This is a genomic window from Segatella paludivivens DSM 17968 = JCM 13650 (genome assembly GCF_000373185.1).
In the GTDB taxonomy this organism is placed as follows: Bacteria; Bacteroidota; Bacteroidia; order Bacteroidales; family Bacteroidaceae; genus Prevotella; species Prevotella paludivivens.
Genome location: NZ_KB890685.1, coordinates 1 through 115,343 on the forward strand (window position 1 = coordinate 1; position 115,343 = coordinate 115,343).

Consider the following 115,343-nt stretch of genomic DNA (forward strand, 5'->3'; position numbering starts at 1 on the left):
ATAGTATTAATAATTAAAAAGAAATAAGATTATGAGAATTAAAACCATCATGACCGCCTGCCTTGCAGTGCCTGCATTGTCAGTGCTGTGCCTAATGTCCTCATGTTCAAGTGAGGAGCTTCCTACAACAGAGAAGCCTTCAACGGGTCCTCAGACCTTAACCCTGAACTTAAAGGCTGCCGGTACCCGTGCCGCCGTCTACACCGATCCGGGTACGACAGCAGAGAACACCATCAATATCGTGACCATCGGTATCTTTGGCAGTGATAATAATGTAAAGACAATCCAGGAGGTAACCACCAATGCCGCCAATCCTTCCATTACGACCAGTCAGCTTGTGGCAGGTGATCAGGTCCTTGTGGCTGTAAATGCCAAGGCTGGAACTTTTACAGGTGCCAAGACTGTTACTGACTTTGAGAACAAGACGCTCGCCATCGACGACGCCCTTGCAAGCAGTAATGGCTCTGCCACAACAGTTGCCAGCAGCAATCTTCCAATGTTCGGTACAGGTGTTGTTGCGGGATCATCACCGACCTTTACATCTATTGTAGACGTCTACCACATGGTATCAAAGATTACTCTTAGAACCCTGAACGTGAACTTCCTTGCTACGGGTGCCTATTCGGCTGCAAAGTTCACGCCTACTGCTGTTTTCCTGTCAAACGTTCCTGATAAACTTGATTTCTATCCAGCAAACACAATGACAAGCTACTCAACCTTTGCCACCGCCGGAACCCTTCAGCAGGGAGAAGCTGGAGTTTCTTCAAACCTCAAGTCTTATCTTGGCACAGCTTCACCCATAGGCTTCACTCCTGTGAATGCTACACTGAGCGGCGTGACTACAGGTAGCACTTATAACTGGGGAACAGTGTCACCGTCAGTGGCCAACATTCTCTACCTTTATACGATGCCTAGCAGTGCTGCTAACTCAACCCGCCTTGTCATCAGAGGTGATTTCGATCCTGACGGCACAGGTGCTAATAAAGTTCAGGTCTACTATCCTGTTAACATCAACTACAATTCAACAGGTAGCACCATTCCTGACGGCGGTACAGTTGCAAAGCAGATCTATCCAAACAAGAACTATATCATAGATGTGACAATTCAGGGCAAGGGTTCATCAAGCCCTACAGTAGCTATCGATCCTCAGACTGCAACGGCTAATATCACAGTGAAGGATTTCACATCTGCCAATCAGAGCAACGTGTTCAATTAAAACGGTAAATAAGAATTACAGTAGTAAGAACAACTGTAATAAGAACAATAGTAATAACAATAAAACTAAGGTCCAATGAAAATTAGGCAAATACTTATCACCTGCATCCTTCTGGCTATGCTTCCGCCCCTTATTAGTAGCTGCATCAACGACGACGAGAGCCTTCGCGTGCAGTACAATGTCGGCGTTCGCCTTACCACGAGGACAGGCGANGTACTGCCTGATTCTGTGGCAGGTAGCGTACATGCCTATATGTTCATCGGTGGTCGCTACTCCCATGAGGTATCCAGGGAGCCGGACGGTCGTTACTATCTCTGCTTCGACAACCGCAAGACGATGCGTCTTGTTGCAGTGGGTTTAGGCAGTGGCGACAGCGTTCAGCTCGTTCCTCCCGTTTTGGGCGATTCTCTTGGCAGCGTCTGCGCAAGGCTTCGCCGTCTCGGTGACTCCCGCTCTGCTACAAGAGCAGCTGATGCCATCACCGAGATCACTCCGATGAGCTATATCTGCTATGGCGACTTCAGCTATACGCCCGGTGATGCACTGCGTGACTCCAGCTTTGCCACCCTCACGATGACGAATAAGAATGTGCGCATCCATATCGTGATTCGTAACCTTCTCAGTCAGATGGGTGCAGGCAACTACACCGTAAAGCTTCAAGGCTTCCGCAGTGCCCTTGCCTTCGACGGCAGTATCAAGGGCGACAGCGTGGTCTATGAGCCACATGGGGGCTTCAACAGTAATGGTGTGTTCTCTACGGATATCATCAATGCCCTTCCCACGGCTAATGGAGAGAACGTGACTTTCACCCTTTACAAAAACGACAATCCGATATTCAAAAGCACCACGGACTCATCAGGAACCCCGATAACCCTTTCTCCTGAAGATGACAAGGCAATCGTTGTAGATGTTGGTAAGATGGGTGTTAATATTCATGTGATGCCTTGGAGCGATGTAAGCAATGGCACCATCTTCTACTAGATCATAAAGTGGTTTTGTAATCCAATACATACCTCACAGTTAAGCTAAGAAACATAATGAACAAATATCACACTCTATATTCCCTTTCAGTTCCAGTACTGCTACTGTCTCTGTGTCTTTTCCTTTCATCCTGTGCAGGCGAGGATATTACGTCGACTTCACAGAATAGCGGAGACAAAACGATGGTTAAGCTTAGTTTCTGCATCAGTGACGGCAACCAGACGCGTGCCATCACTTCAGTCAATGAGAATATCGTGAGCGATATCACAGTGTTGATCTTTGATTCCAATAATTCATTGATTGGTAGCCAATATCTGTCTTCTGTATCAGCGGGCACAGTTTCTGTGCCTGTAACCACACGCTCAGCTACAGGATGCACGATCTACGCCATTGCCAATACAGGTTCATCAAGCTATTTTGCGGGTGTGAATACAATCGCAAAGCTGAATACCATGTACACTACCATAGCCAGTGCCGATGCGCTGGAAAGCAATGGCAGCACAGCTGGCAGTACAGGTGCTCTGATGATAGGTAAGGCATTTGCCGATATCACAACAGGTGGAGCGAACCAGTTCTCAATTTCTTTATATCACCAATGCGGCAAGTTTACCTTCAACATCAATCCAGGCAGTGGAGTAACCGTTACGGGGTATCAGCTATGTAATGTTCCTTTGAGCAGCTATATCACTGACAGTCATGTTCCCACATTAGCCTCTACCGTAGTAGGTCCTCCTGCAGGTTCTGGTAGCTATGGAAGCTTTGCCGCTGTGAGCGGTTTAACCAATACTGCTTCTTTTTCAAAGACTTACTATATCTACGAGAATTTATGCGGAAGTAACATCAATGCTACTAGCGAAGCACTTCGTAACAGCAGCAATGCTCCTGTGTCAAGTTCAGCCAGTGCAAGTTATCTTCTGATCAATGCCAAGGGTAACGGCTGGAGTTCAACGTATAGAGTTTATCTGGGAGGAATGACTAATGCTACTACTCCAGCAACAGACCTTACCAACTTCAATGTTTATCGCAATTTGAATTACAATTGCATAATCACCCTTGGTCCAAGTGGAGGCGATGGAGATACAAGGGTAGTCTATCAAGTAATAAGCAACAGAAGTAATATGTATATGGGTGATGCAACTGTGGGTAACTATCTTTATAACGACGGGACAAATGGAACTACGTTCAAGTCTGGTCAGACGGTAGGTATCATCTATTCAAGTGAACTGACTCAGACACAGTACAATGCAGGTTGCCGTCATGGAAGGGTTATGGCGCTTAAAAATGCAAATGGTGGAAATTCTAATTACTGGAGTAGTAACTACAATTCTCCTTATATAAATCATAGCAGTACAGGTCATCCTTATACGACAGATTTCAAGACAAGTTATGGGGATGTAAGTAGTGGATATGATGCCATGAGTGCTAGCAGAAGCTATGTTGGTACCAGTAGTAATTATGCTTGGTATTACTGTAAGAACTATAATGACGGCATTCCTTCAAAGAGCTTTGTCAATGCTCCCAATAATGTCGGCGTCTGGTATCTTCCCAGTGCTGGGGACTGGTGGGATATTATGGAGAATTTAGGCACTTGGACAGCTGCACAAAAAACAACAATCATAAGTCTGCGTAGTAGTAGTCTTGCATCTGTTGGAAATCATATACTAGAAAGTCTTAATGGTACATACTTTAGTACCTTAAATTCAAAATTAAGCGCAGCAGGTGGAGATGTGATAGTTCCAAGTAGTGGTGCCTATTATTTTTGGACTTCCTCAGAGAATAGTAGTAGCAGCGCAGAGAGGCCTCACTTCACCGCAGAGATCATCTATTGGGAAGGCTATGATAAGATGATAACCAATGGCTACCTTCGTTCTGTCCTCGCTTTTTAACGATTTATCTATTTTAAATATATATTATGTGTATACCGCATCTTAAAAACCGCCTGTGGTGGTAGACCCCCTAAAAATATAAACCCTCTATGGTATTATCTCATGACTTACCGATCTAACGTGATACAATGACGTTGCTGAGCTTGACAATAGAAAAAGCTAAATGTTACCTTCGTTTCTACCGCTATACGGTAGGAGAAAATGGTGAATATCAATCTGGAACTATTGTCTCTAATCTATAGAGCAAACAGTCGTTATGAAACAAGCATGATGTTTGAACTTCTAATTAAATATAATAAGGATGCTTAATAGCATGGTATAAAAAGTATATAACTCAATTCGGATGCCTGTCAATGATGCAGCAATCGCTGCATCATGAAGAAAAAAGATTCGTGAGAACCGAAGGCGTCTAATAATTATCACTATAATTAGATAGAATACTTTATTCTATCTTTCCCCGGATTAATGACAAATTGATCTGAGGAATTCACACAAGCGTGTGTGTCTTTCGAAAGCCTTTCCCCGTGAGGGGAGGGGCCTTTTCTTTAATTAATAGGAGTCTAACTACCTATAGATGTTTTATAAAGCTTATTGTAGCTAATGGTTATAGTGACTTAATACAGAAAAGGTGTTGTTGATATCTTTTATTGATGACAACATAGTTATTTATTTAACGAAGTGTTGTAAAGAGGACTGTCTATTAAAAGATTAATTTATAGCCCACACCTCTTACATTAATAATTCTGATATTATTATCTTTAGATAACTTGTGACGAAGTTTGGTTATAAAAACCTGAAGACTACGGGTATTAAAAAAACTGTCATCCCCCCACAGCTGAAGAAGAATATCTTTAGTCTCAACAACAGTGTCTTTATTTTCCGCCAACATACGTAGGATTTCTGTTTCTCGATGAGACAATTCCTCGGAACAGTTATCATATATTAGCTTTTCTGTCTTTGTATTCAACTGATATTGTCCAATGGTTATCTCTTTATTCAGATCTGTAGAATGATTAATAGTTTGATAAAGACTTGTAAGTTTAGCAAGAGCCTTAATTCGTACTATCAGTTCCTGCATGCCAAAAGGCTTTTTTAGATAATCATTTGCCCCCAATTCAAAACCTTTAACAACATCATTTATCGCAGAGCGAGCCGTAAGGAACAAAACGGGTGTTATTTTTTCTGTTTTACGTATTCTACGTACCATTTCGAAACCATCAATCTTTGGCATCATAACATCAGCAACAACTACATCGGGTTTTGATTCCTTAAATAGTTTTAGTCCTTCTTCTCCATCTGCTGCTAATGTGATTTCAAAGCCTTGTGCATCTAGCGTATCCTTGATAATCATTGCCAAGGTCGTCTCATCTTCAACCAATAATACTCTTAAGTTATTCATAGAATCTTAGTTTAAATGTCGTAAATTTAGAAGGCTCGCTTTCAACTTCAATTGAACCATGAAATTTGTCCATGATGCCCTTTACGTAGTAGAGTCCAAGTCCATAACCCTTAACGTTTTGGATATTTCCATGAGGTACCCTATAGAATTTATCAAATATATATTTCAGATTGTTTTGTTCTATACCAATACCATGATCAGTAATGTCTATCTCTATAAAATCGTCATATTGATTAGCTGTTATCTTAATAATAGCTTCCTCTTTTGAATATTTTATTGCATTATCTAATAGATTACTAATTATATTTGAAAAATGAGACCGATCAACTTTTATGGTTAAGTCATCTTTAATATTAGTAGTTATATCTACAGGCTTATCCGCCTTCAGTTTTTGCTGTGCAACAATATAACGAACAACAGACATGATATTTACTTCCTCAATCTTTAAACTCATGGTTTTTCGTCTTTCCATACTCATTGATAGAATCTGCTCTACTAGATTGGAAAGTCGTTTTAATTGCTCTTGGGTGATAGAAAGATACTTTTTGGTTTTCTCTGTATCATTGGTGCCATTAAAGTTGAGCAGAACATCATTTGCTGCATAAGCTACAGCTATGGGAGTCTTGAGTTCATGAGTCATATTATTTGTAAAGTCGCTTTTCATCTCATCAAGAGTCTTTTGTTTCATGATCGTATGTATCAGATAATAAAAAACGAATATCAAAATAATAAGGATGATGAGTGACGTTACCAATATTCCACTCATCTGGCGTAGAGCCACAGTTGTGGTTGGTGGTAGTAATAATACATATGAATAAGTATGCTCTGGGTTTATAGATAATTTTAAAGTGTCTGTGTATTTATAGTTTGATTCGCCAAAAGAGGCAATCGTCTTTTCCTGAAACTTTTTTTCTCCATCTTTCTTATAATAGTGAATATATAATAACCGGTGTGGGCTATTAATACCAAGAGAGTCAAGTCGTCTGTTCAATAATTTATTAAAGTATCCTACATTTATATTTTTCATGAGGTCAAGCCCTGAATGGATGCCCTGTTGCATATAAACTTCAAACTGTAATATGCCCTTAGGATTACGTAACATACTGGAAAAATCAATATCAGGAATTTCTGTGCTAGTTGCATATTTGCTCTCTTCAGTATGATCTTTCAGGTGTGATTGATTTTTTACTGTTGCAGAATGATCATTAGCGTTTATTTCCACATTAATGTCCATGCGTCCATGTTTTCGTTTCTTCTCTTTGCGCAATATTGCTATACGATGGAACACTTCGTCATAATCAGATAGTCTGACGACCTCTTTGATGTCACTTTTTATCTTACTTTGCATCGTGGTATAAAGTCCCGTAAGCCAATAAGCCTGATAAGCAAATATTATTGTTAAGGCAACAATAACCAAAATTACGATATGTTTCAATGATAGTTTCATGATTGCAAAGATAAACATTTTTAGTATAGTAAGGTTAAAGTGATAAGACTAAATAACTTTTCTTTTAAGACTAGATAAGCCTAAATTCTTTGATTGCATATTTAATCACTGTAACTTTGCAGCATTAAATACAAATTTAAAAGATTATGAGAAATGCTTTATTATTAACAGTCTTATCAATGGCATTAACAGCCAATGCACAGTCTGTTGATTCGTTACGTATGGATAGTATTATGCACCAATTGCCTGACGTAGTTATTAAGGGGGAACGACCTATTGCTAAGGTTAAGGGCAGTTCTATTATATACGATTTGCCAAGGTTGATAGAAAAGAAGTCTGTTGATAATATATATGATGCTGTTAAAGAGCTTCCAGGTGTTATTGAGCAAAACGACAAAATAACACTAGGAGGGTTGCCTACAACAGTCATATTAGATGGAAAGGTTACTATGATGAATTCAACAGAATTGTATTCTCTTTTGAGGAGTCTTCCTGCGAATAGTATCGCTAAAGCCGAAGTAATGTATAATGCACCGGCAAAAATGCAGTTACGTGGCGCTGTAATCAATATTGAACTTAAGCATCATACTGATGGAAATGCTCCGCTGCAAGGAGAAGTTAATATGGCATTGAATCAAAAGCATGATGCCAGATTCGGCGAACGAGCCTCTTTGTTGTATAGCAAAGGAAAACTGTCTATTGATGGAATGTATCTGCATAGTCACGGCAGGGATTATTCATGGACAGACGAGGCCAGTCATCATAGTCTTGACAACGGTTCGGTACATGATATTATTTCAAATGAGATCTCACGAGACACAGAATATGGCGATAAGTTCCGTTTTGGGCTGGATTATCGTTTTGCAGATAATAATGTACTTAGCTTCATCTATAATGGTGCATATAATCACAAACATGGCTCTCAGGATATGTCAGGTAACATATTCGGTCAGACAGACATAATTAGTCATAACTGGCTTCACAATCTACGAATGGACTATAAAGCTCCCTTTGGTATGAAGGTTGGAGCAGAAATGACATATTATCATAATCCTGAGACTCAATTTCTAAACAGCAGTCTGCCTACAGGAAAACTTTCTTATAATGTTGATAATAATCAGAAAGTAAATAGATGGAAGTTCTTTCTTTCACAAGAACATCATTTAGGCAATGAATGGAATCTTAATTATGGCGTAGTTTATACCACTAGTATTAATAATAGTTCGCAACATTATATCGATGCCAATTCAACAACAGGTGAAGAGCCAACAAATAGCTATACTCACCAGTCAGAAAACGACGTAAATCTCTATGCAGGTTTTGATAAAAGTTTCGGAAGTAAGTTGACTACAGAGGCATCTGTTGCTGCAGAGTACTATCATTCTCCCAATTGGCATCATTGGGATTTCTTTCCTACCTTTAATATTACTTATATGCCAAAGCAGGGGCATGTGTTACAGGTTGGGCTGAGCTACGACCGTACCTATCCAGAATATTGGGCTATGACAAACTTTACAACTTTCAGCAATGGCGGATATAATGAAATTACAGGTAATCCTAATTTGAAACCTGCTGATGAGTATCAGTTTCAGACAGTATATGTCATGAAAAGTAAATATCAATTAATAGGATGGTTTAACTACACCAACAATTATTTTGTGCAGTCACCTTATCAGCGTCATGATCGATTAGCAATCAGTTATCAGTCGCAAAACTTTAATTTCCAGGAACAAGGTGGTTTACAGGCTATTGTTCCTTTTAAAGTATCACAATTGCTAGATAGTAGATTTACATTGATGGGTGTATGGCAGCGTGAGAAAGATGATCATTTTTATGATATTAGTTTTGACCGTCATATCTTTTATGTTATGGCAAATCTCAACAACAATATCACACTTTCTACAAGCCCAGATATAACTTTGTCTGTTGATGGTATGATTCGTTCTAAAGCTATTCAGGCTACTTATGATTTGCCTGCTTCTGGTGATGTAAATCTTAGTGCTAGATGGTTATTCATGAAAAAACATGCCATCGTTCGCGTGTTCTGCAATGACATTTTCCAGACTTCGGTCATCAATCCACGTATCAATTACGATCGACAAAATCTTAGCATGGATTTCTCTTGTTATCGTGAATTTGGCGTTTCTTTTACGTATAAATTTGGAGGGTATAAAGAGAAAACAAATCATACCGTTGATACATCAAGATTTAAACAGTAATAATCTAAATGAGTCACTTATTATCAAAGTAAGTGGCTCATTTTGTTAAGGATAGATATATTAAAACTAGATTAAGACTAAATTAACTTAAGTAATTTTGTTCAAAGAAACTTTTTCTTACATGAATATAATTAATGGTTATAGTCAGGCAAATTACAATATAATCTCTGAGTAAATATTTAGGTTGTTCCACATTTTATTTATATCTTTGCATATGATACAGCTGCAATAGGCATCACATTCAGATAAACTTGATTGTTCTGCTATCGTTTGCAGCATCTTTACAATAAGGAAAAAGATAACATTATGAATGTAGAAAAACAAAAAGAAATATTGCTAAAAGATGATGGGTTGTCTAACACCCTCGGTATGGAATTTATTTCTACTCCAGAGCCAGATACTTGTATGGCTAAAATGAAGGTTGATGAACGTAATCGTCAACCATTTGGCTTTCTTAGTGGAGGTGCTTCTCTAGCATTGGCAGAGAACTTGGCAGGCGTTGGTAGTTTGGCTTTATGTCCTGGAAAAATATGTGTAGGAATTAATGTAAGTGGAAATCATGTTCGTGCTGTACTTGAAGGCGATACAGTAACTGCTTATGGTAAACTGCAATTCAAGGGTAATACTTTGCATGAATGGCAAATAGACATAAAAAACAGTGATGGAAACTTGATTTCTACAGTTCATGTCACTAATTATATAATGAGATCTACTGCGCCGAAAAATAAGAATGATTAGTTTTGCAATTTATCGTTTGCCTGACACAGATACCTGTGTGAAGATTTCTTCGGATTCTATGCCGAAGCGTCTTTCTTCGTATGCTGAACTGGAAAATAAAAGTGGTTTTGTATTTGCCCCTTTCTGCCTGGATAATGATAGCTTATTGCTGATTTCTCCAGATAAAATAGAAGTAATGAAGTGCGAAGACACGCAAGGCGTTGATGAGGAAACTGAATTAGATGTGTCTTTTGATCGGGATGCGTATAGAGAAGATTTTGAGTGTTTCCATTCTAATCTGCTTGATCGTAGTTTTGATAAACTAGTCCTTTCTCGTACAATCATTGTAGATAGCAGTATTGAGAAACGGGCAATATCGCTATTTGTGAAAGCGTGCAAGATGTATCCTCACCAGTTTGTCTCTCTTGTGTCAACTCCCGAAAGTGGAACGTGGCTTATGTCTACCCCTGAAGTGTTGTTAGAGAAAGGCTCTGATACATCAAAATGGCATACTATGGCTTTGGCTGGAACAATGAAAACTCCAGGACCTTGGAGTGAGAAGAATGTAAAAGAACAGAAATATGTTTCTGACTATATAAGAACATGCCTAGATATGTTTTCATCAGATATAGAGATGTCTGACCCACATATAACAACAGCCGCAAATTTATATCACTTGCGTACAGATTTCAATTTCTCTATGCGTGATGACAAACAGGTAGGTAAACTGATAGATGAACTGCATCCAACTCCTGCTGTATGCGGTATTCCGAAGGAGGCAGCACGTTCATTCATCCTTTCAAACGAACACGGACAACGTCATTATTATAGTGGATTCTGTGGTCCGATGAATTATTTAGGAACAACACATCTTTATGTTTCATTACGCTGTATGCAGATAGAAGGAAAGCATTACAGGCTTTATGCTGGTGGAGGTTTACTTCCTGACAGTGATGAAGCACATGAATGGTTAGAGACGGAATATAAACTAAATACAATGCTTGATGTACTCAGATAAGGAAAACGTAAATATTCTCACTTCACTCCTTGTTAATCATGGTGTGAATAAAGCTATTGTCTGTCCAGGTAGCAGAAATGCTCCGATAGTACACAACCTCAATGAATGTCCGGATATACAATGTTATCCAGTCACTGATGAGCGTAGTGCTGGCTTTTATGCGTTGGGTATGGCACAGGCTACAGATAGTCCTGTCGTTGTGTGTGTGACATCAGGAACAGCATTACTTAATCTATTACCCGCAGTTGCAGAGGCGTTTTATCAACATATTCCACTAATCGTTGTTTCGGCAGATCGTCCTGCTCAATGGATTAATCAACTCGACGGACAGACAATACCGCAAAATGGGGCTTTGAGCAGCTTTGTAAAAAAGTCTATAAATATCCCTGAATTTCATGATGAAGAAGAAAGATGGTATTGTAATCGCATGATTAATGAGGCTTTGATTTCATGTTCATGTGGTGCTTGTGGTCCGGTACATATTAATGTGCCAATTACCGAACCGCTTTATGAGTTTACTAAAACAAAATTACCGGTTGAAAGAAAAATAGAATTTGTATCGGCTAGTGTTGATACAACAAAAGCAAGAGCGTTGATGCTTGATAGATTTAAGCATGCAAGCAGACCGATGATCGTTATAGGACAAACTAAAGAGAAGATTATAAATGAAAGATTATCAGCTTATTTGCAATCTAACGCTGTAGTATTAATAGAACCGCTAAGTGCTGGTGGGCAGCAGCTATATATGGATGAGATTGTGAGATGTGTTGAGAATGACGAACGCTATCTTCCTGATTTTATTTTATATATTGGTGAGTGCATCGTAAGTAAGTCTATTAAAAAGTTTTTGCGTAAGGCAGCACATACAGCCGAGGTATGGATGGCAAGTGAAGACGGCAAGATTGCTGATACATTGATGAATGCAGTTGGCGTGATAGAAGGTAATGTTTCTGAATTGCTTGATAATATAGTATTTGATAAGTCAGAGGCATATTATCATCTTTGGCATGATTCATCTTTGGCAAAGAATATTGTGGAAAGATGTCGTTCGTTCGTTCCTGAATACTCTCAAATGTATGCAGTTAAATCTTTCGAAGAAGCTATTTCACATTATGATATTATAAGGCATTATGCCAATAGTATGTCAGTACGTCTTGGGTGTATCTATTCAAAAGGTTATATGCATGTGAATCGTGGTATAAACGGTATCGAAGGTTCTCTTTCTACAGCTGCTGGATATTCTTTGGCTAGTGACAGAGATGTATATTGCGTGATTGGTGATTTAAGTTTCTTCTATGATCAGAATGCTCTATGGAATAGAAATATAGGTGGAAACTTTAAAATATTACTGCTTAATAATCGTGGTGGTGCGATATTCGGAAAGTTTGAAGGACTAAAAGATAGCAATGCACGTGACAATCTTGTAATGGCAAAGCATAATACAAGTGCAGCGGGAATATGTAGTGCAAACCATATAAATTATATTGTGGCATCAAATGCAGAGGAACTAAAGGCTGGACTTGACAAATTCATTAATATGAAGTCAGATAGTCCAACCGTATTAGAAGTTTTCACTGATGCTGAAAATGATATGAATGTGATAAAAGAATATTATACAAAGATATGACAAGAGAATGGAAAAAAATAGAAGGGTTTGATTTCAAGGAAATCCTCTTCGAGGAATATAATCATATTGCAAAGATTACGATAAACAGAGAGCGTTATCGCAATGCTTTCACACCATTGACAACATGGGAAATGAGCCTGGCATTTAATTATTGTCGTGAATGCACTGACGTTCGTGTAGTGATATTAACAGGAGCTGGTGATAAGGCATTCTGTTCAGGTGGCGATATGCACGTGAAGGGACGAGGCGGATATGTTGGTAATGATGGTGTGCCACGTCTTAACGTACTTGATGTTCAGATGCAAATACGTCGTTTGCCAAAGCCGGTTATTGCTATGGTAAACGGTTATGCGATTGGCGGAGGACATGTGCTTCATGTGATGTGCGACCTTACAATAGCCTCAGAGAATGCAATCTTCGGACAGACTGGTCCTAAAGTTGGAAGTTTCGATGCTGGTTTCGGCGCAAGTTATCTTGCACGTATGGTAGGACAGAAGAAGGCTCGTGAAATTTGGTTCTTATGTAAGCAGTATTCTGCAAAGGAGGCTGAAGAAATGGGAATGGTAAACAAAGTCGTTCCTTTTGATCAGCTAGAAGATACATGCGTGGAATGGGGCGAGATTATGATGGAGCGCAGTCCGCTTGCTTTGAGAATGATTAAAGCAGGATTGAATGCTGAACTTGACGGTCAGGCTGGTATACAAGAATTAGCAGGCGATGCAACGATGTTGTATTATACGATGGATGAGGCTCAAGAGGGAGGAAAGGCTTTCCTTGAAAAGCGCAAGCCAGACTTTGATAAATATCCTCAATTCCCTTGATTTAAAGAGTATATCGCAATAGTATTATATTGATTAGAGTCTTTTAGAATATGAAACATATTGAAATTTCAGAACGAACATTGCATTTTAAGCAACCTGCTGGTACTTCGCGTGGTGTTTATACCACGCGCAAAAGTTATTATCTTACGATAACTGATGATGACCGTCCAGGCATAAAGGGTGTAGGAGAATGTGCAACTTTGCCGGACCTTTCATGCGATGCCGTTCCTGAATATTTCAAGATTCTAAGTGATGTATGTCGGATGGTAGAACAGACCGGCAATATACCTTATGATATACTTCGTCCTTATCCTTCGATATTGTTTGGACTAGAAACAGCTTTTGCACAGTTGGAAGCAAACGGTTCTACACGACTTTATAACACCCCTTTCGGACGTGGAGAGGAAGGAATAACTATTAACGGACTTGTCTGGATGGGAACATTTGAGGAAATGTATTCACGTTTGGAAACAAAGTTAAAGGCTGGATTTCATTGCGTTAAATTAAAAATTGGTGCAATCAATTTTGATAAGGAACTTGATTTGATAAAGCATATTCGCGAGGCCTTTGACAAGAATACGATAGAGTTGAGAGTTGATGCAAATGGTGGATTCTCTCCTGATAACGCTATGGAACGTCTTGAGGCGTTAGCAAAATATGATATTCATTCTATAGAACAACCGATTAAGCAACATCAGTGGAGTGAAATGGCACGTTTGTGTAAAGAAACTCCATTACCAATAGCTTTGGATGAAGAACTTATTGGTGTGAATGTGAAGAGTATGAAAGAATATCTTTTAGATTCTATACGTCCACAGTATATAATTCTCAAGCCAAGTCTACATGGTGGTATGTATGGTTGTGACGAATGGATTCAACTGGCTAAAGAACGAGGTATCGGCAGTTGGATAACAAGTGCTTTGGAAAGTAATGTAGGACTGAATGCGATAGCTCATTATTGTGCGAAGACTTACGGTCCTTCTGTTTCTATGCCACAGGGACTTGGTACAGGACAACTGTTTACGGATAACATAGATATGCCATTGGTGATAGATGGAGATAAAATTTGGTACAGAGAATGACGCTGGATGAATTTTTGACCGAATGGAACAATGATTCTGATACAATTCTTGTTCATACTAGTGGCTCTACAGGAAAGCCCAAACCAATGTATGTGGATAAGAAACGTATGTTGAACTCGGCAAGAATCACATGTGACTTTCTTGGTTTACGCTCTGGTGACATGGCTTTTTTGTGTATGTCTTTAGATTATATCGCCGGAAAGATGTTGGTTGTGCGTAGCATTGAGCGCAAACTTAATCTAGTGAGTGTAACTCCAAGCGGTCATCCGTTGAAGGATATATCTTTGTCTTTTGATAAACCTTCTTTAGCTGCAATGGTTCCTTTGCAAGTCTATAATTCATTGAATGTTGCTGCTGAAGCAGAGAAATTACGTAGTTTCACTCATCTTATCATTGGTGGGGGAGCTATAGATGATGAACTGGCAGAGGCATTACGCAGTTTCCCAAATAATGTTTGGAGTACTTATGGTATGACGGAAACGCTTTCGCATATAGCTCTTCGTAGGTTGAATGGTGATCATGCTTCAGAATGGTATACTCCTTTTGATCGTGTGAAAGTTTCGCAAAACGAAGTTGGATGTTTGGTTATCGATGCCCCTTTGGTGCATGATGGCAAACTTGTAACCAATGACATTGTGGAAATTAAAAATGGACAATTCAGAATATTGGGCAGGAAAGATAATGTGATATGTAGTGGTGGAATAAAAATTCAGATGGAAGAAGTTGAGCGGGCTCTTAGACCTTATATAGAGTCGCCTTTTATGATAACAAAACGTAGTGATAAGAAATTCGGCGAGATTGTGGTCCTCATTACAGAAAACAACAATATCGCCGAAGTAAAAGCTATATGTAAGCGAGTATTACCTAAATATTGGTGTCCTCACGATTATCTTCATGTCGAGAGTATTCCTCTCACTGAAACTGGTAAACCAGCACGTGCTGAAGCATTATCCCTCGCGGAAGAAGTCTAAAGTGTCTTTTATTTCCTCGATAGTAGCAGTTTGGTTTATCTTTATCTTACCTACATTTTCAAGTAGTGTGAAATTGATTATTCCAGCTTTGTTTTTCTTATCGTGAGTCATCAGCTCTATAAGTTCGTCATAATCATCACACGTTATTCCTAATGTGCCATAGTTCTCACGTATAAAATTAACTGTCTGTCGCATCTTGTCGGTAGGGAATCCTGCCTTTACGCTACTCATAAACAATTCGCATATAAGTCCGTATGCAACCGCATAACCATGAAGTATAGGTTTACGCTTTAGTGACCAGCTTTCAAAAGCATGTCCGAAAGTGTGCCCTAAATTCAAAGCTTTTCTTATGCCATTTTCATAAGGATCTTTTTTAACTATATTCTTTTTCACCTCTACTGAGTCGGCAACCATATCCTGTAAAACTGAAAAATCAGGATTGCTGATTTCAAAATTAACCAACTGTGCCCACATCTTATCGTTTGATATAAGACCGTGTTTAAGCATTTCGGCATATCCTGAAAGAATATTCTCACAGTCAAGAGTCTTTAGAAACTCTGTGTCGAGGATAACAAACTTACTATCGTTGAATACTCCAACCTCATTTTTTAATCCATTAAAGTTAATGCCAGTCTTTCCACCTACAGAAGCATCAACCATAGCGAGAAGGGTAGTAGGGATATTAATGAAATCTATACCTCTTTTAAATGTAGAGGCTGCAAAACCGCCAAGGTCTGTAACCATGCCACCACCTAGATTAATCATACATGAATGTCTAGTTGCACCTCCTTCGCCCAGTTCATGCCATACTTGGGCGAGAGAATCAATGTCCTTATGTGAGTCAGTAGCCTTTATCGTGATGACTTTGGCATTCTTCATTCTTATAAGTTTGCCAATGGTGGGCCAGCATTTTTCATGCGTAGTTTCATCAGTAAGTACAAAAAGTTTATCATGCTCACATTCAGAAATAGCCTTAGCTAGTTCCTCTCCAATATTTTTGGATATTATTATTCTCTGTTCCATATAAACGTTATAACGTAAGTTTCCTATGCAAAAATATATCATTTTGGTTTAATATCAAAATTTTAACTCATATTTTGACATTTTTGATTAAACTTGTTACAAAAAATGGAGTCTAACCTTCATAAATAAATTATTCATTAGATGAAAAAATCTTTAATACTATTTCTTATGGCGTTTTTTGCTGTTGCCTCGTATGCGCAAAATCGTCTCATCACCGGAAGTTTATCCGATCGTGATACCAAAGATCCACTAACGCAGACAACAGTGCAATTGCTACGTGCGAAAGATAGTACTTTTGTTGCCGGTACAATTTCTAATAACGAAGGCAAATTCTCTGTTAAAGCAAATGATGACGGACGTTATATAGTCCGTATAACTAGTATTGGTTATAAGACGGTTGTAAAGCGTTTAAATATAACGAACTCAGGTAATGTTGATCTTGGTAAAATTATTCTTGGATCAGATGCTGTTATGTTGAAAGGAGCGACTGTAGTTGGACAAGCCGCAAAGGTGACGTTGAAGGAAGATACATTTGTTTATAATTCCTCTGCATATCGTACTCCTGAAGGTTCTACTATTGAAGAGTTGGTGAAACGACTTCCTGGAGCACAGATTGCAGACGACGGTACAATTACTATTAATGGTAAGCAAGTCAAGAAAATTCTTGTTGAAGGAAAAGAGTTTATGACCGGTGACACCAAAACCGCGTTGAAGAATATTCCTACATCAGTGATTAATAAGATTAAGGCTTATGACCAGAAAAGTGACTTAGCAAAGGTTACTGGTATTGATGACGGTGAAGAGCAAACGGTATTAGACTTTGGCATGAAGCCTGGAATGAATAAAGGTATGTTTAGTAACATAGATCTTTCAGCAGGTACTAAAGATCGTTATTCTGACAGGGCTATGGGAGCTTATTTTAATGATAAAAATAGGTTGATGGTTTTTGCCAATGCTAATAACACCAATGATAAAGGATTCCCTGGTGGTGGTGGCTATGGTAGCTTCGGTGTTGGACAGCAAGGACTGAATGCATCTAAAATGCTAGGCTTGAATTATAATTTTGAACAGAAAGATAAACTCCAAATTGATGCTTCTGTACGTTGGCAACATGCTGATGGTGATGTAAACACGACGAGTTCTGTTGAAAATTTCGTAAGTACTAAGGGCGCTTTTTCAAATAGTATTAATCAGAGTTTTAGTAGAAGTGACAGTTGGGATGCAAGAATGAGATTGGAATGGAATCCTGATTCTATGACAGATATCATGTTCCGTCCTGCATTCACATATTCTAATAATGATGGTGTAAGCAAGAGTACGTCTGGTTCTTATAATGCAGATCCTTATTCGTATGTTTTAGATCCTTTATCAAAGGAATCAATAAATAAACTTGCTTCGGATAATCTGATGGTTAATACTCGTGATAACAGCGGTATTAGCAATGGCAACAATAAGAATGTTAGCGCTATGTTGCAATATAATAGAAAATTTGGAACTAAAGGGCGCAACTTAACATTGAAGGGGGATGTAAGTTATGGTAAGAGTGACAGCAAGAGTTTGTCATTAAGCAATGTGCATCTATATCAAATCATGAACTCAAGTAATGCGGATTCAACCTATCAGACGAATAGATGGAATGTTACTCCTACAACAAACTCTGGGTATGATTTACAGTTCACATATAGCGAACCAATCATGAGGGCTACCTACCTTCAGTTTAGTTATAAATTCGAATATAAATACAGCAAGAGCGATCGCTCAACTTACGATTTCAGTAATCTTGGCGAAGACTATTTTGCAGGACTACCTTTGCTGTATGGCGGTTGGAACCCTTATCTTTCGAGATTAGCAAATCCTGTTGAATCATATCTTGATGCAAATCTTAGCCGTTATTCTGCCTATAAGAATTATATTCATGATATAGAATTGATGTTGAGAATAATCCGTACTAAATATACGTTTAACATGGGTGTTATGGTTGAACCTCAGAAGTCAAGTTATATGCAGGATTATCAAGGTGTGCATGTTGACACAACCCGTAATGTTACTAACGTAACTCCAACATTGGATTTCCGTTATCGTTTCAGTAAGGTTAGCAATCTTCGTGTTGACTACCGTGGAACAACATCACAACCTAGTATGACCCAATTACTTGATATAACTGATGATAGTGATCCATTGAACATTTCAAAGGGTAACCCAGGCTTGAAGCCATCGTTTACAAATAATTTACGAATATTCTATAATAATTATATTGAGAAGAAACAGCGTGCAATAATGACATTCATAAATTATACTAATACCAGCAATGATATAAGTAGTATGGTTACCTATAATGAGGCTACTGGTGGGCGCATTACTCGTCCTGAAAACATTAACGGTAACTGGAATGTAAGAGGTGCATTTATGTTTAATACAGCTATTGACTCAGCTGGCGTTTTCAATGTGAACACATTCACAAATGTGAACTATAATAATTATGTTGCGTTTAACTTCTTGAATAATGAATCAACAAAGACAACTACTCGTTCTTCATCTCTAGGTGAAAGAATCGAGACAAGTTATCGTAATAGTTGGTTGGAATTTGCTGTTGACGGATCGTTGAATTATACTCATAGCCGTAATGGACTATCAACAAGTAATAATCTCGATACATGGCAGTTTGCTTATGGTAGTTCTATCAATATAACTTTACCTTGGGGTACAAGTTTGGCTACTGACCTTCATAATAATAGTCGTAGGGGATATAATGATAAAGCTATGAATACGAATGAACTTGTATGGAATGCTCAGTTATCACAAAGCTTCCTTAAAGGTAGTCCACTTACAGTGAGCTTGCAATTTTATGATATTCTACACAATCAGAGTAATTTCAGTCGTACTATAAGTGCTATACAGCGTAGTGATACACAATATAATAGCATAAACAGTTATGCAATGTTGCATGTTATCTATCGTCTTAACATCTTTGGTGGAAAAGATGCACGTATGAATATGCATGGTCCTGACGGTGATGGTCCTGGAAGAGGTGAACGTCGTGGTGGCATGCCACGTGGCGGTATGGGAGGCGGAGGACACCGTGGAGGTTTCGGCGGTGGACGTCCTTTCTAATGAAATGATTTAATCATATATTTATAAATGAGCCCCGAAAGTTATAGCAACTTTCGGGGCTCACTTTTTTATATAGATATTAGAAGATACCCAATCTCCCAAATATGATTAATGTTCCTAAACCAAGAACCAAGGTGACGATACCTACTGATAGTCCAACTTTTACCATATCGTTTTGCTTAATCAAACCTGTGGAGAATGCAATAGCGTTTGGAGGTGTACTTATTGGTAAACACATCGCAGCGCTTGCTGCAATAGCGATACCTACAAGAACGGTTACTGTTCCGCCGATAGATCCAAGACTGTTACCCATTCCTTTACAAACGACCGCCAAGATAGGGAGCAAAAGTGCAGCAGTTGCCGTGTTGCTGATGAAGTTGCTCAGACCATAGCATATCAGACAAGCTGTGATGAGGATAACAAACGGATTCCATTGACCGAAAGGAATACTGTTTATTGCATTCTCTGCAAGTCCTGTTCCATTCATAGCCATACCTAAGGCGAAACCTCCTGCAACCATCCATATTACCGACCAGTCTATATCTTGTAAGTCTTTTGCTGTGATAACACCTGTCAGAGCAAATACAGCTATAGGTAACATTGAGGCGGTATTTGCGTTTATTCCGAAAAGTTCTTTGCCAAAAATCCACAGAAATAATGTTGACATGATTGTAATCGCCACAACTACAGTGCGCCAGTTGTGTGATACTTCACCGTTTATTTTAAGTTCAATAGTCCTCTGTGTGAAAGGGAAAAAATAAAGAATCAATCTCCATGCAATTATGATAAGTATAATTACTAATGGAATCATTACAATCATCCATTGAGTGAATGTAATACCAAGGTTTATACCAGTAGGGTCATTTAGATATTTTAGTGCGAATAAATTAGGAGGGGTTCCGATCGGGGTTCCCATACCACCAAGGTTAGCACCTATAGGAATAGCCATGGTCAACGCCATACGCCCTTTACCGTTTTCGGGTAAAGCCTTAAATACAGGAGTAAGGAATGTAAGCATCATCGCTGCTGTAGCCGTGTTTGAAATAAACATAGAGAAGATGCCCGTTATGAGCAGAAAACCTAATAAAACGTTTTCGCTTTTTTTACCGAACGGCTTCATAAGAGTTCTTGCCATCAGTACGTCAAGTCCACTTTTAGTAGCGGCAATAGCTATGATAAATCCACCAAGAAACAGGATTATTGTTGGGTCAGCAAAACATGCCATGACACCAACATGATCAAGAAGTTTGCCATATTGCCCTTCTGTTCCCTGAAGAAAAGAGAACGAGGAGTCGCTGACACAGAACAGTAGTACGAAGATTATTGTAACGGATGTTGCCCAAGCCGGTATGGCTTCGGTAATCCATAAAAGCACAGCCATTAAAAATATGGCGATGACACGCTGTTGCACGATAGTCAAACCATCAATGCCGAACATGTAAATAGGGAGATTCCAAACTATTAATGTAATAAGCATAGTAATAGCAAACATCAGGAATTTCTTTTTGTTAAAATCTCCCGATAAAACTTTTTTTAATGAATCTTGCATAATATATGTTTTTATGGTTAAAGCGATGTTAGACATTGGCAAATATACAATTTAAATATATTGGCATCAAGTGAAATAACTGTTTTTTTAATTAAAAAGTTTCTTTTGCTTGCATATCTCATCGTTTTATAGTAAATTCGCCAACGCAAATGGTTCAAAAGAATGATTAAAAGGGAATAAGGTGAAAATCCTTAACAGTCCCGCTGCTGTAAGCGACGTTGATGAATAAGCTTATGCCACTGGTTTCATACCGGGAAGGTGCTTGTTTTAAGTCGTGTAGTCAGAAGACCTGCCTTTGTAATTTAATATTTTCCAATTCTCGAGGAAGAATGAGAAAGATCTTATTGTGTATTATATTATGTTTGACTTATGACAGTTCTGTCATGGCTCAAAGTGACTCTATATTACTTGATGATGTAGAGGTTATAGCTAGTGCCCATAAAAGTAGTGTGCTTTCAACGGCTCCTGTGCAATACCTTGGAAGCAATGACTTATTGAAGTTCGGTGTTACAGATATTTCAGATGCTCTTCATCGTCTTGCTGGTATTAATATTCTTGATTATGGAGGTACGGGAGGGATGAAAACTGTTTCTGTGAGGGGATTGGGAAGTCAGCATACCGGTGTTTCTTATGACGGTATTACATTGAGTGAATGTCAGAATGGTGAAATAGATTTATCCCGTTACACATTGAATAATGTAGGGGGCGTGAGTCTTGCAATCGGTGACAATGATGATATCTTTATTCCTGCTCGTCAAGCTGCTTATCCGGCAGTTCTTTCTATAGAAACTCTTAAAACGTTACCGTTGGATTATCGTGCTCACTTGCTTACTGAAATAAAAACAGGTTCGTTTGGATTGTTTAATCCTTTTGTGAAATATACTCAAAGATATAGTAATTCTTTCGTCGCGAGTGTTTCTTCTGAATATACTCATGCAGATAATAACTTCCCCTTTACGCTTAAAAATATAAGTCTGATTACTCACGAGAAACGTACCCATAACAAGATGGATAGTTATCATGGAGAGGTAGACTTGAGGTGGAGTATCAATAGATTGTCTAACCTATGGACAAAAGTATATTATTACGATAACAACAGACTATTGCCGGGACAGGTAGTTTATTATACGAATATCAGTGGTCAGAGCTTGCATGATAAAAATGCTTTTTTGCAGACACTGTTCACAACACGAAGTAATAATGGAAACCTTAGTTTAAAGGTAAATGCTAAAGTTAACTGGGCTGCTTCTATCTATAAAGATGCTGTTTACCCCGGTGGAATTAAGGATGCAAGCTATTGGCAACGTGAATATTATACCAGTGCTAGTCTATTGTATACACCAGTGGAGCATATAGCTTTTGACTATTCTTTGGATTACGCATATAATAATCTTAATAGCAGTCTTGCTACAGATACACGACCATATCGTAATACAATCTTGCAGAGTCTCACTGCAAAATATTCAGTGAACAGATTTACTGCTGTTGCACGTATTCTTCATTCAGTCTACCTCAATGGTGAAAAGGATGGTGAGGGTAGTAAGGATATGAGAAGATTGTCACCGAGTTTCTCACTTGCATATAAATTACTTGAAAATCAAGATTTGTTTGTAAGAGCTTCTTACAAGAGCATTTTCAGAGCTCCAACGTTTACGGAGAGTTACTATTACTTATATGGAAGTAGAGATCTCAAACCTGAAATAACAACTCAATTTAATGTGGGTATTACGTGGAAACAAAATCTATCAAATAGAATGGACTTTGCTGCAACACTTGATGCATATATTAATAATGTGAAGGATAAAATTGTAGCCGTACCTTATAATATGTTTGTATGGACTCATATTAACGTAGGGAAGGTTCTTGTACATGGAATTGATGCATCTCTTATAGCTTCCTATCATTTTGATTCGCAACAGACTCTTTCGTTGTCTGGAAATTATACGTATAACAAATGCGAAAACCGAACAATGAAGACTTCTGAATATTATCGTAATCAGTTAGCTTATATGCCTGTTCATTCAGGAAGTGCATCGTTGAGTTATGAGAATCCTTGGGTTAACATGAGCATTCATGGAACAGGAATGAGCATGCGTTGGGCAAATAATGAACATTATGAAGGATGTAATATTCCTGGATATCTGGAGGCAGGAATTTCTATATACAAAACAATTGATATAGGAGGAAAACTTACTTTGCGTGGTGATATTCTGAATATATTTAATAAACAATATAACATCATTTATATGTATCCAATGCCTGGAAGAAGTTTCACAATGTCGGCTACATATAGTTTTTAAGTATAATAATTAATAAAATAAAGATGAATAAAAGATTTTTAAATGTTTTGTTACTTGCCATAGCTGTTATTGGTTTGGCATCTTGTGGAGACGATGATAAGTATCAGGGTGAAGGGTTAAAAACTGTCAGCAATGGTGCTTGTGTTGTCGGTTACGGTACAAGTTCTATTCCTGGTAATCTTTCGTATATTGATTATACCAGTGGAGAGTCAACAACAAATGTATTTGCAAAAGCAAATGGTAGTTCTCTTGGAACAGGAGCCAATGATGGACTAGTTTATGGCAGCAAAATGTATATCGTAGTTGATGGTTCTGCAACAATAGAAGTTGTGGATAGAAATACGATGAAGAGTATTAAGCAGATTAAAACGACAGATTTACTAGGTACAAGTTTAGGTACAAATCCTCGTCATATCATAGCAGGAAACGGAAAAATTTACTTCACTACTTATCATGGTATTGTTGCAGCAGTAGATACAGCGTCATACGCACTTACAAATAAATACACTGTTGGCTCTTATCCAGAAGGTTTGGTAGGCGTAGGCAATTATATTTATGTAGCCAATTCTGATTATGGTATGGGCAAGGGTTCTATTTCTGCAATCAATCTAACGGATGGTAGTGTTGAGACTGAGACTATTTCTGGTGTAGTTAATCCAGTTAAGTTGTTTTATGCAAACAACAGTTTGTATGTATTGGATAATGGTTCTTATGATGCAAGCTATAACCAAGTTGGAGCTGGCTTGAAACAGATTATTGGTACATCATCAACAACTTTGTTTAACGCAACGATAGCCGATTTGTATCAAGGTAATTTCTATTTTGTGAATGCTGCTTATGGTGCTAAAGATGATAAAGGTAATGCTCTTGTTACTTATGGTATCTATACGCTTACAACTGGAACAAAAACTGCTTTTGCAGGATCCGTAGACAGTCCTGCACAGATAGCTGTTGACCCAATAAATGGTCGCGTGTTTATTGCCTCAAACAGCATGAATGCTGATAATTCTTATCCTGATTATAATAAAAATGGATACGTAAGAGAGTTTACTTCTATGGGAACAAAAGTTAAAGATTATGTTTGTGGCTCAAGTCCATCAGCAATATTCTTCAACTATGGTTATGAAAAAGTAAATTAATGAAGAAATATATATTAATATTTATTTCATTTCTAGTATGTGCCTTCTCCTCATGCAATAGTGGTAAAACAGACCACTTTGCAAAGGGAGGAGATACATTACATTTCAAGTATGCCAGAAATATAGAGGCTGTAAAATATGATGGATATAGTGTTGTAAAACTTAAAGATCCATGGAAACCTTCTCGTATATTGCATACTTATGTGCTTGCTGAAAATAAAGCATTGGCTTCTGCTGCTGTTAAAGGTTTGAAATCAGAAGGTGCTTCTGTTGTGAATATACCTGTTAAGCGTAGTGTTATTTTTTCAACTGTACATTGTGCTCTTCTCTACGACTTGAATTGCGAGAAGTCAATAACTGGAGTCTGTGATCTTAAATACATTAATATTCCTGATGTTCACAAACGAATAGGTAAAGATATCGCTGATTGTGGAAACGGTATGAGTGCTGATGTAGAGAAAGTTATAGACAGTAAACCGCAGGCTATTATCATATCTCCGTTTGAAAATAGTGGTGGTTACGGTAAACTTGAGGATATAAATATCCCAATTGTTGAGGCTGCTGACTATATGGAACCCACAGCATTGGGTAGGGCAGAGTGGATGATATTCTATGGTATGCTGTATGGTAAGGAAAAAGAAGCTACAAATTTATTTAGGTCAATAGACAATAATTATAAGGCTTTAAAGGCAGAGGCAATAAAATCAAGGATCAGACGTTCTGTTATTACGGAACTTAAAACAGGTAGTGTGTGGTATGTTCCTGGAGGAAAGAGTACCATAGCCCAGATGATTACTGATGCAAACGGCAAGTATGTATATGCTGCCGATAAGAGTTCTGGTTCTTTGAGTTTGCCTTTTGAAAGGGTAATTGATGAGGCTGGTAATGCTGATGTGTGGATGTACAAATATGATTATCATCCATCTACTCTTGGCGAACTAAAGGCCGATTATATCGGATATGGCGAGATGAAGGCTTTTAAAACGAATGAAGTGTACGGTGCTGACTGTACCTTGACGAGATATTATGAGGAAGCTAGTTTTCATCCAGACAGATTATTAAAGGATATGATTATCATACTTCATCCAGATTTAAAACTAGGTATGTTGAGATATTATCATAAGTTAGGATATTGATATGGCAAAAGGTGCAATATACCTTATATGGTTATCTTTGGGCATTGTGTTGATGTTTATAGCTAACATTGTAATAGGATCTGTAAAAATTCCTATTAAGGCTATTGTTACTATATTGTCAGGAGGTGATTGCTTACGGGAGTCTTGGAAATTTATTGTTTTGCAGTCAAGACTTCCGCAAGCTATAACGGCACTTCTTTCTGGAGCTTCTTTGGCTACATGCGGCTTGATGTTGCAGACAACATTCCGTAATCCATTGGCTGGTCCTGATGTCTTTGGTATTAATAGTGGTGCTGGATTGGGAGTAGCTTTTGTCATGTTGGCTTTTGGTGGCAATATGTCTGCAAGTATGTTCTCTGTTTCAGGATTCATAGCTATATTGTTAGCAGCTTTCGTAGGAGCAATGATAGTTACGGTTATCGTCTTTGGCTTTTCATCAATGGTTCGCAATAATGTGATGTTGCTTATTATAGGATTGATGATAGGTTATCTGGCTAATTCTGCAATATCACTTCTTAATTTCTTTGCCACAGAGCAAGGAGTGAAGAGTTATATGGTATGGGGAATGGGAAACTTTGGTGGAGTGACAATGGATAATATTCCGTTATTTTCTGTTATAACATTAGTAGGACTTGTTGCCTCGCTGATGATGATAAAACCTCTAAATGCGATGTTGCTAGGGGAACAATATGCTGAAAACTTAGGAATAAATGTAAGGCAGACAAGGAATATATTATTGATAATCACTGGTTTGCTGACAGCTATAGTAACTGCTTTTTGCGGACCAGTTGCTTTTATCGGTTTGGCAGTTCCTCATATAGCGAGACTTCTTTTAAAGACCGATAACCATAGAATGCTTTTGCCAGCAACAATGTTGTGCGGAGCATTGATAGCTCTTGTTTGTAATGTGTTGTGCTATTTGCCTTCTAATGGAGGAATGATACCACTTAATGCTGTTACGCCAGTAATGGGTGCTCCTGTGATAATATATGTTATATTAAAGAAACGATAAAATTAAATGCGATGAAAATATATACAAAGGCTGGTGACAAAGGATTTACATCATTGAAAGGTGAGGCTCATGTTGAAAAAGATGATGTAAGAATTGAGGCTAACGGTGCTCTTGATGAATTAAATGCGTCGTTGGGTCTTGTCAAGGTTTATATTGATGATAGTGATTCAAAGCTGAAAATAGAGTTGTTTCAGAATATTATCATGCGTATAATGGGAGTTGTAGCTGGAGGAAGCATGGATCCAAAATTTGATTTGGATAGTATTACATTACAGTTGGAGCGTGATATAGATGAAAATAAGAATGATGGTAAATTCTGTTTCGTTACGCCAGGTGAAAACCTCCTCAATGCTTATCTTCATATAACGAGAACAAAATGTCGTACCGCAGAACGCAGATTGGTAACCATGCGTCGCCATTATGAAATAGCAGATAATATCATGGCTTTCATGAATCGTCTCAGTGACTGGTTGTTTGTAGAGGCGACAAAAGAATAAAGATACGTAACGTAGTATTTTTTAGCGCTAATCTATACAAAATAAAAAAGGTTGAAAGAATAACTTTCAACCTTTATCTATATATTTATATCTGATTAATTTGCAGACTCAAATTCTTTGAGGAAGCGAGTGTCGTTTTCAGAGAACATACGTAAGTCACTAACTCTGTATTTCAAATTTGTTATTCGCTCAACGCCCATACCAAATGCATAACCAGAGTATACCTTGCTATCTATGCCACATGCTTCAAGAACGTTTGGATCTACCATTCCGCAACCTAGGATTTCAACCCAACCGGTATGCTTGCAGAAACCACAACCTTTACCACCACAAATATGACAAGAAATATCCATTTCGGCACTAGGCTCTGTAAATGGGAAATAGCTTGGACGAAGGCGGATTTTGGTATCAGGACCAAACATCTCGCGTGCGAAAGTAAGTAATACTTGCTTTAAATCGGTAAAGTTAACATTCTTGTCAACATAAAGACCTTCAACCTGATGGAAGAAACAATGTGCTCTGGCACTTATAGCTTCGTTACGATATACACGTCCTGGGCATAAAATTCGGAAAGGTGGCTCGTGTTTTTCCATAAAGTGGCTTTGGTCACCAGATGTGTGTGAACGCAAAAGAATATTCTTTGTCACGTCGTTAGGGTTGCTTTGCTCGATGAAGAATGTATCTTGCATATCTCTTGCTGGATGATCAGCTGCGAAGTTAAGCATAGTAAATACATGCTTGTCATCGTCAATTTCAGGACCGTCAGCAAGAACAAATCCCATACGTTGAAAAATATCTATTATCTCATTTTTTACGATAGACAAAGGATGGCGTGTACCTAATTTAATAGGGTAGGCAGTACGTGTCAAATCAATATCGTCGCTTTGGCTTTCAGCTTCTGTAAGCTGTTCACGTAGGCTGTTGATTTTTTCCGTTGCAGTCTGCTTAAGTTCGTTAATCTTGACACCAATAGTTTTCTTTTGTTCAGCGGCGATATCGCGGAAATCAGACATAAGTGCGTTGATTTCTCCTTTTTTGCTTAAATATTTTAGACGAAGCTGTTCCACTTCATCTGCATTCTTTGCAGAAAGGCTACTGACTTCATTAAGAAGTGATTCGATTTTCTCTAATAGCATATTTAAAAACGTTTTTATTCTTTTTGAATGCTTAATCAAATATGCCATCCAGATAATTTGGCGTAGCATACATGTTAACTAGTTTGCAAAGTTACGTAATTTTATTGGAAATAGAAAATAGAGAAATAATAAATTTATAAGGTATCTATATTTTTCTCACACTTTATTGCGCCAATCGAAATAAAGTTGTATTTTTGCATGAAAATTTGAGAGTCTTTAGTTAGGAAAAAAGAATTAATGATGAGAAAATTAATATTATCTTTCATTGTTGTAATAATAATATGTGTTGCTGTCTTTTCTACGACAGGTTGCACTGATAAAAAGTCTACATCCGCTGACAGTGCGGCTGTAAACAAAGGGGAGGCTGACAGTACGTCTGCTGATACTTTGAATAACATCATTTCTGATACTCCTATGCCAAAGGCTGCAGATGAACTTTTTGATGATTTTTTCTTTAATTTCGCTGCTAATCGTAAGTTGCAACGTAAACGAATTCACTACCCACTACCTGTATATAGAGATGGCAAGGTGACGAAATATATACAGAAGGGACAATGGAAGATTGATAACTTCTTTATGCGTCAGGATTTTTATACATTAATCTTTGATAACATAAAGCAGATGCAGGTTGTGAAAGATACTTCTATAGACCATGTTATCGTAGAGAAGGTGTATTTTAAGAAAGAGGTTGTAAAGCAATATCTGTTTAATAGAATCAAGGGTCAATGGATTATGACTTCAATAAATTATAAGCCATTGTATCAAAATATGAATGCGTCTTTCTTAAAGTTCTATCAGAATTTTGTGGCTGATTCAGCATATCAGGTTCATAGTGTAAATGATCCTCTTATGTTTACAGGACCAGATCCTGATGATGATTTTGGTACGATGACTGGTACTTTAGCACCAGAGCAATGGCCGTCTTTTGCTCCCCAACTGCCAAGAGGACTGATATATAATATAATTTACGGTCAGAAATATACAGAAAGTAGTCAGAAGATTTTTGTAGTAAGAGGTATTGCTAATGGTCTTGAGACGGAACTGACATTTAAGAAACGTGGTGGAAAGTGGAAACTTACAAAACTTTCTATGTAAATTGCTTATGAAAGATTATAAAGACTACAGCTTGCTGAATCATAATACTTTTGGTATTGATGCCAAATGCAATAGATTTATAGAATATTCATCTATTGATGAAGCCCAAAAAGTATCTGGAATAATATCAAATGATAATTTACCATTCCTTATTATAGGAAGTGGAAGCAATCTTTTGCTTAAAGCTGATTATAAAGGTAACGTGGTTCATTCAGACATTCATGGTATAGAAGCTAGTTGCGTAAATGGTGAACATCTTTTGCGTTGCGGTTCGGGCGAAGTTTTTGATGATGTTGTGGCTTATTGTGTGGAATATGGATATTATGGAGCTGAAAATCTATCACTTATACCTGGTGAGGTAGGAGCGAGTGCAATTCAGAATATTGGTGCATACGGAGCAGAAGCAAAGGATATTATTGCCAAAATAGAAGCTGTTGAAATAGCTACTGGTGATGTTGTTGAATTTGATAATTCTGACTGTGAATATAAATATAGACAGAGCAAATTCAAGAATGAGTGGAAAGATAAGTATCTTATGACTTATGTCACTTATAAATTGGACAGTACTTTTAAGCCAAAACTTGATTATGGCAATATAAGAGTTAAACTAGCAGAAAGAAACATATCTGAGCCTTCAGCTAAAGAACTTAGGGAGATTATTATAGAAATACGTAACGCAAAGTTGCCTGATCCAAAGGTTACTGGAAATGCGGGAAGTTTCTTTATGAATCCTATAGTTGGGGCTGATAAGTTTAAAAAATTGAATGCTGAATATCCTAATATGCCTTATTATGAAGTCTCAAAGACTTCGTATAAGGTACCTGCTGGTTGGATGATTGAGCAGTGCGGTTGGAAAGGTAAGCGACTTGGCAATGCTGGAGTACATGATAAACAAGCTTTGGTACTCATAAATTGTGGTGGAGCTACTGGACAGGATATTATAAAACTTTGCGAGACTATCAGACATGATGTGTTTGATAAGTTTGGTATAGAAATTAATCCGGAGGTGAATATACGATGAAAATAACGTTACTTGGGACTGGAACATCACAAGGTGTACCTGTACTAGGGTGTTCTTGCGAAGTATGTAAAAGCAATGATAGTCATGATAAACGTTTGCGAACATCTGCATTGGTAGAAACAGAATCTACAAGAGTTTTGATAGATTGTGGTCCTGATTTTCGTGAACAGATGCTAAAACAACCTTTCCGCAAGATTGACGGAGTGCTACTTACTCATATTCATTACGATCATGTAGCTGGACTTGATGATTTGCGCCCTTATTGCCAATTTGGTGATATCGATATATATTGTGAGGAAGATGTCGCTAAAGGGTTGCGTAATAATATGCCGTATTGTTTTCCTGATGATAATGAGAATAAACTTTATCCGGGTGTTCCAAAGTTAAATCTTAATACTATTCATGTGCATAACACATTTAGAATAGGGGATTTAGATATATTGCCAATAAGAATTAAACATGACACTATGTCTATTCTAGGATTTAGAATAGGAAAATTAGCCTATATAACAGATATGAAAAGCATTGATGATGAAGAATTGGAATACTTAAAAGGGATTGAAATTCTGGTTGTTAATGCATTGAGATGGGACAGACCACATCATAGTCATCAGTTGGTCGGTGACGCCATTGCTTTCTCAGAAAAAGTAGGTGCAAAAAAAACATATCTCACACATCTTACTCATTCAATAGGACTTGACAAAATCGCAAATAAACGTTTGCCTAAAGATGTTAAGTTCGGGTTTGACGGAGAAATTATTATACTATAAATTCTAGAGTCAAACCTGAACTTATTTTCTGAATTTACGGTATAATTTCCAACCGAGTATTGCTCCGTCAAAAAGTGCGGCACTAGTATTTATTAATCCGGTAATACGTTTTGAAGGAGACGCACTTTTAGAAAACAAATCAGATGGACGTGACATTTCATCCCATAGATTTTTAATCTTCTTGTCGTCCTCCAGAAGTTCTTGGCGTAATGCCTCCTTGCGCCTTCTGATGTCATCAAGTGATTTATATTCAAAAATTTTCTCCATTATTTACTTAAAAATAAGTTTGCCAAAAATTTAACAAGCGGTTTTTCAATCCATTTGTGGCGGAAGCTAACACATAAAATAAGTGCTACAACATATCCACCGCCTACAATAGTGAAAGCTATTACATTTCCTACTATAGTGGCTAGAGCAAACGCACATGCAAAACTAAGATATATTAATGCTAACATCAACAATACCACAAATATTGCAGATATCGTTAAGGCAGTTAGCAATCGGACAATTTTATCAACTACATCGAGTTTCATATATTCTTTTTGAAGCCCGATGTAGTGTTTGATAATTTCTACTAATTGTCCAATCGTTTCTATATTTCTGTCGTTTGAAAACATAAATATTTATTCTGCGTTTTCAGGAGCAGCGTCCTTGATGTCATCAACAAGATCGTCAACTTCTTTGCGAGTAAGTTTGATGTTGTGTTTCTTGCAAAAATCATCAACGGCGTCTGTGATTTTACAACGAGTTTCTGTTCCTTTTTCAGGAGCAACCAAAAGACCGATAGCAGCACCAGCGATAGCACCACCAAGGAATGCTCCGATATAACCTAATGTTTTCATAATCTTGTAATTTTTATTGTTAAACAATCAATGTGATAAATTTATTTTGTTATATTTATCTTAAGGGCAAATATAATAAATCTTTTGTTAGTATGCAATAGAATTTATATCATTTTTTGTTAAATCACGCGTATTTGTTTGATTTAACAAACTTTATGCGGTTTGTTGAATCGTTTTTGTGATATATTTTGTAATTTCGCACGATATATTAATGTATAAAGGTCTAATTTCAATAAACAAAAAGATTATGAAAAAAAGTTTGATTTTATGCGCAGGATTGTGTATCGCATTTGCGTTTACAAGTTGTAAATCAAGTGAAAGCGCTTATAAAAAAGCTTATGAAAAAGCAAAGGCTCAGGAACAGGCTCAGGAGCAGCCACAGACAACTGCGCCAGTCGTTACTCCATTGGAGCAGAAGCCAGCTACTCAGACAACTGTTGTTGATAATGCCGATAATGCAGTCGTTCGCCAAGAGAGTGTAACTGTTGTAAGTGGTCCTGCATTGAAGAACTTTGGTGTTGTTGTTGGTTCTTTCTCATTGAAAGCAAATGCAGAAGGTTTGCAGGGAACTCTTAAGAGTGCTGGTTATGATCCTTCTATTGTTTATAACAGTGAAAGAAATATGTATCGTGTAGTTGCAGCTTCTTTTGACGCAAAGACTGATGCTGTGAAGGGCCGCAATACTCTTCGTGCAATGTATGCAGATGCTTGGTTGCTTTTCAATAAATAATTATTTGCTCTTTAATGGGCTTTAATAAATATTTATGGCACGTATTCTTTCTATAGATTACGGTAAGAAGCGTACTGGACTAGCAGTGACTGATCCATTGCAGATTATCGCTAATGGACTAGTCACTGTTTCTACTTCTCAATTGTTTGATTTTCTTAAAGACTATACTTCAAAGGAAACTGTTGAGTGCATAGTAATAGGTAAACCGACACAACCAAATGGGCAGCCAAGTGAAAATTTGGCTAGAGTTGAGCAGTTTGTGAATAGATGGCGTAAGGCTATGCCTGAAATTCCGATAGAGTATTATGATGAGCGTTTCACTTCTGTTCTGGCACATAAAGTTATATTAGACTGCGGTGTTAAGAAGAAGGCTCGTCGAGAAAATAAAGGGCTAGTGGATGAAATATCCGCAACAATCATTTTGCAGGATTACATGCAATTTAGACGCTCTTCATTAAATGTATAACTTAAATTTTCGCGAAGCGAATGATTTTACCTATTTATATATATGGTCAACCTGTATTGAGAAAGGTTGCTCAGGATATAACCCCGGATTACCCGGAATTGAAAGAACTTATAAGTGATATGTTTGAGTCGCTTACAGCAAGCGACGGTGTTGGATTAGCAGCACCACAGATTGGCAAGGACATAAGGGTTGTTGTCATTGATTTGGATGTGTTGGGTGATGACTTTCCTGATTATAAGGATTTCAGGAAGGCTTATATTAATCCTCATATTTTGGAATATGATGAGAATGCTCCAAAGGAAACTATGGAGGAGGGATGCTTGTCATTACCAGGTATTCACGAGAATGTAACTCGTCCTACTCGTATACATGTAGTGTACAAGGATGATGAGTTTAATGATCATGATGAGTGGGTGGATGGATATTTGGCTAGAGTCATGCAGCATGAGTTTGACCACCTTGAAGGGAAAATGTTTATTGACAGAATGCCTCCTTTCCGCAAGCAATTGATATTTGGAAAATTGAAAGCTCTTCTTAAAGGGAAGGTCCGTTGTGGATATAGAACTAAAATAGCACATAAATAATAATATTATGTTGAAGAGGCTGCTTATATTTGTTGTTATATTTGTATTTGCAGGAAGCAATTCTTTTGCTCAGTATAATACAGACAGACTGCTTCAGTCTGGAGAGTTAGCTCTTGAAAATAATGATTATGTAGTAGCAATACAACATTGTAATAATGTTATTTCAAATAAGCCGTACCTCTATAAACCATGGTTTTATAGAGGTATAGCTAAGAAAAGCCTTGGTGATTATATAGGTGCTGAGGATGATTTTGATCAGGCTGTGAGATTAAACCCCTATGTGCATGAATTGTTTGCAGAAAGGGCTGGTAATAGATTAAATCTTAGAAGATATTCTGATGCCATTGATGATTATACAAAGGCATTGAGTTTAAATCCTGATGAAAAAGGATACTGGTTTAATAGGGCTTGGGCTAGATTTCAAAGTAAAGATGTAAAGCAGACTAGGCTAGATCTTGAATATATTATAAAAAGATGGCCTGATTTATCAAACTCTTATGGCTTGATGACTGAGACTTATATAAATGCTAATGACACTGCGTCTGCTTCGAGATGGCTTGAACGAACATTGAGAGTCAACCCTTATGACGGTAATTCCTGGTCGATATTGGGTAGACTTAATCTTCAGCGAAAGAATTGGAGAAAGGCTGATGAAGCTTTTTCAAAGGCTATTCATTATTCTCCAAAAGTAGTTAATAACTACACATATAGAGCTATGGCTCGCGTAAACCTTAATAGACTTCGTTATGCGATGGAGGATTACGATAAGGCTATAGACATGGATCCGAATAATTTTATATCTCATTATAACCGAGGCTTGTTAAGACAGACCTTGGGTGATGATAATAGGGCAATACAAGATTTCAGTTTCGTGTTGAGACTGGAACCTAATAATTTGCTCGCTTTATATAATAGAGCAATTTTGCTTGATAAAATAGGCAATTATCGCACTGCAATTTTAGATTATACAAGAGTTATAAATAAATTTCCTAATTTCTGGTCAGGTTTATTAAGTCGTGCCAAATGTTATCGCAGACTTGGTATGAATGCCAAGGCAGAACTTGATGAGTTTAGAGTATTTAAGGCTCAGATGAATAAGCATCTTGGTGTCCAGCAGAGATGGAGTAGAGCTAAGCTGCGCTTAGTAAGAAAACTCAGTGATATTGATGTTGAAAAATATGATCAATGGGTTGTGCAGGATTCTGAAGTTACAACTCCTGAATATAAGAATGAATATCGTGGTTACGTTCAAAACAGAGAAGTGACAACTAAGTTTATGCCAATGTTTATTTTATCATATCAAAAATATACTAATGGAATAAACGATTATCAGCTGATAGATAAGGATGTTGAAGCTTTTAATTCAAAAGTCAATCCTGCTCACACGGTATATATCACGTGTCGTCCGGATGCCATTTCAGAAACAGATACAAAAGATTATTTCACAACAATTCAGGAGTTAACTGATAAGGTAAAGATGACTAATGACATGACTGTTGCTTCGCAAATTTTACTGCAGAGGGCAGTTGCATATTCAACAATATATAATTACGAAGAGGCGATAAATGATTTGAATGATTATTTAAGTATTGACAGTATGTCTGAACTTGCTTACTGGCAGCGTGCAGCGTGCTTATCTCTTGTGAGAAATAATGATTCTCAGAATAATTCAGGAACTAATATGATGTTGGCAAAGTCAATAAGTGATTTTAAAAAAGCTATTGGCATAGATAAGGATAATGCATATTTGTATTATGATTTAGCGAATGTATATTCGACAACAAAAGATTATAAAAACGCAATAATCAATTATGATATGTCAATTGAACTAAATTCAAGATTGGCAGAAGCATATTATAATCGTGGTATTGCCAAAATATTTGTTAGTGACATACGTGGAGGATTGAAAGATTTGGGCAAAGCGGGTGAGTTGGGTATTTATGATGCCTATGCTTTGATGAAAAAGTATTCTGTTGCGAAATAGCCAAATTATGTCGTTTATAATTTTGTTATTTCATTGATTTGAATTACCTTTGCGTCAACTTTGATTTATAAAACTAATTTGTAATATGGTTAAAATCACATTTCCAGACGGATCTGTTCGTGAGTATGAACAGGGCGTAACTGGCTTTCAAATCGCGGAGAGTATATCACCAGCTCTCGCTCGCAACGTTGTATCTTGCGGGGTTAACGGTGAGATTGTGGAATTGAATCGCCCTATTAATGAGGATTCTTCAATTGCACTTTATAAGTTTGAAGATGAAGAAGGAAAGCATACTTTCTGGCACACCTCTGCACATCTTCTTGCTGAAGCACTAAAAGAATTGTATCCTGGTATACAGTTTGGCTTCGGTCCAGCTATTGAAAATGGATTCTTCTATGATGTAATGCCTGCAGAAGGACAAGTTATCTCAGAAAACGACTTTGCTAAAATTGAAGCAAAAATGTTGGAACTTGCCAAGAAGGACGAGGCTGTTGTTCGTAAGGATGTAACCAAAGCTGATGCTCTAAATGAATTTAAGGCAGACGGTCAGGTATACAAGTGCGAACATATCGAACAGGATCTTGAGGATGGAACAATATCTACATACACTCAAGGAAATTTCACTGATCTTTGCCGTGGTCCACATCTTGTTTCAACAGGATTAATAAAGGCCGTAAAAATTACAAGTGTTGCTGGTGCTTTCTGGCGCGGTGACGCTAAGCGCGAGCAGATGACTCGTATATATGGTATCTCTTTCCCAAAGAAGAAGTTGCTTGATGAGTATCTTGTGATGCTTGAAGAAGCTAAGAAACGAGATCATCGTAAGATTGGTAAGGAGATGGAACTATTCATGTTCTCAGAACGTGTAGGTAAGGGCTTACCAATATGGTTGCCGAAGGGAACACAGCTTCGTCTTCGTTTGCAGGAAATGCTTCGTGGACTTCTTCGCCCATATAATTATCAGGAAGTTATAACTCCGGGTATTGGTAGTAAGAGCCTTTATGTGACATCTGGTCACTATGCTCATTATGGTAAGGATGCTTTCCAACCTATTCATACTCCTGAAGAGGATGAGGAATATATGTTGAAGCCAATGAACTGTCCTCATCACTGTGAGGTATATGCACGTAAACCTCGTTCATATAAAGATTTACCTCTTCGTATTGCTGAATTCGGAACTGTATTCCGTTATGAGAAGAGTGGTGAATTACATGGATTGACTCGTGTACGTACATTCACACAGGATGATGCACATATCTTTGTTCGCACAGATCAAGTAAAGGCTGAATTTGAGAATGTAATTGATATTATTCTTAAAGTTTTCAAAACTTTCCATTTTGATAATTATGAAGCACAGATCTCACTTCGTGATCCTAGCGACAAAGAAAAATATATCGGTTCTGATGAAGTTTGGGAAGAGAGTGAGAATGCTATTAAAGAAGCTTGCAAAGAAAAGGGGCTTAATGCTCATTGTGAGGTAGGCGAAGCTGCTTTCTATGGTCCTAAACTTGACTTCATGGTAAGAGATGCTATCGGACGTAGATGGCAGTTGGGTACTATTCAGGTAGATTATAATCTTCCTGCACGTTTCAAATTGGAATATACAGCAGAGGATAATACAAAGAAAACTCCTGTAATGATTCATCGCGCTCCATTTGGTAGTCTTGAGCGTTTCACAGCTGTTCTTATCGAGCATACAGCAGGACATTTCCCATTGTGGCTTACACCTGATCAGGTTGCTATTTTACCTATTTCAGAAAAGTATAATGACTACGCAAAGAAGGTTGGCCAATATTTTGATTCTGTAGGTGTTAGAGCAACTATTGATGACCGTAATGAGAAGATTGGACGTAAGATTCGTGATAACGAGTTGAAGCGTGTTCCTTATATGGTTATTGTAGGAGAGAATGAAAGCGCAGAAGGTCTTGTCAGCATGCGTAAGCAGGGCGGTGGCGAACAGGCAACTATGAAAATGGAAGAGTTCGCACAGCGTATAAATGCAGAAGTAAAAGAAATGCTTTCTGCCGTTAACGAGTAATTATATATAATATATAAGAATAATAAAATAAAAAAGTCGGGATTTATTTTGGTATTTCCCGACTTTTTTAGTAATTTTGCACCCGTTTAGTGTATAAACGAACATAAAATAGTTTAATGAAGAATGACAAATTGAAAAATCAGTACCGTGCGAATGAACAGATACGTGTACGTGAAGTCCGAATTGTAGGAGAGGACGAGTCAGAAGTGGTTCCTACACGAAAAGCTTTAGATATGGCGCGCCAACAGGGTTTAGATCTTGTTGAGATATCTCCTAATGCGCAGCCTCCTGTTTGTCGTCTCGTAGACTATTCTAAATTCCTGTATCAGCAGAAGAAACATCAGAAAGAGATGAAACAGAAGCAGATAAAGGTTGAGGTGAAAGAAATTCGTTTCGGACCTCAGACTGATGAGCATGACTATCAATTTAAGTTGAAGCATGCACAGGAATTCCTAAATGAAGGTAATAAGGTTCGTGCTTATGTGTTCTTCCGTGGTCGTTCTATCCTTTTCAAGGAACAAGGTGAGGTTTTGTTGCTCCGCTTTGCTAATGATCTTGAAGGATTTGGTAAGGTTGAACAGATGCCTAAACTAGAAGGTAAGAAAATGTTCCTATATATTGCACCAAAGAAAATTGGTGTTGTAAAGAAGAGCCAACAAAAGTTGGATAGGGAGAAGCGTGAGACTGGGGCTAATTCAGCTGAAAAAGTTGAAAATCTTACAGAAGATAATAACGAAAACAACGATTAATTCACAAATGTGAAGGATTGTGTGGATGTTTTTAGTAAACTGAAAGAAGACGAAAGCTCAGATGATTAAGGAAAAAATAAGTGCGTAACGCCGGGTATATGCGTTGCCACTCATAGATAACAATTTAAAAATAAAAAAAAATGCCAAAAGTTAAGACAAATTCCGGTGCGAAGAAAAGATTTACTTTCACCGGTACTGGTAAGATTAAAAGACATCATGCTTACCACAGTCACATTCTGACTAAGAAAACAAAGAAGCAGAAGAGAAATCTTGTTCACCAGACAATGGTTGACCAAACTAACATGAAGCAGGTTCGTGACTTGCTCTGCCTCCGTTAATTTAACTTAGTAGAACATTTAAAGAAGAAAGAAAACTATGCCAAGATCAGTAAATCACGTTGCTTCAAAAGCAAAGAGAAATAGAATTCTTAAGCTCACTAAAGGTTATTATGGAGCTAGAAAGAATGTTTGGACGGTAGCTAAAAATACCTGGGAAAAAGGTCTTACTTACGCTTACCGCGATCGTAGAAACAAGAAGCGCAACTTCCGCGCATTGTGGATTCAGCGTATCAACGCTGCCGCTCGTCTTGAGAACATGAGCTACTCTACACTTATGGGTGCTCTCCACAAGGCTGGTATTGAAATTAACCGTAAGGTCCTTGCTGACCTCGCTGTTAACAATCCAGAGGCTTTCAAGGCTATTGTTGATAAGGTTAAGTAAATTATCTTATTACATATTAAAAGTCGCATTAGTTTGTTCTAATGCGACTTTTTTTTGTTGTTTATAGTTTCATGCTAAGACTTATTCTATTTCTTTTTCTGTCGACTTCAATAACCTTAACCTTTACCTGTTGATGGAGTTTCACAATTTCATTTGGATCTTTAATATATCTGTCTGCCAATTGGGAGATGTGTACTAATCCGTCTTGATGAACCCCTACATCAACAAATGCACCGAAATTTGTAATATTGGTTACTATTCCAGGAAGTTCCATACCAATTATTAAATCTTCAACTGATTTTACGTCTTTGGCAAATTCGAAAGTCTCAATTTGATCTCTTGGATCCAATCCTGGTTTTTCCAATTCTTTCAGTATGTCCTGTAGTGTAGGCAGTCCAATACTGTCGGTGATATAATTTGATAGCTTTATGCTTTTTAAAATCTCCTTATTATTTATAAGTTCTTTTACCTTACAGTTGTTATCTTTTGCCATTTTCTCAACAACTTTGTAACTCTCAGGATGCACAGCACTATTGTCTAGGGGATTCTTTGCATCTGGTATGCGAAGAAATCCTGCGCATTGTTCAAAGGCATTTGTACCAAGGCGGGCAATTTTTTTAAGTTGATTTCTGCTTTCAAAAGCTCCATTCTCTTTTCTGTAATCAACAATATTTTGTGCAATGGTAGGACCAAGTCCGCTCACGTATGTAAGCAGATGTTTACTTGCTGTATTAAGATTTACGCCAACTGTATTTACACAACTTTCTATAACAGTATCAAGAGTTTTCTTTAGTTTTGTTTGGTTTACATCATGTTGATATTGTCCAACTCCTATGCTTTTGGGGTCTAGTTTCACAAGTTCTGCTAGTGGATCCATAAGTCTTCTTCCAATAGAAACAGCTCCACGTACAGTTAGATCATATTCTGGAAATTCATCTCTGGCAATTTTTGATGCCGAATATATAGAAGCACCATCTTCACTAACAACATAAGTTGGTATATTTTCAATTTTTCTAAGTATGTCTGAAGTTTCTCGGCTTGCTGTTCCGTTACCTACAGCAATAGCTTCGATGTTATAGTCTTTTACGATCTTGTTGAATTTACTTAAAGCGTTACTACTAGCTTTGTCGCCAACAGCAAATACTACATCATGATAAATGAGTTCTCCTTGAGCGTCAAGACATACAACTTTGCATCCAGTTCTTATACCTGGATCAACTCCCATAACTCTTTTTTGGCCTAATGGTGCAGCCAATAGTAATTGTCTCAGATTGTCAGCAAAAACTTTTATAGCTTCATCATCAGCTAATTCCTTACTATAGTTAGCAAATTCAGTTTCAATAGATGGTTTTATCAATCTTTTGAAAGAATCGTCAATAGCTTCGCCAATAAGTTGCTGACATTTCCCATATCCATGAATGTAATGTCTCTTTATATTATCTATACACTCATCTTCGTCTGTATTAATGCTAATGCGTAAGATTCCTTCGTTTTCACCTCTTCTCATAGCTAATAATCTATGACTGCTGCAACGCTTTAATGGCTCTTGAAAATCGAAATAGTCTGAAAATTTTTGTGCTTGTTCATCATCGCTCTTGTTCTTTATTACTTTAGAGACAATCATGGCATCTCTTTTAAAGGACTTTCTTACAGATAGTCTTGATTGTTCATCCTCACTAATTGTTTCAGCGATAATGTCTTTTGCTCCGTCAAGTGCTTCTTCAATGTTATTGACATCATTGTGCACGAATCTTTCTGCAACCTTTTGTGGGTTTTGCTCACATTGCATCATTATGATAACAGAAAGTGGTTCAAGTCCTTTTTCCCTTGCAATCTGTGCTCTAGTCCTTCTTTTAGGCTTGTATGGTAAGTATATGTCTTCCAGTTCGTTAGCATTCCAACACTCATCTATTTTTTTTGATAGCTCAGGTGTCAATTTATCTTGTTCTCCAATGGTCTTTACAACGGTCTCTTTTCTTTTTATAAGCTCTTTCAGTTTATCATACATCACACTAATATCTGTGATCTGTACTTCATCTAAAGACCCTGTACGTTCTTTTCTGTATCTAGAAATGAAAGGAATGGTACATCCTTCATCAAGCAACAGTATTGTATTTGAAACTCCAGTAATAGGAATGCTCAAATTCTTTGATATGATATCATTTACGTTTGTCATATTTCTTTTTTAGTTTATACTTGGTATGCAAAGATAATACTTTTATTAAATTTATAGAATTAATTTTGTAATATTATTGATAATGTCTACCTTTGTAAACAATAATAAAATAGTAAAATAAATGATCTCAGTAGAAGGTTTGAAGGTTGAATTTGGTGTGAAACCATTGTTCACGGATGTTAGTTTTGTTGTGAATGATCGTGATCGCATTGCGCTTGTAGGAAAAAATGGTGCGGGAAAGTCAACTATGCTTAAGATATTATGTGGTTTACAGAAACCGACAGCAGGTAATATTGCTATCCCTAATGATTCTACTATAGGATATCTTCCACAGGTAATGAAGCTTCAGGATGATACTACAGTAAAGGAAGAGACAAGAAAGGCTTTTGCAAATAATACAAAACTCAAGCTGCATCTAGAAAAGATGCAGCAAGAAATGACCGATCGTACAGATTACGAGAGTGATTCTTATGCAGACTTGGTTGATAGGTTCACTCAGGAACATGAGCGTTATATGATGCTTGGTGGTGAAAGTTACGAGGCTGAGATAGAAAAAACTCTTCTTGGGCTTGGTTTTTCCCGTGAGGATTTTGATCGCCCAACTAAAGAATTTTCTGGTGGTTGGCGTATGCGTATAGAACTAGCTAAGATATTGCTTCAGAAACCTGACGTACTTCTTTTGGATGAGCCAACCAACCATTTGGATATTGAGAGTATTCAATGGCTGGAACAATTCCTTACGCAAAGTTCAAGCGCTGTTCTCTTGGTCAGTCATGATAGAGCTTTTATAAACAACGTTACTAATCGCACGTTGGAATTAACATGTAGACACGTAGAGGATTATAAGGTTAAGTATAATCAGTATCTTGTGTTACGTGCAGAACGTCGTGAACAGCAGTTACGTGCTTATGAAAACCAGCAAAGAGAAATGGCTGATATTAAATCTTTTGTAGATAGATTCAGATATCAGGCATCGAAGGCTGTGCAGGTACAACAGAGAATAAGACAACTCGAAAAAATTGTGCCTATTGAAGTTGATGATGTTGATAACAGTAGAATGCATCTGAAGTTTCCTCCATGCCTTAGAAGTGGTGATTATCCTGTTATATGTGAGGATTTGAGGAAGGATTATGGAGATCATACTATTTTCTCAGATGTGAATCTTACAATAAAGCGTGGTGAAAAAATTGCATTTGTAGGTAAGAATGGTGAAGGTAAATCAACTCTCGTAAAATGTATCATGAATCAAATTTCATATACTGGTAAACTGAAAGTTGGTCATAATATACAGATAGGATATTTTGCTCAGAATCAGGCACAGTTACTTGATGAGAACCTTAGCATATATGATACAATAGATGAAGTCGCTACAGGTGATATGCGTCTTAGAATTAATGATTTGCTAGGTGCATTCATGTTTGGTGGTGAAATTTCTGATAAAAAAGTAAAGGTCCTAAGTGGTGGAGAACGCAGTAGATTGGCAATGATAAAACTATTGTTGGAACCTGTAAATCTACTAATCCTTGATGAGCCTACAAACCATTTGGACTTGCCATCAAAAGATGTCTTGAAAGAAGCCATAAAAGCTTTTGATGGAACAGCTATTATCGTGAGCCATGACCGTGAATTCCTTGATGGACTTGTGGATAAAGTTTATGAGTTTGGTGGTGGTAAAGTCATCGAGCATCTTGGCGGTATCTATGATTACCTTCATGCACATAATGCAGAAACAATACATGAGGCTATAACTAATGCTACCGTTCAATTTGATGCTTCTAGCAAAACAGTTGAATCTCCTGCTAGTAAAATGTCTTATGCAGAACATAAAGAGCAGCAGAAAAAGCTAAAGAAGGCTGAAAAGAAAGTCAAAGACTGCGAGACAAAAATTGCAACGATGGAGAAGAGAATAAAAGAACTTGATACTTTATTGATGAATCCTAAGAATTCTACGAATATGAAGCTTGTAACAGAATACAAGTCAATAAAGGATTCTTTAGATAAGGAAAATGAAGAATGGTTCATTTTATCTGATGCTTTAAGTGAATTACAGAAATAGTAATAATATAAACATAAACTATTTAGATGATGAAAATGAAAAGTTTATTTCCGATTATGATGTTTGCTGCAGCACCTATGGTTGGTGTAGCACAGAATAATTCGGGACTTGTGGAGAAAAACTTCGACAAGTCTGTTCGTCCCCAGGACAATTTCTACCAGTTTGCTACTGGCGGTTGGCAGAAAAATAATCCACTGCCAGCTGCATATAGCCGTTTTGGTAGTTTTGATCAGTTACAGGAAGACAACAACAAGCGTATTAACAGCATCCTTAGTGACCTTCAGAAAAAGAAGTTCAAAAAGGGTTCAATTGAGCAGAAACTTTCTGATTTCTACAAGCAGTCTCTTAATGTAGATGCACGTAACAAAGCTGGAATAGCTCCAGTTAAATCAATGCTTGCTGAAATCGAAGCTGCTAAGACTGTTAATGATTTGCGCGCTATCCAAATCAAATATGCTGCACAGGGCTATGGTCTTCAGTTTGGTTCATATTTCAGTGCAGATGAGAAAGATGTAAAAAACAATATATTGTCAATTACTCAGAGTGGTCTTACATTAGGACAGAAAGATTATTACGTAAATAATGATTCTGCTACTGTTGCTATTCGCGAGGCTTATAAAAAGCATATTGCACGTCTCTTTAAGCTTTATGGCTTTGACGAGGCTGCTGCTCAGGCAAAGAGTGCTGATATCTTCCGTCAGGAGACATTGGTTGCTCTTATTTCAAAGAGCATGACAGAACTTCGTGATCCTCAGGCTAATTACAACAAGATGACTCTTGCTGAGTTTAAGTCTGATTATCCAAATATTCCTTTAGAGCAATTGGCTAATTCAGAGGGAATAAAGAGTGAATACATTCAGTCAATGGTTGTTGGTCAGCCTGCATTTATGACTGGTCTTGACAAGTTGATGTCTTTGCAGACAGCCGACGAGATCAAGGCTCTTATGGAGTGGGATGTTATTCAGAATAGTGCTAGCTATCTTTCTGATGAAATCCGTGAAGCAAACTTCGATTTCTTTGGTAAGACAATGAGTGGCCGTAAAGAGGATTATCCTCTTTGGAAGCGTGCTACAAATCAGGTAGAAGCACAGATGGGCGAAGCTCTTGGTCGTATGTATTCAAAGCGTTTCTTCCCAGAGTCTTCTAAGAAGATGATGACTGAGCTCGTAAAGAATCTTCAGTTAAGTCTTGGAGAGCGTATTGATGCTCAAACATGGATGAGTGATACAACTAAAGCAAATGCACATAAGAAGTTAGACAAATTCTATGTTAAGATAGGTTATCCTAACAAGTGGACTGATTATAGCAAACTTACTATAGATCCATCTAAGAGTTATTACGAGAATGTAATGGCATGTCGCAAATTTGCTAATGATAAGAGCATTGCCGATAAGGCTGGTAAGCCTGTTGATAAGGATGAGTGGCTTATGACACCTCAGACTGTTAATGCTTATTACAACCCTACAACAAACGAGATTTGTTTCCCTGCAGGTATTCTTCAGTATCCTTTCTTTGATCCTAAGGCTGATGCAGCATTCAATTATGGTGCTATCGGTGTTGTCATTGGACATGAGATGACTCACGGATTTGATGATCAAGGTCGTCAATATGATTCTGATGGTAATATGAAAGATTGGTGGACTGCCAGTGATGCAAAGGGATTTGATAGCCGTGCTAAGATGTATGCTGACTATTTTGATGGAATAGAGGTTCTTCCTGGACTCCATTCAAATGGTAAGTTTACATTGGGTGAGAACCTTGCAGACCACGGAGGTTTGATGGTTGCTTACAATGCATTGATGAAGGCTACTGCAAATAAGGCTTTGAAAGATAAGGATGGTTTTACTCCTGCTCAGCGTTTCTTCCTTGCTTATGCTGGTGTTTGGGGACAAAATATCACAGAAAAAGAAATACGCAATCGTGTAAAGCGTGATCCTCATTCTCTTGGTGAATGGCGTGTTAACGGTGCACTTCCTCATGTTGCAGCTTTCTATAAGGCATGGAACATAAAGAAGGGTGATAAGATGTATTTGCCAGAAAGTGAGCGTTTGCAACTTTGGTAAAAAGCTATTTTTAATAATTATAATTGGTGCTGGAAACATATTTCCAGCACCTTTTTTTGTACAAAGATAAGCTACCTTTTAAAGATAAGATAGAAAGAATTCTTTTTGTATTGTATACTATTTCCGTTATCTTTGGATAAGATAAGCTGCATCTCAACAATAAAAAAGAAAGAATTCTTTTTGTATTGTATTCTATTTGCGTTATCTTTGAATAAGATAAGCTGCATCTCAACAATAAAAAAGAATGAATTCTTTTTGTATTGTATTCTATTTGCGTTATCTTTGCATATAATTTTATAAGTGAAAGGATAAACTATGCCGTTAAGATTGCCGGATAAATTGCCGGCTATTGAAATTCTGAAGAAAGAAAATATATTTGTAATGGACGAAACCCGTGCTCACAGCCAGGAAATTCGCCCGTTGAAAATCGTTGTCTTAAATCTTATGCCATTGAAGATAACGACAGAGACTGACTTGGTGCGCTTACTTTCAAACACACCGTTACAGGTAGAAATATATTTTATGAAACTGAAAAGTCATACTCCCAAGAACACACCTATTGAGCATATGATGATGTTTTATAAGGATTTTGACGAACTCAGCAAGCAGAAGTTTGACGGAATGATAATCACAGGTGCTCCGATAGAGACAATGGATTATGAAGATGTTCAATATTGGCCCGAGATAACAAATATTTTTGATTGGGCGCGTACGCATGTCACCAGTACAATGTATCTTTGTTGGGGTGCAATGGCTGCACTTTATCATTTCTACGACATACCAAAATATTCATTATCAAAGAAAATGTTTGGAATCTTTGGACAATATCCTTTAGAACCTACATTGCCAATATTCCGTGGTTTTGACGACTTGTTCAATATGCCACAGAGTCGTCACACAGAAGTTCATCGTGACGATATTGAGAAGGTTGATGATTTAAAGATAATCGCTGAATCTCCTGATAGTGGTGTTAGTATGGTCATGGCACGTGGTGGTAGAGAATTCTTCATTACTGGTCATCTTGAATATGCCCCTGATACTCTTGATAAAGAATATAAGCGAGATCTTGGCACAAGAGACGATGTTGAATTGCCTTTTAATTATTATAGAGATAACAATCCTGATAATGATCCTCTTGTTACTTGGCGTGCGCATGCTAACCTTTTATATAGCAATTGGATTAATTACTATGTATATCAGGAAACTCCATATAACATTGATGATATTCGTTAATAAGTAACTGTAAATAAAGAAATTAGATATAATGCGTTCACTTGAATTATTAGCTCCGGCAAAAAATATTGAATGTGGAATGGCTGCAATCAGTCATGGTGCTGATGCCGTCTATATAGGAGCATCACGTTTTAGTGCACGTGCTGCTGCTGGAAATTCTGTTGAAGACATAAAGACGTTGTGTGATTATGCTCATCAGTTTGGTGCAAAGGTGTATGTAACTGTCAATACGATTATATATGATAACGAAATTGATGATACACGCAAACTACTTTTACAGTTAAACGAAATAGGAGTTGATGCTTTGCTTGTTCAGGATATGGGTGTTCTGAAACTTGTTGAAGAACTGAAAGAAAAAGATGGCTTTAGCATAGAACTTCATGCCTCTACTCAAACAGATAATCGCAGTTCTAATAAAGTTGAATATCTTCGTGAACTTGGTTTCAAACGTGCAGTACTCGCACGTGAATTGTCTGCTGAAGAAATAGCAGCAATACATCAGAATGTTCCAAACATTGAATTGGAGGTATTTGTTCATGGTGCCCTCTGTGTTAGTTATTCAGGTGTATGTTATGCTTCTCAATATTGTTTTAATCGTAGTGCTAATAGGGGAAAGTGTGCCCAATTCTGTCGCATGAAATTTGATCTTGTAGATTCAGAAGACCATGAGATAGAGCATCAGCGTCACCTGTTGTCATTGCGTGATATGTGCCAGATTGATAATTTGGAACTGCTTGCTGAAAGTGGAGCTTGTTCTTTCAAGATAGAAGGTAGACTTAAAGATGTTGATTATGTAAAGAATGTTGTTGCAGCTTATAGTTCACAGCTTGACAAAATCATCAAGAAGCATCCTACAGTCTATCGTCGTGCTTCTTTCGGAAAAGTGGAATATGCCTTTGAACCTAATCTCAAAAAAACTTTCAATAGAGGTTTTACAACCTATTTCCTTAATGGTCGCCAACCTGATATCGCTAGTTTCGATACTCCAAAGGCAATGGGCGAATATGTAGGTAAGGTGAAGGAAATTAGTTCTAATTCATTTAATGTTGCCGGCACAGCTATGTTTGCAAATGGTGATGGATTGTGCTTTATCAATGGTGAACACGAATTAGAAGGTTTCCGCGTAAATAAAGCTGTTGGTAATAGATTGTTCCCATTCAAGATGCCTGAGCATTTAAAACCGGGAACAGTTCTTTATCGTAATAATGATGTAGCTTTTAATAAGCTGTTGACCGGTGATACTGCAGAGCGAAAGATAGCTATTAAAATGTTTTTTGAAGCTATTGATGGAGGCTTTTCTTTAAGGATATTCAATGACGAGTTGAACTTCTCTGCAACATCAACGATAGTGTTTGAACATCAGACAGCCAATAAGCCACAACATGATAATATTGTAAGACAACTTGGTAAATTGGGAAATACGGTTTATCATTGTTCAGATATAATCATTGCTGAAGGTGCTGATCAGTATTTCATTCCATCAAGTCTGTTGTCTGATCTGCGTCGTGATGTAATAGAAAAACTTGCAATGGTAGGAGTTGTCACAACAAATATCGAATATAGCTCTTTGCCTGAAAGTTCTATTAAAGAAAATACATTCCCAAAAGAGTATGGCAAACATCCATACCTATATAATATATCAAATGAACTTGCACGTGATTTTTATGAGAATAAGGGATTGATTAAATATCAGCCAGCCTATGAGCTTTCACCGGTAAAGCAACCTCTCATCATGCAGTGCAGGCATTGTCTTCGTTATACTTTTGGATATTGTGTGAAACGTGGTGGACAGAAACCTCAATGGAGCGAACCTTTATATCTTCGACTATATGATGGTAGAAAGTTTAGATTGGAATTTAATTGTGCTGAATGTCAGATGAATGTCTATGCAGAATAATAAGATCAACAATAATATTTTTTGGTTGGTGAGCTTGATGGTCACAGTTCTCCTACTGTTTTCTTCTTGTTATCATCACAAGCCTGTAACTCATGGTGCTATGGTAACATATAGTGCAAAACAGAAAGACTCTTTGTCTTTTGAAAGTAATCATTATTATACCAAGAATTATAATTTTATTGTTAAGTCTGATTCTCTGGCTCTTATCAGACAGCAGCCAGAGGAAGTTTCTGCATATCTGCCTACTGACACTATATATCTGCACAAGCACGATCATCTAGTTGTTGCTGATATAAGAATTATACCTACAGATTCAATTGATTCTGTATGGGTACAGGTAGCACGTGATCAGTCTACATTCGGTTGGCAACGTGAGTCAATATTATTACCAAAAGTGGTTCCTGACGATCCCATCTCACAATTCATTTCAATATTCTCCGATGCCCACTTGTTGATATTCCTTGTTGTATTGGCATTAATAGCATTCAGTTATCTTATTCGTACTATTATGCGTAAAAATGCCAAGATAGTACATTTCCGTGATATAGATTCGTTTTATCCAACTCTCTTGGCTATCATCGTTGCATGTTCTGCTACTTTTTATGCCAGTATTCAGAATTTTGTTCCTGATGTTTGGCGTCATTTTTATTTTCACCCTACATTGAATCCATATTCAGTAGCTCCATTGTTGTCTATATTCTTGGTTTCAGTATGGGCTATTCTTATTGTTGCAATAGCAGCCGTTGATGATGCACTTCATAAACTACCATTCTCAGAAGCTGTGCTTTATCTTGGTGGTTTGGCTGGGGTATGTGCTGTAAATTATATATTGTTTAGCATCACAACTTTATATTATATAGGATATATATTCTTGGTAGCTTATGTCTTTTTTGCATTGTATAGATTCATTTCAACTAATCGTACAACGTATATATGTGGAAATTGTGGAGCATCTATGCGTCATAAGGGACATTGTCCTGTTTGTGGTGCCGAAAATTCATAATAAATAAGGATTTCATAATACTATTTAAATCGTTATCTTTGCATCCGTAAATTATTACGGAATATGAATAAGAATATATCTCTGGCAATTATATTTGCCGCGGCTTCTCTTGGTAGTTCAATGGCAGGAACATTGCGTAATCCTTTTGCCAACATCAGTCTCCTTGACTCATCACGTGTTCATGACTTGGATGAGGTTGTTGTCATCAGTCAGCCGAAAGAATTTCAAAGACTTCGTCAGCAATCTTTAAGCAGTAGTGTATTTTCAAGTAAGGAAATATATAGTTTAGGTGTTCGCGATATTCGCGAGTTGTCTGTATATGTTCCTTCTTTTGCTATGCCTAATTATGGTTCACGCATCACTTCTTCAATGTATATGCGTGGTATAGGCAGTAGAGTAAATAGTCCGGCAGTTGGATTCTATCTTGATGGAATGCCACTTATAAGCAAGAGTGCATTTAATTTCCATACCTATCAGCTTGATTGTGTTGATGTATTGCGTGGTCCTCAGGGAACTCTTTATGGACAGAATACCGAAGGTGGACTAGTAAGACTTTATACCAAGAACCCTCTTAATTATCAGGGTACAGATGTCAATCTGGGTATCGGCTCACGTCTTTATCGCAATGTTGAGTTTGCTAATTATTCAAAGTTTAGCGATAAGTTTGGTATGTCATTGGCTGGTTTCTATAATGGACAGAATGGCTTTTTCCGTAATACTTATTCTGGTGAACATGCTGATAAATATAACGAAGCTGGTGGACGTCTGCGATTAGTAGCTGAACCTACCGACAGAATCAGTCTTAACTTCCTTGCTGATTATCAATATGTAAATCAGAATGGTTTTCCTTATGGAATGTTGAATGCAGAAACTGGTTCTACAGCGATGCCAAATACTAATAGACAGTCTGGTTATCGTCGTAATATGTTGAACACTGCATTTACCTTTGGTTTCAAGGCTAATTATTTTGATTTCACAAGTACTACAAGTTATCAGTATCTTCGTGATAACATGCTTATGGATCAAGACTACCTTCCTCAGGATTATATGCACTTGGAGCAGCGTCAATTCCAGAATGCTATTACTCAGGAGTTTGCCCTTAAAGGCAACCATGCTGTAGGTGGTTTCTGGCATTGGACTTTTGGAACATATTTCTCCTCACAATGGTTGAAAACTGATTCTCCTGTATATTTTGACGACGATATGAATAAGATGTTGTCTAATAGTATCACTGCTTATGCCTATAATGGTATGCTTCAGGCAATGGCTAAGCGCATGGGGGAGCAGGCTGCCGCTGCGCTTATTCAGCGTATGGGTGGATGTAAAATCAATATGACGATGTCTACTGTTCCTGGATTGTTCCACACACCAACAACAAACTTAGCTTTTTATCATGAGTCTGCTTTTGATATAACAAAACGTCTAACTGCCACATTGGGTTTACGCTATGATTATTCTCATGTTGCTATTGATTACGCTACCAGTGCATCTGTAAAATTATCAGAAGATGTAATGGGACAGCATGTTGACGCACTTGTTTCTACATATCTTACTAATAAAAATCATGATAATTTTGATCAATTATTACCAAAGTTTGGTTTGAACTATCGCATTAGTGATGATGGTAGCAACGTTTATGCTACTGTTAGCAAGGGATATCGTGCTGGTGGTTTCAATATGCAGATGTTCTCCGACGTGCTTCAGACAGAACTTTCAGCAAGTGCTCAGTCTGCACATGGAAACATGGTATTGCAGCATGATGCTCAATATTATGATAATATATCAAAGACAATATCATATAAGCCAGAGACCAGTTGGAACTATGAGGCTGGAACTCATATGAACTTATTCAATAATTCTATCCACTTTGATTTTTCTGCCTATTACATGCAGATTAATAATCAACAACTTTCTGTTATGGCTGGAAATTACGGATTTGGTCGTATGATGACTAATGCTGGCAAGAGTTATAGCTGCGGTATTGAGGCTTGTCTTCGTGGTAATGCGTTCAATGATCATATGACTTGGGGCGTAAGCTATGGTTTGACACATGCTGCTTTCAAAGATTATATTGATGGTGAGGGTGCTAAGGCCGTTGATTATTCAGGAAAATATGTTCCTTTTGTACCAATGCATACCATCGGTGCTTACACAGATTATCGTTTTGATATGTCATGTGGCATGCTCAAAAGTATCACTTTGGGTGCTAATGTCAATGCTCAGGGCAAGACATATTGGGATGAAGCAAATACTTATTCTCAAAACTTGTATGCTGTGCTAGGTGCTCATGCAGATGCAGACTTTGGTAAAGTTATCGTTAGTTTCTGGGGACGTAATTTGACTGACACAAAATATAATACCTTCGCAGTTCAGACAGCTGCTACAGGAGTAAATTATACTTTCGCCCAATTGGGAAATCCTTTCCAATGTGGTGTAGATGTAAGATTGCATTTTTAAGAAATATATAACTGTTAGTGAAAGCCGCCCAATGGATGATTCTGTTGGACGGTTTTTCGATTATATACCTAGCCTTATTCATTTGTCATGCAACACACACACATTAATTTATTCTGGAGATACAGTTTGCCACAAATGTGTTGTAATGCATGATTGTTAATATTGGTAATTCTAGGTTAACGATAGCTTTTTATAGCATAAAGGCATCTGCCTTGTAAAAAAAATACTTTAAGTTTGCAATTACAATACAACCTGAATAAATAATACATTAGACTGATGCAATGAAAAAAGTTGGAATTATATTATTATTGTTAATAAGTAATCTATGCCTCACAGCCCAAACAAGAATGATTGTCATGTCAGATATTGGTGGTTCTGACCCTGATGACACACAATCATTAGTGCATTTATTTGTTTCATTAGACCAAGTTGAGTTAGAAGGCTTTATATCTCAGCATGCCTGGGTTCCTTATGGCCATGGAGCAATACAACTCATCAATAATATGATTAACAGTTACGAAGCTGTTCTGCCTAATTTAAGGGTGCATAGTGCGGCATATCCTTCTGCTGCATATCTTCGGTCTATCGTTAAGCAAGGACAACCAGAAGCTGCCATGCATGGAGTAGGTGAAGGCAAAGACAGTGAGGGGTCTGAATGGATTATTAAAATTGTAGATCAAGACGATCCACGACCAGTATGGATATCAGCATGGTCAGGACTTAGCACGCTTGCACAAGCGCTTTGGAAAGTTAGTCACATAAGAACAAAGAGTCAGGTTGATGCGTTTGTTCGCAAGATTCGCGTGTATGATGTCTTAGGACAAGACGATGCTGGAGCTTGGATCGTAAAGAATTTCCCTAATATTATTTATATCCGAAACAAGGAAATATATGGTTGGGCACCATCCGACCAATGGACAAAAGATAAAATACAAGATGTAGGTCAGTTAGGTGCTATTTATCCAAATAGAATTTGGGCTATAGAGGGAGACTCTCCATCATTTATGTATTGTCTAAATAATGGGCTTAACGTCCCTGAACATGCCGAATATGGTGGATGGGGTGGTAGATTTGCTACCAAACGTATTGCAGACATTCGAGGTATGGACTGGGTGAAGAAGAATGGTCTCGACGAAACACAATATGACCCTTACTACATGATACCTTCTGCTTCAGAAGGCGCAAATGCCATACTAAGATGGAAGAATGATATCTACAATGACTTTGCTGCTAGGATGCAGTGGACCGTATGTTCCAACTTTAAGGATGCTAACCATCATCCTGTTGTCGTAATAGGTAATAATAACGGTAAAGAAATCCTTGTGTTGAAAGTAAAAGCAGGGCAGAAGGTCGTTTTAAACGCAGCGAAATCGTATGATCCAGATCATAACAAGTTGACCTATGATTGGAACTATTATAAAGAACCTTCCACCTATAAGGGCGATGTAGATTTGAATATTTCTCAATATGCTGTGTGTAGCTTCATTGTCCCCAAGAATGCAGCCAATCGCACGATACATATCATTCTCAGAGTCGTTGACAATGGTGTTCCTATGTTGACATCTTATAGGCGAATCCTCTTGAATGTTTTACCACTTTAATACTATGAAAAGTAGCCGAGAATAAAAAAACAAAATATTTTATGGTTTTGTGTGGGGGAATTTGATTTCTATTCGTTTTATATATAGACATGATATAACTATCGAAATTTTAATAACATGAATAAAAGATATTTATTAGGCTTTGATGTAGGCAGTAGTTCAGTAAAAGCATCTCTTGTAGATGTTGAAACTGGTGAAATATCTGCAACAGCCTTTTACCCTGAAAAAGAAGCACCTATTATAGCTGTAAAGGCTGGATGGGCTGAACAGAATCCACAAATGTGGTGGGACAACGCTAAATTATCCCTTAAAAAGATAATGGCAGAGACTAATGCTAAAGGCGAGGATATTCTTGCTATTGGTATTTCTTATCAGATGCATGGTCTTGTATGTGTTGATAAAAATAAAGAAGTGTTGCGCCCAAGTATTATTTGGTGTGACTCTCGCGCTGTTCCTTATGGCGAGCGTGCATTTAAAGAACTTGGTTCTGAAAAGTGTCTTGGTCATCTGCTTAACTCTCCAGGTAATTTCACCGCTGCTAAGTTAGCATGGGTTAAAGAAAATGAACCTGAATTGTTTGCTAAGATAGACAAGATAATGTTGCCCGGTGACTATATTGCTATGAAGTTGTGTGGCGATATCCGTACAACAATAAGCGGTTTGTCTGAAGGAATGATGTGGGACTTCAAAGCTAAGAAGCCTGCAAAGTTCTTGCTTGATTACTTTGGCTTTGATGAAAGCATGCTTGCAGACATCGTACCAACATTCTCTGTTCAGGGTGAAGTTTCTCTTGAAGCTGCTAAAGAATTAGGACTCAAGGAAGGCACACCTATCAGCTATCGTGCTGGTGATCAGCCTAACAATGCTGTCAGCCTCAATGTGTTTAATCCTGGCGAGATTGCAAGTACTGCTGGAACATCTGGTGTAGTATATGGTGTGCTCGGTGATGTTAACTATGATCCAAAGAGTCGTGTAAACACATTCGCACATGCCAACTATACAACAGAACTTGATCGTCTAGGCGTATTGCTTTGCATCAATGGTACAGGTATATTGAATGCATGGGTACATAGAAATATCACTCCAAACTATAGCTATAACGAAATGAATGATCTTGCATTGTCTGTACCTATTGGCAGTGAAGGTGTTAAGATTATACCATTTGGAAATGGTGCAGAGAGAGTACTTGAAAACAAGGAAGTAGGCTGCTCTGTTCAAGGATTGAGTTTCAACAAGCATAATCAGGCACATCTCGTTCGTGCAGCACAAGAAGGTATCGTCTTCAGTTTCTGTTATGGTATGGAAGTGATGCAGCACATGGGAATGAATATTAATGACATTCATGCTGGCAAGGCAAATATGTTCCTTAGCCCAATGTTCAGGGATACGCTTGCTGGTGTTAGCGGTGCAACAATTGAATTATATGATACAGACGGCAGTGTTGGTGCTGCTAAGGGTGCTGGTATGGGTGCCGGTATCTATAAAGATAATGTAGAAGCATTCTCAACATTGAAGAAATTGGATGTAATAGAACCTGACGAAACAAAACGTGATGCATATCTCAGTGCTTATGCAGAATGGAAAGAAGCTTTGGCAGCGTCTATTAATAAATAAACCTAAGATAAATTTGATTTAAAAACCTAAATATTTAAAATTATGGCAAAAGAGTATTTTCCACAGATTGGTAAGATTCCTTTTGAAGGAACAAAAAGTAAGAACCCTATGGCTTTCCACTATTATGATTCAGAAAAGGTCGTAATGGGTAAGAAAATGAAGGATTGGTTGAAGTTCGCTATGGCTTGGTGGCATACACTGGGTGGAGCTAGTGGAGACCAGTTTGGTGGACAGACTCGTTCTTATGAATGGGATAAGGCTGCAGACGCTGTACAGCGTGCTAAAGATAAGGCAGATGCAGGTTTCGAGATTATGGACAAGTTGGGTATCAACTATTTCTGTTTCCATGACATCGACTTAGTAGACGAAGGTAAGGATGTTGAAGAGTATGAGGCTCGTATGGTAGCTGTTACAGACTACTTGAAAGAGAAACTTGCTCAGAATCCTGACAAGCATCTTCTTTGGGGTACTGCAAACGTATTCAGTAACAAGCGTTACATGAATGGTGCTTCTACAAACCCTGACTTTGACGTTGTTGCACGTGCTATCGTACAGATAAAGAACGCTATCGACGCAACTATTAAGTTGGGCGGTACAAACTATGTATTCTGGGGTGGACGTGAAGGTTATATGAGCCTTCTTAACACAGATCAGAAGCGTGAAAAAGAGCACATGGCACAGATGCTTACTGCTGCTCGTGACTATGCTCGTTCTAAGGGCTTTACAGGTACATTCTTGATTGAGCCAAAACCAATGGAGCCAACAAAGCATCAGTATGATGTAGATACAGAGACTGTAGTAGGTTTCTTGAAAGCTCATAATCTTGACAAGGACTTCAAGGTAAATATCGAGGTTAACCACGCAACTCTTGCTGGTCATACTTTCGAGCATGAACTTGCTGTTGCTGTTGACAATGGTATGCTCGGTTCTATCGATGCTAACCGTGGTGACGCTCAGAACGGATGGGATACAGACCAGTTCCCAATCGATAATTATGAGATGACACAGGCTATGCTTGAGATTATCCGCAACGGTGGTCTTGGCAATGGTGGTACAAACTTCGATGCTAAGCTTCGTCGTAACTCAACTGATCAGGATGATCTATTTATCGCTCATATCAGCGGTATGGATACTATGGCTCGTGCTTTGGAGAATGCAGCTGCAATCTTGGAAGAAAGTGCACTTCCTAAGATGAAGAAGGAGCGTTATGCTAGCTTCGACAAAGGTCTTGGTAAAGACTTCGAAGCAGGTAAACTTTCTTTCGAGCAGGTTTACGAATATGGTAAGAAGGTTGAAGAGCCAAAGCAGACTTCAGGTAAGCAGGAACTCTATGAGACTATTGTTGCTTTGTATGCAAAATAATTGATTATATACCGAGATGTTAAGGTTTCAACTCGGTTTATTATATGGAAAGGGCAGATTTTATCTGCCCTTTCTTTGTATATAGGAAAAAAATGTTTAACTTTGAAGCATCTTTAAAAAACTATAATATAGATATGGCAGATAAGAATAACCATTTAGTTATAATGGCTGGTGGAGTTGGGAGCAGATTCTGGCCGATGAGTACTCAGGAATGCCCTAAACAATTTATTGATGTTCTTGGAGTAGGCAAGTCGTTGCTTCAGCTAACAAGGGATCGTTTCAAAGATATTTGCGACCCTGAAAATGTGTGGATTGTTACTAACAAGAAATATTTTGATAAATGCCACGAGCAACTGCCTGAGGTACCATTAAAGAATATCCTTCTTGAACCATGTCGCAGAAACACTGCTCCATGTATAGCTTATGTTAGCTGGAAGATAAAGTCTGTAGATCCTAAAGCTAATATTGTTGTCAGTCCAAGTGATCATATTGTTACAGATACTGCCGAGTTTGCGCGAGTAGTGAAGTCTTGCATGAAATTCACAGGTGAGACAGATTCTATTGTCACCCTTGGCATGAAACCTAATAGACCTGAGACAGGGTATGGTTATATTCAAGCAGACCTGTCAGTGCATTCCCCTCGCAACAAAGAGATATTTCGTGTTGATTCATTCCGTGAAAAGCCAGATTTGAATACAGCCGAACAGTATATTCGCAAAAATAATTATTTTTGGAATGCTGGTATCTTCATTTGGAATGTCAGTACTATTGTGAATGCTTTCAGAGTTTATCAGCCTTCAATGGCGAAGTTGTTTGAAAGCATGCTTAGTATTTATGGGACTCCACAAGAGCAGGAAATGATAGATAAATATTATTGTGAGTGCGATAATATCTCTGTCGACTATGCAATAATGGAAAAAGCAGAAGAGATCTTTGTCTGTCCAGCTAATTTCGGATGGAGTGATCTTGGTACATGGGGAAGTCTGCTTATGCAAAATCGCAAGGACCTTTATGGAAATAGTATTATTGGTGATAACATATCTTTATTTGATACCCATAACACCATTGTTCATGCACTGAAAGAGAAAAAAGTGGTAATCCAGGGACTTGATGGATATATTGTTGCGGAAAGTGATGGTAAGTTGTTGATTTGTAAACTTAGCGAGGAACAGCGTATTAAGCAGTTTGCAGAAGATCAGGAAAAATAAACAATAAAACTTTATTTATAATAAAGGAGAAAAAAGAATATAAATATTTCATGGAAAAGAAAGTTGCTTTAATTACCGGTATTACTGGACAGGATGGTTCTTATCTTGCAGAATTTTTGCTTGATAAGGGTTATGATGTACATGGTACAATCCGTCGTTCATCAGTAGATTACCGCGAACGTATCGCGCATTTGGAGGGGAAACCAAATTTCCATCTTCATTATGCTGACCTTGGTGATTCAATGAGTATGTTGGGTGTTATTGGGAAAGTTTGCCCAACAGAAATATATAATCTTGCCGCACAGAGTCATGTTCAGGTAAGTTTTGACTCTCCTGAGTTTACTGCTGATGTTGATGCAGTTGGTGTATTGCGTGTCTTAGAGTCTGTTCGCCAGTTGGGCATGACTGATACATGTAGAATTTATCAGGCATCAACGTCAGAATTGTATGGAAAGGTTGAGGAAGTTCCTCAGAATGAGAATACACCATTCCATCCATACAGTCCTTATGCCGTAGCTAAGCAATATGGCTTTTGGATTGTAAGAGAATATCGTGAGGCTTATAACATGTTTTGCTGCTCAGGTATATTGTTTAACCATGAGAGTGAACGCAGAGGAGAGACTTTCGTAACAAGAAAGATTACTCTTGCTGTAGCTCGCATCAAACAGGGCAAGCAAGAAAAACTGTTCCTTGGTAACTTGGGTTCACTTCGTGACTGGGGATATGCAAAGGATTATGTTGAATGTATGTGGCTGATTCTTCAGCACAAGAAACCTGAGGACTTTGTTATAGCTACCGGTGTTCAGCATAGTGTACGCGAATTCTGCTATCATGCTTTCAAGCGTGTTGGTATAGAACTTGAATTCAAGGGCGAAGGAATGGATGAGAAGGGTATTGATAAGGCTACAGGAAAAGTACTTATTGAGGTTAGCCCAGACTTCTATCGTCCAACAGATGTTGTTAATCTTTGGGGTGACCCAACAAAGGCTAAGGCTGAGCTTGGTTGGAATCCAAGTAGGACAAGTTTCGAGGAACTTGTAAATATCATGGTAGACAGTGATATGGCAAAGGTCGCTTCGGATGGTGCGGCAGAACATGTGAGAACTAATTTGGCAGAATATCTTGAGAAAGGTATTGTGAAATAATAATTATGTTAGATAAGAATAGTAAGATATATGTTGCCGGTCATCACGGTCTTGTAGGATCGGCAATTTGGAACAACCTTAAATCAAGAGGTTATAATAATCTGATTGGTCGTGGGCATCATGAACTCGACCTGACTGATCAGTATGCTGTAAAGAAATTCTTTGATGAAGAGCGTCCTGATGCAGTGGTTCTTGCTGCCGCATTTGTTGGTGGTATCATCGCCAACTCTCTTTATCGTGCTGATTTCATTATGCAGAATATGAAGATTCAGTGTAATGTAATCAGTAATGCATATTCACATGGAGTGAAAAAACTGTTGTTTTTGGGTAGTACTTGTATTTATCCTAAGAATGCTCCGCAGCCAATGAAGGAAGAGGCTTTGCTTACTTCTCCGTTAGAATATACTAATGAAGAGTATGCAATAGCAAAGATTGCCGGACTTAAAATGTGTGAGAGCTATAACTTGCAGTATGGTACAAACTATATCGCCGTTATGCCTACCAACCTTTATGGTCCTAATGATAATTTCCATTTGGAGAATAGCCATGTCATGCCGGCTATGATGCGTAAGATTTATTTGGCAAAACTTATTCATGATAATGATTGGGATGAAATTCGTGTGGATATGGACAAGCGTCCTATCAATCCTACAGATAAGTTATGCGCTATTATTGGTGAAGGCAATGTCGACGGAAAGAATGATAAGGAACGTATTCTCAAGGCTCTTGCATTCTATGGTATAGAAGACAACAAGGTTACCCTTTGGGGTGACGGAAGTCCGCTACGTGAGTTTCTTTGGAGCGAAGACATGGCAGATGCCAGTGTTCACGTATTACTAAATGTTGATTTCAAAGATATCATAGGTATTGAGAAATATTCAAGTGTCTTCTATGGTGCCAAGATCAACGGCGCAGTAGACCGCAACAACAGTGAAGGTCGTGGTGGAGCTTTGCCAAAGTTAGGCGAGATTCGCAACTGTCACATCAATGTTGGTACAGGCAAGGAACTTACGATTAAGGAACTTGCAAACCTAGTTGTAAGAACTGTTGGTTTTGAAGGCAATGTTATCTGGGATGACAGCAAACCGAATGGTACTCCACGCAAGTTGATAGATGTAGATAAACTTCATCGTCTTGGTTGGACTCACAAGGTTGAGATTGAGGCAGGTGTTGAGCGTCTTTATGAATGGTATAGAGATTCATTGAAGAAATAATCATCTCAAAATATTGGTATGCACTAATAGTGCATCATTCAAAGAGGCGGTTTACCGCCTCTTTTTTTTGTATTTAGATTTACTCTTTTGTTAGATATTTTCTAAACAGAATTTAGCAAGTATGATGTATAGAATAAATCGTCAAGTTCACGAGTTGAGCAAATAAAACTACTAAATTAAGTAGTGAGGATAAATATTTTAAAATTTTGAAAACTGTACATAGGTTTTATAAATAAACAAGTGTCGTAATGTCTATTCACTGTATATCAATACGTTAGATGCACTTTTTTCAAAAGTAAACTGTCGGTAAACTGTCAAATGAGATTTTCGTTTCTATATAGAAACGAAAACTTTATATCGTAGAAATGGAAACTTTATGTCGTAGAAACAAAAACGTTTCCACGTAATAATGCAAACTTTACATCGTAGAAACGCATAAATGATGTCTCAAAATTGTATTTTAGATAACAAAAAATAAAAATTCAGAATGATAATAGCAAAAACTATGTTTTGTATAAAACAAAAAAGATAAAAAGAAGAGTTTTATGACATATCATTCAAAGTGATTTTACCTATTTTCTAAAGAAGATAATAAATTGCAATTAACGACACAAACTTGTCACTTCAATAATGAAAATTTGAAACGTATTATGTTGATAATCAATGTAAAGACACTTCGACGCTAGTATTTTTCAAAAACCCTATGTACGCGCGCGCGAAACTGTTTGAAATAATGTAACACACCACCGAGGTAACTTTGGCTAACATGCTCAGTTGTATTTCATTGCATCAACGAATAAATATAATTACCTTTGCAACCATATCCATAAATTATATAACTAGAAGTCAAGATAAAAAAGTACATATTCTATAGCAGATGATGCCGATCTACGCTGAGAAAAAACGTTTAATGAAATATATCTGTTGACAATATGTCATGGTAATGGTTGCCGAGATAAAATTGTCACGAATTGTTTAGTAAGTTAACAAGTGCAAGAGATAGTAAATCATGGTTAAATAAATATTAAGTTATGACTTTGTTAAATTAATGTTTTGTAAATTTGTAATTATAAAAGAATTTATTTCGATAGCTAAACCAACTAAAGAATTAAATGTCATAACTAAATTAACGTCGTAAACTAAAAAATACATGTCTATCATGAAACAAATAATAATTATTGTATTGGCTGTGATGTCATTAAATATCCATGCGCAAGACAACATAAGTAATGAACTTTCGCTAAGTGGAGGATTAATGACGGGTAGTGCATGCGATATGCGATTGTCATATATCCATTATATTAATAAATATGTAGGTTATGGTACTGCATTTGGTATCTACAAACAATGGCATAATGATTACTTACCACAAGGTGACATGGAATCTGAAAAGTGGAGTTCTTGGAATTTGAATAAAAGTGACAATAAAATGGAAAAATTATATATTGAACCAACTTTGTCGTTCAAAACTCCTGCATTGTTACATTTTGGGTCTTGGGAGATGGGACTTCAAGCAGAGCCAGGCATTATGATACAGATTCCTTATACTTTTGTACATATAGATTATATTGATAGAAACACTTATGAATCGTATGAAAAAGGAAGGTCAGCACATGCCTCGGATTGGTGCTTCTGGGATTTAAGAACCATGCTAAGGTTCAGTTTTAATGATGCTTTTTTTGCTGTTGGTTATGGTATATCTAATTTAGATGTCTATTCCCCTTGCAGATCAATGAGTGTAGAAGGGACAAGCTTCAATAGTGTTTATCCATCCAAAAAATTAAACCATTCCATATTTATAAAAGTTGGTGCTACTATTTGACGCTATTATATTATTTGAGTTTTCATTTATCTTATTTTACATATTAGTTTTATCTGTTTTGATGATGAAAATTTTAAGAGAAAATTTGCTATAATTGATAATATAAGAGTAATTTTATATAAAATACATATTGGATATTATTTTTTGTAATCTAAAAAAAAACACTTAAATTTGTACTGTTTGTGAATGTAGTATCAAATAGTACAGAAAGAGTTACTATTAATATTGCTAAGCTAAATCTATTGGAATATATAAAAACAGAGATATGAAATATAAACATCTATTATTTGATATTGACGGTACATTGGTTGACAATGAAAGTGCCGTAATAAATACATGGCAACAGACAATACAAGAACTTGTTGGGAGACATTTTGAGAAAGATGAACTTACCTTTGTATTAGGAATTCCTGGTGTTACAACCATGAAGAAGTTGGGAATAGAAAATTCGGAAGAAGCTTTTGCACGTTGGAGTGAACTATTTCAGGAACATAGAAACGAAATATCTCTGTTTGATGGGATTGAAGAAATGATTAATGAGCTAAAGAATAAACAGTATAAACTGGGACTGATTACTTCACGAACACGTGACGAGTTAAGCAACGATGATGCTTTATGTAAGATATTTCATCTTTTTGATATTGCTATCTGCGTTACTGATACTGCTCATCCCAAACCTTCAGCAGATCCAATACTCGCTTACTTTGAAAAGACAGGAGCTACGCCTGCGGAAACTCTTTATGTCGGTGATGCTGCTTATGACAGCCAATGTGCAGTCAATGCTAATGTAGACTTTGCACTAGCTACTTGGGGAAATGCAAAGAAAGGCATATCATGTAAATATCAATTTGATATGCCACACGATTTAATAGAACTGTTGTTGTAACAGGGTGCATTATCGTAATCGAATTCTGATGTTTTTTCTTGACTGAAAACGAGGATACGTCATGCATCGACATATCCTCGTATCTAATTAGTTATAAGCTTATTATAACTTTTTACCTATATAAAACATGTAACCGTAATATGCTTTGTATTTATCGTATAATTCTGCTTCATATCGCTGCGATGCAATAAATTCTTCAGCAGTTTTGTTTCCCTCATATTTTTTCAGGAAAGACACACCGTTGGCTGCTTGCATTTTATAGTAATCGGTCCATATAGTTTCTGGTAACATATATGTTGCAACAGGTAGATAACCAGCCTTTTGCATCTGGGCTACCTTGGTGGGAATGGTATCAATCTGTGGATAAGCTTCTTGCCAGAAATTCTTTATTTCTTGAGGTTGCTCCTCACGAAACCATGTGTTTTCTGTGATAGCGATATATCCGCCAGGTTTTAAGAACTTTCTCCATTCCTCTAATCCGCGTTCGAATCCGATGTTGTATATTGAACCCTCTGACCAGATAAGATCTAGTTCCTCTTCATGAAAGGGAAGGTGCTCCATATCTCCAACAATACCTTTAACTTTGTGTTGAAGGTTTAGATCCTTAGACTTCTGATTGAATTTATGGATAAAATTCTCCCAGATATCAACGCCGATAATTTCGCAAGATGTATGTGTGCCCAACGTCATCGTTTGACCACCAGTACCACATCCAATATCTGCAATTTTGGAGTTGTCTGTGAGACCATCAATAAAGCTTAGTGCTTTTATTGTTTCTCGAGAGTTTCCAGGTCCCTGTCTCTCTGTATTTGAAAAATATTCGTAAATGATGTTTAAGTCAAAATCATGAATTGATAGTTTGTTATTACTCATGTCATTAAAATTTGTGCATACAAAAAAGCATGTTTTTACTTTCTATTTTGTATGCAATTGATATTATATTATTTACAATAAATTATCTTCTCGAAAATAAATTTCCGAGAAAAAAGCAGGGATAATTTGTGTAAAAACTACACAAATTATTTACAATACAATATCCATGTAATGACTTAACATGCCACAAAGATATTAAATATACTTCAAATTACCAAAAAACACAGAATAAAAATATTTTGGTTTTTGCCGATGATGCGATTTCTCAGCCTAATATGAAAAAGACCATTGTTCAGCAGATGTAAGTGCTGAATCATTAATGGTTTAGTATATGATAAATAAAATAAAAAATGTGGATCTGATGACTATCTCATCTGTAGTTGCAAAATAGCATTAGTAACATTAAAAAAAAACTTTATAACGTTTTAAAGTCTGATGACAACGTTATAAAGCTTTTTGTTTATTGTGTAAATGTAAATTCTAAAATGATGAGCTTTATTTAGCTTCGTTCATCATACCTTCTATATAAAGGCGTGTCATTTCTGTCTTACCGTTAGTACGTATTGTGATGCTTTTTTTGAATCTACCAGGAAATTTGCCAGCACCATTATAAGTAACCTTTATTTCACCTTTCTGTCCTGGCATTATTGGTGCCTTTGGATAAGAAGGAACAGTGCATCCACAGCTTGCTACAGCCTGATTGATAACAAGAGGACCATCACCAATATTTGTAAAAGTGAATGTTGTTTTTTGAACAGGATCTTTTTCAGAAAAAGTCCCAAGATCAACAGTCACCTTGTCAAATCGGATATCAGCTTCTTTTTGTGCAGAAGCCATTGTAAAAAATGCCATAAGCATCATTGCTATTGTAATAATCTTTTTCATTGTCTCTAATTTTTCTAAATATGATTAATGTTATCGCAAAAGTAATAAAGATTTTGAATACTTATATGATAAAATCAGTTTTTTATAAAATATTAAACGTTCAATAAATTATGATGTTCTGATAAATATATACTTATGTATAATCAAATCATAAAAATAAATCCCTTCATCAATAAAGAGAAGGGATTTAATTATGTATTCTTTAATTACTATTATTAGTAACTTCTTGCTATAATTACACGACATTTTGCAGGCTTGCCTGATACCATGTCAATGCCTTCTGTTTGCTCGTAAGCAAATGGCACACATCTTATAGTAGCCTGAGTGTCTTCTTTAATCTTTGCTTCAGTTTCTTCTGTGCCATCCCAGTGACATAGATAGAAGCCTCCGCCTTTAACACGTTCTTTGAATTCATCATAGTTGTCACATTCGTAAATATGAGCATCACGATATTTTCTTGCTTTCTCAAACATATTGTTCTGAATATCATCAAGCAAGTCTTTAACTCGCTCAACAATTCCGTCAAAGCTAACGTTCTCTTTTTCCAAAGTGTCACGTCGCATGATTTCGATCGTGTTGTTTTCCAAATCACGTCCACCCATTACTAGACGTACAGGAATACCTTTCAGTTCATAGTCAGCAAATTTGAATCCTGGTCTCTTGTTGTCAGAATCATCATATTTAACGCTTACTCCAAGTTCCTGTAGCTTGTCTATTACAGGTTGTAGTTTTGCTGAAATAGCATTGTGCTGCTCGTCACCCTTGAAAATAGGTACTATTACTACCTCAATAGGAGCTAGCTTTGGAGGAAGAACAAGTCCGTTGTCATCGCTATGAACCATTATGAGTGCACCCATAAGGCGTGTGCTCACTCCCCATGATGTTGCCCATACATATTCAGGCTTGTTTTCTTTGTTTAAGAATGTAACGTCGAAACTCTTTGCGAAGTTTTGTCCCAAGAAGTGACTTGTTCCGCTTTGTAGGGCCTTACCGTCCTGCATCATAGCTTCAATAGTATATGTGTCAAGTGCACCGGCAAAACGTTCAGTTTCGCTCTTAACACCTTGCAGTACAGGTACAGCCATCCAATTTTCAGCAAAGTCGGCATACACTTTAAGCATTTTCTGTGCTTCTGCTTCAGCCTCTTCGCGAGTAGCGTGTGCAGTATGGCCTTCTTGCCACAGAAATTCTGATGTGCGAAGGAAAGGACGTGTGCGCATTTCCCAACGCATAACGTTACACCACTGGTTGCACATTAGAGGAAGATCCCTCCAAGAATGTATCCATCCTCTATATGTATTCCATATAATAGTTTCAGAAGTAGGACGGATTATCAGTTCTTCATCAAGTTTAGCAGCTGGATCAACAACAACAGTCTTTCCATCCTCACTTGATTTTAGTCTGTAATGAGTTACAACAGCACATTCCTTGGCAAATCCTTTTACGTGTTCAGCTTCTTTACTAAGGAAACTCTTTGGAATTAAGAGAGGAAAGTATGCATTTTGCACACCTGTTTTTTTGAATTCTTTGTCAAGTTGCTCCTTCATTTTTTCCCAAATAGCGAAACCGTATGGTTTAATTACCATACAACCACGGACAGGTGCTTGTTCTGCTAGGTCTGCCTTTGATACCAAGTCGTTATACCACTGGCTATAGTTGTCAGCTCGCTTGGTAAGTTCTTTAAGTTCTTTTGCCATTATATTAAGTTCTTATATTTTAATTTGTTTGCAAAATTACAAAAAAATGTTGGTAACCATCGTGTACAAATTAAAAAAAACATTATTTATTTTATTCTTACTCACAAACTTAGGTGAATATTGAATAATATAAGCTGTGCTTGGAAATATAAAATTTAAACAAGTTTTATTTTGATTTTTCACTCATTTACTTTATCTTTGCAGTCAGATTACGTGTAACATAAATTATTAGAGATTATGAAAAAATTAAAGATTGCCACATTAGGACTTTGTTTCCTAACAGTTTTTAGTTGCGCAACAAAGCAAGGTACAGGAGCTCTTATCGGCACAGGTGGTGGTGCTGTTCTAGGCGCAATTATTGGAAGAATTGCTGGTAACACAGCTGTTGGTGCTGCTATTGGTGGTGCTGTTGGTGCAGGAACTGGTGCCATTATTGGACATCATATGGATAAAGTTGCTGCAGAGGCTGCAAAGGTTAATAATGCAAAGGTTGAAGAGGTTACAGATGCTAATGGTCTGAAGGCTGTTAAAGTAACATTTGACAGTGGTATTTTGTTTGCTACAAACAAGGCAATTTTGAATTCAGGTTCAAAGAATGACCTTTCTAAATTCTCTTCTGTATTAAAGAATAATTCTGACTGCCACGTAGATATCTATGGCCATACTGATAACACAGGTAATGATGGTATCAATATTCCATTGAGCAACAATCGTGCACAGAGTGTTGTAGATTACCTTAAGAGCTGTGGGGTATCACCTTATCAGTTCCAAAAGGTAGAAGGTAAGGGAAGTTCTTCTCCTGTTGCTGACAACACAACTGCTGCGGGACGTCAGCAGAACCGTAGAGTAGAAGTTTATCTGTATGCTAGTCCAGCTATGGTAAATGCTGCAAACAACGGAACTCTTTCAGAATAAATTAAGTTAAACAAATTTTAATATTGGGGAGCATACTGTTTTGGTGTGCCCCTATTTTTTTAGTAAATGAAAACTAAAGTCTGGAAAATCGTTAGATGGGGAGTATCCTTGTTTTTTGCTTCAAGCATTTTGGCTGTAGTTGTGCTTCGTTTTATTCCCGTTTATTTCACGCCCTTAATGTTTATCAGATGTTTTCAGCAAGTAACCGAAGGTAAGAGCATGACGCTTCATCATCATTGGGTTCCGATAGATGAGATATCTGATCATCTTCCTGTTGCTGTAATGGCAAGTGAAGATCAACGATTCTTGCTACATCATGGTTTTGATTATGATGCTATTGAAAAGGCTGCTAAAAGAAATATTGAGGGAGGAAAGCGCAAATTGGGAGCAAGTACAATTAGTCAGCAAACTGCTAAAAATGTATTTTTGTGGCCAGGCCGTTCATGGGTGCGCAAGGGATTTGAAGTTTATTTCACAGCCCTTACTGAATTATTGTGGAGCAAGCAGCGTATAATGGAAGTGTATCTCAATTCTATTGAGATGGGTGATGGCATATATGGTGCAGATGCTGTTGCCGAATATAATTTCGGTAAAAAGGCTGAAGATCTGAGTCGTTCTGATTGTGCGCTCATTGCAGCAACATTGCCTAATCCTCGTAAGTTCAGCAGTAAGAATCCTGGACGTTACACGCGTAAACGCCAAAGACAAATATTGAGTAATATGAAATTTATTCCAAGTTTCCCTAAAGAGGGTGAGGACTATAATCCTTCAACTTCAGCTGGTGGTGTTTACTCAAGATAAAAAAGTTTTTATATTTTTATAATGCTCCTTGATGAATTAAATAGCGGACAGCGTGCCGCAGTAGAATTTTGTTCTGGTCCGCAGTTGGTAATTGCCGGCGCTGGATCGGGAAAAACACGTGTGCTGACATATAAGATAGCTTACCTGCTTGATGAGTTGAACTATATGCCATGGAATATATTGGCACTAACCTTTACGAATAAGGCTGCTGCGGAAATGAAAATTCGTATAGGTGGACTTGTAGGGCTTGAGAGGGCTCGTAGTTTGTATATGGGAACTTTTCATAGCATCTTCTCACGTATTTTGCGTTTTGAGGCTGAAAAGATTGGATATAATTCTGCTTTTACCATATATGACGAAGCTGATAGCAGATCGCTTATCAAGAGTATCGTAAAAGAAATGGGCTTGGATGATAAGGCTTATAAACCAGCAAGTGTTCATTCGCGTATCAGCATGGCTAAAAACCATTTAGTGATGGCAGGGCAATATGCGAATGATAGAGAAGTGCTAGAACGTGACCGAAATTCAAAGTTACCTGAAATTTATAAAATATACTTAGCTTATCAACAACGTTGTCAGAATGCTAACGCAATGGATTTTGATGATCTGCTTGTGATGACTTGGCGATTGTTTAAGGAGCATGAGGATATAAGAAAAAAATATTCTGAGCGTTTTAAGTATGTTCTTGTAGACGAGTATCAGGATACGAACTACGTGCAGCAGTGTATTGTGCAGCAACTTACCCAAGATAATAGACTCGTTTGCGTTGTAGGGGATGATGCACAGAGTATTTATGGATTTCGTGGAGCTAATATAGATAATATACTTGATTTTCAGAAAATATATCCTGAAAGTAAATTATTTAAGCTAGAACAGAATTATCGTTCAACGCAGCGGATCGTTCAGGCAGCAAATAGTCTTATAAGTCATAATCAGCGTCAGATTCATAAAGATGTGTTCAGTGATAATGAGGAAGGCGAAAAAATACTTTATAAGCCAGTCTACAGTGATAAGGAAGAAGCTGCCGTAGTATGCCGAGATATTAAACGAATTAAACGTAATGACTGTTGCGAATATAGTGATATCGCTATATTGTATCGTACAAATTCACAAAGCAGGAGCTTTGAGGAAGAGATGCGTAAACAGGGAATACCTTATCGTATATTTGGTGGACTGAGTTTTTATCAGCGAAAGGAGATAAAAGATGTTCTGGCTTATTTTCGCGTTATCGTAAATCCAGATGATGAGGAGGCTATAAAGAGAATTATCAATTATCCTGCAAGGGGAATAGGAAGCACAACAATAACAAAGATTGCATCTTGTGCACAGCAAAATGCAATTAGTTTTTGGGAAGTTATTTGTCATCCTGTTAAGTATGGACTTTCTGTGAATAACGGAGCGATAACGAAACTCTCAAACTTTGCAGAACTGATTAACGCTTTTATAGGTCGCTTAAATATAGATAATGCCTCAGATCTTGGTACCGATATTATAAAACAAAGCGGAATGAGTGGCGATATATTCGGTTCTAATGATCCTGAAAGTCTTTCTCGTCAGGAAAACTTATCTGAATTTGCCAATGGACTTAAAGATTTCGTGGATATACGAATGGAAGAAGGTGATGTGGAACATCTCGGACTGATAGATTTTATACAGGAAGTTGCGCTTCTTACAGATTTGGATAGTGATGACGGAGAAGGTAGCCGTGTTAGTTTGATGACAATTCACGCAGCAAAAGGACTTGAATTCCCGACTGTATTCATTGTTGGAATGGAAGAAAATATTTTTCCAAGTCAGATGAGCCTCAATAGTATGAGGGAACTTGAAGAAGAACGAAGATTGTTTTATGTGGCAATAACTCGTGCTGAAAAGCATTGCATTCTTACAAGTGCTAAAAATAGGTGGAGATATGGTAAGATGGAGTTTGACACTCCTAGTAGATTTTTGAAAGATATTGATCCAAAATACATTGATGTTGAAGATGAAAGTTTGGATTTCGGTGGACTTAACACATTTGAACGTCCAAGGCAGACTCGTAAGATAGATACTTTCAAAAGCATATCTAATAAACCACAAAATGCCGAAGATAATATTCTGCGGACGACTCTGCAGCCTTTGAAAAAACAAATAGAGCCTACTACTACTAAACCTATGGAGCTGCCTAAAGGTTTGCATTTAGGTAGTGTCATAGAGCATCAGAGATTTGGAGTGGGTACAGTTGATAAATTGGAAGGAGAGGGTGAAAATCTTAAAGCTACAGTAAGTTTCAAAAATACTGGAACAAAAATGCTTCTTCTTAAATTCGCCCGTTTCACAATATTGAGTTAGAAGAATGAAAAGCTAGCTGCCTTTCATTCTTTTTCTTTCACTTTATTTTCCCTATATTGAGTAGGAGTTTTCCCTTTTTTCTGTTTAAATAAACGAGTGAAATAAACAGGGTCATTGAATCCTGTGCGATATGCAACTTCGGCAATAGTGCAGGAGTCATTTTCTAAATACATGCATGCTTTTTTCAACCTGAATTCACTAACGAACTCTTTCGGTGACATGCCCGTCAACGTCTTTAATTGAGTATAGAAAGCAGTGCGAGACATATTAGTTTTGTGTACAATATCTCCAATCTTAATGTTGGGATCTGCATAGTGTAATTCAAGCCAGTCTTGTAGACTCTTTACAAAATTAAAGTCTTCATTATTCAAAAATGCTATTTCTTCGGGGCCAACTTTTAAAACCCTCATGTTGTTTTTTGCATTATCGTTTATGTTCTTTCTCCATAATATGGCACCTAACAAGCCTACTATGAATAAAATCGAATATACCCATAATGCTGTTGTTGACATAAAAGCATAAGGAGGAACAATAATCTTTATCTTTCGCTCGTCATATTTGTTAGGGTTTTCAAGTAGAAAAGCCTTTACTCTAAAAGTGTACTCACCAGCCGGAATATCACTATAACTTACTGTTCTTGTGTCGTTGGCGTTTATCCATTGGTCATCATAATTCTCAAGCATATACATGTAGTGAACACGATGTTGTAACTGATAATTCAGAGATGCAAATTTTATTGCAAATACACTTGAACGTGATGGTAATTTAACTTCGGCGCTATCAGGAATATAATAATCATAAGTTTTACTACTACGTGGTGTCATCAATTTATCATTAACGTAAAAGTCTGTTATTGCAAGTTTAAAGTCAGAACCGTTTGTTGTAGTAAGTAATCTCTTGTTGACAATATAATATCCGTTTAAAGTACCAAACAACATCCTATTATCGGGCAACGTGTAAGCTGAGCATTCTGAACATGCTATATCTCCAAGACCATCTTGGATGGAGAATGTTGTGAACAATTGTTTTTGTGGATCGTACGAACAGATTATTTGGTCACACGAAAACCATACTTGTCCTTCCTTAGTAAAGGTTATTCCGCGTAGTTCTTCACTAGGCAAACCGTTTGAAAGTCCAAAGTTCTGAAACCGCCATCTTTTTTCTTTATCCTTACCTATAGATTTTATTAGACCTCCACCGTTTGTGGCTATCCACATGTCTCCATTTGGTGATTTTTTTATCTCAACTATATCATTGTTAGCCATTTGTTCATCTGCGTTTTTTGTTTGTTTCAACGTATAAGCTTCAAAGGCTTTTTTTGAATTATTAAATTTAATAAGTATTATTCCATCAGATGTTCCAGCCCAGACGACACCTTCATCGTCTATTTCAATAGTTCTAACTTTTAAGAATTGTTCTTTGCCATAGTCTTTAATGTTTTTGGGAGTAATAAGCGCATAATGACCATTACCATTATTCTTTAGTATATTTACGCCTCCGTTATATGTTGCAACCCAGATGTTGCCATACTTGTCTTCTTTAGTTTTGTATATATTTTGAGACGTGAAAGGGTATTTTACTTTTATAGGAGAACTTTGTCCATATTTAAGTATGTATAGTCCATTTCCCTTTGTACTTATCCAAATATTTCCAAGATGGTCCTCCATCATGCCATATATTCTGCCCTTTATCTTGAAAATAGGAGTTTTACTAGCAAGATTTAAATCTTTACCTTGTAGCTTATAAACTTCCCCTGCTTTGTTAGAAATGAGTATTCGATTAGATTTTTTGTCATAAATAATAGCTCTTATTTCATTAACTCCGTATTCGTTACTTTCTGGTAATGGGACTACAAGCTTAATCTTTTTGTTAACAATAGATAGTTTTTCTAGTCCGCGTCTTATAGTTGACATCCATACCACTCCTTCGTTCAGTGCCATATATGTAGTTACGGTATTGCTCAGATTCCAAGTGTCTTTTGGGCTGTTATAGAAATAATTCATTTGTCCAGTTACTCTATCGTATACTCCAAATCCGCCATGATTCATTCTTGCCCATAACACATCGCCAGTTTCAAAAATAGTGCAGCCATTTATGTCGTTCTCGGGTATGCTTACTTTCTGTGTAAAGGCTTTTACTTCTTTAGTTTTAGTGTTAAGCATTGATATGCCTTGCTTGTTAGTGGTGAACCATACTAATCCTTTGGAGTCAACATGCAAGGATGTAATAGAAGAGTGGTCAGTGTTTTTTATGTCAAGATATCTGCTTATACATTTTTTAGTATCACGTATTATTATTTTTCCGCTTTGAGTACCTAGATATAAATCTGAGCCAACAAATCCCATTGTGTTATAATGTTCACCCGGAACCATTAATTTACCAATTGTTCTGCCTGTTCTCTTGTCAACCATGATAAGACCTTTTCTTGTTCCAAGCCATAAATTGCCGTCAGCATCGCATGTCATATTGTAAATGTGTCTTCTGTCATTAAAAATCTTTTTGATCGAATGTACGTTTCTGTTGACATAAATTTGGTAAATTCCTTTCTTTGGTATTATAATGTATACATTACCATCTGGTGATATGGTTAAAGCATTGCTGATTTTATATTTATTCTCGGTAAGTGTATCGTATATTTTCATGTTGTCGCAATCTTCAATACCCTTAAACGCATTTGTTATGCAATCTGTATGGCGATTGAGTACAAAGACTCTATTGTCATACATTATCATCCATATATTTCCCTGAAGATCTGTTTCTAAATCAAGTATTCTGTTGTGTAGATTCTTTATACCGCTGGCTTTGCCTGTAGCGTAGTTTTGAAAATTATATCCATCAAATCTGCTTAAACCATTCCAGGTAGCAATCCACATATAACCAAACTTGTCTTGTATGATATCGCTGATGGAATTACTAGGAAGGCCATCTGTTGTTGAATAATGGTCAAGGTGCGCTTGCATCTGTTGTGCATTGATATTGCAGACAAATGTTGAAATAAAGAGTATCAGTAAGAGTGCTTTTTTCATCGTAAAATAGTTACACGTGTTAATCGTTTGCTAAATTACAAAAAAAAGTGACATTATGCAAGTCATTCTTTCATATATTGGCATGCCTGTAATATTTTATAGCTTTATTTATCTGTTATAATGTCATCATTGAACGTGTTAACATCTTTTTATAGTAAAACGATATATTAATATTATGTAATACCATAAAAAAATTGTAACTTTGCAAGTCAGAAAAGAATAATAAACATACATATTATGTATAGAAGTAACACATGTGGAGAGCTAAGACTCTCTGACACTGGCAAGGATGTTACTCTTGCCGGTTGGGTGCAGCGCTCAAGAAAAATGGGTGGTATGACATTTGTCGATTTGCGTGATCGATATGGTATAACTCAGTTAGTGTTTAACGAGGCAGATGATAAAACTCTTTGTGATGAGGCTAACAAATTGGGTCGTGAATTTTGCATTCAAGTCAAAGGTGTTGTCAGTGAACGTCAGAGTAAAAACTCAAAGATAGAAACTGGTGATATAGAGATTCTTGTTAAAGAATTGAATGTGCTTTCACCAAGTCTGACCCCTCCTTTTACTATCGAAGACAATACAGATGGTGGTGATGATATTCGAATGAGATATCGTTATCTTGATCTTAGACGTGCAGTTGTACGCAAAAATTTGGAATTGCGCCATCGTATGACAATCCTGATACGTAATTTCTTGGACAGTCAGAACTTTATGGAGGTTGAAACTCCTATTCTTATTGGTAGTACTCCAGAAGGAGCTCGCGACTTTGTAGTTCCTAGTCGTATGAATCCAGGACAGTTCTATGCTCTTCCACAAAGTCCGCAGACATTGAAACAGCTTTTAATGGTAGCTGGCTTTGATCGTTATTTCCAAATTGCAAAGTGTTTCCGTGACGAGGACCTACGTGCTGATCGTCAACCAGAGTTTACGCAGATTGACTGTGAAATGAGCTTTGTTGATCAAGATGATGTTATCAACTTGTTTGAGGAAATGGCCCGTAATTTGTTTAAAGAAATTCGTGGTGTTGAAATTCCAAAACTCGAACAGATGACTTGGCATGAAGCTATGCGTCGTTATGGTAGTGACAAGCCTGATATCAGATTTGGAATGGAATTTGTAGAACTTAAGGATGCTTTTACTGGCAAGGGTGACTTCTTTGTTTTCAATGAAGCTAAATATATTGGTGGTATTTGTGTTCCTGGTTGTGCAGACTATAGCCGTAAGCAGTTGAACGAACTTACTGATTTCGTAAAGAAACCTCAGGTTGGTGCAAAGGGACTCGTATTTATTAAATATAACTCTGACGGTAGCATAAAGAGTAGCATTGATAAGTTCTATTCAGTAGAGGAACTTAACGAGATTAAGACTGTAATGGGAGCCAAGGATGGTGATCTAGTTCTAATCTTGAGTGGTGACAATGCTAATAAGACACGTGTTCAGTTGTGCTCTCTTCGTTTGGAGATGGGTGATCTTCTTGGACTTAAAGACAAGAACGTGTTTAAGTGTCTTTGGATCGTTGACTTCCCTCTATTCGAGTGGAGTGAAGAGGAACAGAGACTAATGGCAACTCATCATCCGTTTACTATGCCTAACCCTGATGATATTCCTTTGTTGGATGAACATCCAGAGCAGGTACGTGCTAAGGCTTATGACTTTGTATGTAATGGTATAGAAGTTGGTGGTGGTTCTTTAAGAATTCATGACACCAAACTACAGGAGAGAATGTTTGAGGTTCTTGGTTTTACACCAGAACGTGCTGAGGCTCAGTTTGGCTTCTTAATGAATGCATTTAAGTATGGAGCACCTCCTCATGCAGGTCTTGCTTTCGGTTTAGATAGATTCGTCAGTATCTTAGCTGGTCTTGATTCAATTCGTGACTGTATTGCTTTCCCTAAGAACAATAGTGGTCGTGATGTAATGCTTGATGCTCCTGGTGAAATAGATGCTAAGCAACTTGATGAACTTCAGATAAAGCTCGATTTGAAGGCATAAGGTTGACTTAAGTCAAGAAAATCAAGTTGCTAAATGCTAAAATGTAAGTTTTATAGAAATAAACTATGCAAATTGAAAATTATTAAGTAATTTTGTAGCATCAAATTTAACGATATATATTTAATTTGATGTGGATTTAATTATTTATTAAATTATGGCAGAAAAGAAAGCAACAACAAAAGCTGCTACAGCAAAGAAAGCGACAGCTACAAAAAAGGCAGTGGCAAAGGATGCGGTATTGTATGTTAATGCAGAGAGCGTAGGCTTTCGTGCAGGTGATGTTTATCAGGCACTTGCCGCAGCTGATAAGGCACTAAGCATTGCTGAAATTGCGAAAGATGCAAACATTAGCGCAGAAGAAGCTTATCTCGGTATTGGCTGGCTCTTCAAAGAGGGTAAGGTTAAGGACGAGGACAACTTGATTACACTTGCATAATATTCCAAGTAGGATATTTGATAAAGGAAGGGGGCTGAGAATTTTATTTATCAGCCCCCTTCTTTTTGTTTATTAATAACGAAATGAATTACGATCAAGAGATATTGCGCTTTTTGTTGGAAGCTGGTGATGAAGGAATTGCTGTGAAGAAATTGGCACTACATGTTCAAAATGCTTGTAACAATTTGTTTAATGTTGTCAACTTTGACGATGTCTATATTTATGTTAGGCAATATCTTATGCGTAATTCAAAGAATCCGAACTCTGCTATTGAGCGTACAGATTCCCGTGGAATCTATCGTATTAATACGAATGTCAGTGAAGGACAGCAACTGATGTTACATTTCGGTAGAAAAATTGATGAAGAGTTAGAAGAAGATGAAAATGTGGATATAGATCAATCGTTGAGTTTGTTTTGATATACCATTGATTATAATCATATAGTTCTGATAACTTGAGTAATATGATAAAAAAAGGCATGAATGAAATCATTCATGCCTTTTATATTCGAGTATATTTTATTAAATATTGCGTCCGTGGCAATTCTTGAATTTCTTGCCTGAACCACATGGACATGGATCGTTTGGACGTGGAGTCTTGTCAGCAACATACGGAGTGTGATTTACTTCACCACCTTCGCGTGTGTCTCTATTAGCTGCAGCATGCTGTGCTGCACGCATTTCCTCTTCAGCTGAAGCCTTCTGTTCAACAAATCTTTGTGAATGTTGTTCTGGTGCAGCCTCATGAAGTTCATTTTGTACAACTGGCAACTGGCAACGCATTAATACGCTAGAGATGCGGTTGTTCATATCGTCAATCATATTATCCCAAAGTTTTACGCTTTCGAGTTTGAAAATCAACAATGGATCTTTCTGTTCGTATGATGCATTCTGAACACTGTGGCGGAGTTCGTCAAGCTGTCTTAGATTCTCTTTCCAGTTGTCGTCGATAATTCTAAGCATTACAGTCTTCTCGAATTCCTTTACGACACTTGCACCTTCAGTCTTATAAGCATTCTTAAGGTTACAAGGTATCTGATACATGTTTCTTCCGTCTGTAATAGGAACAAGTATGCGTTCAAACATTGTACCTTGAGTTTCCTCAACCTGCTTAATAATAGGGTAGGCGTCAGCCTGTATTCTTTCAGTATGGCGCTTGAATGCAGCCATAGCGTATTGGAATGCACGCTCTTCAAGAGCATCTTTAGTGCTGTTCTCGTATTCATCTTGATCAAAAGGAATTTCCATAGCAAGAACCTTCATGAATTCTTCTTTGGCTTCTTCATAATCGTTTTTACCAACAATACCGACAACACGGTCCCAGATAACGTTAGTGATATCCATTCCGATACGTTCACCCATGAGAGCATGGCGACGTTTCTCGTAGATTACAGTACGCTGTTTGTTCATAACATCATCATATTCAAGAAGATGTTTACGAATACCGAAGTTGTTTTCCTCAACCTTCTTCTGTGCACGTTCAATGCTCTTTGAAATCATTGGACTTTCAATACGTTCTCCGTCTTCAAATCCAAGTCTGTCCATAACCTTAGCGATTCTTTCTGAAGCGAAAAGACGCATAAGCTTATCTTCAAGACTTACGTAGAATACAGAAGAACCAGGATCTCCCTGACGACCGGCACGACCACGCAACTGACGGTCTACACGACGGCTTTCATGACGTTCTGTACCGATAATTGCAAGACCACCTGCAGCCTTAACTTCTTCTGTAAGTTTAATATCGGTACCACGACCAGCCATATTAGTAGCAATGGTTACCGCACCTAGTCCGTTTTCTGAGCGACCAGCCTCAGTAATAATTTGAGCCTCCTTTTGGTGGAGTTTTGCATTAAGTACGTTGTGAGGAATCTTACGCATGTTAAGCATCTTACTCAACAATTCACTGATTTCAACAGATGTTGTACCTACAAGAACAGGACGACCTGTATTTCTCATCTCTTCAATTTCGTCAATTACGGCAGAATATTTCTCGCGTGCTGTCTTGTAAACTCTATCTTGAAGGTCATGGCGTGATATAGGACGGTTTGTTGGAATCTCAACAACATCAAGTTTGTAAATATCCCAAAGCTCACCTGCTTCAGTACTTGCAGTACCGGTCATACCTGAAAGTTTGTGGTACATACGGAAGTAGTTCTGCAATGTAATAGTTGCGAAAGTCTGTGTAGCTGCTTCAACCTTAACATGCTCCTTAGCCTCAATAGCCTGATGAAGTCCATCGCTCCAACGTCGGCCATCCATTATACGACCAGTCTGCTCATCTACAATCTTAACCTCACCGTCCATAACAACGTATTCGTCATCTTTATTGAACATTGTGTAAGCCTTAAGAAGTTGCTGAAGAGTATGAACGCGCTCACTCTGTACGCCATAGTGTGCCATGAGTTCGTCTTTCTTGTCAACACGTTCTTGATCAGATAAAGAATCTTCATTCTCAAGTGCAGAAAGCTGTGAAGTTATATCAGGTAATACGAATAGGTATTCGTTACCTGTCTGCTTTGCAAGCCATTCTGTACCCTTATCAGTAAGATCTGCGCTATTAAGCTTTTCATCAACCACGAAAAACAAAGGTGCAATAGCCTTTGGCATTTCACGGTTGTTGTTTGCCATGTATGTTTCCTCGGTTCTAAGCATTCCTGCTTTTATACCATCTTCAGAAAGATACTTGATAAGTGGCTTGTTCTTAGGAAGAGCCTTATATGATCTGTAAAGGGCAAGGAAACCTTCTTCAAGAAGTTGCTTGTCATTTTTATTCTGTCCATCAGTAATCTTTTGCTTTGCTTCAGCAAGAAGTTCTGTTGCTTGTTTGCGCTGTACCTCATAAAGTTTCTCAACAAGTGGCTGATACTCTTCAAACATCTGATCGTCACCCTTTGGAATAGGACCTGATATAATAAGAGGTGTACGAGCATCATCAATAAGCACAGAGTCAACCTCATCCACGATAGCATAATTATGCTTGCGCTGTACAAGGTCGCTTGGGTTTAATGCCATGTTGTCGCGAAGGTAGTCGAAACCAAACTCGTTGTTTGTTCCGAAAGTGATGTCTGCTTGATAAGCCTTACGACGAGCTTCTGAGTTTGGCTGGTGTTTGTCAATACAGTCAACAGAAAGACCGTTGAACATGTAGAGAGGGCCCATCCATTCAGAGTCACGTTTAGCAAGATAATCATTTACTGTGACCATGTGTACACCATTACCTGTAAGTGCATTCAAGAATACTGGCAGGGTAGCAACAAGAGTCTTACCTTCACCAGTTGCCATTTCGGCAATCTTACCTTGATGAAGTGCTATACCACCAAACAACTGTACATCATAGTGTACCATGTTCCATTTGATTTTCGTGCCACCGGCAGTCCATTCATTATGGTAAATAGCCTTGTCTCCGTTAATTGTAACGAAATCATTTGCTGGATTTGATGCAAGCTCACGGTCAAAGTCTGTAGCTGTAACAACAGTCTCCTCGTTTTCAGAGAAACGACGTGCTGTATCTTTAATGATGTTGAAAGCTATAGGCATAACCTCGTTTAATGCCTTCTCGTATATTTCAAGAATCTCGTTTTCCAACTTATCTATCTGATTGAAGATATCTTCACGTTGGTCAATAGGAGTCTCTTCAATCTTGTCTTTTAGTTCGGTAATTTGTTTTACCTGTTCTTCTGCAGAATTCTGTACGTAGTGCTGTAGTTCTTTTGTCTTAGCACGCAATTCGTCGTTTGTCAGTTTCTGTATTTCTGGATAACTCTCTTTCACCTTCTCAACTAGAGGTTGAATGAGCTTCATATCACGAACAGATTTATCGCCAAACAATGACTTTAAAAATTTGTTGAAATTCATATTCTATTTTGTTTTATTATTTTTTATGATATATTCGGTGCAAAATTACTAAAATTAATCAGTAATCTGCATATTATTTATGAAAACTTTGGATACGATCCATTATCCTTTATTCTGAAATTGTCAGAATAAAGGTATGCTTTCACATGCGTTTGGTGCTCTGATGCGAATACTTTTTGCAATGGTAGGCGCAATTCTGTCTACCGTTACGGGTGTTGTAATGCGTTCAGCTTTTATGCCCATTCCGTATATAATGATAGGGAAGGGGATAACAGCCAGACGACTAGTATATGTCTCTTGTGTATTTTCGTTTAGAAGTTTCCAGCCTGGTGTCACATCTATGACAATGTCTCCGCTTATGTTCGGGCTGAATGCGTTGCGTGTTTTCTTTATGTCATCATTTCCTCCGGCAAGTAGTTGCTCACTAGTGTATACATTTGAGACTCCTGCACTTTGGGAAATTATTTCTTTGCATCTATTTTCAACATCATGAAGGCTCAGGCGCTTCTGTTCTATTAGTTTATGATTAAGAAATATCTGATTGCCGAATACAGCTTCTACATAATTTCCTTGACCATAAATTGCGCTAATATAAACATTTAGAAGATTGGCGGTTCTGTTTATATAGAATGTTCCTGTAGGAACTCTATATAAAGCATAATTGTTGTCTTCGTCAGTCTCGGCTCCAGTACTTGTAATTACAAATATAACATGTTCCTTGCCTATTGTCTTTTCTATTGATTTAACAAGGTTACCAAGTGTGTTATCCAGTTTGGTATAAACACTTTGCATCCTGTTTTGCCAATTACCTACTGCGTCATCAGATGATGTTGCTGATAAGGTTACTGAAAGCATATCTGTGATATCGTCAGTTCCCATAGAGGTCTTGTTGACAATTTCACTAGCTTTTGTCGCAATGTCATCGTTATTTATATCGTGTGAAAATATTCCATTGTTTAGCCATCTTGGCGATGCACCGTAATATGGACTGGTCTGCCATTTTCTTCTTGTACTGTCAAACCATATTGCGTTGTCAGCTGCATGCCCTGCTGACAGTATGGCAGAACTCTTATCGGCTGCAATACTATAGACAATACTTGAACCTGCTGATGAAATCTTCATTTCATCGCTTACTGTAGATGTCTTTAGATTTGCGGGTGAATCTCCGTATCGATTGTCATCAACACAATATATCTGTCTTAGTGTATTTCTGTCAAGCCACTGCGGTGAAACTATTCCGTGGTAATATGGAATTGATCCAGTTGCTATTGTTGCTATTGCCGCTGGCTGTGTAACGGGCTTGAATGGATATGATGCCGTTTCGTAAACTTTGCCTTCTTGCATAAGTTTTCGAAAGCCATCTTGATTGAATAGTGGTGAGAAAGCCTCTACATAGTCAGAGCGTAGTTGGTCAATAGTAATATTGACCACAAGGCGTGGTGCAAGCTGGAAAGCCTGCATTTCTGCTGATGTGAGCGCTGCTATTAGTATGGCTATATATCTGTTCACTATAGTTGTTTCTTATTTTTTAATAATTGTGATAATAAATCATGTTGGGATACAATAAGCAAAATAAATGCCAAATATTCCAAACCGTCAGCATAGCTCTGTATAATCCCTCCGAAAATGAACAACACCAAACAAGTAAGTATTGTCAAATTATACTTTTTATTGCGGGCCAATGCAGGAACAAGCATTCCTAGGTTGAGAGGATTAAGAAGTAATATCTGTAAATTCAGACTCACCGTTGGGTGCTGGCTGAATATCATTGCTGTTATTATTATTCCACATAGTCCTGTTATAAGCCATACACCCCACATTACTATTTTATATAGAATAGGATATTTTGTCTTTTTCCAGCTTGTTAGTAGCATAATCACTATGATTACACCTATAAGAGAATATGGATTAAAAATGTTTGAGCCTACTGTATTATAATCAGCAAAAGATGTGTTCTTTCCAATTAGATAATGTTCGTTGCTAATGAAACGGTAAACCTTTCCATCTGCATATTTTATTTTTGCAGTTTTCCAGTCTTTACTAAGATTATCTGGAAGAAATTGTTGTTTTTTTCCATTAATACTTCTATCTGCATTCACTCCAAGTAGCAAATCGTTTCCCCAACGTGCCCAACAGTGATCTCCATTCCATTTGTGAATTTCTTTGCGGTAAGAACTGTTAACTTTCTGATTTACTTGTGTTTCTACTTTCTCGCTAATGTTGTTGATTAAAATATCACGAGCTCTGGTAGTACAATTATCATAGAAATAGTTATATCTGTAAGTTCTATTTTCGGGTAAGTTATTCTTTTCTAATGCCATTGCAATTCTCATTTTGTCTTGCAATGGGATATTCAGAATCTGTTCTTTTACCCATCTTCCTTCGCTACTATATTCTTCCATGAAAGCATCAAAAGGCATTATGCCCATTTCATAATCTGTAAGTCCGAATACGAAACGAAGAATGAAAAATCTTTGACTAAAAGAAAACATACCATAGTTAATCACTAGATCCTGATTATTCTTTAAGTCATGAAACCTTATAGCTGTGTGTCCGTAGAGAGAATAAACTTCCTCACCTGGTCCACAAGTCAATAGACTTATTTGTATAGAGTCGTTTTTATTGTTATTAGAATATTGCTGTGCTTTAACATTACTTGTTAAAGACAGTAAAAAAACAACCAATGAGCTTATAAAAATATATTTAAAACGTTTCACGATGCAAAAATAACTTATATTTCTGACTTAACGTGCATTTATTTCTATTTTTTTTGATAATTTTGCAAGCGATTATTTAGAAAAATATGAAAAAACTAATATTGTGCGCTGCTTTGATGGCTTTATTTTCATCAACAGCTTTAGCCCAAAGTGGCACGAATTCACCATATAGCCAGTATGGTCTTGGTGTTTTATCTGATAATGGAACTGGGTTCAGCCGAAGTATGAGCGGTCTGGGCTTAGGTTTTCATGAGCATAATCAGATAAATACTCTTAACCCAGCTTCATATGCGTCAATAGATTCCTTATCTTTCGTTTTTGATGTGGGATTCTCTGGACAAGTAACTAATTTCCAGGAAAATGGAGTTAAGAAGAACGCCAGCAATGCTGATCTTGACTATGTCGTTGCAGGATTCCATCTTGCAAAGTGTTTGGGTGTTAGCTTTGGTGTTCTGCCTTATACTAATATTGGCTACAATTATTCTTCTACGGGTAAACTAGATGCATCTTCAAGCCCAACAACATATACAAACACATATAGTGGAACAGGTGGTCTTCATCAGGTATATGTTGGTGCAGGCTGGGAACCTCTGAAGGGATTGTCTTTTGGTTTTAATATTGGCTATCTGTGGGGAAATTACGATCGTTCTGTTATTAATTCATATAGCAATGCTTATATCAATACTCTTTCTAAATATTATACTGCCACAGTCAATAATTACAAACTGGACTTAGGCTTACAATATACAGCAAAGATAAGCCATAATGATAATTTAACTCTAGGTCTTACTTATGGATATGGTCATAAGCTGAGTGTTAATCCTAAATGTCAGATCATTTCTCGAAATTCTAGTACTGGTGTGTCTGATACTACAGCAATATCAATTTCTAACGGACTTTCAATACCTTCTACATACGGAGCAGGCTTGATGTACAATCATGCTAACAAACTTAAGTTGGGGGTAGATTATTCTCTTATGAAATATACTGGTATAGGTTATCCTATGTCTACACTTACTACTGATGGTAAGCAAAACTATGAACTAGTTAATGGTGTTTATAAGAACCGTCAAAAATTTACGGTTGGAGCTACTTACTGTCCTAATGAAAATGGACGCCATTTTATGGATCATGTAAGATACAATATCGGTGCATCTTATGCTACACCTTATTATAAGATTAATGGACAGGATGGTCCTAAAGAATACGGAGTGAGTGCTGGTTTCGGAATTCCTATTATCAATGGATGGAACAATCGTTCTTATCTTAATATTAGCGGTTCTTGGACAAGACAGGAAGCTGTTGGACTCATAAAGGAAAATACGTTTCGTATTAATATAGGATTAACCTTTAACGAGCGTTGGTTTGCTAAGTGGAAGGTTCAGTAAAATTCCATACACACAATTGAAATCAATATCATCAATTATATTATTGTCGGCATTACTGTTCTTCGTTTCATGCGAGGAGCAGCATGAGCATACAGCACCGGCTATTCATGCACGTGATTCTGTAGCTGTTATGACAAGTTATGGAGTTAATACCCTTATTTCTGATTCGGGAGTCGCAAAATATAGAATTATAACAGAGGAGTGGGAGATAAATACAAATCTTCATCCGTCACGCTGGTTGTTCAAGAAGGGTGTCTTTCTTGAGCAGTTTGACGAGAAATTTCATGTTCAGTCTTATATACAGTGTGATACGGCCTATTATTATGATCAGATAAAACTATGGGAACTCCGTTCACGAGTCAGAATATTGACTAAAGACGGAATACGTTTCTCAAGTCAGCAGCTCTTCTGGGATGAAAATAAGCATGAACTTTATTCTTACGTATTCTCAAAACTCATAACAAAGGAACGTACTCTGCAGGGAAACTTCTTCCGCAGTGACGAGAAGATGACAAAATATATTGTTACAAATACAAAGGGTTCATTCGTGAAAAATGATTTCAGTAATGATGGAAGTGCTACACCTGGAGCTAATACAGATTCAGCACGTAAAGCACAGGATTCAATAATGAAGGCACAGCATCCGCTTGCAACACCGCAACGTAGAAATACGTCAATACCTTTGATGCATTAAATAATGGCAGAAAATGTAGACATATTGCTAATAATGGGCATCTTTATAACGATGCTCTTATCTGCATTCTTCTCAGGCATGGAGATTGCCTTTATATCAGGCAATCGAATGTTGTTTGAGATGGATAAGGAGAAAAATGACCTATCTACTCGCATTATAGATTTATTTTATAGGCATCCTAACGACTTTGTCAGTACGATGCTTGTCGGCAATAATATTGTTCTAGTTGTGTATGGTATAATGATAGCCAAGCTATTTAATACAACGATATTTGCTGGAATGGATACAACTTTCACTGTTACTGCCGATACAGTGTTGTCAACTCTTATAGTTTTGTTTACTGGAGAGTTTCTTCCAAAGACTCTTTTTAAAAGTAATCCAAACAGATTGTTGAAATTCTTCTCACCTTTAGCTTATTTATTTTATGTGTTGCTTTGGCCTATAAGTCGTTTTACTACATTTCTGTCAAAAGCTATTTTACATGCTTTGGGAGTAAAACTTAAAAAAGAGCAGGGTGGAGATGAATTTTCCAAGGTTGATCTTGATTACCTTGTTCAGTCAAGTATAGACAATGCAAAGAATGATGATGATGTTGAAGACGAGGTAAAGATATTTCAGAATGCATTGGAATTCTCCGATACTAAGGTCAGAGATTGTATGATTCCACGAACAGAAATCAATGCCGTGGAATACGATAGTTCTAAAGAAGATTTGATGCAGAAATTCATAGAGAGTGGCAATAGTAAAATTATTGTCTATCATGATGATATCGACCACATAGAAGGTTACATACATTCATCTGAAATGTTTCGAAACACCACAGCTGATTGGCATACGTCAATATGCAAAATGCCATTTGTGCCAGAAACAATGACTGCCCGAAAATTAATGAAAATTTTCCTTCATGATAAGAGAAGTCTTGGAATTGTTGTTGATGAATTTGGTGGAACAAGTGGTATTGTGTCGCTTGAAGATATTGTTGAAGAAATTTTCGGAGATATCGAGGACGAACATGATAGTAATAAATATATTGCACAAAAGATAACTGAAAACGAATATGTGCTTTCTGCAAGGCTTGAGATTGAAAAAGTTAACGAGATGTTTGACTTAAAAATACCCGAAAATGAGGAATATAAAACCGTTGGTGGTTTTATTCTATATCATTATCAGAGCTTCCCCAAACTTAATGAAGTGGTGAAAATTGGGGAATTCTCTTTTAAAATCGTAAAGGGTACTATGACAAAGATTGAACTCGTTAGGCTGAATATCAATAGATAACACTGTGAAAAAGCGCCTTAATCTACAAATTTTACATGAAAAATTGGGTCGTTTGCTATTTTATTGTTATTTTTGTAGGCACTTTGAGTATAAAGTAAAGAAAATAAAATAACTAAAAATAAAAACAAATTTAAAGTAATGGCAGCATTAGGAAAAATTAGAAGCAGAGGCGTCATACTGATGTGTATCATCGGTTTCGGTCTTTTTGCATTCATCGCCGAAGAGGCTTTCCGTTCTTGTGAGTCTTCTCGCAACAACGACCGCCAGCAGGTTGGTGAAGTCCTGGGAGAAAAAGTTAATGTTAACGACTTCCAGAAACTCGTTGATGAGTACAGCGATGTTATTAAGATGCAACAAGGCACACAGTCTCTTAACGACGAACAACTGAATCAGGTTAAAGACATGGTTTGGAATACTTACGTTCAGTCAAAACTTGTAGAGAATGAAGCTAAGAAGCTTGGACTTAAGGTTACTGATGCAGAAATGCAGAATATTCTTAAGGAGGGTACAAACCCAATGCTTCTTCAGACTCCTTTCGTAAATCAGCAGACAGGACGTTTCGATGTAAATGCATTGCAGAAGTTCCTTGCTGAGTACGATTCTCAGAAGAATACAAACCCACAGGCTGTAGAGCAGTATCAGACAATCTACAAGTATTGGACTTTCATTGAGAAGACACTTCGTCAGCAGACTCTTGCTCAGAAGTATCAAGGTCTTCTTTCTCATTGTTTCCTTTCTAATCCTGTTGAGGCAAAGATGGCTTTCAAGGATGAAAATGTAGAAAGCCAGATTCAGCTTGCAGCTTTCTCTTATAGTACTATTCAGGACGATAAGGTTAAGATTACAGATGATGATTTGAAGGCTAAATACAATGAATTGAAACCTCGTTTCCAACAGTATGTTGAGAGCCGAGATATCAAGTATGTTGATGTTCAGGTTAAGGCTTCTGCTGCAGATCGTATGGCTTTGCAGAATCAGTTTACTGGTTATGCTAAGGAATTGGCTACAGCCACAGATCCTGCTGTTGTAGTTCGCAAGAGCACTTCTTCTATCAATTATTTGGGTATTCCTGTTGGTAAAACAGCGTTCCCATCTGATATCGCAGCTAAACTAGCAACTATGACTGTTGGTCAGACAACAGGTGTATTTGAGGATAAGACAGACAACTCTCTTAATATTGTTCGTCTTATGGCTAAGCAGCAGCTTCCTGATTCAATTCAGTTCAGACAGATTCAGATTGGTGGTGCTACTCCTGCAGCAGCTCACAAGACAGCTGATTCTATTTATACAGCTTTGAAGAACGGTGCTGATTTTGAGGCTATCGCTAAGAAATATCGTCAGCAAGGTCAGAAAACATGGATGACTACTCAGCAGTATCAGAGTGCTCCTTCTATGGACAATGATACAAAGAACTATATCAATAGTCTTAACACGATGGCCGCAAACGATACGAAGAACATTGCTCTTTCTCAGGGCAATATTATTCTTCAGGTTTTGGACCGTAAGGGAATGACTGATAAGTATACAGCTGCCGTGATCAAAAAGAATATTGAATTCTCAAGAGATTCTTACGGTTCTGCATATAATAAGTTTGCTTCTTTTGTTAGTGCAAACCAGAAATCAGGTGACATTCTTAAGAATGCTGCAAAATATGGTTATAGAGTTCAGGAAGCTTCAGATGTAACAACATCAACTCACTATCTTGCTAACATTCACGGAACACGTGATGCTTTGAAGTGGTTGTTTGATGCTAAGGAAGGTGCTATTTCTCCAATGTATGAGTGTGGTGACAATGATCATTTGCTTATCATCGCTCTAACAAAGATTCATGAAATTGGTTACCGCTCACTTGACGATCCTCATGTAAAGGAGATGGTTAAGGCTGAAGTTCTGAAGGATAAAAAAGCTGAGATGCTTATGGCTAAGGCAAATGGAGTAAAGAATATTAGTGCTGCAACGGCTAAGGGTGCACGTGTTGCTACTGTAAGTCAGGTTACTTTCGCCGCTCCTGTATTTGTTTCTTTGACTGGTGCAAGTGAACCTGCTGTAAGTGGCGCTGTTGCTGCTACTGCAAAAGGTAAGTTCTCTAGTAAGCCTGTTAAGGGTAATGCCGGTGTTTATGTATTCCAGGTTGTAAACAGAGTCAATCGTGCTGCTAAGTTCGATGATAAGACAATGGAGCAGAAACTGCGTCAGAAGACAATGCAGTATGCTGGAAACTTCATGAACGAGCTTTACATCAAGGCAAACGTTGTAGACAATAGATATTTATTCTTCTAAATTATTGAAGGATATACAGTTTAGTCCCATCTGATTTGTTTCAGATGGGGCTTTTTTTATAGTTAAACCATTGGTTGAATAAAGCATAGTGTTTACTATAAGCGTTGTTTTTGATTATGCCATATACTTAGTTCTAGGTTATTGAATTAAGTAGATTTAGGCTGTCTATTATGCATTTTTTATTTAGCAACGAAACTTCTACGATATCTTCAAAAAAATCATAAACGGAGACCTTGACAAAACGTGGCTTGCAGGATTTAGCTACATTAAGCTACGTTATTTTGTGTCTTTAAGGATAGAAAGTAAATTTGTCAAAGAACTGTTGACGGCATTAGAGGGACTGAGGATGTGTAAATGCATACAGTAAACAGAATCAGAATTTTCAAGTTTGTTTAAAAGTTCTGTAGAATTCCGCTGAATTCTCGGCAAAGATACTGCAAAATTTTTGTCCATGCAATCAGGTTTAGGTTAGACTGTTAGCCAAAGTTATTATTACTCTAGCGGCACATGATCGTACATGTACGCACGCGCACTCTGACTTTTTCGTAAAAACAAGTGTCGAAGTGTCTATCTATTGAGCATCAACTTATTAGAACTCTTTTTCGTGTAGAATAAAGTGAAGGTTATTCGTCGGTAAAATATGGGTGAAAATTTTCATCGTATTGTATTGCACTTTACGAAGTAATTTGATGTTTTTTTTGGTGTTTTGCAGTGTTTTCTATAATGAAATGCAGTGTGTTTTACGAAGCTGTAGGAGGTAAAACATCGTAGAAAAGTTTGCGTTTCTGTATAGAAAGAGTTACGTTTCTATATAGAAACGCATGCAAAACTTGAAATTTGACTGTCAGATCACCGTCACTTTGATCAGTCAAATTCGTCGATAAAATATTGATATCCATTAAGTTGACACTTCGACACTTATATTTTTTAAAACCCTAGGTGCGCGCGTACCTGCGCGTACATTATATAAGTAGAAATAGATAACGTAGCTAAAAATACCAAAAAATGCAGGGAAGGCACTCTAAATATTGAAAAATTAAATCCTCATGGAGAAATCTAAGCTCCAAACATTTAATTTATCATACGCAATACTAAATATTAATCATATATTGGACTTTACTTAAAATCACGGCACAAAAAAAGAGTTCATTTAATAATGAACTCTTTTTGATTATATAATATTTATTTAAAAATCTTCATCATCAGTTACTTCTGTTGCCTCAAGGTCTAGTCCTTCTGGATCAGCATCATAAGTTGTGCGATAACTTTCTTCTGTAAGTTTGTCCTCATCAAAGAGATCATCTTCCTCGTCAGGATCATTATAATGGTCTTCAACTACAACATCCTCATCTTCGTTTTCGTTCTCTTCTTCAATTTCTAACTCTTCTTCTTCCTTTTCAAGATCGTCTTCTGAATCAAACTTAGTCTTAGGCTTTTCAAACTCAGGTTTTTCCTTAGCAAAAATAGCTTCTACCCAGTTTCCTTTTGGAATTTCAAGCACTTCAAATCCGTCTTTCGTTTTCTTGTCATACATTCCGCCGACTTTCTTAAGTCTGTCTTTTGGCAATGTAGTGGTGCTGATATCAAAACCACTTTCTATAATATCTTGAATGCTTTGTGAAAGGCTATCCCAGCCACCGCCGAAGTTACGGTCGATGACCTCTAGTAGCTTTGTTGCTGAAATGTGGCGAATGTTTTCATAGGTCAGGTCAGTGACTCTCATTATTGGACGCTTTTTTATAGCCCATTTCATTTTTGTGTTTTCGTCAACCTTTACATAACCTATTCTAAATCCACGTTCCTCATATTTTGAAATAACGATTGGATTATCTGTTTTAATTTCTTCAATTTCGAATGCGCTTCTGATAATGTCAGTATATCTGCGCACATTATCCTTTAGGTCTGCTTCTTTTTCTGCAGCTTCCCACATCCTATAGACATCATTCTCCTGTATATCCCAAACGTTGCTCTTATTTAGAGTCTTGAAAGTTAGAACTTTTTGCTGTTTCATAAGTGTAATTTATCTTTGCTGCAAAAGTAAATACTTTGCATCATATTCACAAATTTTTAGCATAGATTTTTTTGTTATATTCAACTAATTCCTTATTTTTGCATATAATTATGAGTGAACCATTAGCAGAAAGAATGCGTCCACGCTCTCTTGACGACTATGTTGGACAAGAACATTTGGTAGGAGAGGGTGCTGTTTTGCGCAAGATGATAGATTCTGGAAGAATATCATCGTTTATATTATGGGGACCGCCTGGTGTGGGTAAAACTACTCTTGCGCAGATTATTGCCCACAAACTCGATACGCCATTTTATACCCTTAGTGCGGTTACTAGTGGTGTGAAGGATGTTCGTGAGGTTATTGATAAAGCTAAAAACGGGAGGTTCTTCAGTTCTGCTTCTCCTATATTATTTATTGATGAAATACATCGTTTCAGTAAGTCGCAACAGGATTCTCTTCTTGGTGCGGTTGAACGTGGAATAGTTACGCTTATAGGCGCTACTACGGAAAATCCATCGTTTGAGGTTATCCGTCCTTTGCTATCTCGCTGTCAGATGTATGTATTGAAGCCGCTTGAAAAAGATGATTTATTGAATCTAGTTCAAAGGGCGATAAATGATGATGTTGAACTTTGTAAGCGAAAGATAACACTTACAGAGAGTGGCGCTCTACTTAGATACAGTGGAGGTGATGCTCGTAAACTTCTTAATATTCTAGAGCTCGTTGTTGACTCGGGCGATGATACTGATATTGAAATTACCGATGCTCTTGTAGAGAGCAGACTGCAATCTAATCCGCTTGCTTATGATAAGGATGGAGAGATGCACTACGATATTATATCGGCTTTCATAAAAAGTATTCGTGGAAGTGATCCTGATGCAGCATTGTATTGGTTGGCAAGAATGATAGAGGGAGGAGAAGATCCACAGTTTATTGCCAGAAGACTTGTGATAAGTGCTGCTGAGGATATTGGACTCGCAAATCCAAATGCACTTCTTCTTGCCAATGCCGCTTTTGACGCTGTTATGAAGATTGGTTGGCCTGAAGGACGTATTCCGCTTGCCGAAGCAACTGTTTATCTTGCTACAAGTCAGAAGAGTAATTCTGCCTACCTTGGTGTGGATGCTGCTTTGGCGAAAGTTAGGCAGACAGGTAATCTTCCTGTGCCCTTGCATTTGCGCAATGCGCCTACGAAACTTATGGCAGAACTAGGTTATCATGATGGTTATAAATATCCTCATGATTATCCTGGTCATTTTACAGAACAGCAGTATCTTCCTGATGATTTGAAGAATGATAGCTTCTGGAAAGGACAACATAGTCCGGCTGAAGAAAAACTCAACAATTGGATGAACCAATGTTGGGATGATAGATTTAAATAAGATGTAGTTTACATTTATATATTGAAAAAATGAAAATAGTAGAGTTAGATGGATATGGAGTAAATCCTGGCGATTTGAGTTGGGATGCAATAAGCAAACTTGGAGAATTCAAGCTTTATGACCGAACTTCACAGGAAGATGTTGTGTCTAGAGCCAAAGAAGCAGAGGTAATACTTATTAATAAGGTAAATATTACAGATGAAATAATGGGGCAATTGCCAAAATTGAAATATATAGGAGTTCTTGCCACTGGCTACAATGTTGTGGATATTGAGGCGGCGAGCAGACGTGGCGTGTTGGTTTCAAACATTCCTGCATACAGTACGGACAGTGTCGCACAGATGACATTTGCCCACATCCTTAATATGGTGAATAGAGTGGAACATTATGCCGATCTTAATCGCATGGGACGCTGGAGTAACAATCCTGATTTTTGTTATTGGGATACTCCGCTAATGGAAATAAGCGGAAAGACCATCGGTATTTTGGGATTGGGAAGTATTGGCAGCAAGGTTGCACGTATTGCCCAAGATTTCGGTATGGATGTGTATGCTTTTACTAGTAAAAGTTCAAGTGAACTTCCTGCTGGTATACAGAAGACCGCTATAGATGGACTTCTTTCAGTGAGTGACATACTAACACTTCACTGTCCTTTAACTTCAGAAACAAGAGAACTTATTAATAAGGAATCTCTTAAGAAAATGAAGCATGGAGCATTGCTTATTAACACAGGTCGTGGACAATTAGTGAACGAACAGGATGTTGCAGAAGCCTTAAATAGTGGCCAGCTTGGTGGATATGGTGCTGACGTGATGTGTGAAGAACCTCCATTGGCTGACAATCCTTTGTTTGCTCAGCCCAATGCGTTTATTACTCCACATGTAGCTTGGGCTACCATTGACGCACGCACTAGACTTATGAATATATTAGAGGAAAACTTGAAGTCATATATTGACGGAAGTCCTAAGAATATTGTAAATAAAACAAAATAATGATAGGTCCTAATCCCGAAGTTGCACGCACCGTGCAGCATATAATAGAGTTTGTAGGAACTTTTACCTTTGCCATTTCAGGAATACGAATGGCGGCTGCTAAGCATTTTGATTGGTTTGGCGGTTTTGTGTGTGGCTTTGCGGTTGCAATTGGCGGTGGAACAATTCGTGACGTTATGCTTGGGACAACTCCTTTTTGGATGACCTCAACCATTTATGTAACATGTACTGTGATAGCATTACTTGTTTATGTTCTGTTTGCAAAGTCGCTAAATAGACTTGAAAATGTGTGGTTGATATTTGATACATTGGGACTTGCGCTCTTTACGATAGCAGGAATTCAGAAAACGCTTCAATTCGACTATCCTTTTTGGGTGGCAATAATTATGGGTTGCATAACGGGGGCAGCAGGTGGAGTAATTCGTGACGTATTGCTTAATAAAGAACCTGTTGTTTTTCAGAAGGATATTTATGCTATGGCTAGTGTCGCCGGAGGATTGGTGTATTGGCTCATGATGACGCTAGGTCTTAATGTGGGACTAACTGCAATTGGAACTTTCCTAGTGATATGTATAATACGATTTATTGCAGTTAAATTTCATATATCGCTTCCAACACTCAGGAATGAACAATAAAAAAATATTTTTAAATGTAAAAGGGCAGTATAATCTATACTGCCCTTTTCTTGTAAATGTTATTTGTTATTTTGAATTATTTTTCAACCAATCATCGATAATCATGCGTGCAATACTTAATTTTTCAGGTGTTGTTGGTAGATTGTTTTTTTTGAACCAGCGACCGTTAGCTAGTTCTTCGTGCTGTAAATGGAGTTCGCCTTCAACATAATCGGCATTGTATCCAACCATTAATCCGCTAGGATATGGCCATGGTTGACTTCCAAAATATTTTATGTTGTCGATAGTAAGTCCTGTTTCCTCAAGTACTTCTCTGTTAACAGCTTCCTCTAAAGTTTCACCAGTCTCAACAAATCCAGAAACAAGTCCGTAAAATTCTCCTCTGAAAGTTTTTGCGTTAACCAATAAAACCTCGTCTCCCTTATGAATTAGTACTATAATTGCAGTAGCCAATGATGGCCACACCTCTTTACCACAATTAGTGCATCGCTTGCTGATGTCGGTATGCATCTTCATTGGAGCTCCGCATACACCACAGAATTTGGTGTTTTGATCCCAATAAAGCAATTCGTGACATTTACCAGCTTTATCATAAAGTGACTTAGGAAGTTTATAAAAACTTTTCCTAAGTCCACACATTTCAAATTTTTCGTTGTTGGTAACTGGACTGTCAATATAAAACGTCTTCACATCGTCTTCATCAGCAAAAGCCACGTTCATTATGTGAGTCCATACTTTCGTCGCAACTGGTGGTTCTTCGCTTTCTGGAATAGAAAATGTTCCATCTCCGTGCTTTTCTAGCACGACTTCATCTTTACAGAATATAAACCAAAGTTTCTTCATTTTTTATTTCTCATCTTTAGCATCTGCTTTTTGTTTGAATAGAATCAAACTATCACGTTTTGCAGCAGGAACAGTCCATTCCTCAGGAATGAATTTCCAATTATTGTTTGGCTTTGCATCAACGGTTCCCATTTTTTCTATTTCCTGCATCAAGTAATAGCGTTGATCACGTGGACTACGATAAATGATTCTGCTGTCTAAACTGTCTTTTGGTATGCCTGCACCCTTAGTGAGCAATTCTCCGCCACCGTTTCCGCGGTAACTGTTAAGTGCTACTTTATACCATTTCTTCTCATCGAAATGCCTACCGTTGCTCATGCACATAATTTTTACCTTCTCACCATCGGGTTTGGTTACATCAACTACATAATCAATGCCTGCGGCTGAATCAAAATTGAATGTGAAATTCTTGAAACCAAGTCTTTGTGCGTCTCCACGAGTATCAGACAGTAATAGTAGATGATCATTAGCACTCTTCATTGTGTTTACCCACAAGTCATAGCTCATTTCAAGATGCTTCCTTATTTCTTCACCTGTCATCCTCATTACATAGAGTTGGTTTTCAAATCTGTAGAGATTGAACATGTCTGCAACTCTTACGGGTCCTGCTTTTATAGATGCATCAAACTGGAGTGGGGCATTAAAGGCTATGTCGGCATTAGTGATTTGTAGCTGAAGGTTTAGTATGAAGTCATTGAATGCAGATGAACCAAAATAACAATCGCGTGTAGAAATAGTGTTACTGAAATTTCCAATCACTCTGTCCACATAGTTATTTACCTTCTCAATTTGTGGCTTGAAGTGATCCATGTATGCAGAGTCTACATCTTCCTTTGTTACATCAACAAGATTTCCTGTGATACTCTTACTTATAATTTTTCCGTTTTTGTATGTAAGTTCAATTTGAGCTTCTGCCACGGTAAGAGCATTGTTAGCAGGATCAATGCAAAGAACATTTTCTCCAGCAACATTCTTTATCATCTCATTGTCTCGAGTATGATCATGTCCAAACATCACTACATCGAATCCTGGTACCTGAGTAGCAACTTTTAAACTTGCATCTTCTTCATATTCAGAAGTCGTTATTCCACCAGACTTTCCACTGTGGAAGAGACCGATGATTAGGTCAGGATGTTCTGTCTGCTTGATAACGCTCATCCATTTCTTTGCGGCAGTCACCATGTTTTCAAATCTTAAACCTTGCCAAAGATCCTTTGTAAGCCAGTTTGGTATTGCAGGAGTAAGCATTCCCATTACCGCAATCTTAACTCCGTTGCGGTAGATTATAGTATATGGCTTAACATATGGCTTGCCGGTCTTAGCGTTTACAACATTACAGGCAATCATAGGACATTTCACTTCTTTAATCCATTTGTCATAAACTGCGTGTCCAGGTTCTACGTCATGGTTTCCTAAAGTTTCTGCATCATATTTCATGTAGTTTATCACATTGGCAGCAATGTTACTGTCGTTGGTAGCCACATAATTATAGAAATAGCTAGTAGGTTGTCCCTGTAAGATATCTCCATTGTCTAGCAATACTACGTCTCCAGCATTGCGCTGTCTTTTAACATAACTGCTGACACGTGCCATAGAACCTTGTCTAGGCTGTCTGTTAGCAAAGTCGTAAGGGAAGAAACTACCGTGAACGTCACTTGTTTCGATAATTTTGAGGCTAATGGTCTTTTGCTTAGCAAAGGCGCTGCCACACATCAATAATGCGATAATAGCAAGAGTTATATTTCTCATAAATCTATTGTTTTATATTTTGCAAAGTTAGCACATTTTTTTCCATTAAACGTGAAATACATAAAACAAAAATAGGAGAAAAAACATAATGTTCTTTCTCCTATTTGATTTGCAGATAGTTATCTATCTGATGATTTTAATATCTTCTGCGGTTGTAACCACCATCGTTATTACCACCAAAACCACCTCCACGGTTGTTACCGAAAGAACGACGCTCTGGACGATCTTCTTTAGGACGTGCAACGTTAACACCGATAGTTCTTCCGTCGAAATCAGTCTCATTAAGGGCATCTATAGCTGCTTGACCTTCTTCATCATTAGCCATTTCAACGAATCCGAAACCACGTGAGCGGCCAGTCTCTCTGTCTGTAACGATTTTAGCAGACGTAACTTCGCCAAACTTTGTAAATAAATCTGATAAGCTTTCACTCGTGGTGTTCCAGCTCAAATGTGAAACATAAATGTTCATTTTCTTTTCTTTATATTAATTAATTATTGATACAACGCCAATGACGCATGTACCTTCTCTTTTTTTGTTGTATATCAATATGTAAAGTTTACAATCACAATATCAATATTTGGTAACAGCTTGTTGCTGTTTTTTCGAGAAAAGACGGGAAATAGATTTTTTATCATAATTGACCGCTAACTCTCCATTAACATCGGAGCGAATAATGATGTCGATTCGGAATAGAATTAACCGCAATATGAAATAGCGAAAAACTCAAACTCAAATAATATCCAGTATAAACTCTGTTGTTTATGGGGTCAAAGTTACTTTCTTTTTTTCAATTATCAAAATTTGAAGCAAAAAAAATCACTTGAAATTATATTTTTTTTGCTTTTTTGGGCAAAAAGTACACATTTGTGCCTAAATATGATAGTTTTTCTAACTATTTTGAATGATATAATTTATTCTTAATCTGTTTTATAGCTTGTGTAATCATATCTTTTTTAATTGGTTCTTACGATTTTCTAGCTTGGATTATCTTTTTACTGGCGTAGGGCAATTCTAGCACATTTGTTAGTATAGTGTAGCTTTTTAAAAAAGAGCTATAAAACAGTGAGCTTTAGAATTTAATGTTATTTTTAGTCAGATGATGTTATTAGTCAATCCTTTATAAAATAAGGAGTTTTGACGTTATGGGATTAGTGACATTTAAAAAACTTTTTTCTGAGAATACTTAATATTTAGATTCATGCCACATACTCTATTTAATTATGTGTAAAGTGCCTCTTGAGAAAGTTGTCGAAAGAAAGTTTTGCGATTTAATTTATTATTCATATATTTGTGCTATGAATTCATTTAAGCATCATACAAAAGAAGAAAAAATGCAGGCTTTTGGTCGCCTGCTTGACGTACAGGACAGATTGAGAAAAGAATGTCCATGGGATAGGAAACAAACGAATGAAAGTCTGCGACCTAATACTATAGAGGAGGTATATGAACTATGTGACGCATTGATGAAATGTGATGATAAGGAAATATGCAAAGAACTTGGCGATGTAATGGAACATGTAGTTTTTTATGCATTGCTTGGGGCTGAGAAAGAAAGTTTTGACATTGCAGATGTTTGCGATAAGCTTAGTCATAAATTAATGTTTCGCCATTCTTTTATAGATTGGACCGGATGGGAAGGTGATCCTAAATCAGAATTAGCTGATACTCCTAGTGATTCTACTGAGGTGGAAATGACATGGGAGCAGATGAAGCAAAAAGAAACAGATGGAAATAAAACAGTTCTTTCTGGAGTTCCTGCTGCTCTACCTTCTTTGATTAAAGCTTATAGGATACAAGATAAGGCTCGTAATGTAGGCTTTGACTGGAAACATAAGGAAGATGTTTGGGATAAGGTGCGCGAAGAACTTGGTGAGTTGGAAGTTGAATTAAATAAGGAGGATGTAGAAAATTCTACACGCGAATTGGGCGATTTCATTTTTAGCGTAATTAATGCAGCACGTCTATATCATCTAAATCCAGACAATGCATTGGAATTGACTAACCAAAAGTTTATAAGTCGTTTTGGATACGTTGAAAGCAAATGCAAGGAAATGGAAAAGAAATTGAAAGATCTTACTCTTGAAGATATGGATAAACTTTGGAACGAGGCCAAGAAATTTGATAGATAATAAACATTATTGATGATATGAAAAAAATATTTTATGTTTCTTTTATGATGATAGCTATCCTTTCAATGATAGGATGCAATAGTAAAGGAAAGAAGGGCGCACAGTTAAACGATAAAGATACCGTTGTGGCTAAAGTTGCAGCTGATACGACTGTTTATGGAGTATGTGGCGAAGGTACTGCAATGCACAGTCTAGAACTTATTACTGATGGTGGAGACACGATAAACTATACTATTATGGATGATGGAGCAGACTCTGCCAGTGTGCTTGGTGGACTTTTAGTTGGTGACAGATTGGCTGTTATCGGACATAAAGTGGATAAAGAAAATTATGCAACGACAGTTTTAAATATAACAACTCTTCAAGGAAACTGGACAAGTATAGACCGCAATTTCGAAATATTGGAAGGTGGAGTTGTAAAGAGTCATTTGCAGGCAGAGACAAATCCATGGACAGAATGGAAAATATGGAATGGTAAGTTATTGCTTAATAAAGATACTTTCGCTATTAATAATCTTGGTGCGGACTCTCTTTATCTTGAAAACAAAGATGGTATCTTTGCCTATAAGCGTCAGAAATAAGTTGGATCGTAAATATGCAACCATTTAAAATCCATATTTTAGGCTGTGGGTCAGCCTTGCCGACAATGAGACATTACGCTTCATCGCAAGTTGTAGAGATAAGAGGGAAACTGTTTATGATTGATTGTGGTGAGGGAACACAGATGCAGTTGCGTAGAAGTAAAATAAGATTCACCAAAATTCAAGCTGTGTTCATCTCTCATTTGCATGGTGATCACTGCTTTGGACTTATTGGTATGATAAGTACTTTTGGCATGCTTGGTCGCGTGGCAACACTACACGTTTATGCACCTGCAGAACTAGGAGAAATACTTCAAAATCAGATAAACTTTTTTTGTCAAGGACTTGAATTTAATGTTGAGTTTCATTCAGTAGATACAACTAAGAAAGCTGTTATATATGAAGATAGGAGTCTTGTTGTTGAGACGATTCCATTGCAACATCGTGTACCAACTTGTGGCTATTTGTTTCGCGAAAAAGAGGGCTGTAGGCATATAGACAGGGATATGATGAACTGCTATAATATACCGATAAGCCAAATAAATAACATTAAGGCTGGGGCAGACTGGACTGATGAAGATGGAAAAGTAATTCCAAATAAAAAATTGACACAGCCAGCTGATAAGGCACGTTCTTATGCTTATTGTAGTGATACTAAGTATATTCCAAATCTTTATAAAAGTTTGGAGAATGTAGATGTGCTTTATCATGAAAGTACTTATGCAAAAGATAATGAAGGTCGTGCTAAATTGTATTATCATTCAACTGCAGAGCAAGCTGCTCATGTAGCTAAAGATGCAGGAGTTGGTAAATTACTTCTTGGACATTTCAGTGCTCGTTATGAGAATGAAAGCTGCTTACTTGATGAGGCAAAAAGTATATTTGCAAATAGTTTCCTTACAAATGAGGGAATGGTTTTTGATGTTTGAAATCGTAAATATTGTTAATAATATAATATTTTCCTATTTGAGTAGTTGTACTGTGTCTGTAAAAAGATTACCTTTGTCTGGATATTAATGTATGCACTATGTTTTTATAATGTGATAAAAAGCGTCAGAGACATTGCATATATTATTTCTTTTAATACGGAATCAATTTCAAAAACAAGATGGCAAGACATTGGTATTATATATTTATCTTGGTGATAGCATTCAGTGCTTTGTCAACTCCGTTGCTGGCAAGTAATACGAGTGGAATAGAGCAAATTGCTGAGTTTAATGATATAAATATCTATTTTGAGCAGAACAACTTGCGAGTCACAGGTGGTGAAGGGCTAAAATTACAAATATTCAATGTTACTGGGATCTTGGTGGTTAGTCAAAATATAGATAGTACCGACAAACGATTTGGTCTTGACTTGCCCCGAGGGTGCTATATCGTTAAGGTTGGAAAGTTAGTGAAAAAGATTTCAGTAAAATAATATTTTTATAAAAACTGAGTTTTGAGAGTATTCAAGATAAAATTGTGTCTTTTTCTTTCGGTAATTATTATCTTTTGCATGTTTTCATGTAGAGAGAAAACCACAAATCCAAATATTAATTTGACTTTGTCTGACTTTGCTAAGTTGGACACTTCTGCTTATGCACTTAATTCTCATCGGATTAGAGCATATCTTGATATGATGATAAATGCAGATAATGATTCTATGGCTGCGGATGCTCATCTTAAAGGATATTACTCAAATAAAGGTAGTTTCTTGTGGATAGACCGTTGTGGTGTGGATAATCGTGCTGATATTCTTCTTAATTATATCCGCAAGGTTAATGAAATGGGATTCAGCAGGAATAAGTTCAGATATGGGCAGATAGAGCGTGATTTAAGAAGAGCTCGTGAACTTGATTTTGACACATCGCATAATTCTATCAATAGAGTTATGGCAAGATTGGAGTATAATCTAACAAAAGCTTATTTACGTTATGTTATAGGTCAGCGCTTTGGATATTTTAATCCGTCGTATGAATTGAATAGATTAGATCCTTATGACAAAGATTCTACCGTTGTGACTTATCGTAAGTTGTTTGATATTCCAATGGAAAAACCTGACAAGGCATTTTATAGAACTGCTATGAGAAAGATAGGAGTTGACAGTGTTGCTGAATTTCTTAAAGATATTCAGCCTAAGAGTAAATTGTATTGGACATTTTATGAAAAACTGAAGCAAACTCATTCTAAAACTCAGAGGATCAAAATATTATGCAATATGGAAAGATGCCGTTGGAGATTAAAGGACTATCCTAGTATGCATGATAAGTATGTGTTAGTAAATATTCCGTCATTTCGTCTGCGAGCTGTTGATGGCAATAAATCCCTTGGAATGAGAATAGGATGTGGTTCTTCTGAAACGAAAACGCCATTGCTTACTAGTGCAATAATGCGTATGGATATTAATCCGCAATGGATAGTTCCACGCAGCATTGTAAAAAAGAGTATTATAAATCGTATAGGAAACCGTTCTTATTTTGAAAGTCATCAATTCTTTGTTAGGGAACGAAAAACAGGTAAGAAAATAAGTTTCGATAAGGTTACTAGGGAAATGCTGAATAGCAGTGATTACCTTGTTGTGCAGGCTGGTGGCGTAGGTAATTCTTTAGGAAGAATAATCTTTAGATTCAATAATAGTTTTAGTGTGTTTATCCATGATACCGATCAACATGGAGTTTTCTCACAGGAAGATCGTGGTGTAAGCCATGGTTGTGTACGTGTTCAGAAACCTTTTTCTCTTGCGGTGTTTATGTTAAGTGATAAGAATGAAAATATTATAAGTAAGATAAAATATTCGATGACTGCTCAAATTGGGGGAGGAATAGTTTCGACTGATAATAAAAAGAATGAAAACTCAGAACTCAAGAAAGATACCCTGAATCATTCTCGCATTATAAGTATGATTAATGTGACTCCTAAAGTTCCGTTGTTTATCACTTATTTTACTCTTTATCCTGACTTCGAAGGCAATATCAAATCATACAGTGACGTTTATGGTTATGATAACGTGATTTTCTCCACATTGAAAAATTATCTGGGGTATTAACAACATGGAATACAACGAAAGCGAAATATTAAAGGAACTGAAGAATGAGCAAACCTGTAGGCAAGCTTTTTCAAAGATTGTAGAACACTACAGTCAACCCCTTTATTGGAAAATTCGGCATATCGTTGTAGAGCATGAAGATACTAATGATATTCTGCAAAACACCTTTATAAAGGCTTGGAATAAGATTGATAACTTTCAAAATAAGGCAAGTCTATATACTTGGCTTTACCGTATAGCTATAAACGAAAGCCTGGATTTTATTCGCTCGCAAAAAAATAACAATAATATCAGTACTGATCAGAATGATGGATTAGCTTCAAGGCTGCTTGCTGATGAATATTTTGATGGAGACAAGATACAAGCGCGTCTGCAGGAAGCAATATCACGTTTGCCAGATGTGCAGCGTTCTGTGTTCTGTCTAAGATATTACGATGAAATGAAATATAGCAAAATGAGTGAAATTCTAGGCACTAGTGAAGGAGCATTGAAAGCTAGCTATCATTTGGCGGTTAAGAAAATAGTAGATTTTTTAAAACTTTACGATTAAACTTTTCGTATAACGATTCGTCAAACATGTAATATAACAAAAACGCAGATATGGATAAAGATGAGGAAAAGCTAATAACGCAATTTGGTAAAGTTGAACCTTTTAAAGTGCCTGATGGCTATTTTGAAGATTTTACCAGACAGCTAATGAGTAAGTTGCCAGACAAATCCCATAAAACCGGAATTGTAAAATTGCATCCAATGTTGTGGAGTTCGCGTTTGCGTGGTGGTATCGCTGCAGCAGTTATTGCTGCAACATTAACGATAGGTGTTTATACCTATATTGGAAAATACAATGTAGTTAACTCATACGAGAGGGCATCTATGCCACAAAAGGAGAATATAGACCAAAGTAAAACTAACTTTGATCAAATGGCTGATTACACGATGATGGATAATGAGGATATTTATGCCTCTTTGGCGGATAATAAGTAAATAAAAAAAGGTGTTTATTATGAAGTATTATGTAATGGTATTTTTATCAGTGATGTTTTTGGCTATTCCCGTTATGGCTGATACTCCTGAAAATTCTCGCCCAAAGTTTGACCCTGAACGTTTCGAGGCTTCATTGGAACAATTTATAACAACAAAGGCTGGACTTACACCACAGGAAGCAGGGCGATTTTTCCCTATTTATAGGGAGATGCAGAGTAAAATAAGAATGTATTTTAACGAAATGAAACGTCTTCATCATACAGATATTAAAGATAATGTTATGTCTGAGAAGGCTATTCGTAGAATAGATGTTATAGATATTGAAATTAAGAGAATACAGCAGAAATATCATAATAGTTTTCTTAAGATATTGCCTGCCGGCAAAGTGCTTGAAATATTAAAGGCAGAGGAAAAATTTCACAGACAGGCTTTTAAGGAGGCTTTTGCGCCAAAGAATTAAAATTAATGCAGAGATATTTCGTATATTTTAGCTATGACGGTACTGGTTACCATGGTTGGCAGATTCAACCTAATGGAATATCGGTTCAGGAAAGGTTGCAGGATTCTCTCTCAAAGATATTGAGACAGAATATAGAGGTAGTTGGTGCTGGTCGTACAGATACTGGTGTACATGCAAGAATGATGGTTGCGCATTTTGATTATGATAAAGTAATTGATGGTGCGCAATTGGCGTTTAGGTTAAATCGTCTTCTTCCCCGTGATATCGGAGTATACAATGTGGAACCTGTTGACAATGAAATGCATGCTCGCTTTTCTGCAAAATGGCGTACGTATCATTATTATCTGCACGTAAGAAAGGATCCTTTCTTGCGCCATTATTCTTTAGAAACTCATTATGAGTTGGATTTTGATTTAATGAATGCTGCTGCTCAGATAATAGTAGAGCATGAGGATTTTGCTGCTTTTTGCAAGACAGGAGCTGATAACAAAACAACCATTTGTCATGTTAAAGAATGCAAGTGGGTTCAGACATCAGAGTATTCTTGGTATTTTACGATAACAGCCAATAGATTTTTAAGAAACATGGTCAGAGCTACCGTTGGTACCTTGATCTTATTGGGGCGTCATAGGATTACACTTGACGAGTTTAAAGATATTCTTGATAATGGAAATAGAAGTGATGCAGGTGAGAGTATGCCTGGCAATGCATTGTTTTTAGAGGATATTGAATATTAGAAAGTATATATGCTTGGTGCATAATTCATAATTTATATTTATAGTACATGTGGTTAATATTTGCATTTTTGTCAGCAGCTTTGCTGGGTTTTTACGATTCGTTTAAAAAGAAAGCACTTCATGATAACGCTGTTATTCCGGTTCTGTTTTTGAATACATTGTTTTCGTCCCTAATTTTTATTCCGTTTATAATTCTTTCTTCGTCAACCCACCTTCTTGATGGAAGTCTTTTTTACGTAACTCAAGGTGGTTGGGACGTTCATCGTTATATAATTCTTAAAAGTTGTATCGTCCTTTCAAGTTGGATATTTGGATATTTTGCGATGAAGCATTTACCACTAACAATCGTTGGTCCTATCAATGCAACTCGCCCTGTAATGGTTCTTGTTGGTGCCTTACTCGTTTTTGGAGAACGGTTAAACCTTTGGCAGTGGATAGGTGTAGCTTTGGCAGTGATGTCTTTTATTATGCTCAGTAAAAGCGGTAAAAAGGAAGGCATAGACTTTAGACATGATAAGTGGATCTATTTTCTTGTCTTGGCGGCTATGTTAGGAGCAGTAAGCGGATTGTATGACAAGTATCTTATGGCTAGTCCCGAAGATGGTGGAGTAGGCTTGGACCGTATGATTGTTCAGAGTTGGTATAATATTTATCAAATGGCAATGATGGGTGCAATGTTAGTTTTGCTCTGGTGGCCTAGTCGTAAAAAGACAACTCCGTTCCATTGGGATTGGTCTGTTATATTTATATCCTTATTTCTTAGTGCGGCTGATTTCGTATATTTCTATGCGTTAAGTATGCCAGGTGCAATGATATCAATCGTAAGTATGGTACGACGCGGTAGTGTTATCGTAAGTTTCTTGTTTGGTGCGGCTTTGTTTCATGAAAAGAATCTTAAGGCAAAAGCTTTCGACCTCGCCCTAGTCCTTTTGGGTATGATATTCCTCTACTTCGGATCAAAGTAGAATAAAAATTGCAAATAATGCCTTTTTGAAATTATTTCATAAATTTCTTTTGCAAATTGATGTAAAACATGTAACTTTGTGCACAAGATCGAAAGTTAATTAATAGTAATATGGCACGTAACATCTTTAAGGGCTTAGGTATAGCCCTGATAACTCCTTTCACGACAGACGGAGAGGTGGATTATAAATCACTTAAGCGTCTTGTGGAATATCAGCTTGATAACGGAGCTGATTTTCTATGCATTTTGGCTACAACAGGAGAGGCTCCATGCCTTACTAAAGCTGAAAGAGATGAAATAACAGTTTTCATAAAGCAAATAGTAAACGGCCGTATTCCTATTCTTAAATATTGTGGTGGTAACAATACTGCTGCTGTTGTTGACGAGATAAAAACAACAGACTGGAGTGGTATTGATGGAATATTGAGCATTTGCCCTTATTATAACAAACCATCGCAAGAAGGTTTGTATCAGCATTTTAAAGCTATCGCTGAGGCTAGTCCTCTGCCAATAGTTCTTTATAACGTTCCTGGTAGAACTGGTGTCAACATGACTGCTGCAACTACAGTCCGGATAGCCAAAGATTTTCCGAATGTAGTTGGTGTAAAGGAAGCTAGCGGAAGCCTAGAACAGGTTGATGAGATCATAAAGAATAAACCTGATAATTTTGATGTTATCAGTGGTGATGATGCTTTGACATTTTCAATGATTGCAAGCGGAGCTGCTGGTGTTATTTCTGTTATCGGTAATGCTCTTCCTAAGGAATTCAGTAGAATGATAAGGCTTGAATTCAAAGGCGAATACGAACCAGCACGTAAAATCCATCACATGTTTACCGAATTATACTCACTGCTGTTTGTAGACGGTAATCCTGCTGGATGTAAGGCTCTGCTTAACGATATGGGAATGATTGAGAATGAGTTGCGATTGCCACTTGTTCCAACTACCATTAAGACTAAGCAGAAAATGTCTGAAATCCTGAAGGATTTGCGTATTTAGAATAACTAAAATCAAATATATGAGTGAAGAACGAAGAGTCATTCATGAGATAACACCTCTTATGGGTAAGGATGTGCTTTATATAGCAGATCGACATAAGAAGGAGTTTACATATCCAATACATAGCCATGAAGTTTATGAATTGAATTTTGTTGAGCGTGCAAAGGGTGTGAAAAGAATAGTTGGCGACTCTTCTGAGGTCATTGGTGATTATGATTTAGTATTGATTACAAGTCCTGATTTGGAGCATGTTTGGGAACAGCACGAATGTACAAGTGATGATATTCGTGAGGTTACGATACAGTTTGATTTTAACATGACCAATGAGAATATCTTCGGACGTAATCCTTTCATGAGTATGCGCAAGATGATGACTGAAGCAAAGAAAGGACTTTGCTTTCCTTTAAGTGCTATCATGAAAGTATATACGCAACTTGATACCCTTAGTCAGATTAAGGATGGATTTTATGCCGTGATGCAGTTTATGACTATTCTATATGAGTTGTCTAAATGCGACGGAACACGAACTTTGGCTTCTTCAAGTTTTGCAAAAATTATAGTAGAAGATGATAGCCGCAGAATCTTAAAGGTAAAGAATTACATCAGTAAGAATTATATGGATGAGATTCGTCTTTCCACACTTGCTGATATGGCTGGAATGAGTCCTAGTGCCTTTAGTAGGTTCTTTAAGCTTCACACAGGACGTAATCTTAGTGAATATATTATTGATATTCGTTTGGGGTATGCTTCACGAATGCTTGTTGATACAGCTCGCAGCATATCTGAGATAAGTTTTGATTGTGGTTTTAATAATTTGAGCAACTTCAATCGTATCTTTAAGAAGAAAAAGGAGTGTTCTCCTTCTGAGTTTCGTGAAAACTATCACAAAACACGTGTGATAGTATAATTTATCAGATACTTATTTCCCCTGCAAGAGACTTGCACATCAATTCTCTTACTACGTTTGTGTCTTCATATTGTCCATGAAGATACATAAGTTTTGTAACGGCAGCTTCGACAGTACTGTCATGTCCACTTATCACCCCTGTATCTTTTAATTGATATCCATTATCGTATCTGCTCATTTCCACAAATCCTGCACCGCATTGGCTTATATTTACAATCGTAACACCTCTTTCAGATGCATCTTTTAGAAGTCGCATAAGCCATGGCTGTTGTGGTGCATTTCCACTTCCGAAACTACGCATCACAACACCTTTCAATTCAGGGGCATCAAGAACGTGTCCGAAAATATTAGCCTGAATCCCTGGAAATAATGAAAAAACCATGACGTTTGGATTCATGTCAAAATGTGGAATCATTGTTTTTGAATAGTCAGGTTTCAGTATGTGATGCTTGGCAAATGTGAATTTTACACCAGCTTCGCATAGGTGAGGGTAGTTAAATGAGTCAAAGGCATTAAATCCGTCTGCGTTTTGTTTTGTAGATCGGTTTCCTCTTAGTAGTCTGCCACTAAAATAAATACAAACTTCTGGAATAAGAGCATTGCCTTCTTTGTTTTGTGCTGATGCTAATTCTATACTTGTCACAAGGTTTTCCTTTCCGTCAGTCCGCATTTGTCCGATTGGTAGCTGGCTACCAGTGAGAATTACAGGCTTGGTAAGATTTTCCAACATGAATGAAAGTGCAGATGCCGTGTAAGCCATGGTATCTGTTCCATGAAGTATTACGAAACCGTCGTATTCATCATATTTTGTACTGATAGTTCTAACAAGATGAGCCCATAGTCTAGGGCTCATATCACTGGAATCAATTGGCTCTTCAAATTGATAAACATCTATGCCGACAGATAGGTATTTAAACTCTGGCATATTGCTTATTAAATGATTGAAATTCAATGGCTCTAATGCTTTTGTTAAAGTGTTTCTTCCCATGCCAATTGTGCCACCTGTGTAGATGAGAAGAACTTTTCCCGTATGATTCTTATTATTGTTATTATCCATAATGTACGACATCGTTTACGTAAAAAACAATGCAAATATAGTTTAAATTTCTCGTAGTTCCAAAAAAATGAACTATATTTGCATAGAAAACAATATCTAAAACAAAATAAATCAAATATAAAAATCGATTATGAAACAGTTTATGGATGAAAATTTCCTGTTGGAAACAGAAACAGCACAGGAGCTTTTCCACAATCATGCGGCTAAAATGCCAATTATTGACTACCATTGTCATCTTAATCCTGAGATGGTTGCTAATGATCACAAATTCCGCAGTATTACAGAACTTTGGCTTGGTGGAGACCATTACAAATGGCGTGCTATGCGTACAAATGGTGTAGATGAAAAATACTGCACGGGTGATGATACTAGTGACTGGGAAAAATTTGAGAAATGGGCAGAAACTGTACCTTATACATTCCGCAATCCTCTTTATCATTGGACACATCTTGAACTCAAGACAGCTTTTGGCATAGATAAGATTTTAAGTCCTGCTACTGCTCGTGAGATCTACGATGAGTGTAATGAGAAGTTGAAGCTACCAGAGTATAGTGCTCGTGGCTTGATGCGTCACTACAATGTAGAATGCGTTTGCACAACTGATGATCCTGTTGATGACTTGCGTTATCACAAGCAGACACGTGAGAGTGGATTCGAAATTAAGATGATTCCTGCATGGCGTCCAGACAAGGCTATGAATATAGAAAAGCCTGATTTCGCTGATTATGTAAAAACTCTTTCTGAGGTAAGTGGTGTTGCTATTAATAAGTTTGATGATATGGTAGACGCTCTTCAAAGGCGTCACGACTTCTTTACAGAGAATGGATGCAAACTTTCAGATCATGGTGTTGAGGAATTCTATGATGAACCATACACAGACAGTCAGATTGAAACTATATTTGAGAAATCTCTTCGTGGTCAGCAGCTTAGTGCTATGGAGATACGCCAGTATAAGCATGCATTCTTGAAGATTTGTGCAGAGATGGACTATGCTGCTGATTGGACTCAGCAATACCATTATGGCGCTATCCGTGATAATAATACATCTATGTATAATAAGCTTGGTGCTGATACTGGTTTTGATTCTATCGGTGAATTTACAACAGCTCATGCAATGAGTCATTTCCTGAATGAGTTGAATCTAAATGGCAAGCTTACACGTACAATTTTATATTGTCTTAATCCTTGTGCGAATGAAGTTATCGCAACAATGCTTGGCAACTTCCAAGACGGTTCATGTCCTGGTAAAATCCAGTTCGGTTCAGGTTGGTGGTTTAATGATCAGCTTGATGGCATGACAAAGCAGATGAATGCACTTTCTGTATTGGGCTTGCTTAGTCGTTTTGTAGGTATGCTTACAGATAGCCGTTCATTCTTGAGCTATCCACGCCACGAATATTTCCGTAGATTATTATGTAATCTGCTTGGAAACGATGTTGAGAAGGGGCTTCTTCCAAATGATAAAGAGACTTTGGCTCGCATGGTTGAGGACATTTCTTATAATAACGCTCGAAACTATTTCAAGTTCTATTAAATACCAAAACGGGAGATTCTTTCTCCCGTTTTTTTGTATCTAAGAGTGAAAAAAATAATATTTTAAATCAGTCATTAATTTAAAAGCTCAAATATTTGCCATTTCCAAATATTAGAGCTAAATTTGCAAAGGTTTTAACGATTACCGAGTTGTTGATATGAAGAAATCACTCATTTCACTATTTATTATGGCAATTGTTTTGCTACTGAGCAGTTGCTCTGATGGCAAAAAAGTGGCTGATGTTGTTGTTACCGATTGTCAAAAGTCTTTAGCAATATCTTATTCCCACGTCGGCAATCTAAAACAGATAGACAAATACTTTTCACAATATATTTTTATAGGTAAAGGCATCAAGAAAGATGGTTTGATACAAACCGCCTCGCATGCCGATATCGACAATATGAATTTTATGCAGGGAAAGGTTATTAGTAGTTAGTTACGATGATTCGAAAATAAGGATGACAATTGATTTATTCGGTTTCATCTTTTTTTTTTAATATATAAATTTAAAAATAATATTAGATACAAATAATTTATGTGTGGTATTGTAGGATATATTGGTAGCAGAGATGCTTATCCAATTTTAATCAAAGGATTAAAAAGACTCGAATATAGAGGATATGATAGTGCTGGTGTAGCACTCATAAATAACGATGATCTTAATGTTTACAAGACAAAGGGAAAGGTTGCTGACCTAGAGTCTTTTTGTGAAGCGAAAAACATCAGTGGGCATGTAGGTATTGCCCATACTCGTTGGGCTACTCATGGTGAACCTTCATCTGTTAATGCCCATCCTCATTACTCAGAATCAAAGAATCTTGCCATTATTCATAATGGTATTATCGAGAACTATGCTGAGATTAAGAATAATCTTATCGCCAAAGGTGTTAAGTTCCGTTCTGATACCGATACAGAAGTGTTGGTTCAGTTGATAGAGTATGTTCAGGTCAAGAAAAACCTTGATACACTTACAGCCGTTCAGGTTGCTTTGCATCAGGTAATCGGTGCTTATGCAATAGCATTACTTGACAAGCGCGAACCTAATCAGATTATTGCTGCTCGCAAGCAGAGTCCACTAGTCGTAGGTATTGGCGAAAATGAATTCTTCCTTGGTTCAGATGCAAGTCCTATCATTGAATTCACCGATAAGGTTGTTTATCTTGAAGATGGCAGTATTGCTGTGATGCGTCTTGGTGAAGAGCTAAAGGTAGTTAATATATTGAATCGCGAACTTAATCCTTTGGTACATACTATCGACATGAATCTTGGACAGATCGAGAAATGTGGTTATCCACACTTCATGCTTAAAGAGATTTTTGAGCAGCCCGAATGTTTGAAGAATTGTATGCGTGGACGTATAAATGCAGATGCTGATCAAGTTACGCTGAGTGCTGTAATTGATTATAAAGAAAGATTACTTGCCGCTAAGAGAATAATTATTGTAGCCTGCGGAACAAGTTGGCATGCAGGACTTATTGGTAAGCAACTTATCGAGACATTCTGCCGTATTCCTGTAGATGTTGAATATGCAAGTGAGTTCAGATATAGAAATCCTGTTGTCACCAAGGATGACCTAGTTATAGCGATGTCACAGAGTGGCGAGACAGCCGATACTTTGGCTGCTATAGAGTTGGCAAAGCGTTCTGGTGCATTGATATATGGGATATGTAACGCTGTTGGTTCAAGCATTCCTAGAGCCACTGATACAGGTAGTTACATCCATGTTGGTCCTGAGATTGGTGTAGCTTCTACGAAGGCATTTACTGGTCAGGTTATCGTGTTGGCAATGTTGTCTCTAGCATTAGCAAAAGAAAAGGGCACTATTGATGATCAAACATATAATGCCGTAGTGAAAGAATTGTCTTTAATTCCTGATAAGATGAAAGAGGTGCTTGAACAAAACGATAAGATAGCTGATTTAAGCCGTATCTTCACTTATGCCCACAACGTTATTTATCTTGGTCGTGGCTATAGTTATCCAGTCGCTTTGGAAGGTGCTTTGAAACTGAAGGAAATTAGCTATATACATGCTGAAGGCTATCCTGCCGCAGAAATGAAGCATGGTCCTATCGCTCTTGTAGATTCAGATATGCCGGTAGTCGTTATCGCTACACATAATGCAATGTATGAGAAGGTACTTAGCAATATTCAGGAAATCAAGGCTCGTAAGGGTAGGGTGATAGCTCTTGTTACTAAGGGAGATGAAACCATCAGCCGTATTGCCGATGAGGTGATTGAATTACCTAAGACGCTTGAATGTCTGGAACCATTGCTAGCAACAATCCCACTTCAACTCCTTGCATATCATATTGCTGTCTGCAAGGATAAGAATGTAGACCAACCAAGAAATCTTGCTAAATCAGTCACTGTAGAATAGAATAAAATATAATATGGAAGAAATAAAGGAAGACTGTGGTGTAGCTTTAATTCGTCTGCTCAAACCACTTGAATATTATCAGGAGAAGTATGGCACTTGGATGTATCCCCTGAATAAACTCTATTTGATGATGGAAAAACAGCACAATAGAGGTCAGGAGGGAGCAGGAATGGCATGCGTGAAACTCAATACTCAGCCTGGGAACGAATATATGTTCCGTGAACGGGCTGAAGGCTCTAACGCCATTACTGAGATATTCGACAACGTTCATAAGGATTATGCTAACATCGCTTCTGATGATGTGTCTAATGTGGAATTCGCAAAGGCGAACCTTCCTTTCGCGGGAGAATTATACATGGGGCACCTCAGATACAGTACTACAGGAAAGAGTGGAATAACTTATGTCCACCCTTTCTTAAGAAGAAACAACTGGAGAGCCAAGAATTTATGCTTCTGTGGTAATTTCAATATGACGAATGTCGACGAAATTTTCGATAAGCTCACTCTTCAGGGACAATGTCCACGGGTATATAGTGATACCTATATAATGCTCGAGTTGATGGGACATCGTTTGGATAGAGAAGTTGAACGAAATTTTGGAATTGCTAAAACTAAAGGACTTACTAATACCGATATAACAAAATTCATAGAAGATAATGTCAAGATGAGTAACGTCTTGAAAAAAACAATGGCCGACTTTGATGGCGGTTATGTTGTTTGTGGCGTTACTGGTAGTGGAGAGATGTTCTCTATGCGTGACCCTTGGGGAATACGTCCTGCATTCTATTATAAGAATGATGAGATCGTTGTCCTTGCAAGTGAGCGCCCTGTTCTTCAGACTACTTTCGATCTTGACAGTGCCGACATCAAGGAACTTGCGCCTGGTGCTGCTCTTCTCGTTAAGAGAGATGGAGAATGTTCTGTTGAGCAGATTCTTCAGCCTAAAGGTGATTCTGCATGTTCTTTTGAAAGAATCTATTTCAGTAGAGGTTCTGACTGTGACATATACAATGAACGTAAAAAATTGGGTGAGCAACTCACAGAACCTATTCTTGAGGCTGTTAATTATGATATCGCTCACACAGTGTTCTCTTATATTCCAAATACGGCAGAAGTTGCTTACTATGGCATGCTCAATGGATTCAAGAGATATCTTAACGACGAGAAGATAAAGAAGATCGAGAGTCTCGGACATGCTCCTAGTCACGAAGAATTAGAAGAGATTCTGAATGATTACGTTAGGTCTGAGAAGATTGCGTGGAAAGATATCAAACTGCGTACTTTCATCACCGAAGGCAATAGCCGTAACGACCTTGCGAGTCACGTATATGATATCACTTATGATAGTATTACTCCTAATGAGGATAATCTCGTGATTATCGACGATAGCATTGTTCGTGGAACTACTCTTAAAAAGAGTATTCTTAGGATTTTAGATCGTCTGCATCCAAAGAAAATGGTTGTTGTCAGTAGTGCTCCGCAAATACGCTATCCTGATTATTACGGAATCGATATGCCTCGCTTGGAAGAATTCTGTGTGTTCAGGGCAACAATAGCTTTGCTTAAGGATCGTGGAATGGATAATGTCATTCGTGATACTTATAATGAGTGTAAGGAAGAGCTCAAGAAACCAAAAGAAGATATGGTTAATGTGGTTCGTAATATCTACAAACCATTTACTATAGAGGAAATAAACAACAAGATTGTCGAGATACTTCGCCCGGAGGGTGTTACAACTCCTATCGAGATTGTCTACCAGAGCATAGAAGGATTGCACAAGGCTATACCAAACCATAAGGGTGATTGGTATTTCACAGGACATTTTCCAACACCTGGTGGAACAAAACTATGTAATCAGGCTTTTGTAAACTATGTTGAAAGTGTAGAGAAATAATAAGCTTGTTTAAATAGAGACGATGATTGAAAAAGAATATTTAAAGTTATATATATTATAGAATGATGAAGAACGTAACTTTGGTCTTAAGTGACGGAACAAAATTTCACGGCAAGAGCTTTGGCTATGATGCGCCAGTTGCCGGTGAGGTCGTTTTCAACACAGCCATGATGGGCTATCCGGAGAGTCTTACCGACCCTTCTTATGCCGGACAGCTTATGACGCTGACTTATCCGCTTGTAGGAAATTATGGTGTGCCTCCTTTCACTATTGAGAGTAATGGCATTCCTACTTTCATGGAGAGCGATAAGATTTATGCTTCAGCTATAATCGTTAATGATTATAGTGAGCAGTATAGTCATTGGAATGCTGTTGAAAGTCTTGCTGATTGGCTTAAACGTGAACATGTTCCAGGCATCACAGGTATTGATACAAGGGAACTCACTAAGGTTTTGCGTGAGCATGGTGTAATGATGGGTAAGATTATCTTTGATGATGAACCAAGCAATATACCTGAAGCTGATTATGAAGGTGTGAATTTTGTTGATAGAGTTTCTTGCAAAGAAGTTATCAGATACAATGAAGGTGCCGGAAAGAAAGTCGTTCTTGTTGATTGCGGTGTAAAGGCTAATATCATCAGAAGCATTATAAAGCGTGGTGTTGAGGTTATAAGAGTTCCTTGGAACTATGACTACACAGATATGCAATATGATGGACTCTTCCTTGCCAACGGTCCTGGCGATCCTGATGTTTGCTCTGATGCAGTTGAAATAATACGCAAGCAGATGAATAACAGTTCAAAACCTATTTGCGGTATCTGCATGGGTAATCAGTTATTGGCAAAGGCTGCCGGTGCTGAGATATATAAACTTAAGTATGGTCATCGTGGTCATAACCAGCCTGTTCGCCTTGTTGGAACAGAGAAGTGCTATATCACAAGTCAGAATCATGGTTATGCTGTCAATGCTAAGACTCTTGGAAGCGATTGGAAAGAGTTGTTCGTTAATATGAACGACGGTTCTAATGAGGGTATCTGCCATAAGACAAATCCTTGGTTCACAAGTCAGTTCCATCCTGAGGCTTGCTCAGGTCCTGTTGATACCGAGTTCATGTTCGACAAATTTGTAGAAACTTTAAAGTAAAGCTATAATGAAAGACGAAAATATAAAGAAAGTACTGCTGCTAGGTTCTGGTGCGTTGAAAATTGGTGAAGCTGGTGAGTTTGATTATTCTGGTTCACAGGCTTTAAAGGCTCTTCGCGAGGAAGGCATCAAAACCGTACTTATCAATCCTAATATTGCAACTGTTCAGACTTCCGAGGGAGTGGCTGATCAGATTTACTTCCTTCCTGTTCAACCTTATTTTGTTGAGCGAGTAATTCAGAAGGAACATCCTGATGGTATTCTTCTTTCATTCGGTGGTCAGACTGCTCTTAATTGCGGTGTTGAGTTGGATCGTTCTGGTATATTGAAAAAATATAATGTCCGTGTCCTTGGTACTCCAGTTGCCGCTATTATGAATACTGAAGACCGTGAACTATTTGTTAATCAGCTTAACGAGATTGATGTTAAGACAATCAAGAGTGAGGCTTGTGATGACATTGTCAAGGCTCGCAAAGCAGCTACCGATTTGGGCTATCCTGTCATCGTTCGTGCAGCTTATGCACTTGGAGGTCTAGGATCAGGATTTGCTGATAACGAGGATGAATTGAATGTTATTTGCGAAAAGGCTTTCGCTTTCTCTCCACAGGTTTTGGTAGAGAAGAGTTTGAAAGGTTGGAAAGAAATAGAATATGAGGTTGTTCGCGACCGTTACGATAATTGTATTACGGTATGTAATATGGAAAACTTCGACCCACTTGGTATTCATACCGGTGAGAGTATCGTTAT

Annotated in this window: 93 protein-coding genes and 1 riboswitch (1 of these 94 running past the window's edge); of the genes, 72 read left to right on the forward strand and 21 right to left on the reverse strand. The window is 37.4% G+C overall.

What is annotated here, in order from left to right; genetic code table 11:
* The first annotated feature begins 31 nt into the window (after positions 1-31).
* The 3 genes from B045_RS0112880 to B045_RS0112895 all read left to right on the forward strand — a co-directional run bounded on the left by B045_RS0112880 (position 32) and on the right by B045_RS0112895 (position 4,083).
* Positions 32-1,216, forward strand: a complete 1,185-nt coding sequence (locus B045_RS0112880) for a fimbrial protein (protein ID WP_240470576.1) — start codon at positions 32-34, stop codon at positions 1,214-1,216.
* A 252-nt stretch (positions 1,217-1,468) separates the two neighbouring features.
* The gene (locus B045_RS15890; protein WP_373277745.1) at positions 1,469-2,197 is read left to right on the forward strand and encodes a FimB/Mfa2 family fimbrial subunit; all 729 of its coding nucleotides are present in this window, start codon (positions 1,469-1,471) and stop codon (positions 2,195-2,197) included.
* 56 nt (positions 2,198-2,253) lie between these two features.
* Complete coding sequence (locus tag B045_RS0112895) at positions 2,254-4,083, forward strand: DUF4906 domain-containing protein (RefSeq protein WP_238312072.1); 1,830 nt, start codon at positions 2,254-2,256, stop codon at positions 4,081-4,083.
* Between the two features lie 700 nt (positions 4,084-4,783).
* On the opposite strand, the gene B045_RS0112900 is transcribed toward B045_RS0112895, so the two are convergent.
* A complete protein-coding gene (locus tag B045_RS0112900) occupies positions 4,784-5,482 on the reverse strand; it encodes a response regulator transcription factor (RefSeq protein WP_018464681.1) in 699 nt (232 codons plus the stop codon).
* A complete protein-coding gene (locus B045_RS0112905; protein ID WP_018464682.1) occupies positions 5,475-6,929 on the reverse strand; it encodes a sensor histidine kinase in 1,455 nt (484 codons plus the stop codon). Before B045_RS0112905 ends, B045_RS0112900 begins: the two co-directional genes overlap by 8 nt.
* A 146-nt stretch (positions 6,930-7,075) precedes the next feature.
* Here B045_RS0112905 and B045_RS0112910 point away from each other — a divergent pair, with 146 nt between their 5' ends.
* The 7 genes from B045_RS0112910 (at position 7,076) to B045_RS0112940 (ending at position 15,384) form a co-directional block, all read left to right on the forward strand.
* Positions 7,076-9,148 carry an outer membrane beta-barrel protein gene (locus tag B045_RS0112910; RefSeq protein WP_018464683.1) on the forward strand — a complete coding sequence of 691 codons (2,073 nt, stop codon included), beginning with the start codon at positions 7,076-7,078 and terminating at the stop codon, positions 9,146-9,148.
* Positions 9,149-9,454: 306 nt separating this feature from the next.
* Positions 9,455-9,886 carry a PaaI family thioesterase gene (locus B045_RS0112915; protein WP_018464684.1) on the forward strand — a complete coding sequence of 144 codons (432 nt, stop codon included), beginning with the start codon at positions 9,455-9,457 and terminating at the stop codon, positions 9,884-9,886.
* Positions 9,879-10,883, forward strand: a complete 1,005-nt coding sequence (locus B045_RS0112920) for a chorismate-binding protein (RefSeq protein ID WP_018464685.1) — start codon at positions 9,879-9,881, stop codon at positions 10,881-10,883. Before B045_RS0112915 ends, B045_RS0112920 begins: the two co-directional genes overlap by 8 nt.
* Positions 10,870-12,510 (forward strand): 2-succinyl-5-enolpyruvyl-6-hydroxy-3-cyclohexene-1-carboxylic-acid synthase, encoded by a 1,641-nt coding sequence (gene menD, locus B045_RS0112925; RefSeq protein WP_018464686.1) that lies wholly within the window; start codon positions 10,870-10,872, stop codon positions 12,508-12,510. Before B045_RS0112920 ends, menD begins: the two co-directional genes overlap by 14 nt.
* On the forward strand, positions 12,507-13,331 hold the full coding sequence (gene menB / locus B045_RS0112930) for a 1,4-dihydroxy-2-naphthoyl-CoA synthase (RefSeq protein ID WP_018464687.1): 825 nt from the start codon (positions 12,507-12,509) through the stop codon (positions 13,329-13,331). The genes menD and menB overlap by 4 nt, the downstream gene beginning before the upstream one ends.
* A gap of 50 nt (positions 13,332-13,381) precedes the next feature.
* Positions 13,382-14,413, forward strand: coding sequence for an o-succinylbenzoate synthase (locus B045_RS0112935; RefSeq protein WP_018464688.1), 1,032 nt, complete (start codon positions 13,382-13,384; stop codon positions 14,411-14,413).
* On the forward strand, positions 14,410-15,384 hold the full coding sequence (locus B045_RS0112940; protein ID WP_018464689.1) for an AMP-binding protein: 975 nt from the start codon (positions 14,410-14,412) through the stop codon (positions 15,382-15,384). Before B045_RS0112935 ends, B045_RS0112940 begins: the two co-directional genes overlap by 4 nt.
* On the opposite strand, the gene aroB is transcribed toward B045_RS0112940, so the two are convergent.
* Positions 15,361-16,407, reverse strand: a complete 1,047-nt coding sequence (gene aroB, locus B045_RS0112945) for a 3-dehydroquinate synthase (RefSeq protein WP_018464690.1) — start codon at positions 16,405-16,407, stop codon at positions 15,361-15,363. The two genes, B045_RS0112940 and aroB, sit on opposite strands and share 24 nt — an antisense overlap.
* A 141-nt stretch (positions 16,408-16,548) precedes the next feature.
* On the opposite strand from aroB, the gene B045_RS0112950 reads away from it, so the two are divergent.
* A complete protein-coding gene (locus B045_RS0112950) occupies positions 16,549-19,518 on the forward strand; it encodes an outer membrane beta-barrel protein (RefSeq protein ID WP_025883518.1) in 2,970 nt (989 codons plus the stop codon).
* A gap of 79 nt (positions 19,519-19,597) precedes the next feature.
* On the opposite strand, the gene B045_RS0112955 is transcribed toward B045_RS0112950, so the two are convergent.
* Complete coding sequence (locus B045_RS0112955; RefSeq protein ID WP_025883520.1) at positions 19,598-21,067, reverse strand: SLC13 family permease; 1,470 nt, start codon at positions 21,065-21,067, stop codon at positions 19,598-19,600.
* A gap of 133 nt (positions 21,068-21,200) precedes the next feature.
* Positions 21,201-21,378, forward strand: a riboswitch (cobalamin riboswitch).
* Between the two features lie 18 nt (positions 21,379-21,396).
* Here B045_RS0112955 and B045_RS0112960 point away from each other — a divergent pair.
* Genes B045_RS0112960 through B045_RS0112980 form a run of 5 tightly spaced genes read left to right on the forward strand, consistent with a single transcriptional unit; the run spans position 21,397 to position 27,151 of the window.
* Positions 21,397-23,367 carry a TonB-dependent receptor plug domain-containing protein gene (locus B045_RS0112960; protein WP_018464693.1) on the forward strand — a complete coding sequence of 657 codons (1,971 nt, stop codon included), beginning with the start codon at positions 21,397-21,399 and terminating at the stop codon, positions 23,365-23,367.
* 23 nt (positions 23,368-23,390) lie between these two features.
* Positions 23,391-24,506 (forward strand): YncE family protein, encoded by a 1,116-nt coding sequence (locus B045_RS0112965; RefSeq protein ID WP_018464694.1) that lies wholly within the window; start codon positions 23,391-23,393, stop codon positions 24,504-24,506.
* Entirely contained in the window at positions 24,506-25,642 is a 1,137-nt protein-coding gene (locus B045_RS0112970) for an ABC transporter substrate-binding protein (RefSeq protein WP_018464695.1), read from the forward strand. The genes B045_RS0112965 and B045_RS0112970 overlap by 1 nt, the downstream gene beginning before the upstream one ends.
* Before the next feature lies 1 nt (position 25,643).
* Positions 25,644-26,654, forward strand: coding sequence for an iron ABC transporter permease (locus tag B045_RS0112975; RefSeq protein WP_018464696.1), 1,011 nt, complete (start codon positions 25,644-25,646; stop codon positions 26,652-26,654).
* Between the two features lie 11 nt (positions 26,655-26,665).
* Positions 26,666-27,151, forward strand: coding sequence for a cob(I)yrinic acid a,c-diamide adenosyltransferase (locus B045_RS0112980; protein WP_018464697.1), 486 nt, complete (start codon positions 26,666-26,668; stop codon positions 27,149-27,151).
* A gap of 95 nt (positions 27,152-27,246) precedes the next feature.
* On the opposite strand, the gene pheS is transcribed toward B045_RS0112980, so the two are convergent.
* A complete protein-coding gene (gene pheS / locus B045_RS0112985; protein WP_025883525.1) occupies positions 27,247-28,287 on the reverse strand; it encodes a phenylalanine--tRNA ligase subunit alpha in 1,041 nt (346 codons plus the stop codon).
* A gap of 240 nt (positions 28,288-28,527) precedes the next feature.
* On the opposite strand from pheS, the gene B045_RS0112990 reads away from it, so the two are divergent.
* Genes B045_RS0112990 through B045_RS0113000 form a run of 3 tightly spaced genes read left to right on the forward strand, consistent with a single transcriptional unit; the run spans position 28,528 to position 31,173 of the window.
* Positions 28,528-29,382: a DUF4348 domain-containing protein gene (locus B045_RS0112990; RefSeq protein WP_025883527.1), complete on the forward strand. Its 855-nt coding sequence runs from the start codon at positions 28,528-28,530 to the stop codon at positions 29,380-29,382.
* A 7-nt stretch (positions 29,383-29,389) separates the two neighbouring features.
* Positions 29,390-30,403, forward strand: coding sequence for a UDP-N-acetylmuramate dehydrogenase (murB, locus tag B045_RS0112995; protein WP_018464700.1), 1,014 nt, complete (start codon positions 29,390-29,392; stop codon positions 30,401-30,403).
* Positions 30,400-31,173, forward strand: coding sequence for an MBL fold metallo-hydrolase (locus tag B045_RS0113000; protein WP_018464701.1), 774 nt, complete (start codon positions 30,400-30,402; stop codon positions 31,171-31,173). Before murB ends, B045_RS0113000 begins: the two co-directional genes overlap by 4 nt.
* A 21-nt stretch (positions 31,174-31,194) precedes the next feature.
* Here the strand turns inward: B045_RS0113000 and B045_RS0113005 are convergent, their stop codons facing one another.
* The 3 genes from B045_RS0113005 to B045_RS0113015 are packed head-to-tail and all read right to left on the reverse strand — an operon-like array spanning position 31,195 to position 32,015.
* Complete coding sequence (locus B045_RS0113005; protein ID WP_018464702.1) at positions 31,195-31,440, reverse strand: hypothetical protein; 246 nt, start codon at positions 31,438-31,440, stop codon at positions 31,195-31,197.
* Positions 31,440-31,790 carry a phage holin family protein gene (locus B045_RS0113010; RefSeq protein WP_018464703.1) on the reverse strand — a complete coding sequence of 117 codons (351 nt, stop codon included), beginning with the start codon at positions 31,788-31,790 and terminating at the stop codon, positions 31,440-31,442. The genes B045_RS0113005 and B045_RS0113010 overlap by 1 nt, the downstream gene beginning before the upstream one ends.
* 6 nt (positions 31,791-31,796) lie before the next feature.
* The gene (locus tag B045_RS0113015) at positions 31,797-32,015 is read right to left on the reverse strand and encodes a YtxH domain-containing protein (RefSeq protein ID WP_018464704.1); all 219 of its coding nucleotides are present in this window, start codon (positions 32,013-32,015) and stop codon (positions 31,797-31,799) included.
* Positions 32,016-32,262: 247 nt separating this feature from the next.
* Here B045_RS0113015 and B045_RS0113020 point away from each other — a divergent pair, with 247 nt between their 5' ends.
* From B045_RS0113020 to rplT, 8 genes are all read left to right on the forward strand, one after another.
* Positions 32,263-32,745 (forward strand): SPOR domain-containing protein, encoded by a 483-nt coding sequence (locus tag B045_RS0113020; RefSeq protein ID WP_025883528.1) that lies wholly within the window; start codon positions 32,263-32,265, stop codon positions 32,743-32,745.
* Positions 32,746-32,779: 34 nt separating this feature from the next.
* Positions 32,780-33,211 carry a Holliday junction resolvase RuvX gene (gene ruvX / locus B045_RS0113025; protein ID WP_018464706.1) on the forward strand — a complete coding sequence of 144 codons (432 nt, stop codon included), beginning with the start codon at positions 32,780-32,782 and terminating at the stop codon, positions 33,209-33,211.
* Positions 33,212-33,231: 20 nt separating this feature from the next.
* Positions 33,232-33,795, forward strand: coding sequence for a peptide deformylase (def, locus tag B045_RS0113030; RefSeq protein ID WP_018464707.1), 564 nt, complete (start codon positions 33,232-33,234; stop codon positions 33,793-33,795).
* Positions 33,796-33,802: 7 nt separating this feature from the next.
* The gene (locus B045_RS0113035; RefSeq protein WP_018464708.1) at positions 33,803-35,779 is read left to right on the forward strand and encodes a tetratricopeptide repeat protein; all 1,977 of its coding nucleotides are present in this window, start codon (positions 33,803-33,805) and stop codon (positions 35,777-35,779) included.
* A gap of 85 nt (positions 35,780-35,864) precedes the next feature.
* The gene (gene thrS, locus B045_RS0113040) at positions 35,865-37,817 is read left to right on the forward strand and encodes a threonine--tRNA ligase (protein ID WP_018464709.1); all 1,953 of its coding nucleotides are present in this window, start codon (positions 35,865-35,867) and stop codon (positions 37,815-37,817) included.
* A 116-nt stretch (positions 37,818-37,933) separates the two neighbouring features.
* The gene (infC, locus tag B045_RS14745) at positions 37,934-38,566 is read left to right on the forward strand and encodes a translation initiation factor IF-3 (protein ID WP_018464710.1); all 633 of its coding nucleotides are present in this window, start codon (positions 37,934-37,936) and stop codon (positions 38,564-38,566) included.
* Positions 38,567-38,706: 140 nt separating this feature from the next.
* A complete protein-coding gene (gene rpmI / locus B045_RS0113050; protein ID WP_018464711.1) occupies positions 38,707-38,904 on the forward strand; it encodes a 50S ribosomal protein L35 in 198 nt (65 codons plus the stop codon).
* 37 nt (positions 38,905-38,941) lie between these two features.
* Positions 38,942-39,286, forward strand: coding sequence for a 50S ribosomal protein L20 (gene rplT, locus B045_RS0113055; protein WP_018464712.1), 345 nt, complete (start codon positions 38,942-38,944; stop codon positions 39,284-39,286).
* A gap of 61 nt (positions 39,287-39,347) precedes the next feature.
* Here rplT and B045_RS0113060 read toward each other — a convergent pair whose 3' ends face one another.
* A complete protein-coding gene (locus B045_RS0113060) occupies positions 39,348-41,462 on the reverse strand; it encodes a Tex family protein (RefSeq protein WP_018464713.1) in 2,115 nt (704 codons plus the stop codon).
* 121 nt (positions 41,463-41,583) lie between these two features.
* Here B045_RS0113060 and B045_RS0113065 point away from each other — a divergent pair, with 121 nt between their 5' ends.
* From B045_RS0113065 to B045_RS0113130, 14 genes are all read left to right on the forward strand, one after another.
* Positions 41,584-43,518 carry an ABC-F family ATP-binding cassette domain-containing protein gene (locus B045_RS0113065; protein WP_018464714.1) on the forward strand — a complete coding sequence of 645 codons (1,935 nt, stop codon included), beginning with the start codon at positions 41,584-41,586 and terminating at the stop codon, positions 43,516-43,518.
* A 29-nt stretch (positions 43,519-43,547) separates the two neighbouring features.
* A complete protein-coding gene (locus B045_RS0113070) occupies positions 43,548-45,581 on the forward strand; it encodes a M13 family metallopeptidase (RefSeq protein ID WP_025883534.1) in 2,034 nt (677 codons plus the stop codon).
* A gap of 315 nt (positions 45,582-45,896) precedes the next feature.
* The gene (gene metA / locus B045_RS0113075) at positions 45,897-46,814 is read left to right on the forward strand and encodes a homoserine O-acetyltransferase MetA (RefSeq protein ID WP_018464716.1); all 918 of its coding nucleotides are present in this window, start codon (positions 45,897-45,899) and stop codon (positions 46,812-46,814) included.
* A gap of 31 nt (positions 46,815-46,845) precedes the next feature.
* Entirely contained in the window at positions 46,846-48,711 is a 1,866-nt protein-coding gene (locus B045_RS0113080; RefSeq protein WP_018464717.1) for a peptidase U32 family protein, read from the forward strand.
* Positions 48,695-49,714: a hypothetical protein gene (locus B045_RS0113085; RefSeq protein ID WP_018464718.1), complete on the forward strand. Its 1,020-nt coding sequence runs from the start codon at positions 48,695-48,697 to the stop codon at positions 49,712-49,714. The genes B045_RS0113080 and B045_RS0113085 overlap by 17 nt, the downstream gene beginning before the upstream one ends.
* A gap of 120 nt (positions 49,715-49,834) precedes the next feature.
* Positions 49,835-52,171 (forward strand): TonB-dependent receptor, encoded by a 2,337-nt coding sequence (locus tag B045_RS0113090; protein WP_044067860.1) that lies wholly within the window; start codon positions 49,835-49,837, stop codon positions 52,169-52,171.
* Positions 52,172-52,452: 281 nt separating this feature from the next.
* Positions 52,453-53,772: a DUF1593 domain-containing protein gene (locus B045_RS0113095; RefSeq protein ID WP_025883539.1), complete on the forward strand. Its 1,320-nt coding sequence runs from the start codon at positions 52,453-52,455 to the stop codon at positions 53,770-53,772.
* 117 nt (positions 53,773-53,889) lie between these two features.
* Entirely contained in the window at positions 53,890-55,386 is a 1,497-nt protein-coding gene (locus B045_RS0113100; protein ID WP_018464721.1) for a xylulokinase, read from the forward strand.
* A gap of 39 nt (positions 55,387-55,425) precedes the next feature.
* Positions 55,426-56,748 (forward strand): xylose isomerase, encoded by a 1,323-nt coding sequence (gene xylA, locus B045_RS0113105; protein WP_154650177.1) that lies wholly within the window; start codon positions 55,426-55,428, stop codon positions 56,746-56,748.
* Between the two features lie 134 nt (positions 56,749-56,882).
* Positions 56,883-57,956 (forward strand): mannose-1-phosphate guanylyltransferase, encoded by a 1,074-nt coding sequence (locus B045_RS0113110; RefSeq protein WP_025883541.1) that lies wholly within the window; start codon positions 56,883-56,885, stop codon positions 57,954-57,956.
* A gap of 50 nt (positions 57,957-58,006) precedes the next feature.
* On the forward strand, positions 58,007-59,101 hold the full coding sequence (gmd, locus tag B045_RS14750; protein WP_018464724.1) for a GDP-mannose 4,6-dehydratase: 1,095 nt from the start codon (positions 58,007-58,009) through the stop codon (positions 59,099-59,101).
* Positions 59,102-59,106: 5 nt separating this feature from the next.
* Positions 59,107-60,315 carry a GDP-L-fucose synthase family protein gene (locus B045_RS0113120; protein WP_018464725.1) on the forward strand — a complete coding sequence of 403 codons (1,209 nt, stop codon included), beginning with the start codon at positions 59,107-59,109 and terminating at the stop codon, positions 60,313-60,315.
* Positions 60,316-61,474: 1,159 nt separating this feature from the next.
* Positions 61,475-62,137 carry a hypothetical protein gene (locus B045_RS0113125; protein ID WP_154650178.1) on the forward strand — a complete coding sequence of 221 codons (663 nt, stop codon included), beginning with the start codon at positions 61,475-61,477 and terminating at the stop codon, positions 62,135-62,137.
* 265 nt (positions 62,138-62,402) lie between these two features.
* Positions 62,403-63,023 (forward strand): HAD family hydrolase, encoded by a 621-nt coding sequence (locus tag B045_RS0113130; RefSeq protein ID WP_018464727.1) that lies wholly within the window; start codon positions 62,403-62,405, stop codon positions 63,021-63,023.
* A 102-nt stretch (positions 63,024-63,125) separates the two neighbouring features.
* Here the strand turns inward: B045_RS0113130 and B045_RS0113135 are convergent, their stop codons facing one another.
* The 3 genes from B045_RS0113135 to proS all read right to left on the reverse strand — a co-directional run bounded on the left by B045_RS0113135 (position 63,126) and on the right by proS (position 66,478).
* Positions 63,126-63,896, reverse strand: a complete 771-nt coding sequence (locus B045_RS0113135; protein WP_018464728.1) for a class I SAM-dependent methyltransferase — start codon at positions 63,894-63,896, stop codon at positions 63,126-63,128.
* Between the two features lie 495 nt (positions 63,897-64,391).
* Complete coding sequence (locus tag B045_RS0113140) at positions 64,392-64,781, reverse strand: DUF1573 domain-containing protein (RefSeq protein WP_018464729.1); 390 nt, start codon at positions 64,779-64,781, stop codon at positions 64,392-64,394.
* Positions 64,782-64,996: 215 nt separating this feature from the next.
* On the reverse strand, positions 64,997-66,478 hold the full coding sequence (gene proS, locus B045_RS0113145) for a proline--tRNA ligase (protein ID WP_018464730.1): 1,482 nt from the start codon (positions 66,476-66,478) through the stop codon (positions 64,997-64,999).
* Positions 66,479-66,715: 237 nt separating this feature from the next.
* Between proS and B045_RS0113150 the strand changes: the two genes are divergently transcribed.
* The 3 genes from B045_RS0113150 (at position 66,716) to B045_RS0113160 (ending at position 70,522) form a co-directional block, all read left to right on the forward strand.
* Entirely contained in the window at positions 66,716-67,393 is a 678-nt protein-coding gene (locus B045_RS0113150; protein ID WP_018464731.1) for an OmpA family protein, read from the forward strand.
* Positions 67,394-67,459: 66 nt separating this feature from the next.
* Positions 67,460-68,194, forward strand: coding sequence for a monofunctional biosynthetic peptidoglycan transglycosylase (gene mtgA, locus B045_RS0113155; protein ID WP_025883548.1), 735 nt, complete (start codon positions 67,460-67,462; stop codon positions 68,192-68,194).
* 21 nt (positions 68,195-68,215) lie between these two features.
* On the forward strand, positions 68,216-70,522 hold the full coding sequence (locus B045_RS0113160; protein ID WP_018464733.1) for an ATP-dependent helicase: 2,307 nt from the start codon (positions 68,216-68,218) through the stop codon (positions 70,520-70,522).
* Positions 70,523-70,545: 23 nt separating this feature from the next.
* On the opposite strand, the gene B045_RS0113165 is transcribed toward B045_RS0113160, so the two are convergent.
* Positions 70,546-73,548 carry an AraC family transcriptional regulator gene (locus B045_RS0113165; RefSeq protein WP_018464734.1) on the reverse strand — a complete coding sequence of 1,001 codons (3,003 nt, stop codon included), beginning with the start codon at positions 73,546-73,548 and terminating at the stop codon, positions 70,546-70,548.
* A 237-nt stretch (positions 73,549-73,785) separates the two neighbouring features.
* On the opposite strand from B045_RS0113165, the gene aspS reads away from it, so the two are divergent.
* The 3 genes from aspS to B045_RS0113180 all read left to right on the forward strand — a co-directional run bounded on the left by aspS (position 73,786) and on the right by B045_RS0113180 (position 76,398).
* On the forward strand, positions 73,786-75,543 hold the full coding sequence (gene aspS / locus B045_RS0113170) for an aspartate--tRNA ligase (RefSeq protein WP_018464735.1): 1,758 nt from the start codon (positions 73,786-73,788) through the stop codon (positions 75,541-75,543).
* 154 nt (positions 75,544-75,697) lie between these two features.
* Positions 75,698-75,979 carry a winged helix-turn-helix domain-containing protein gene (locus B045_RS0113175; protein WP_018464736.1) on the forward strand — a complete coding sequence of 94 codons (282 nt, stop codon included), beginning with the start codon at positions 75,698-75,700 and terminating at the stop codon, positions 75,977-75,979.
* A gap of 83 nt (positions 75,980-76,062) precedes the next feature.
* Complete coding sequence (locus B045_RS0113180) at positions 76,063-76,398, forward strand: hypothetical protein (RefSeq protein WP_018464737.1); 336 nt, start codon at positions 76,063-76,065, stop codon at positions 76,396-76,398.
* A gap of 102 nt (positions 76,399-76,500) precedes the next feature.
* Here the strand turns inward: B045_RS0113180 and secA are convergent, their stop codons facing one another.
* The 3 genes from secA to B045_RS0113195 all read right to left on the reverse strand — a co-directional run bounded on the left by secA (position 76,501) and on the right by B045_RS0113195 (position 82,550).
* On the reverse strand, positions 76,501-79,833 hold the full coding sequence (gene secA / locus B045_RS0113185; protein WP_025883555.1) for a preprotein translocase subunit SecA: 3,333 nt from the start codon (positions 79,831-79,833) through the stop codon (positions 76,501-76,503).
* A 123-nt stretch (positions 79,834-79,956) separates the two neighbouring features.
* Positions 79,957-81,294 carry an alkaline phosphatase family protein gene (locus B045_RS0113190; protein ID WP_018464739.1) on the reverse strand — a complete coding sequence of 446 codons (1,338 nt, stop codon included), beginning with the start codon at positions 81,292-81,294 and terminating at the stop codon, positions 79,957-79,959.
* A gap of 47 nt (positions 81,295-81,341) precedes the next feature.
* Entirely contained in the window at positions 81,342-82,550 is a 1,209-nt protein-coding gene (locus B045_RS0113195) for an Lnb N-terminal periplasmic domain-containing protein (RefSeq protein ID WP_018464740.1), read from the reverse strand.
* Positions 82,551-82,636: 86 nt separating this feature from the next.
* On the opposite strand from B045_RS0113195, the gene B045_RS0113200 reads away from it, so the two are divergent.
* The 4 genes from B045_RS0113200 to B045_RS0113215 all read left to right on the forward strand — a co-directional run bounded on the left by B045_RS0113200 (position 82,637) and on the right by B045_RS0113215 (position 88,190).
* On the forward strand, positions 82,637-83,938 hold the full coding sequence (locus B045_RS0113200) for a hypothetical protein (RefSeq protein WP_018464741.1): 1,302 nt from the start codon (positions 82,637-82,639) through the stop codon (positions 83,936-83,938).
* Between the two features lie 16 nt (positions 83,939-83,954).
* Positions 83,955-84,632, forward strand: coding sequence for an LPS export ABC transporter periplasmic protein LptC (locus B045_RS0113205; protein WP_018464742.1), 678 nt, complete (start codon positions 83,955-83,957; stop codon positions 84,630-84,632).
* Positions 84,633-84,635: 3 nt separating this feature from the next.
* The gene (locus tag B045_RS0113210) at positions 84,636-85,910 is read left to right on the forward strand and encodes a hemolysin family protein (RefSeq protein WP_025883561.1); all 1,275 of its coding nucleotides are present in this window, start codon (positions 84,636-84,638) and stop codon (positions 85,908-85,910) included.
* A 138-nt stretch (positions 85,911-86,048) separates the two neighbouring features.
* Complete coding sequence (locus B045_RS0113215) at positions 86,049-88,190, forward strand: peptidylprolyl isomerase (protein ID WP_018464744.1); 2,142 nt, start codon at positions 86,049-86,051, stop codon at positions 88,188-88,190.
* A 1,186-nt stretch (positions 88,191-89,376) separates the two neighbouring features.
* Here the strand turns inward: B045_RS0113215 and B045_RS0113220 are convergent.
* Complete coding sequence (locus tag B045_RS0113220; protein ID WP_018464745.1) at positions 89,377-90,201, reverse strand: hypothetical protein; 825 nt, start codon at positions 90,199-90,201, stop codon at positions 89,377-89,379.
* A gap of 110 nt (positions 90,202-90,311) precedes the next feature.
* On the opposite strand from B045_RS0113220, the gene B045_RS0113225 reads away from it, so the two are divergent.
* The 3 genes from B045_RS0113225 to B045_RS0113235 are packed head-to-tail and all read left to right on the forward strand — an operon-like array spanning position 90,312 to position 93,210.
* Positions 90,312-91,583 carry a replication-associated recombination protein A gene (locus tag B045_RS0113225; RefSeq protein WP_018464746.1) on the forward strand — a complete coding sequence of 424 codons (1,272 nt, stop codon included), beginning with the start codon at positions 90,312-90,314 and terminating at the stop codon, positions 91,581-91,583.
* Between the two features lie 29 nt (positions 91,584-91,612).
* On the forward strand, positions 91,613-92,575 hold the full coding sequence (locus B045_RS0113230; RefSeq protein WP_018464747.1) for a D-2-hydroxyacid dehydrogenase: 963 nt from the start codon (positions 91,613-91,615) through the stop codon (positions 92,573-92,575).
* Positions 92,575-93,210 carry a trimeric intracellular cation channel family protein gene (locus B045_RS0113235; protein ID WP_018464748.1) on the forward strand — a complete coding sequence of 212 codons (636 nt, stop codon included), beginning with the start codon at positions 92,575-92,577 and terminating at the stop codon, positions 93,208-93,210. The genes B045_RS0113230 and B045_RS0113235 overlap by 1 nt, the downstream gene beginning before the upstream one ends.
* 66 nt (positions 93,211-93,276) lie before the next feature.
* On the opposite strand, the gene nudC is transcribed toward B045_RS0113235, so the two are convergent.
* The 3 genes from nudC to B045_RS0113250 all read right to left on the reverse strand — a co-directional run bounded on the left by nudC (position 93,277) and on the right by B045_RS0113250 (position 96,271).
* On the reverse strand, positions 93,277-94,053 hold the full coding sequence (nudC, locus tag B045_RS0113240) for an NAD(+) diphosphatase (protein ID WP_018464749.1): 777 nt from the start codon (positions 94,051-94,053) through the stop codon (positions 93,277-93,279).
* A 3-nt stretch (positions 94,054-94,056) separates the two neighbouring features.
* Positions 94,057-95,802: a bifunctional metallophosphatase/5'-nucleotidase gene (locus tag B045_RS0113245; protein WP_018464750.1), complete on the reverse strand. Its 1,746-nt coding sequence runs from the start codon at positions 95,800-95,802 to the stop codon at positions 94,057-94,059.
* Positions 95,803-95,938: 136 nt separating this feature from the next.
* Complete coding sequence (locus tag B045_RS0113250) at positions 95,939-96,271, reverse strand: RNA recognition motif domain-containing protein (RefSeq protein ID WP_018464751.1); 333 nt, start codon at positions 96,269-96,271, stop codon at positions 95,939-95,941.
* 827 nt (positions 96,272-97,098) lie between these two features.
* Between B045_RS0113250 and mazG the strand changes: the two genes are divergently transcribed.
* The 12 genes from mazG (at position 97,099) to B045_RS0113310 (ending at position 106,592) form a co-directional block, all read left to right on the forward strand.
* A complete protein-coding gene (mazG, locus tag B045_RS0113255; protein WP_018464752.1) occupies positions 97,099-97,932 on the forward strand; it encodes a nucleoside triphosphate pyrophosphohydrolase in 834 nt (277 codons plus the stop codon).
* A 17-nt stretch (positions 97,933-97,949) separates the two neighbouring features.
* Entirely contained in the window at positions 97,950-98,513 is a 564-nt protein-coding gene (locus tag B045_RS0113260) for a lipocalin-like domain-containing protein (RefSeq protein ID WP_018464753.1), read from the forward strand.
* Positions 98,514-98,527: 14 nt separating this feature from the next.
* Positions 98,528-99,442, forward strand: coding sequence for a ribonuclease Z (locus B045_RS0113265; RefSeq protein ID WP_025883566.1), 915 nt, complete (start codon positions 98,528-98,530; stop codon positions 99,440-99,442).
* A 179-nt stretch (positions 99,443-99,621) separates the two neighbouring features.
* Positions 99,622-99,933, forward strand: coding sequence for a T9SS type A sorting domain-containing protein (locus B045_RS0113270; RefSeq protein ID WP_018464755.1), 312 nt, complete (start codon positions 99,622-99,624; stop codon positions 99,931-99,933).
* Positions 99,934-100,011: 78 nt separating this feature from the next.
* Complete coding sequence (locus B045_RS0113275; protein ID WP_018464756.1) at positions 100,012-101,541, forward strand: L,D-transpeptidase family protein; 1,530 nt, start codon at positions 100,012-100,014, stop codon at positions 101,539-101,541.
* A 4-nt stretch (positions 101,542-101,545) separates the two neighbouring features.
* Positions 101,546-102,091: an RNA polymerase sigma factor gene (locus tag B045_RS0113280; protein WP_018464757.1), complete on the forward strand. Its 546-nt coding sequence runs from the start codon at positions 101,546-101,548 to the stop codon at positions 102,089-102,091.
* A gap of 50 nt (positions 102,092-102,141) precedes the next feature.
* A complete protein-coding gene (locus B045_RS0113285; protein WP_018464758.1) occupies positions 102,142-102,525 on the forward strand; it encodes a hypothetical protein in 384 nt (127 codons plus the stop codon).
* Positions 102,526-102,544: 19 nt separating this feature from the next.
* Positions 102,545-102,985, forward strand: a complete 441-nt coding sequence (locus B045_RS0113290; protein WP_018464759.1) for a hypothetical protein — start codon at positions 102,545-102,547, stop codon at positions 102,983-102,985.
* A 5-nt stretch (positions 102,986-102,990) separates the two neighbouring features.
* On the forward strand, positions 102,991-103,722 hold the full coding sequence (gene truA / locus B045_RS0113295; protein WP_018464760.1) for a tRNA pseudouridine(38-40) synthase TruA: 732 nt from the start codon (positions 102,991-102,993) through the stop codon (positions 103,720-103,722).
* 47 nt (positions 103,723-103,769) lie between these two features.
* Positions 103,770-104,687, forward strand: a complete 918-nt coding sequence (locus tag B045_RS0113300; RefSeq protein ID WP_025883572.1) for a DMT family transporter — start codon at positions 103,770-103,772, stop codon at positions 104,685-104,687.
* A gap of 110 nt (positions 104,688-104,797) precedes the next feature.
* On the forward strand, positions 104,798-105,685 hold the full coding sequence (gene dapA / locus B045_RS0113305) for a 4-hydroxy-tetrahydrodipicolinate synthase (RefSeq protein WP_018464762.1): 888 nt from the start codon (positions 104,798-104,800) through the stop codon (positions 105,683-105,685).
* A 19-nt stretch (positions 105,686-105,704) separates the two neighbouring features.
* Positions 105,705-106,592: an AraC family transcriptional regulator gene (locus tag B045_RS0113310; RefSeq protein ID WP_018464763.1), complete on the forward strand. Its 888-nt coding sequence runs from the start codon at positions 105,705-105,707 to the stop codon at positions 106,590-106,592.
* Positions 106,593-106,596: 4 nt separating this feature from the next.
* Here B045_RS0113310 and B045_RS0113315 read toward each other — a convergent pair whose 3' ends face one another.
* Positions 106,597-107,649, reverse strand: a complete 1,053-nt coding sequence (locus tag B045_RS0113315) for an asparaginase (protein ID WP_018464764.1) — start codon at positions 107,647-107,649, stop codon at positions 106,597-106,599.
* A 130-nt stretch (positions 107,650-107,779) separates the two neighbouring features.
* Here B045_RS0113315 and uxaC point away from each other — a divergent pair, with 130 nt between their 5' ends.
* The 6 genes from uxaC to carB form a co-directional block, all read left to right on the forward strand.
* Positions 107,780-109,183 (forward strand): glucuronate isomerase, encoded by a 1,404-nt coding sequence (uxaC, locus tag B045_RS0113320; RefSeq protein WP_025883575.1) that lies wholly within the window; start codon positions 107,780-107,782, stop codon positions 109,181-109,183.
* A gap of 157 nt (positions 109,184-109,340) precedes the next feature.
* Positions 109,341-109,619 (forward strand): hypothetical protein, encoded by a 279-nt coding sequence (locus B045_RS0113325; RefSeq protein ID WP_018464766.1) that lies wholly within the window; start codon positions 109,341-109,343, stop codon positions 109,617-109,619.
* Between the two features lie 99 nt (positions 109,620-109,718).
* A complete protein-coding gene (gene glmS / locus B045_RS0113330; protein WP_018464767.1) occupies positions 109,719-111,560 on the forward strand; it encodes a glutamine--fructose-6-phosphate transaminase (isomerizing) in 1,842 nt (613 codons plus the stop codon).
* 13 nt (positions 111,561-111,573) lie between these two features.
* Entirely contained in the window at positions 111,574-113,454 is a 1,881-nt protein-coding gene (locus B045_RS0113335) for an amidophosphoribosyltransferase (RefSeq protein ID WP_018464768.1), read from the forward strand.
* Positions 113,455-113,519: 65 nt separating this feature from the next.
* Positions 113,520-114,596 carry a glutamine-hydrolyzing carbamoyl-phosphate synthase small subunit gene (gene carA, locus B045_RS0113340; RefSeq protein WP_025883578.1) on the forward strand — a complete coding sequence of 359 codons (1,077 nt, stop codon included), beginning with the start codon at positions 113,520-113,522 and terminating at the stop codon, positions 114,594-114,596.
* Positions 114,597-114,603: 7 nt separating this feature from the next.
* Positions 114,604-115,343 carry the 5' end (the start) of a carbamoyl-phosphate synthase (glutamine-hydrolyzing) large subunit gene (gene carB, locus B045_RS0113345; RefSeq protein ID WP_018464770.1) on the forward strand. 2,485 nt of this gene lie beyond the right edge of the window, so 740 of the gene's 3,225 nt are visible here — the first part of the coding sequence; its start codon is at positions 114,604-114,606; its stop codon lies beyond the right edge, outside the window.

Excerpts from the sequence above, each read along its gene's own strand:
- B045_RS0112880 (WP_240470576.1), top strand. The coding sequence starts at position 32 with ATGAGAATTAAAACCATCATGACCGCCTGCCTTGCAGTGCCTGCATTG.
- B045_RS15890 (WP_373277745.1), top strand. The coding sequence starts at position 1,469 with ATGTTCATCGGTGGTCGCTACTCCCATGAGGTATCCAGGGAGCCGGAC.
- B045_RS0112895 (WP_238312072.1), top strand. The coding sequence starts at position 2,254 with ATGAACAAATATCACACTCTATATTCCCTTTCAGTTCCAGTACTGCTA.
- B045_RS0112900 (WP_018464681.1), bottom strand. The coding sequence starts at position 5,482 with ATGAATAACTTAAGAGTATTATTGGTTGAAGATGAGACGACCTTGGCA.
- B045_RS0112905 (WP_018464682.1), bottom strand. The coding sequence starts at position 6,929 with ATGAAACTATCATTGAAACATATCGTAATTTTGGTTATTGTTGCCTTA.
- B045_RS0112910 (WP_018464683.1), top strand. The coding sequence starts at position 7,076 with ATGAGAAATGCTTTATTATTAACAGTCTTATCAATGGCATTAACAGCC.
- B045_RS0112915 (WP_018464684.1), top strand. The coding sequence starts at position 9,455 with ATGAATGTAGAAAAACAAAAAGAAATATTGCTAAAAGATGATGGGTTG.
- B045_RS0112920 (WP_018464685.1), top strand. The coding sequence starts at position 9,879 with ATGATTAGTTTTGCAATTTATCGTTTGCCTGACACAGATACCTGTGTG.
- menD (WP_018464686.1), top strand. The coding sequence starts at position 10,870 with ATGTACTCAGATAAGGAAAACGTAAATATTCTCACTTCACTCCTTGTT.
- menB (WP_018464687.1), top strand. The coding sequence starts at position 12,507 with ATGACAAGAGAATGGAAAAAAATAGAAGGGTTTGATTTCAAGGAAATC.
- B045_RS0112935 (WP_018464688.1), top strand. The coding sequence starts at position 13,382 with ATGAAACATATTGAAATTTCAGAACGAACATTGCATTTTAAGCAACCT.
- B045_RS0112940 (WP_018464689.1), top strand. The coding sequence starts at position 14,410 with ATGACGCTGGATGAATTTTTGACCGAATGGAACAATGATTCTGATACA.
- aroB (WP_018464690.1), bottom strand. The coding sequence starts at position 16,407 with ATGGAACAGAGAATAATAATATCCAAAAATATTGGAGAGGAACTAGCT.
- B045_RS0112950 (WP_025883518.1), top strand. The coding sequence starts at position 16,549 with ATGAAAAAATCTTTAATACTATTTCTTATGGCGTTTTTTGCTGTTGCC.
- B045_RS0112955 (WP_025883520.1), bottom strand. The coding sequence starts at position 21,067 with ATGCAAGATTCATTAAAAAAAGTTTTATCGGGAGATTTTAACAAAAAG.
- B045_RS0112960 (WP_018464693.1), top strand. The coding sequence starts at position 21,397 with ATGAGAAAGATCTTATTGTGTATTATATTATGTTTGACTTATGACAGT.
- B045_RS0112965 (WP_018464694.1), top strand. The coding sequence starts at position 23,391 with ATGAATAAAAGATTTTTAAATGTTTTGTTACTTGCCATAGCTGTTATT.
- B045_RS0112970 (WP_018464695.1), top strand. The coding sequence starts at position 24,506 with ATGAAGAAATATATATTAATATTTATTTCATTTCTAGTATGTGCCTTC.
- B045_RS0112975 (WP_018464696.1), top strand. The coding sequence starts at position 25,644 with ATGGCAAAAGGTGCAATATACCTTATATGGTTATCTTTGGGCATTGTG.
- B045_RS0112980 (WP_018464697.1), top strand. The coding sequence starts at position 26,666 with ATGAAAATATATACAAAGGCTGGTGACAAAGGATTTACATCATTGAAA.
- pheS (WP_025883525.1), bottom strand. The coding sequence starts at position 28,287 with ATGCTATTAGAGAAAATCGAATCACTTCTTAATGAAGTCAGTAGCCTT.
- B045_RS0112990 (WP_025883527.1), top strand. The coding sequence starts at position 28,528 with ATGAGAAAATTAATATTATCTTTCATTGTTGTAATAATAATATGTGTT.
- murB (WP_018464700.1), top strand. The coding sequence starts at position 29,390 with ATGAAAGATTATAAAGACTACAGCTTGCTGAATCATAATACTTTTGGT.
- B045_RS0113000 (WP_018464701.1), top strand. The coding sequence starts at position 30,400 with ATGAAAATAACGTTACTTGGGACTGGAACATCACAAGGTGTACCTGTA.
- B045_RS0113005 (WP_018464702.1), bottom strand. The coding sequence starts at position 31,440 with ATGGAGAAAATTTTTGAATATAAATCACTTGATGACATCAGAAGGCGC.
- B045_RS0113010 (WP_018464703.1), bottom strand. The coding sequence starts at position 31,790 with ATGTTTTCAAACGACAGAAATATAGAAACGATTGGACAATTAGTAGAA.
- B045_RS0113015 (WP_018464704.1), bottom strand. The coding sequence starts at position 32,015 with ATGAAAACATTAGGTTATATCGGAGCATTCCTTGGTGGTGCTATCGCT.
- B045_RS0113020 (WP_025883528.1), top strand. The coding sequence starts at position 32,263 with ATGAAAAAAAGTTTGATTTTATGCGCAGGATTGTGTATCGCATTTGCG.
- ruvX (WP_018464706.1), top strand. The coding sequence starts at position 32,780 with ATGGCACGTATTCTTTCTATAGATTACGGTAAGAAGCGTACTGGACTA.
- def (WP_018464707.1), top strand. The coding sequence starts at position 33,232 with ATGATTTTACCTATTTATATATATGGTCAACCTGTATTGAGAAAGGTT.
- B045_RS0113035 (WP_018464708.1), top strand. The coding sequence starts at position 33,803 with ATGTTGAAGAGGCTGCTTATATTTGTTGTTATATTTGTATTTGCAGGA.
- thrS (WP_018464709.1), top strand. The coding sequence starts at position 35,865 with ATGGTTAAAATCACATTTCCAGACGGATCTGTTCGTGAGTATGAACAG.
- infC (WP_018464710.1), top strand. The coding sequence starts at position 37,934 with ATGAAGAATGACAAATTGAAAAATCAGTACCGTGCGAATGAACAGATA.
- rpmI (WP_018464711.1), top strand. The coding sequence starts at position 38,707 with ATGCCAAAAGTTAAGACAAATTCCGGTGCGAAGAAAAGATTTACTTTC.
- rplT (WP_018464712.1), top strand. The coding sequence starts at position 38,942 with ATGCCAAGATCAGTAAATCACGTTGCTTCAAAAGCAAAGAGAAATAGA.
- B045_RS0113060 (WP_018464713.1), bottom strand. The coding sequence starts at position 41,462 with ATGACAAACGTAAATGATATCATATCAAAGAATTTGAGCATTCCTATT.
- B045_RS0113065 (WP_018464714.1), top strand. The coding sequence starts at position 41,584 with ATGATCTCAGTAGAAGGTTTGAAGGTTGAATTTGGTGTGAAACCATTG.
- B045_RS0113070 (WP_025883534.1), top strand. The coding sequence starts at position 43,548 with ATGAAAATGAAAAGTTTATTTCCGATTATGATGTTTGCTGCAGCACCT.
- metA (WP_018464716.1), top strand. The coding sequence starts at position 45,897 with ATGCCGTTAAGATTGCCGGATAAATTGCCGGCTATTGAAATTCTGAAG.
- B045_RS0113080 (WP_018464717.1), top strand. The coding sequence starts at position 46,846 with ATGCGTTCACTTGAATTATTAGCTCCGGCAAAAAATATTGAATGTGGA.
- B045_RS0113085 (WP_018464718.1), top strand. The coding sequence starts at position 48,695 with ATGTCTATGCAGAATAATAAGATCAACAATAATATTTTTTGGTTGGTG.
- B045_RS0113090 (WP_044067860.1), top strand. The coding sequence starts at position 49,835 with ATGGCAGGAACATTGCGTAATCCTTTTGCCAACATCAGTCTCCTTGAC.
- B045_RS0113095 (WP_025883539.1), top strand. The coding sequence starts at position 52,453 with ATGAAAAAAGTTGGAATTATATTATTATTGTTAATAAGTAATCTATGC.
- B045_RS0113100 (WP_018464721.1), top strand. The coding sequence starts at position 53,890 with ATGAATAAAAGATATTTATTAGGCTTTGATGTAGGCAGTAGTTCAGTA.
- B045_RS0113110 (WP_025883541.1), top strand. The coding sequence starts at position 56,883 with ATGGCAGATAAGAATAACCATTTAGTTATAATGGCTGGTGGAGTTGGG.
- gmd (WP_018464724.1), top strand. The coding sequence starts at position 58,007 with ATGGAAAAGAAAGTTGCTTTAATTACCGGTATTACTGGACAGGATGGT.
- B045_RS0113120 (WP_018464725.1), top strand. The coding sequence starts at position 59,107 with ATGTTAGATAAGAATAGTAAGATATATGTTGCCGGTCATCACGGTCTT.
- B045_RS0113125 (WP_154650178.1), top strand. The coding sequence starts at position 61,475 with ATGAAACAAATAATAATTATTGTATTGGCTGTGATGTCATTAAATATC.
- B045_RS0113130 (WP_018464727.1), top strand. The coding sequence starts at position 62,403 with ATGAAATATAAACATCTATTATTTGATATTGACGGTACATTGGTTGAC.
- B045_RS0113135 (WP_018464728.1), bottom strand. The coding sequence starts at position 63,896 with ATGAGTAATAACAAACTATCAATTCATGATTTTGACTTAAACATCATT.
- B045_RS0113140 (WP_018464729.1), bottom strand. The coding sequence starts at position 64,781 with ATGAAAAAGATTATTACAATAGCAATGATGCTTATGGCATTTTTTACA.
- proS (WP_018464730.1), bottom strand. The coding sequence starts at position 66,478 with ATGGCAAAAGAACTTAAAGAACTTACCAAGCGAGCTGACAACTATAGC.
- B045_RS0113150 (WP_018464731.1), top strand. The coding sequence starts at position 66,716 with ATGAAAAAATTAAAGATTGCCACATTAGGACTTTGTTTCCTAACAGTT.
- mtgA (WP_025883548.1), top strand. The coding sequence starts at position 67,460 with ATGAAAACTAAAGTCTGGAAAATCGTTAGATGGGGAGTATCCTTGTTT.
- B045_RS0113160 (WP_018464733.1), top strand. The coding sequence starts at position 68,216 with ATGCTCCTTGATGAATTAAATAGCGGACAGCGTGCCGCAGTAGAATTT.
- B045_RS0113165 (WP_018464734.1), bottom strand. The coding sequence starts at position 73,548 with ATGAAAAAAGCACTCTTACTGATACTCTTTATTTCAACATTTGTCTGC.
- aspS (WP_018464735.1), top strand. The coding sequence starts at position 73,786 with ATGTATAGAAGTAACACATGTGGAGAGCTAAGACTCTCTGACACTGGC.
- B045_RS0113175 (WP_018464736.1), top strand. The coding sequence starts at position 75,698 with ATGGCAGAAAAGAAAGCAACAACAAAAGCTGCTACAGCAAAGAAAGCG.
- B045_RS0113180 (WP_018464737.1), top strand. The coding sequence starts at position 76,063 with ATGAATTACGATCAAGAGATATTGCGCTTTTTGTTGGAAGCTGGTGAT.
- secA (WP_025883555.1), bottom strand. The coding sequence starts at position 79,833 with ATGAATTTCAACAAATTTTTAAAGTCATTGTTTGGCGATAAATCTGTT.
- B045_RS0113190 (WP_018464739.1), bottom strand. The coding sequence starts at position 81,294 with ATGCAGGCTTTCCAGCTTGCACCACGCCTTGTGGTCAATATTACTATT.
- B045_RS0113200 (WP_018464741.1), top strand. The coding sequence starts at position 82,637 with ATGAAAAAACTAATATTGTGCGCTGCTTTGATGGCTTTATTTTCATCA.
- B045_RS0113210 (WP_025883561.1), top strand. The coding sequence starts at position 84,636 with ATGGCAGAAAATGTAGACATATTGCTAATAATGGGCATCTTTATAACG.
- B045_RS0113215 (WP_018464744.1), top strand. The coding sequence starts at position 86,049 with ATGGCAGCATTAGGAAAAATTAGAAGCAGAGGCGTCATACTGATGTGT.
- B045_RS0113220 (WP_018464745.1), bottom strand. The coding sequence starts at position 90,201 with ATGAAACAGCAAAAAGTTCTAACTTTCAAGACTCTAAATAAGAGCAAC.
- B045_RS0113225 (WP_018464746.1), top strand. The coding sequence starts at position 90,312 with ATGAGTGAACCATTAGCAGAAAGAATGCGTCCACGCTCTCTTGACGAC.
- B045_RS0113230 (WP_018464747.1), top strand. The coding sequence starts at position 91,613 with ATGAAAATAGTAGAGTTAGATGGATATGGAGTAAATCCTGGCGATTTG.
- B045_RS0113235 (WP_018464748.1), top strand. The coding sequence starts at position 92,575 with ATGATAGGTCCTAATCCCGAAGTTGCACGCACCGTGCAGCATATAATA.
- nudC (WP_018464749.1), bottom strand. The coding sequence starts at position 94,053 with ATGAAGAAACTTTGGTTTATATTCTGTAAAGATGAAGTCGTGCTAGAA.
- B045_RS0113245 (WP_018464750.1), bottom strand. The coding sequence starts at position 95,802 with ATGAGAAATATAACTCTTGCTATTATCGCATTATTGATGTGTGGCAGC.
- B045_RS0113250 (WP_018464751.1), bottom strand. The coding sequence starts at position 96,271 with ATGAACATTTATGTTTCACATTTGAGCTGGAACACCACGAGTGAAAGC.
- mazG (WP_018464752.1), top strand. The coding sequence starts at position 97,099 with ATGAATTCATTTAAGCATCATACAAAAGAAGAAAAAATGCAGGCTTTT.
- B045_RS0113260 (WP_018464753.1), top strand. The coding sequence starts at position 97,950 with ATGAAAAAAATATTTTATGTTTCTTTTATGATGATAGCTATCCTTTCA.
- B045_RS0113265 (WP_025883566.1), top strand. The coding sequence starts at position 98,528 with ATGCAACCATTTAAAATCCATATTTTAGGCTGTGGGTCAGCCTTGCCG.
- B045_RS0113270 (WP_018464755.1), top strand. The coding sequence starts at position 99,622 with ATGGCAAGACATTGGTATTATATATTTATCTTGGTGATAGCATTCAGT.
- B045_RS0113275 (WP_018464756.1), top strand. The coding sequence starts at position 100,012 with ATGTTTTCATGTAGAGAGAAAACCACAAATCCAAATATTAATTTGACT.
- B045_RS0113280 (WP_018464757.1), top strand. The coding sequence starts at position 101,546 with ATGGAATACAACGAAAGCGAAATATTAAAGGAACTGAAGAATGAGCAA.
- B045_RS0113285 (WP_018464758.1), top strand. The coding sequence starts at position 102,142 with ATGGATAAAGATGAGGAAAAGCTAATAACGCAATTTGGTAAAGTTGAA.
- B045_RS0113290 (WP_018464759.1), top strand. The coding sequence starts at position 102,545 with ATGAAGTATTATGTAATGGTATTTTTATCAGTGATGTTTTTGGCTATT.
- truA (WP_018464760.1), top strand. The coding sequence starts at position 102,991 with ATGCAGAGATATTTCGTATATTTTAGCTATGACGGTACTGGTTACCAT.
- B045_RS0113300 (WP_025883572.1), top strand. The coding sequence starts at position 103,770 with ATGTGGTTAATATTTGCATTTTTGTCAGCAGCTTTGCTGGGTTTTTAC.
- dapA (WP_018464762.1), top strand. The coding sequence starts at position 104,798 with ATGGCACGTAACATCTTTAAGGGCTTAGGTATAGCCCTGATAACTCCT.
- B045_RS0113310 (WP_018464763.1), top strand. The coding sequence starts at position 105,705 with ATGAGTGAAGAACGAAGAGTCATTCATGAGATAACACCTCTTATGGGT.
- B045_RS0113315 (WP_018464764.1), bottom strand. The coding sequence starts at position 107,649 with ATGGATAATAACAATAATAAGAATCATACGGGAAAAGTTCTTCTCATC.
- uxaC (WP_025883575.1), top strand. The coding sequence starts at position 107,780 with ATGAAACAGTTTATGGATGAAAATTTCCTGTTGGAAACAGAAACAGCA.
- B045_RS0113325 (WP_018464766.1), top strand. The coding sequence starts at position 109,341 with ATGAAGAAATCACTCATTTCACTATTTATTATGGCAATTGTTTTGCTA.
- glmS (WP_018464767.1), top strand. The coding sequence starts at position 109,719 with ATGTGTGGTATTGTAGGATATATTGGTAGCAGAGATGCTTATCCAATT.
- B045_RS0113335 (WP_018464768.1), top strand. The coding sequence starts at position 111,574 with ATGGAAGAAATAAAGGAAGACTGTGGTGTAGCTTTAATTCGTCTGCTC.
- carA (WP_025883578.1), top strand. The coding sequence starts at position 113,520 with ATGAAGAACGTAACTTTGGTCTTAAGTGACGGAACAAAATTTCACGGC.